This window comes from Actinacidiphila sp. DG2A-62 (assembly GCF_035825295.1).
Taxonomy (GTDB): Bacteria; Actinomycetota; Actinomycetes; order Streptomycetales; family Streptomycetaceae; genus Actinacidiphila.
In genome coordinates, this window is record NZ_JAYMGI010000002.1 from 4068890 (window position 1) to 4184232 (window position 115343).

The following is a 115343-nucleotide window of genomic DNA, read 5'->3' on the forward strand; positions in this document are numbered from 1 at the left end:
CGCCTTCCTGGAGGCCCGGCCCATCGAGGTGGCGCATGACGACGGAACACGGGCGTTCCTGCCGCTGCTGAACGGCAGCGACCCAGTGGGCGTCCTGGCCGTCACCCTGGACGTGATGGCCGACGACGACCGGCGGCTGCTGCGCCAACTGGCCGGTCTGGTCGCCGACATGGTGGTGACCAAGAACAGCTACTCCGACGTCTTCACACTGGCCAGGCGGCGGGCCCCGATGAGTGTGGCCGCGGAGATCCAGTGGTCCCTGCTGCCACCACTGCGCATGTCGGTGCCCCAGGTCGAGGTCGCGGGCATCCTCGAGCCCGCCTACGAGGTCGCGGGGGACAGTTTCGACTACTCCCTGAACGGGGACGTCCTGCACGTCGCCATGATCGATGCGATGGGACACGGGCTGAGTGCCGCGGTGATGGCCACGGCCGCCATCGGCGCCTATCGTCACGCGCGCAGGAGCGGCGTCGGCCTGTCCGGAATCTACGCCTACATGGACGAGGTCATCGCGGAGCAGTTCGGGCCCGAGCAGTTCGTCACCGCGCAGATGATGCAGTTGAACGTGGCGACGGGCCATCTGCAGTGGGTCAACGCCGGCCATCCGTGGCCTCTGCTGATCCGCGGCCACGAGGTCATCGGACAGCTCCAGGGCAGCACCACCCTCCCGGTGGGCTTCGGCGGCCAGGAACCGCTGGTCAGCGAGCAGACATTGCGACCGGATGACCGGGTGCTGTGCTACACCGATGGCCTCACCGAGGAACACCTTGCAGGAGGAGAGGAGTTCGGACTGGCACAGCTCATCGGCATCGTCTCCGATGTCGGACGACAGAAGCACGCAACGCGGGCCATGGTGCGGGAACTCTCACACGCCCTCAAGCAGGCGCGCGGCGGAGTCACCAGCGACGACGCGACCATCCTGCTCATCGAATGGCGCGGCGGCACCACCGGCCACCTGGCGCAGCCGGACTGAGGGCAATACCCGCCGACACCGGGCCGGGGACACGAACGCCCGAGGGGGTCGCCGAGGAGTAGGCTGAAGAACACCGAGGGCATATCGTGCACCCGCATCCAGCCCGTGTCGTTTTCGGCGATCGACGACCACCGGGCCCGGATCGTGGCCCGGGGCGAGGTTCGACGAGTCATGACTGCGACCCCTCTGCACACGCCGACGACCGAAGAAGCATTTCAGGCACGTCCGCCCGCCCGGCCGCCGCTGCGGCTCTCCCTGGTCCCCGTCGGCTCGGCGTCCGTCAGGCTCGACGGGGCCTGGTGGCCACGCTCCCGGGATCTGGCCGCCGAACTCCCCACACTCACCGACGAACTCGACCTGACATGGGACCGGATCACCCGGATCACCGTCAACCCCACGCACTGGCCGGTGGTTCCGCACAAGGTGCAGGGCAACGGACATGTAGTGAAGGTCGGTTGGTTCAAGGAGGAGCAGGACCCGCATCAACTGATGCTGATGTCCTACCGCGTGGGCCGCTGGGACCTCCTGGTCATCCCGCCGGAGACTCCGCCCACCAGCGCCGCCTGGCTGCTCGCTGCAGCGGCCGACCCGTCGCGAACGTCGACGGGCAGCCAGTTGATGGCAGAGGCCGGCCGCCGCGCCGCCGAGGAGATCCGAGACATGCCCGAGGCCGTCTGGGACTCCGAGGGAGGCCGCGCGGCCTCCCTCGCGACCGCGGAAGAAGCGGCGACATGAGCCTCCCAGACCGGGGCGTCGAACCCCCACCGGTGGGGGAGGCATGAATCGCCGGTATCCGGCGCAAGCACCTGCGAAGTGGCGACGTCAACCCAACGCGAAACAGCGTGCTGCGGCCGCCGGTGTCCGGGTGGACTCACGAAACCGTCCTGCGATCCGCCCGGGCGGACCCGGCCGGCGAGACCGGCCCCGTGTCAGAGACGCAGGTCGAGCATCGCGGACATGCCCGCGACCACCGAGGGAGCGACGGCGTAGTACACCCACGTGCCGCGGCGCTCGGAGGTCAGCAGGCCGGCCTCGCGGAGCTTCTTCAGGTGGTGGGAGACGGTCGGCTGCGAGACGCCGACGTCCTGGATGTCGCACACACACGCCTCCCCGCCCGGGTGCGAGGCGATCTTCGAGAACAGCCGCAGCCGCACCGGGTCGCCCAGGGCCTTGAACATCGCGGCCATCGCCTCCGAGTCGGCGACCGACAACTCGCCCGCGGTGATCGGCGGGCAGCACGCCACGGCCGACTCGTCCCGCAGGACCGGCAGCTCCACCGGCAGCTCCACGGACGGCGACGATGACTTCGACATACGTCTATGTTGACACTCGTCGATACGTGAGGCAACCTTCGAGATATCGACGGACATCGAATCAGCGGTCGAGGTTCCGAACCTGCCGTACGCAAGGAGGGCACCACCATGTCCGCTCCCGCCACCGGCGATCTGCCGGTCGTCGTCATCGGCGCCGGCCCCACCGGGCTCGCCGCAGCCGCCCACCTGGCCGAACACGGGCTGACCACGCTGATCCTGGAGACCGGTGCACAGGCCGGCGCCGCAGTGCGGCAGTGGGGCCACGTGCGGCTGTTCTCCACCTGGGCCGAGCTGACCGACCCGGCCGCCGAGAAACTGCTGGCCCCGACCGGCTGGACCAAGCCCGACACCCGCACCTACCCGACCGGGGCGGACTGGGCCGAGCAGTACCTCCAGCCGCTCGCCGACGTCCTCGGGGAGGCGGTGCGCTACGGGGCCACGGTGACCGGGATCTCCCGGGCAGGCCGGGACCGGACCGTGGACGCCGACCGGGAGAACCAGCCCTTCACCGTCCACTACCAGCACGCCGACGGCCGCGAGGAGCGCGTGCCAGGCCCGCGCGGTCATCGACGCCTCCGGCACCTTCACCCTCCCCGCACCCGCGGGCGGCAACGGCCTGCCCGCCCTCGGCGAACGAGCCGCCGCCGGCCACATCACCTACCGCGTTCCCGACCTTGCCGACCCCGCCGTCCGCGCCCGCTACGCGGGCAAGCGCACCGCAGTCATCGGCTCCGGCGCCTCGGCCTTCACCGCGCTGGCCGCCCTCGCCGACCTCGCCGAGCAAGCTCCCGGCACGCACGCACTGTGGGTGCTGCGCCGCGGCATCTCCGGCTCCACCTTCGGCGGCGGCAGCGCCGACCAGCTCCCCGCCCGCGGCGCCCTCGGCCTCGCCGCGAAGGCCGCCGTCGACCGGGGCCACGCCGACGCCGTCACCGGCTTCCGCACCGACACCATCGAACGCGACACCGACGGCCGCCTCGTCCTGATCGGCGACGACGGACGCCGCCTAGACCCGGTGGACGAGGCCATCGTCCTCACCGGCCTGCGCCCGGACCTCGGCTTCCTGTCCGAACTGCGCCTCGCCCTGGACGAACGCCTCCAGGCCCCCGTCGCGCTCGCACCGCTCATCGACCCCAACCAGCACTCCTGCGGCACCGTCCCCCGCACGGCCACCGCGAGCTGTCCCACCCCGAACCCGGCGTGTACCTGGTGGGGATGAAGTCCTACGGCCGCGCCCCCACCTTCCTCGCCATGACCGGCTACGAGCAGGTCCGCTCGGTGGCCGCGGCGATCGCCGGCGACCTCGACGCCGCCGACCGCGCCGAGCTGACCCTGCCCGAGACCGGCGTGTGCGGCGGCACCGGACTCTTCGACGAACCCCACACCGAACAAGCCGGAAGCTGCTGCTCCCCCGCACCGCAACTCATCCACATCGGCACCGGCCCGTCCACCCCGGCCGAACTCAGCCAACGGACCGAGCCGCCCGGCGGCTGCCGCTGAGCAGGCGGCAGCGCCCGACACCACCCAAGCACTCGCCGGCACGGCCACCTGCGCGACGAGGCGGCGTCCGTCCGCCCAGGGGGCGCCCCCTGCCTTCGGAGGGTTGCAGTTCGGGTTGCATTCACCCCCGTCCGAGGCCGTCCGAAGGCAGCTACAACGAGCGCTGCTTCCCAGTTCAGAACGGTGACGGACCTCTGCGTACGGTGAGACAGAGAGTTGGAAAGCGTGTTGGGGGCAACCCCTCACGAGTTCGAATCTCGTATCCTCCGCACCCGCCCACCAGGGCAGACGAGGGCCCCGACCGCGCTGCGGTCGGGGCACTCTCGTCGTCTCAGCTCGCCAGCGCCTCGCCGAGCCGGGCGTGCGCGGCGCCGGGGATGCCGAGGATCGCCTGCCGCAATGGCTCAGAACTGGATGTGCGCCTTCTTCGCGAGCTTCACCAGGCGGGGGTTGCTGCGTTTGTGGGCCGACGTGAGGACGCGGAGGACTTCCTGCGAGGTGGGGTGGACCTTGGCCATCTGCGGGGCGAGGGCCCAGGCCTTCTCCAGGTCCTCCAGGGCGCCGTCGCGGTCGCCGAGGGCGAGGCGGGAGCGGGCGGTGTTCATGTGGAGGGGGCTGGTCCGGGTGGCCGGGAGGGAGACCCCGTCGCGCATGAGATCCTCCATCGTGCTGATGGCGTCGCCGTGCCGGCGCAGGTCCCCGCTGGTGGCGATGACGTGGACGGCGGTGTTCTCCGGACCGAACTGGATGCCGCAGCGCTCGACGTCCTCGCCGAAGTCGTCCGCGACGGCCCACGCGCGGTCGATGTGCTGGTCCGCGGTTTGCTTGTCCTGGAGGCGTCCGGCCAGCGTCAGACCGCGCAGGTGGAGGATGCCCAGCGCGTAGGAGCGTCCCAATCCCGTCGAGTTCTGCTCCGCCTCGGTGATGGCACGGTCCACGACCGCGAGCCCGTCCTCGAACTCGCCGTGATTGAGGTAGATCCCCGCCTCATCCCGAGCCGCCAGGGCAGCGGTCACCGGGTCGGACTGCTGCGCGGCCACCTTCTGCTTGGTGACGGCGAGATCGGCCAGCGTCATCCAACGGTGCCGGGCTGCGAGCCAGTAGACCGTGGAGTACGCCTCCACCACCCACGCCCAGGCCTCCGGCGTGCCCACCGCGTGCGCGTGGTTCTGCGCTCCGTCGACCAGCGCCGGCAGGTCGGTCAGCACCTTGTCGAGGTCGGCGCTGCTGCGGGTGCGGCCCATCGCGTCCAGGGCGGCCCTGACCTCCCCCCGTTCATCGCCGGCTCGTGGGGAAGGTCGAACCTGCGCACCGCGCTGTTGAGGGCCTTGACCGAGGCCGCCGCGTCCAGCGGGACGGCCGTGGTGCCGAGCACCTCTTGGAGGGAAAGGTTCATGGCGCGCGCCAGCGAAGCGGCGACACCCTGCGTCAGCGTGCGCTCGCCCCGCTCGATCTTCCCGAGCTGGGAAATCGACACCCCCGCCGCCGCGGCCAACCGCGCCTGCCCCCAGCCCCGCTCCTTGCGGAGCCGGGAGACGTTGGCGCCGGGCCCGGGAACTGCGATGACTGATCCCATGCCTCCAGCGTCCCTCTGCTCGACTTCCTCTCTCCGCCCATCCTTACCCCCGCCCCGCCCTTGTGCACTTCTTGTGCACTTTCACCGGTCGTTTCTGTCGTTGACTGATTACAGACAGCAGCGTTGCCCCGGTCGTCGCTTGGACGCCGGGGCGACCCGGAGACGTCGGTGACACTCGGTGAAAGGTGTGGTCGTGACCCCCAGCTCTCGCTTCCACAGCGTGCTGGACCTGGCCTGCGAACGGTCGGCCGTCCGCTACGCCAAGGGGCACGCCGACGCCGTCTTACGCGACTGGGGCCTGTCCGAAGACCTTGTGTACGACGCCCTCACCGTCGTCGCCGAACTGGCCTCCAACGCCGTACGCCACGCGGGCGCCGAAGCGCAGCCGTTCGCCCCCGGCCGCGGACAACCACACGTCCCGCGCTGCGAGTTGACCCTGTGGATCGCCGCCGACCGCCTGTGCATAGCCATGTACGACGAAATCCCGCGCCCGCCTCTGCTCCGACCGCCCTCCGCCGACTCCGAGAACGGCCGGGGCCTGCAACTGGTGAACGGCCTCAGCGACGGTGCGTGGGGCTACCGACTCGCAACGCCCGGCCCCGGAAAGACCGTCTGGGTCCAACTCCCCGCCACGATCCGCGTTCCGCCAGAGCCTGGCCTGACTGCCGCCGGCAACCGGACGGTGACCGCGTGAGCGCACATCTGCACGCCAAGCCGTGCCGGCGCTCGACGTGAACCAGCGCTTCCGGCCGCCTCGGCCGACCCGATCCGCCAACCGATCCGCCTTCGCCTCCCAGGAACGTGCCATGACCACCTCCACCCCCACCCCCACCGCCATCCCCGCGGCCGACCGCGCCCCGGTGCCCAGCCGACCGCCCATCTGCTCCTCGATGACCGTCCTGCCCGACCTGCTCGCCAGCACCGCCCTCGCCTGGGCCGGCGACCGTCACTGCACGCCCGCCGACATCCGCGACCTGCGCTGCACCCTCCAGCACCACACCGCAGGCCACCACTACGCCCTGGTCCACGACATCGACGACAACACCGCCGTCTGGGCCCGCTGGCTCCAGGGCAGCGCCCCCGACGCACTGCTCGTCCTGCCCGACTGCCCCGTCTCCCACCCCGACGACGGCGGCTGCGGCGAATACGAAGGCCACCCCGGCGGCCACACCTGGCAGGTGCACGACCCCTGGAACCCCCGCCCCAGCCTGACCGGGGAGACGAGCCACACCTCGTAAACGGGCCGACACCACGCACCACCCGCTGCCCGCCGCGCCCGCTGAACCCCTCGCTCCGCTCTCCCTCCCCCGTAGAGCGGAGCGAGGCCCCCACCACTCGCAACCCTCTCCACCCCTCCAGCCGAAGGACTCATCGTGGAACGCCCCGCGGACCGCAGGTCCCGAACGGCCCCCCGCCGCCTGCACCACGAGCCCGAGGCAGTCACCTGGGCACGCGAGAAGGCCGGCCTGACCAAACGCGCCCTCGCCGCCCGCGTGGGCATCTCCGAACAGCTCATGAACGAGATCGAGTCCGGCCGGCGCAGCGCCACCCCCGCCAACCTCAAGAAGATCGCCGACGCCCTCAACTGCCCCCTCGTGGCCCTGGAACGCAAACGCCACAGCGCCACACCAGGCTGAGGCGCGGTGACTTCCAACACGCCGCCCCGCCCGCCTGACCGCGACTTCCGACGTGTAGCCCCCATGCTGGCCCCGCCAGGCTCAGCCGGTGTCCGGCGACCCCGCCGGACCAACTCAGGGCTCCCGAGCAAAGCATCGCCCGAAGCACGCCAACCACCCACCGCACGAAGGATTCCTCGTCATGACGACGGCCGAGCCGGACCAAAGCGACCCCACCGCAGAGCAGTTGCGCGACGCCATGGTGCGCAGCCTCATCGCGCTGGACGCCGCACGCGACCCGCGCGTCATCGCGGCCTTCCGTGCCGTTCCACGGCATCTGGCCACCCCGGGCCTGGACTTGGCCAGGGCATACGACGCGGAGTTCGCCGCGGTGACCAAGACGGACGCGACCGGCGTGGACATCAGCTCGGTCTCGGCCCCGCGGGTGCAGGCCATGCAGATCGAACAGGCCCAGACCCAGCCGGGGATGACCGTCCTGGAGGTCGGCTCCGGCGGGCCCAACGCCGCCTACCTCGCCGAGAGGGTCGGCGCGGAGGGCCACGTGGTCACCATGGACATCGACCCCGACGTCACGGCCCGCGCAACCGGCTTCCTCCAGGCGACCGGTTACGGCAACGTCACCGTCCTGACGATCAGGGTGTATGTCCCGACGAAGACCGCGACCGCGGTCCACGCCTGCCAGTCGGCTATTCCGGCGCCTGCTCCCGAGGCCGCCGGCAACGCCGGGCACCAGCTCCTGTCGGCGGAGAGAGTTCTCCTGTCCTCGCCGACCAGATTTCCCGGCACACCAGCGGTCGACGTACACGACGGGGTCCGTCCCCCGACAGGCTCCGCCTGCCGGGGAGGCCCCCACGAACTGACACAACGTCGGCTCAGGTCACTTCTTGAAGGCGTAGTCCATCAGCTTCTTGGCGTCCGAGGTGCGCGCGTTCACCGAGGTGGAGGCGAGCACCGTGCCGATGACGGTCTTCTTGCCGCGGGTGGCGGCGAAGACCAGGCAGTAGCCGGCCTCGGGGCCCGAGCCGGTCTTCACGCCGATGGTGCCGGAGTAGGCGCCCAGCAGGGGGTTGGTGTTCGTCCACGACATGTAGCGGTAGCCGCCGGACTTGGTAGTGACCTTCTGCTTGGTCGACTTGGTCTTCACGACCGCGCGGAAGGTGCTGTTCTTCATCGCGTTGCTGGCGAGCTTGGTGAGGTCGCGCGGTGTCGAGTAGTTGCTGCCGTTGCCTATGCCGTCGAACGAGTCGAAGTGCGTGTTCTTCAGGCCGAGCGACTTGGCGGTGGAGTTCATCTTGCCTATGAAGGACTTGACGCGGGCGGCGCGGGTGGAGCCGGCGCCGAACTTGTCGGCGAGCGCGTAGGCGGCGTCGCAGCCGGACGGCAGCATCAGGCCGTAGAGCAACTGCCGGACGGTGAGCTTGTCGCCGACGATCAGGTGCGCGGAAGACGCGCCCTTGGCGACGATGTAGTCGCTGTACGCCTTCTGCACCGTCACCTTCGCGTCCAGGTTCACATTCTTGGTGGCCAGGACCACCCGGGCGGTCATGATCTTGGTGGTCGAGCCGGTGGAGCGGCGGGTATCGGCGGCCTTGGTGTAGAGCGTGGCGCCGGTGCCGTTGTTCATGACGTAGCCGCCCTTGGCGGCGATCGACGGCGCCTTGAGGGTGGTGGCCGCAGCGGCCGTGACTCTGGCGGCCGTGGCCGGGGCGGACTGCGCGGCGGCGGGCGCCGCGTGCGGGGCCGCGGCCTGCGCCGCCGGGGCGGCGAGCGCGCCCGCCGCGACGAGGGCGGCGGCCGTGACCACCGCCGCCGAGGCCCGGCGGATGCTGCTGGTGTCGGTACTCATAACTGCTCCATAGGTCAGTGGGGCGGCATGCGGAAGTGCCGCTCCCCCCAGAGACGTTGGACACGGCCCCACGGTGCGCCCGTGCCGCAACTATTTTCTGACGATGCGTCCTACCGATCCGCAAGCGCCGAACCAGCCGCGGGAGCGGGGGTTCGGGGCCGGTCACGCGTCCACGCTCAGCGGATGCAGATCGCCTACGTCCCGGGCCGGTGAGCACAGGTAGCGGCCGCCACGCATCTTCGTGCTCGACTGCGGGGCGGTGCTCCCGGGCCGTGCGCGGTCCCAAGAAGACGATCGCCTGGATCAGCTCGCGGTAGCCCAGTCCGTCGTCAAGAGGGGCGTCCCCCGCCCCCTCCTGTCAGTTCTGGTCTCATTCACGTACGTTCGCCGTTGAGCGGTGGGGCCCTACGAGGTTGGGCGAGCCCGCCTGGGGGCGGGGGTGAGGCCGGTCAGCGCCGCGTCCTGGCGGAACCGGTGATCTTCCTGCGTCTGTCCAGCTCTGCGAACATGTGCGAGACCGACAGGCTGAACCGGGGGAGGCGGCGGTCATGGGCAGGCCCACGGACTGGCACGTGCTGGACCTTGACCGTGATCCCGTGCCCGGTGATCCGTACGAGGTCAAGGAACTCGCCCGCAAGCTCGGCGCGTTCGCCGACGACGTGGCCACCGCCCTGCGGTCGGTACGCGGCCTGGGCGGGGACACCGTCATCCAGTCCTGGGCCGGACTGTCCGGCGACGCCTACCGCGAACAGTTCGGCGACCTGCCCGGCGAACTCGACAAGCTGGAACGCTCCTACCGCCTCGCCTCCGGCGCCCTCGACAACTACTGGCCGCAGTTGGAGACCGCGCAGGCCGACGCCGACCGGGCCCTGGCCCAGGGCCGCCAGGCCCGCGCCGACCTGGACACCGCCACCTCCCAGCTGAACAACGCCGACGCCTGGGTCAAACGCGCCCAGGACAAGTCGAAGCAGCCGCGGGAACCTGCTGGCCTCGACCGAGCCCGGCGGCGGCACGACCGGCTACACGTATGACGAACACGGACGACTGACCGCCGTCACCGACCCGCTCGGCGGCACCGTCCAGGTCGCCTCCAACGCCGCGGGCCTCCCCATCGCCGTGACCGACCCGGTCGGCGGCACCGATCGATACGAGCGGGATGCCTTCGGCCGAGTGGTCGCCATGACGGACCCGATGGGCGGAACGACCCTTGTCGGCTGGACGTCGGAGGGCCTGCCCGCCTGGTCCCAGGGACCCGACGGCGCACGCGAGTCGTGGACCTACGACGACGACGGCAACCCCGAGGAGTACGTCGGCCCCACAGGCGCCGTCACACGCACCGCCACCGCTGGGTTCGGTCTGCCGGCGTTCCGCAGCAGCCCCGAGGCGGGGACAGTCCGATATACGTACGACACCGAGATGCGGCTGGTCGCCGTAACAGACGCAGAGGGCGCGACGTGGACGTACACCTACGACGCCGCGGGGCGTTTGATCGCCGAGAGGGACTTCAACGGCCGCACGGTGAGATACGTCCACGATGCCGCCGGGCGCCTTGTCGAGCGGATCAACGGCGCGGGGCAGCACGTTCGGTACACGCGTGACGAACTGGGCAGAGTCGTCGTCAGTAGCACGGACGAGGCCACCGCGACGTTCGCCTACGACGCGGCGAACCGTCTGGTGCGGGCGGTCAACCAGGATGCCGAACTCACCTTCGCGCGCGACGAGTCCGGCAGAATCGTCGCCGAGACCGTCAACGGCCGTGCGGTCGGCAGCGTCTACGACCTGCTGGGACGGCGGGTCCGGCGCACCACTCCGGGTGGCGTCACCAGTGACTGGGAGTTCGACGCAGCCGATCGGCTGGTGGCTCTGCGGGTGGAGGATCGAGCCCTCGCGTTTTCCCACGACGTCGCCGGGCACGAAGTGAGGCTGGTCCTCGGCCCGTTCGCCGATGTGCGCCGCGGATGGAACGACGCGCACCGGCTCGTCGCCGAGCACTGGACGACCGCGACCGGTTCCAGCCGGCGCGGTTGGGAGTACGACCAGGCGGGCTCCGTGCTGCGCACCACCTCCGACCTCGGCGACGTGAGTGCGGAGCGGCTGTTCGAACTGGACTCCGCGGGGCGGATCCGGGGCGTCCACGACCCGGAGCGCCCCGAGGCGCGCGAGGACTACGCGTACGCACCGCGCGGATCAGTAGTGGAGGGTGCTGTCGAGGACCCGGCCGCCCACGGCGGTCAGGGCGACACCGGTCGGACCTACCATGGCACGCTGCTCACTCGGGCCGGGCGGACCCGCTACACGTACGACGGACAGGGACGGGTCGTCGGCAAGGTCCGGTCGCTGCTGTCAGGCGGGCGCAAGGTCTGGGCGTACACGTGGGACGCCCACGACCGTCTCGTCGGACTGCGGACGCCGGACGGCACCCGTTGGCGCTACCTGTACGACCCGTTGGGGCGCCGGATCGCCAAGGTGCGGCTCACGGCGGACGGGGAGGTCGCCGATCGCACCGACTTCGTCTGGGACGGCGCCAAACCGGCCGAAGAGAGCGAAATCCGCACGGACGGAACCACGCGCATACGCACCTGGGAGTGGCAGCCGGGGGCCGCCCGGCCCTTGGCGCAGACGGACACCGTACGGTCTGTACCTCCGCCACGTGCGGGGTCCGACGAGGCTGTCGAGCCGCTCGCCGACACAGCGAGCCAAGGCGCCATCGACCGGCGCTTCTACGCCATCGTCAGCGATCTGGTCGGTATGCCCACCCACCTGGTCGACGAGGACGGCCAGATCGTCTGGCACGGCGACTTCACCGTGTGGGGCCAACCGCGCGGTGTCGACGGAGAGTTCGCCGTCGACTGCCCCCTGCGCTTCCCCGGGCAGTACAGCGACGCGGAGAGCGGCCTCCACTACAACTACCTGCGGTACTACGATCCGGAAACCGCGCGTTACCAGTCGCCCGACCCCTTGGGTCTGGCCCCGTCCGACGACCCGCACGGCTACGTGGCCAACCCCCTCACCTGGTCCGACCCGTTGGGGCTGGCCGCGTGTGAGATCTTCTACCGGGTGATGTCCGCGAGGGAGTTCGAGGGTCTCGGCCCGATGGGCGAGATCAGCGTCAAAGGCACCGAGAACTTCTCACACAGGAGGTGGACTACGTCACCGGTATCGCCGCCAAATTCGCCCGGCGTGGCGGACGCAACGCGCAGAAGTACACCCATCTCGTGAGGTACGCGATGGAACCGGGAACTCGCGACGCGCTCATCGCCGCCGGTAGGGGCTCTGGCGACAACATCGAAGCGATACGTGAGGCGTACGGCCTGCACCTGGACGAGATCGGGCAAAGCGTGGATTTCGTCCATGTCAAACTGGAGCGCGAGGGCCTGAACTTCGGCCTCCGGCCAGGGTCGGTCGACGTTTTCAATTCCCGTATCCGCAGTATGACCCACACACTGCTCTGAAGGACGGCCATGGGAGAATTCACCTCGTCCCCGGCGGACGACGCCGACGGCATTGCGGCGCACCGGGTCAAGGAACTGGTGGGTACCGGATACATCAGCGCAGAACGGGCTCAAGCGATTGTCGCCGCGGCGCCCGAGGCGCGGGACCGGATCGTGGAGTGGCTGCGGTCCGCGGCCGCGTCCGGCGACTGGCGGACGGTCGAGAAGCTCGCCAACCTGGCGGCGCACACGCGGCCCGAGGGTCTGGCCGCTGTCCTGGCTCCGATCGTCGCCGACGGCACGGCGCCCACCAACTACGAAGACTTGGTGGAGATCCTCGGCGAGGTCGCCGATCATGAGCGGGACCCCGAGGCGGTACCGGCGATCGTGCGCTTGATGACCGCCCGCATGCCCACCGACGGGCAGGCCTACGCACTGAGTCTGAAGGCCCTGCAGGCGTTGGGGACGATCGGCGGCGCCGAGGCCGAGCAGGCGCTGCGCGCCATTGCGGAAGACGACGACCACCCGAGCCAGGTCCGGTGGGAGGCCGCCGTCGAGCTCGGTATCGAGGACGATCTGGGGTTCGACGAGGACGAGATGACGGGCCCCCCTGTGCGGTGGCACGAGGGCGACACCGGTGAAGCAGGTCCCGGTGGTCATGCCGAAGCGGACGGCGACCGGTCCGATCCGACCTGACCCGACCTGGCCCGGCCTGGACCGGCCTGGACCGGCCTGGACCGGGATGCCTTCCCACGGAGACGACGTGGACTGATCCGTGCGTCCCGTCGCGGACGGCGCAACGCGTTCCGGTCTCATTCTTTCCACACCGGCCCACCAGGGCAGCCGAGGGCCCCGACCACTCAGCAGTCGGGGCCCTCTTCGTTCCAGCTCGCCAGCGCCTCGTCGGGCATGCCGCCGCCGGAGAGAGCTGCCGGTGCCGAAGGAAATAGGGCATATGAGCCAAGGGTGACGGTCCCCCGTTCGGCCGGTCAGGACCCTTCCGTGCCGTCAGACTCCTGGACAGGAACGCTCCGGTGGGGCGTGCGTATGGGGGCGAGGGGGCTGGGTGTGACGGATCACGGCGTCCATCGCGCACGCCCGGCGACGGGGGACGGGCCGGGTGGGCGACAGTACGGCGACGGTCAAGGGCGGGACGACGGGTCGCTGCGTGCGGTGCCGCGGCACGTGGCGTGCGTGATGGACGGCAACGGCCGTTGGGCGCAGCAGCGTTCGCTGCCACGAACGGCGGGCCATCGAGCTGCCGAAACCGCCGTCATCGACGTCATCGAGGCGGCCCGGGCGGCCGGAGTCGAGTGGCTCAGCCTGTACGCCTTCTCCACCGAGAACTGGAACCGTCCCGGCACCGAGGTCGACTACCTGATGCGCCTGGTCCGCCGGGTCGTGCGCAAGCACGCGCCGCTGCTGCTCGCCCGCGGCATCCGCTGCCGCTTCCTCGGGGCCGCGGACCCGCGGATCCCCCGTGCACTGGCCCAGGACTTCGACGATCTGACGACGCTGACCGCAGACAACCAGGGGATGACGCTCACCGTCGCCTTCGACCACGGCGGACGCCGCGACATCGTCGAGGCCGCCAGGTCGCTGATCCTCAGCGGGGTACCCGCCGACGAGGTGACCGAGCGACTCTTCGCGGACCACCTGCCGTTCCCCGACACCCCCGACGTCGACCTCGTCATCCGCACCTCCGGCGAACAGCGCATCTCCAACTTCATGCTCTGGCAGGTCGCCTACGCCGAGTGGGTCTTCCCCGACGTGCTCTGGCCGGACTTCCGGGCCCCTGACTTCCTCACCTGCCTGCACACCTACCGGCACCGTGACCGCCGCTTCGGCGGCGTGCCGCCCCAGACGAACGGAGACCCGTCATGACGACTGGAACCACGGGAACGGCCGACCAGGCACCCCTGTTCGGCCCGGAATCGCAGTTCCGCGCCTTCTTCGACGACCCGCGCTGGGCGCTGGCCCTGATCCGCGCCACCGTGCTGGAGGCCGCCCACCCGCAGATCGGCGCCGCCCTCGCCGACAACTCCACCTTCGTCGCCCACCCCTGGCGTCGGCTGCGCAACACCTTCCTCAGCATGCGGCGCATGTTCGACGCCGACCCGGCGGTACGGGAACGAGAGGCCGCCCGGCTCAACAGGCTGCACGCCCGCATGAGCGGCTCCGACTCCCGCGGCCGCGCCTACGACGCCATGGACCGTGCGACCCGCGCCTGGGTGGTCGCCACCCTCTACGAGAGCGCCGTCACCATGTGCCGGCTGAGCGGTCAGCCGCTCGACCAGGACACCATGGAGCGCATGTACGCCGAGTACCGCTCCTTCCTCGCCGCGCTCGACGGCGACGCCGGGGAACTCCCCGAGGATCTGAACGACTTCTGGCGGTACTTCGACAGGGTCGTCGAGGACGAACTGGAGAACACCGAGGCAGCCCGCATCATCCTCTACCGGCTCTTCGACCACCTGCCCGCCCCGGCACGGCTCGACGGCGCACCGACGCTGTGGGCGGCCGGCCGGGCCGTGGTCGGGCCGCTCCTCGGCGCGATCACCGTCGCCTCGCTCCCCGAGTCCTACCGGCGCAAGTCCGGCCTGCCCGTGATGCCCGGCGCCCCGACCCTCATGCAGGGCGCCTACCTCGCCGCCGGGCTCACCCGCTTCCTGCCCGAGGGCTGGATCAATGCCGAGACCATCATCCAGACCCTCTCCCTCAAGCCCGACAGCGACGACCCCCGCGCCCGGACCGCCACTGCGCTGCGCGCCCGCATGAAGCGGGCATCGGCCCTGTTCCGCCTCCTCACACCGCTGAGCGCTGACCCGGGCGCCGACCCGGCGCCGGCTGCCTCGGCGGCCACGGGAGAGGGCGGGCGCTCGGCGGAGGACTTCTTCCGCCAGGTGCTGGACCAGACCGGAGACGGCCACCTCGACTGGCCTGACCTCGCGGCCATGGCACGCGAACTGGCCACCCGCCTCGACCTGGACGAACCCGAGGAGACCCGGCTCTACGACGCCTTCGCCGCCTGGTGGCGCGAGCTCCAGACCGCCCTCGACACGGACGGCGACGGCCGTGTCAGCGCCGACGAGTACGCCGCCGCCGTCCCCTCGCTCGCGGGTCCCGCGCTCATCCGCGTCGCCGAGGTGCTCTTCGACGTCACCGACAAGGACGGCAGCGGGACCATCACCGCGGACGAACACCGGGCGCTCTTCCGCACCGCCTTCCACCGCGACCTCGCCACCGCCGACGGCGCCTACGGCCGCAGCGCCTTCGTGGGCGACTTCCTCTCCTTCATGTCCGGCCGCCGCAGGAACACCGCGTACGACCCCCTTCTCGGCGACGCCTGACGACCGCGTGCATGTTGGCTGCCGCGGCTGCACGCTTCGTGACCACGCCTGGATTTGTGGCTCAGGTGGCGGCGGCATGTCCTCGGAAGAGGAGTGCGACGCGTGGACCCCATGGAATACCCGGAAATCGAGGACTGGGCCGGGAAGTTGGGAGTCGACGCGGTGGACTTCCTGGCCCACCACGCGCCGCAGTCCCACTGGCTGGCCATGAGCCACGTCGTGTGGCCCCGCTTCATCGAGGTGAACGACTGCGTGCCCTGGTCGCGCGTCTACGATCCTGACAACATCCGATCTTGGTAGGACCGGCTGCCTGACCGCCCCACCGACATCGAACGCACTCTCAACCAGCTCAAACTCTGGCAGGTCGTTCCGTCGGACGAGACGCCCTCCGACGACGCGGCCCTGAACGACGTGGCCGGGGTCATCGCCCGCACCTGGCGGGCCGCCCTCGCCGACCGCTACCCCGGCCGCCGCTTCGACGTCGACGTCCTGACCACGGAGGACGGCCCCATCGTCACCTTCTCCACGCGCCGCTGAGTTCCCCACCACCGGGACGAGGCAGCCTGGTCCCGCGCCGGTATCACTTCTGGTCTCGTTCGCTCCGTTCAGCCTCGTCCGCGATCCGGCCGGCCGAACGCCCTTCGCTGGTCAGGACACCTTCGCCCGCCCACGGATGCCCCCGTGACCCGTTGGCAAGCGTGTTGGCGGCGCCCCGTCACGAGTTCGGCTCTCGTATTCTCCGCGCCGCGGCACGTCTGACGCGGTGTCGCCTCCGGGGCCGAGGTCGCTGGGGGCTGTCGGATCGCTTGAGCGTCGGGAGTCGGTGCCCTGGCTTTGACCCGGCTTGTGCGGCTGCACACCATGCCGGTCCCTTTGGGCGTCAGCCACCCGACAGCAAGCAGCAGCGGCTCGCGGCCCTGGTGGATCTCCACAGCGATGCGAAGCACACTGTCGAGGCGGCGGTGCAGGCACCTGCGGATACGCGCGAACTGCTTGAGTGCTCACGGCGTTCACCTCGCTTGCGGCGTCGGTCTTGTCGGTGCGCGCTGCCAAGCCCCCGGAAGGCTCAAGCCCGGCGGTGTGAAGGTCCGTGAACTGTCGTGGTTCCGCGCCTCCCGCTCGGGCGAGTAGTGGTGGGGCCTCAGCCGGACGCTCTCCTCCCGTGAGGAAGAGCTCACCGCGTCCTTGGAAGAACTCACGGCGTCCGGACATCGGGTCTGTCCACGTCCGAAGAACGGCAGCTCCTTTCTCCGAAGACCTGGAGCGTGCGGGCACCGGCCCGTCAGCCGGCGCTCCGGGGGCGCGCAGTCCTCCCCGGCCAGGACCGGGGCGGCCGTCAGCCGGTGGCGAGCGCCTCGGTCGGGGAGAGCCGGGAGGCGCGCACCGCTGGGTAGAGGCCGGCGAGGGCGCCGATGGCGAGCGTGGACAGCAGGCCGCCCGCCAGGACCCCCAGCGGAAGGGCGACCGGCCAGCCGTGGGCGGCGGTGTAGGCGAGGGTGGCCAGCAGGCCGGTCGCTGTGCCCGCGAGGCCGCCGAGCGCCGACAGCACCACGGACTCAGTGAGGAACTGCAGCCGGACCTGGCCGCGGCTGGCGCCCAGAGCCCGGCGCAGGCCGATCTCCCGGCGGCGCTCGAGGACCGAGATGACCATGGTGTTGGCGATGCCCACCCCGCCGACCAGCAGCGCCACCGCTGCGAGCCCCAGGAAGAGTGCGGAAAAGGTGTTCTTGGTCTTCCGCTTGGCGGTGAGCGCGTCCGAGGGACGGCTGACGGTGACGACGCCGGGCAATTCCGGGTAGACCGTCGCCGGCAGCACGTCGGCGACGGCCTCGATCTGGTCCTCCTCGGCCTTGACGTACAGGACCGTCGGACGCCCGTCGAAGCCCAGCTCTGTCCTGGCTGGCTCCCAACCCACCAGAACCGACCGGTCGATGTCGGGGGACAGCGGGGTGGGAGCCAGCACGCCGATGACGGAGAACCACCGATGGCCGACGTAGATCTGTGGCGCGGGCCCGCCCGGCGCCAGGCGGGTGAAGCCCAGCCGCGTCGCCGCGACCGAGCCCAGCACGGCGGTGGGGAAGCGGTCGGTACTACGGTCGAGGAAGCGGCCCGACGCGACGTGCGCGTCGAGGAGGGGCAGCAGGTTGTCCCTGCTGGCCAGCACGCTCAGGCCCGCATAGTCCGCCGGGTCGGAGCGGTCCGAGCGGTGCACCTCGGCGTGGGTGTTGGCGACGGCGCTGACGCCGGTGACCGGGCCGATGCGTGCCGCCATGGCGTCGGCGTCGGCGGGCAGCAGGACCGGCGGTTTCTGGTCGGGCGGCGGCTGCACCTTGAGCGTGTCGGTGCCCATCGCGGACAGCTGCGCGAGCAGCGCCTGCTGGCTGGACGCGGGGATCGCCGTCACCACGATCATCGTCGCCACGCCCAGCGAAATCCCCAGGGCCGACAGGGCAGTGCGTGCTTTGCGGGTGCGGACGCCGATCAGACCGAGGGCGAGGACGTCGGGGAAGGCGAGGCGGGCCGGACGCAGGCTGGCGCGCGGAAGCGGCTCCACGTCCGGCTGCGGGTCAGGCGCGGAAGGAGGGGTGGCGGGGGTCGTCAAGGGAGGTCCAAGAAGTGTCGGCGACGAGCTTTCCGTCGAGGATGTCCAGTCGCCGAGGCAACTGCCGGGCGACGCCGAGGTCGTGGGTGATCAGGGCGATCGTGGTGCCCTGGCCGTTGAGTTCGGTCAGCAGGTCGAGCACGGCCTGCCCGTTGGCGGTGTCGAGGGCACCGGTGGGCTCGTCGGCCAGGACCAGCGCCGGATCGTGGACCAGCGCACGGGCGATCGCCACTCGTTGCTTCTCCCCGCCCGACAGCTTGCCTGGCACGTGCTCGGCCCGCCGGGCGAGCCCGACGCGAGCCAGCGCCTCGCGCGCCAGTGGGGCGCGCCGCCGCCGCGGTACCCCCGCGTACAGCAGGCCCATCGCGACGTTCTCCGCAGCGGTCAGCCCCTCGGTGAGGTGGAAGTGCTGAAAGACGAAGCCGAGCCACCGGCCACGCAGGGCGGAAAGCCGGCGGTCGTCGAGGCCGGCGACGGCGTGGCCACCGAGTTCGACCGTGCCGCGGGTGGGGCGGTCCAGCGCGCCCATGATGTGGAGCAGCGTGGACTTCCCGGACCCCGACGGCCCGAGGATGGCCACGAACTCGCCCCGGCCGATCGTCAGCGAGACGTCGTCCAGCGCGGTGACCGGGCCGTACGACTTGCCGACGTGCCGTACGGCGAGCACGGGCGGCGTGGCTTCGGTGCTCACGAGCTGGTCACCACCCGCTGCCCCGCCGCGACGGGGCCGGTGATCTCGACCAGGCCCTGCGCGAACAGCCCGGTCGCGACCCGAACGAAGCTCCCGTCCGGTCGTTGGACCGCGTATCCGCCGCCGCTGAGCGCCACGAGCGCGCCCACCGGGACGACCAGGACGTCCTTCTTCGTGGTGCCGGTGAACAGCACGTGCACGGGAGCGGTGTCCACACCGTCCGCGGCGTCCGTACGGTCGAGGGTGACGATGACGGTGCGGGTGGGAGCGGTGTCCTCGGCACCGCCGGTGTCGGAATCCGTCACCGCGGTGCCGACGCTGACGACCCGGCCCGGCGCGGTGGTGCCGTCGGGCAGTGTCACCTTCACATGGTCGCCGCGGTGCAGGGAGGTGAACTGGTCGGCCGACAGCGCAACGGTCACCACCTTGCCCGTACCGGTGACCGTCATCAGGTCCGCGGCGCCGTCGTCGCCGACCTGCGCCTTGAGTTCGGCCACCCGCACCGCGCCGGTGCTCACCACGATGTCCGGGATGTCGAGGACACCGGTCGCCGGCAGTTGCTGCGCGTGCTGCCAGCGGCTGATGGCGGCCCGAAGACTTGTGGTGAGGACCGCGTCGCCGCGCCTGACCTTCTGCGGCGCGGCGGAGGCGGAGTCCCGTGCAGCCGCGTCCGCCGAGGCCGCGCCGGGCGCGGCAGACTCCGCGGACCCGGTGGCCGCCGCGGACGTCGGCGGCGGCGCAGGGGTGACGTACGAGCCGACGGCGGGCTGGGCGCCGATGTCGTACCCGAGAGCCTTCAGGTTGTCGGCGACGACCCGTACGTCCGGCCCGACGGTCCCGACCCTGTCGAGGGGCCGGTAGAGGGGGGTGGAGCCGTAGAAGAGCACCGTGGGCCGATCGTCGATCCGGTAGAGCTGGTGGCCGCGAGTGATCGTGGCCCCCTGTACGGGGACCCAGGTGACGCGGCCGGTAGCGCCACCGTGCAGGGTCCGGGGGGTGCCGTAGCCGAGCGTGCCGTCCACCGAGACGGAGGTGCTCAGATCGTCCCTGGCGACGGTGGCCAGGTGCGCGGTCCCCACCGGCGCCGCGGCGGGGGCGTCGGCGCCGCGGGGCCACAGCGCCAGGACCGCCGCCGTCCCGCAGACCAACAGCGCCGCCGTCGCGGCCACCGCACGCCTGCGCGTACGGTTACGGGGCAGCGCGCCGGTCTCCTCCCCCGGTGCGGGCGGGGCCTCCCTCCTCCGGTGCGCCCTAGCCACCGAACGCCTCCAACTGGCAGGCGCGCTCCAGCTCCAATTCGTTCGGCGGCGCCCATCCGTCGGGGAAGGTGTAGCCGCTGCTGTCGGGCATCGGCTCGACGTTGATGCCGTGCGCGTGCATGCAGGCGATCTCCGCCCGGAAGTCGTCCATGTAATGGGGGTTGGTGGTCGGGCTCAACTCCGGCGGTGGCAGTGGCGACTTGGACAGACACGCCGCCTTCGCCGCGGCGAAGTCGGGGTCGTTGTCGTCGGGGACGCGGAAGCCGTCCTTGACCACGGGCTGGTAGGACACGCCGTGCTCGTGCATGCACGCCGACCAGATGTTGTTCAACCGGGTCTTCTCCTCGTCGGAGGTGTCCAGGCGCAGTTGTGGGCGGCCGGAGTCGGCGGTGGCGCTGCTGCTGCCGCTCGTCGCCGCCGAAGAGGCGCCGGCGGAGGCCGGTGGCGCGGAGGCGACGCGCGCGCCGGAGCCGCCGCCCGAGCAGGCGGTCAACAGGGCCAGTGCGGCGGCCCCGGCGCACAGCGGCGCGGCCCGGCGGGCGTGACGGCGGGGTAGGGAAAGGGACATGACGTCCAGCCTGGCCGCCGGATATGAAGGTCTGGTCAGGGCGCTGTCAGCATCGTGTTCGCCGGAGTTACTGTCCGGAGTATGTGCGCGCATGTCCTGGTCGCCGAAGACGACATCAAGCAGGCCGAAATCATCGGCCACTACCTGCGCCGCGAGGGCCACACCGCCAGCGTGGTCCACGACGGGCGCGCCGCGCTGCGGGAGATCCGCCGCCGCGAGCCGGACCTGGTGGTCCTCGACGTGATGATGCCCGCCGTCGACGGCCTCGACGTGTGCCGCGTGCTGCGCCGGGAGTCCGACCTGCCGGTGCTCATGCTCACCGCGCGCACCACCGAGGACGACCTGCTGCTGGCCTTCGACCTGGGCGCGGACGAGTACATGACCAAGCCGTACAGCCCACGGGAGCTGATGGCCCGGATCCGCAACCTGCTCAGGCGCCGGGCGCGGGAGGCCGCGGCGGGGCCGGCGCTGCCCGACGGCCCGGGCGTGCTGCGGTGCGGCGCCGTCACCGTCGACCTCCCGCGGCACACCGTGACGGTCGACGGGTGCGAGATACCGTGCACGGCGGGCGAGTTCGAGCTGCTGGCGACCCTGGCGGCCGCTCCAGGGCAGGTCTTCAGCCGCCGACGGCTCCTTGCCGCCGGCCACGGCTCCGCCGCCTACATCACCGAGCGGACCGTCGACGTCCACGTGCTCAACCTGCGCAAGAAGATCGAGCCGGACCCGCGCCGGCCCGTCCACCTGGTCACCGTCTACAAGGTGGGCTACAAGCTCAGCGACCAGCCGGCCGCGCACCGCGTACGGGCAGCCGGGGCCGCACCGCCCGGGGCGCGGCCGGACCGCGGCGGCGGATCCGGCCGCGATGCCCGCTGACCGGCCGGCGGACGGGTCGCGCCCGTTCCGGCCGCACCACGGCCTGCTCTTTCGTCTGGTCGCCTCCTCGCTGCTCATCGTCGTGTGCGCCGTCGCAGCGACCGCCTGGCTCGCCGTCAGGAGCACCACGAGCGCCGTACGGCAGCAGCAGGGGCAGGTGCTGCGGGACGACACCGCGATCTACCGCGCGATGACGTCCTACGCGGCCACGCACCCGAACTGGGACGACGCCGGCCCGGTGGTACGCGACCTGGCGCGCGGCACCGGACTGCACATCACCCTGGTCGCCCAGGACGCCGCCCACCGGACCGTGACCGCCTGGCCACCCGGCCCCGCGCGGCACGCGGACCGGGCGTTCGCGGTCATCGACCCGCTGCACACGGACCCTGCGCTGACCGCGACCGGTGCCGGGGCGATCGACCCGGACGCCCTGGGCCCGTACCGGCTCGCGCCCTCCGACCGGCGACGGCTGTCCGCGCTGGCCGAGTCCGCCGCCCGGTGCCTGACTGCCGGTCACGTCGCGTACACCCGGACGCTCAACCCGGCCGGCCGGCCCCGGATCGCCCTCGCCGAGAGCCCAGGGCTGCGGAACCGGATCGACGGGACCGACAGCTACGCCGCGAAGGTCGCCGAGAACTGCGGGGTCTCCGCGCTGGACACGCCCACCGCCGGGGAGAGCCGGGCCCTTGCCGCGCTCGACGCGCTGCTCGGCTCGTGCCTGGCCCGCCGACACCTGGCGGCCTTCCACGTCGGACTGGACTTCCTGCCCACCACGGCCTCCACCGCCGCATCCACCCCCGCGGGCCGCGACTGCGTGGAGGCGGCGCGGCGTGAGCAACTCGCTCCTTACGTCGCCCCCGCCACGCTGCTGTACGTCGGCGAGGAGCCCGGGCCCACGCTCGCCGGGTTCGACCTGTCCCGCTCCAACGGGCTGCGCGTCCTCGGCGTGACCGCCACCGTCCTGCTGCTCGCGGTGGCCGTCACCGTCCTCAACGGCACCCGCCTGACCGGCCCGCTGCGAGCCCTGACCCGCGCCGTCCGCGACGGCACGGACACGCCTGTGACGCCACGCGGGCGCGACGAGATCGGCCGCCTCACCCACGCTTTCAACGAGATGGCCGCGCACCGGGCCCGTGTCGAGCAGCAGCGCCAGATCATGGTCGGCGACATCGCCCACGAGTTGCGCACGCCGCTGAGCACCATGCGCAGCACGCTGGAGGCGGGCCAGGACGGCGTGATCCCGGTCGACGCACGGCTGACGGCGTCGCTGCTGGAGGAGACACTGCTGCTCCAGCACATCATTGACGACCTGCAGGACCTCGCGGCGGCCGACGCCGGGACGCTGCGCCTGCATCCGGAGACCCTGCGCGCCCGCGACATCCTCGACCACGTCGCCGTCATCCACCGCACCGCCGCCGAACGCGCGGGCGTGACCGTCTCCGTCACGGTTTCCGCGGCTGCGGACGGGGAGGAGCCGGAGCTGTCGGCGGACCCGTTGCGGCTGCGCCAGATCCTCGGCAACCTGGTGTCCAACGCGGTCCGGCACACCCGCGCCGGGGACACCATCGCGCTGCGTGCGCGGCGGGAGGGGCCGGCGTGGTCATCGACGTCGCCGACAGCGGCTCCGGCATCGCGCCGGAGGACCTGCCGTACGTTTTCGACCGCTTCTGGCGCGCGGAGAAGTCGCGCAGCCGCAGCACCGGGGGCAGCGGCCTGGGTCTGGCCATCGCACGCAAGCTCACCGAGGCGCACGGCGGCACGCTGACCGTCGCCAGCACCCCGGCCCGGGGCACTGTCTTCACCGTCCGGCTCCCCGCCGACGCGGTCCCGGCGGGCCTGCGGGGGTCGGAGACATGAGGCGTTGGCACGGCGGGACAGGAGCCGCCGACGTGGGAGGGCGGATTCGCGCTTCGTTGATCGATCGGTGCAGAGCCAGGTCCTGCCGGACCGCACGCTAGGTACGGCCCACTCCGGCCCTTTCTGCCGGCCGCGTCTCCTTCAGGCTCCCGGAACCGGCGGCGCGCCCTCCCGCTCGCCCGGCTGTGGTCGGCCGCGGGGAGACGCCGAACAGTACGGCTGGGACCGGGCAGCCGCGGCGGGACTCATCGCGACCTGCCCGGTGACCGAGCTGGAGTTCTTCTCTAGCGCGCGTTCCGCCGAAAACCGGGCCCGCGGCATCGAGGACATGCGGCTGCTCTTCGGCTGGGTGCCGCTGGACGACCGGGCCTACGATCGCGCGTGGCGGGTCCAGCAGCTGCTGACCCGCACAGGGCAGCACCGGAGCGCGGGCCCGGTGGACCTGGTCGTGGCCGCGACCGCGGAACTTCAGGGGCTGACCCTCCTGCACCGTGACCGGGATGTCGACGGCATCGCCGCCGTCACCGGGCAGCCCCTCCAGTGGTACGGCCCCGACCCGGAGAACAGGAACGCTGGTCTTAGCTCTGATCTCATTCCATCTGTGTTCGGGCCGCCTTTCCGCCCGGGCGGGCGGGGCGGCGGTGCTCTGTGCGGGGATGCCGCTCGCGGCGGGGACGGATCAGCCGTTGCGTACGAGGTCGCGCAGCTCGGCCGTGGTGATCACGTGGGCGCGGGACGGGAAGACGCGGGTGATCAGGGTGTGGTGCGCCTCGGGGTCGTAGTCGGCGACGCCGTCGGACAGGACGTAGACGCGGTAGTCGCGGTCTGCGGCGTCGATCAGAGTGGAGAGCACGACGCCGCTGGTGCTGACGCCGGTGAGGACGAGGGTGTCGATGCCGCGGGCGCGGAGCTGCTCGTCGAGATCGGTGGTGGACATCCCGCCGAAACGGGTCTTGCGCACCTCGATGTCGCCGTCCCGGGGGGCGATCCGCGGGTCGACGGCCGTCGCGGGGTCCTCGTGGTGCATGGCCTTCCCCTCCGCCGCGGCGGCGAACGTCTTGTTGGTCTCGGGGATGGCCTGCCAGTCCTCCTCGGTGAAGCCGACGCGTACATAGCCGATGGTGCAGCCGGCCTCGCGCAGGTCGTCTATGGCCGTGCCGACGCGCGCGATCAGCTCGTCCGCCTGGGACAGCGGGGAGGTGATGGCGCTCTGGAAGTCCATGGCCAGCAGGGCGGTACGCGCCGGGTCGACGGCGGGGACGGAAACGGTGGTGCTCACGTGTTTGTCTCCTCGGTGATGTGGTTCATGCGGTGTGTCATCAGCCGGCGGTCGCAGACCGTCAGCAGCAGGACGGCGGCTCCGGCGGCGACCAGGACGGCGCCCAGGGTGTGCAGGCCCTCGTCGCTGACACCGTCGCGGAAGACGATGCTGCTGATCACGGCCGAGGCGATGGTGCCCAGGTAGCCGAAGGTCCTGAACAACCCGGACGCGCTGCCGATGCTCGTGGGGGAGGCGTAGAGGTAGAGGGCGGTCTGGTTGCCGACCGTGGTGGTGGCGATGGTGACGCCGAAGACCAGGGACACCGCCAGGATCAGGATCACGGAGCTGCCGGAGCCGAGCACCAGGATGCCGAGCGCGCCGACCAGCATGCTCACGGCGGCCGCGACCAGCGAACCGCGCAGGATGTTGCGGCTGGAGAGCGGTCCGGACAGCAGCGCGGAGAGCGCGCCCATCGGTACGAGCAGCAGTCCGGCGGCCGGTGCGGACAGGCCGCGCGCCTCCTCGATCCACTGCGTCATGCCGTACATGACGGTGTAGGCGCCCAGCAGGGTCAGCGCCTGGCGCAGATAGGTGCGGGTGAGAGCGCCGTTGCCGAGGAGCTGGCGCAGGTCCAGGAAGGGGGTGCGGGCGCGCAGTTCCCACCACCAGGTGGGCGGCCCGACGACGACGAACACCACGAGCGCGGAGACGTCCAGGCGGGGCAGGCCCGCCAGCAGGACGACCAGTGCCGTCATCGACGCGGCGAATCCGAGGAGTCCGGTGAGGTCGATGCGGCCCGCCAGCCGGCGCGGGCCTCCGTGTCCGACCCCGCGCGGGTCGGCGGGGATCCACAGCAGGGCCATGGCCAGGGCCGCGGCGGTGACCGGAACGTTGATCAGGAACGCCCAGCGCCATCCGGCCGCGCCGACCAGCAGGCCGCCCAGCGGTGGGCCGACGGCGGTGGTGGCCATGCCGGCGATGGCCAGGCCGCCGAGCACCCGGCCGGGCGGCTCCTTCATCCCGGCGGCCGTCGCGCGGCGGCGGATGAGGACCATCGCGGACGGGAACCCGGCCGACGTACCGATGCCGATGAGCACCCGGGCCACGGTCAGCGTGGCCAGATTGCGGCCGGAGCCGCCCACCAGTCCGCCGGCCAGGACCACCAGGATGCCGGTCAGGAAGACCCGGCGCGGTCCGAGGACCTCGGCCAGTTTCCCGGCCGTCGGCTGGGCGACCGCGCTGGCCAGATACAACGAGGACACCAGCACCGACGTGCTGCCCACCGAGACGTGCAGCCCGGTGGCGATGGGCACCAGCGCGGTCGCCATCAGGGAGCTGTTGACCGGGTTGAGGCTGGACCCCACGTAGAGCGGAGACGTGAACCGGCGGGGAAAGGGCTTCTTGCCGGGGGCCCCGCCCACGGCGAGCGGGTGGGCGGTCGTCATATGCCATCGCCCGTGGCGTCGGGTCCTGCGTCGGGATGCGTGTCAGCCCGCGCGTCGGCCCCCGCGTCGGCCAGGCGTTCCAGCAGTCGCACCGCTCGTTCCGTGTCCTCGCGCTCGTGCTCCGGGATCTGCTCCATCGCGCGGACCAGGAAGGCCATCCGGCGGCCCACCCACGACGCGTACAGCTCCCTGGCCGACGGCGCGGCGCTGATGAGGATCTTGCGCCGGTCGCCGGGATCGGACTCGGAGACCACCAGGTCCGCGGCCTTGAGCGCGGTCAGGCTCTGCGCGATGGCCTGCGGAGTGACGTGCTGCAGCTCGGCGAGCCGCGCCGCGGTCACCGGGCCGTGCTCCAGCACATTGGCCAGGACCGACACCTGGGTCAGCGTGAGCCCGGCCCCGTACATACCGGACTCGGACCGCAGCCGGTTGCGCAGCCGCTGCACCCCGCGCTCCAGTCTCAGTGCCGTGTCCTTCGACCAGTCCACTTCGCCGTCCATGGAAGCCATCGTAGTTCTTCGACAAGTAACTTGGCAAAGATACTTGGTTAAGTTTCTTGTCGAAATGGCGAGCCGAAACTGCCAGGGACGAGGCCGGCCACTGGCACTACGGCGCGGCCCAGACCCTCACCGCCGACGGCGGCACCGCCCGTTACTACCCCCTACAGCGGCCACGGCGCCGCCGCCGGCGGCGGCGCGGTCCTGCGCAGCGGCAGCAGATCGCCCTCGTCGAACTCACCGGTCAGCCCACGGGCGACCCCACCCGTCGAAGGCATCGCCACCCCGGTCCCGCACAGCCTCCCCCCTTGACCCGGCGGTCCCGCGCCGGGCCGGACACCGGCGCCGCGGTACGTCAGGCACACTTCGGATGACGACGTACGTCTCCCGCCTTCCAGGAGGACTCCATGACCGACCGGCCCCTGACGCTCATGGCGGTGCACGCCCACCCCGACGACGAGGCCACCGGAACCGGCGGGGTTCTCGCGCGGTACGCGGCGGAGGGCGTCCGCACGGTTCTGGTGACGTGTACCGACGGCGGTTGCGGTGACGGACCGGAGGGCGTCAAGCCGGGCGATCCGGGGCACGACGCGGCGGCGGTCGCCCTGATGCGCCGTCAGGAGCTGGAGGCGAGCCGCGCGGTGCTCCGGATCAGCGACCTGGAGATGCTGGGGTACGCCGACTCGGGGATGATGGGCTGGCCGACCAACGACGCACCCGGGGCCTTCTGGCGGACCCCGGTCGAGGAGGCCGCCGCCCGGCTCGCGGCGCTCATGCGCCACTACCGCCCCGATGTGGTCGTCACGTACGACGAGAACGGCTTCTACGGCCACCCCGACCACATCCAGGCCCACCGCGTCACGATGGCGGCGCTGGAGCTGATCGAGCTGACGCCGAAGGTGTACTGGACCACGGCGCCCCGCTCGATGATGCGGCGGTTCGGCGAGGTGATGCGCGAGTTCGGCGCGGAGATGCCGGAACCGGACTCCGCCGAGGCCGCCGCGATGGCCGAGATCGGGCTTCCCGACGACGAGATCACCACATGGGTGGACGCCACCGCCTTCAGCGGCCAGAAGTTCGACGCGCTGGCCGCGCACGCGAGTCAGGGCGAGAACATCTTCTTCCTCAAGATGGGCAAGGAGAGGTTCGGCGAGCTGATGGGCGTCGAGACCTTCGTCCGGGTCCGCGACACCACGGGTGCGGCCGTGCCCGAGAACGACCTCTTCGCCGGCCTGCGCTGATCCGCCCGCCCCACCGCCGGCACGCGGGGCTCAGGCGGCGCCTTCGGCGCGTAGGTCGTACTCCTCGCGCGCGGCGAGGACTTCGCCGACGTGCTCCACCGACCACTCGGTGAGCACGCGCAGCGGTCCCCGCAGGGTCTGGCCGAGGGGAGTCAGGTCGTACTCGACGTGCGGCGGCACCTCGGGGTACACCGTCCGCCGGACCAGTCCGTCGCGTTCGAGCGTGCGCAGCGTCTGGGTGAGCATCTTCTCGCTCACCCCGGCCAGCCGCTGCCGCAGCTGGGTGAACCGGCAGGCTCCGTGCTTGCCGAGTTCGCCCAGCACGAGCACCGCCCACTTGCTGCCGATCTGGTCGAGCAGGTCGCGCGAGGGGCAGCCGCGCGTGTACGGGTCCCATGTCGCCATGGGCTCGGTCACATCCTGGGCAGTCGCCATTCCACTCACCTCGATACTTTCCCGCAGGTGGCCACCTTACCAGCAAGTGGCTACTTACCGATGGAGAGCAAGCAGGTCAACCTGGGTTTCGTCACGCCGCGAGGAGAGTTCGCGGCAGGAAGGGGCGAACCCATGTCCATCGTCGTCACCGGAGCCACCGGCCAGCTGGGCCGGCTCACCGTCGAGGCGCTGCTGCGGCGCGGAGTCCCGGCCGCCGACATCGTCGCGACCGGACGGGACACCGCACGCATCGAAGACCTCGGGGACCGCGGCGTCGTGGTGCGCCGGGCGGACTTCGCCGAGCCGGACAGCCTCGCGGCGGCGTTCGAAGGGGCGGACCGGCTGCTGCTGGTGTCCACCACCACCGTGGACGAGCGGTCGGCCAACCACCGCCGGGCCGTCGACGCGGCAGTGGCGGCGGGCGTGTCGCTGGTGGCGTACACGAGCATGACGCGGGCCGACACGGCGACCACCATCCTGGCCCGTACCCACCGCGTCACCGAGGAGTACCTGCGCGAGCGCCAGGTCCCCAGCGTTCTGTTGCGCAACAGCTGGTACGTGGAGAACTACACCGCGCAACTGCCCCTGTTCCGCCGGCACGCGGCGGTGGTCGGAGCCGCGGGCGAGGGCCGGATCAGCGCCGCGTCGCGGGCCGACTACGCGGAAGCCGCCGCGGTCGTGCTGACCACGGAGGGCCACGCCGGCGCGGTGTACGAGCTGGGCGCGGACGAGGCGTTCACCCTGGCCGAGCTGGCCGAGGCGGTCTCGGCGGCCACCGGGGAGCCGATCGCCTCCACCGATCTGCCCGCGGACCGGCTCACCGAGGCGCTGATCGGGCCGGCCTGCCCGCCGAGCTGGCGCACATCCTCGCCGACGCCGACCTCGGCATGCGCCGCGGCGAGCTGTACACCGACTCCGGCGACCTCAGCCGTCTGATCGGCAGGCCGGCCACCACCCTGTCCGACGCGATCGCCGCCGCGCTGCGCTGACCGTCGGCTCCCCGTCGGCTCCCCGTCTGCTCCCGTCCGCTCCCGTCTACTCCCGTCCGTTTTCGTGTTCTTTCGTCTGATGCCGTCCCCATCGGCACGAGGCGCTCACCGCCTCGCCGTTCCCCGACCGTCCCTGTCCGTACCCTCATCCGGAAAGGCGCCGACCGTGTCCTCCCGTACCGTTCCCCCGCACACCGCGTCCTCGCGTACGACATCCACCCGCGCCGTGTGGCGGCGCGCGCTCGTCACCGCCACCGCCTCCGCGGCCCTGGCCGCGCTCGCGCTTCCCGCGACCGCCGCCACCGCCGCGACCGCCCCGACCGCCGCCCCTGCCGCGCCCGCGGCCGGCAGCCCCGCCCCCGCTCACGCTCCCCACGCCGGAAAGGGCGACGACCGGGCGATCACCCTCGACGGCAGCGACGCGTTCCCCGAGAGCGTGGCGGCCGACGGCCGCTTCGTCTACGCGGGCAGCATCGGCGACGGCGCCGTCTACCGGGGGCGCCCCGGCGCGGCCACGCTCGAACCCTTCCTGCCGGCCGGCCAGGACGGCCGCACCCAGGCCACCGGCATCAAGATCGCCGGCAACCGCCTGCTGGTCGCCGGCGCGTTCACCGGGCGCTTCTTCGTCTACAGCACCGCGGGCAAGCTCGTCGCCGCCTACGCCGTTCCCGACACCGGTGAGCAGACCCTCGTCAACGACGCGGCCGTGGCCCCCGACGGGGACGTCTACATCACCGACTCCTTCCGCGCCGTGGTCTACCGGATCCCGGCCGCCGAGGTGGCCGGGCCCGCCACCGGCGCCCACCGGACCCTGCGGGTGGCCTACCGCCTGCCGGACTACGTGGCCGGCCAGTCCAACGGCAACGGCATCGTCACCGCTCCCGACGGCAGGTCGCTGATCATCGGCTACTGGTACAGCGGCGCCCTCTACCGGCTCGATCTCGCCACCGGCGCGGTCCGCAGGATCGACGCACCGCCGCTGCCCAGCGCCGACGGCATCGTGCGTCGGGGGAACACCCTCTACGTCGCGCGGTCGGTGAACAACGAGGTCACCGAACTGCGGCTGTCCGCCGGGAGCACCCGGGCCGCCGTCGTCTCCGAACGCACCTTCCCGGGCGCGGACGCCACCACCGGAGTCGCCGTGAGCCGGGGCCGGCTGCTGGTGACCAACTCCCAGATGGACACGTATCTCTACGGCGATCCGCTGACCAGTCCGGTGTTCACGGTCGAGAGCCTGCCGCTGCGCTGAGGCCCGGCCGGGAGGTCCGACGCGCGCGGCGCGGGCCCCGGCGGCGACGGATGCCGGGGCCCGCGCTGGAGCTCAGGGGGTCACCCGAGCGCGGGGGTCGCACGAACGCGTGTCGTCACGCGAACGCGGGTCGTCACACGAACGTCATGCTGATCTGCTCACCCTGCACGGTCCAGTGCTGCTGGTTCGAGGCGGAGTTGCACCCGCTCACGTCGACGATGTAGCTCCGCGAGTAGTCGGAGGTCAGGCAGACGTTCGGGTGCTGGGTCTCGTAGATCGTCTCGCCGCTGACGGTCCACTGCTGCCGGTCGGACGCGGGGTTGCAGCTGGACGTGGAGACGATGTAGCTGTTCGGGTAGTCGGAGGTCAGGCACAGATTGGACCTCTGGGTCAGGTAGATCACCCCTCCGCTGACGGTCCAGTGCTGGCCGGAGGAGCCGTTGCACCCGTTCACGTTGACCATGTACAGCGGCGGATACGTCGAGTTCAGGCACAGGTTGCCCGAGTGCGGGACCACGACGGCGGGCGCGGTGGCCGCGACGGCGGGCGCGGTGGCCGCGACGGCGGTCGACGGCACGAAGAAGGACGTCAGTGCGAGAAGCGCGGGCACGAGGAGCTTGCGCAGAACGTTGGCCACGAGCTGAATCCCTTCGCGATGAGCAGATCCGCATCGGCCGGGACACGTCTGTCCCTCCCGGCGAAGGGATCTGGTGAGGTGCGGCCTACCGAGGATGCCATCCGGACCCCAGGTCATATGCCGCACAATCACGCCAGGAATTGGCGTGGCGTCAGGTGGGGATGCGGCCGTGAACGCGCGGTGACGTCGGCGCCCCGGACGGCCTTTCCGCGGTCGGCGTGGTCTGTGAGGATGTGGGGTGACCGGCTGGGAGCGACTCGGGGGAGGCGGCGGTCATGGGCAGGCCCACGGACTGGCACGTGCTGGACCTTGACCGTGATCCGGTGCCCGGTGATCCGTACGAGGTCAAGGAACTCGCCCGCAAGCTGGGGGCGTTCGCCGACGACGTGGCCACCGCCCTGCGGTCGGTACGCGGCCTGGGCGGGGACACCGTCATCCAGTCCTGGGCCGGACTGTCCGGCGACGCCTACCGCGAACAATTCGGCGACCTGCCCGGCGAACTCGACAAGCTGGAACGCTCCTACCGCCTCGCCTCCGGCGCCCTCGACAACTACTGGCCGCAGTTGGAGACCGCGCAGGCCGACGCCGACCGGGCCCTGGCCCAGGGCCGCCAGGCCCGCGCCGACCTGGACACCGCCACCTCCCAGCTGAACAACGCCGACGCCTGGGTCAAACGCGCCCAGGACAAGTCCAAGCAGTACCAGGACGACCCCAAGCCCGGCGTCCCCCCGCCCTCCGAACAGGACGTCCGCGACGCCGCCCGCAACGCCACCGCCGCCCACAACGCGCACACCACCGCCAGCACCGCCGTCCACGACGCCCAAGCACGCCTCGACGCCGCCAAAGAACTCGCCGCCCAGGCCGCCGGCATCCGCGACCGCGCCGCCTCCACCGCCGAACACGCCCTCCACGAAGCCTCCGACGCCGGCATCCACAACAAACACTGGTGGGAAAAAGCCGTCGACTGGGTCGCCGACCACTGGGACGACATCGTCGCCGCCTGCAAAGTCATCGTCGCCGTCCTCGGCATCGTCGTCATGATCATCGGCGGCCCGCTCGCCTGGCTCGTCCTGGCCGCAGCCGTCATCGTCCTCGCCGACACCGTCATGAAATACCTCCAAGGCAAGGCCAGTTTGTGGGACGTGCTGTTCGCCGCGCTGGACTGCATCCCCATGTTCAAGGGCCTGACCACCGCCGGCGGCCTGCTGAAGATGGCCCGCGAACTCCCCACGGTGCTCAAAGAGGCACGCACGCTCGAGGGCCTGGCCAACTCGCTGCGCAAGGGTGGCGCTGAGATTCGCGCCGCCGCACGGCGCATGGCCGAACGCCGGTGCAAGAGCGACCCCGTCGATGTGGTGAGCGGCGACATGGTGATGTCAGCCGTGGATGTGGAACTGCCCGGCGTCCTGCCCCTCGTTCTGGAACGGCACCACGTGTCGAGCTACCGGCAGGGCCGGTTGTTCGGCCCGTCCTGGGCCTCGACCCTGGACCAGCGGCTGCTGGTCGACGAGCAGGGGGTCCGGTTCATCACCGAGGACGGGACGGTCTTGTACTACCCGGTGCCCGCACCGGGCGCGCCGACGCTCCCGGCGGAGGGACCTCGATGGCCGCTCACGTGGGACGGGCGACCGGGTGGACGCATGAGCGTCGCCAGGTCGGACACCGGTGCGACTCTGGTGTTCCGAGCACTCGTCGACGGTCCACCGACCCTCCTCGTACTGGATGTCGTCACCGATCCGCACGGCAACCGGATCACCTTCGAGTACGGCGCTGACGGACACCCAGTGGAGATCCGCCACGACGGCGGCTACCGCGTCGGCGTGGAGGCCACGCAGGCGATGCCCCGCCGCGTCACCGGACTTCGACTGCTCAGCCATCCCGAGCAGCCGCTGCTGGCCGGCTACGGCTACGACGACCGGGGCAACCTCGCCGCCGTCGAGGATGCCCTGGGACGTGCCGCGCGTCTGGCCTATGACGATCACGGGCGGATCACCAGTTGGCAGGACCGCAACGGGTCGTCGTACCGCTACGTCTACGACGAGGAGGGACGCTGCGTCGCCACCGACGGCGACGGCGGCTTCCTCACCGCCACGTTCACCTACGACACGGAGCGCAGGCGGACGTCCCACCGGGACTCGCTGGGCGCCGTCACCGTGTTCCACTACAACGAACTGCTGCAGGTGGTCCGCGAAGTCGACCCGCTCGGCCATGCCACCGAGTTCGCGTGGGACCGGTACGACCGCCCACTGAGCAGTACCGATCCGCTCGGTGCCACCACCCACCGGGTGTGGGACGGCCAGGGCCGCCTCCTGCGGCTCACCGGTCCTGACGGTTCCGCGACCGTCGCCGAGTACGGCTCGGGACGTCATCCGACGCGCGTCGTCGAATCCGGCGGGGCGGTCTGGGAGTTCGGCTATGACGACCACGGTGGCGTCCTGTGGTCGCGGGACCCGATGGGCGCCGAGACCCGCTACGCCTACGACGAGCGCGGCCACCTGCGCTCGATCGTCGACGCCCTCGGCGGAGTGCGGCGCATCGACACCGACCCCGCAGGGCTTCCCGTCGTGGTCACGGACGCGACGGGCGCCCGGACGCGGTATGCCTACGACGCGTTCGGCAGGCCGGTCGCGATCACCGACCCCCTGGGAGCCACCGAGCGTTTCGGCTGGACGGCGGCCGGGCAGATGGAGTGGCGCCGCACGCCGGACGGTGCCGAAGAGCGGTGGGAGTACGACGCCGAGGGCAACCTGACAGCGCACACGGATCCGACCGGCGCGCGCACCGAGCACCAGGTGACGCACTTCGACCTGCCGACCGCCCGCCTCGCGGCGGACGGATCGCGGCTGGAGTTCACCCATGACACCGAACTGCGCCTGACCGCGGTCGTCAACGGCCTGGGGCAGCGGTGGACCTACACCTACGATGCCGCGGGGCGGCTGATCGAGGAGACCGACTTCGACGGCCGCACGCTGGCGTACGGTTACGACGCCGCGAACCGGCTCGTCGAACGCGTCGACGCGGAAGGCCGGGTGACCCGCCACGTCAGGGACCTGTCGGGCAACGTCACTGCCACCACACGGGGTTCCGGCCTCAGCGAGACCTTCACGTACGACGCCTCGCACCGAGTGCGCTCGGCCACGGACGGCACCACCTCGGTCGAGTTCGCGTACGACCTGATGGGTCACGTGGTCGCGGAGACGGTCGACGGCCGTACCGTGCGGAGCACGTACGATCTGCTGGGGCGCAAGATCGAGCGGCGGACGCCCGCCGGGGTGGTCAGCCGCTGGACGTACGACGCCGAAGACCGGCCCACCGCGCTGGCGAGCGGCGATCACACGATCTCCTTCGCCCACGACGGGCTGGGACAGGAGACCGAACGCCGTTTCGGCCACGTGGTGCTCGCTCAGACCTGGGACGACCGGCGGCGACTGACCGGCCAGCGGATTTCCGCGCCTGGGGGCCTGGTTCACTCCGCTGCCTTCGACTACCGGAGCGACGACCTCCTGACCGGCCTGACCGACAGCCGCGACGGGGAGCGCCGCTTCTCTCTCGACGTCATGGGCCGGGTGACGGCCGTGCGGGCACGGGACTGGTCGGAGGAATACGCCTACGACGCGGCGGGAGACATCACCCGCTGTGCGGGGGACGCCGACCGACCCGCGGCCGGGGTCCGCGAGTACCAGAGAGGTCTGCTGCGCAGGGCGGGCCGCACGCGGTTCTCGCGCGACGCCTCGGGACGGGTGATCCGTCGCGAGGTGCGGCTGTTGTCCGGAGGCTCGCGGGTCTGGGAGTACGGCTGGACGGACGGACGGCTCACCAGCGTGACGAACCCCGTCGGTGAGCGATGGCACTACCGTTACGACGCCTTCGATCGCAGGATCGCCAAGGAGCGGCTCGACTCCGACGGTTCGGTGGTCGAGGCCGTCCGCTTCGCCTGGGACGGCACTGTCCTGGCCGAGGAGCACCACACGGGCCGGGGCGCCACGACGACGTACGAGTGGGCCGCCGACAGCGGGCTGCCCGTCGCGCAGACCACGAGGGCACCGGGCGAGGGATTGTCTCAGGAGACGGTGAACGAACGGTTCTTCGCCGTCGTCACCGACCTGGTCGGGGCGCCGACGGAGCTGGTGTCGGAGGACGGTGTGTCCGCCTGGCGGTCGCGCACCGATCTGTGGGGAGGACCGACGGGCCCCGCCACGTCGGCGCCGACATCCGTCACCTGCCGGTTGCGGTTCCCCGGCCAGTACTGGGACGAGGAGTCGGGACTCCACTACAACTACTTCCGGTACTACGATCCCGAGGTCGGACGGTTCCTCAGCCCCGACCCCCTGGGTCTCGACGGCGGTCCCAATCCGCACGCCTACGTGCCCAATCCCTGCGCGTGGATCGACCCCTTCGGCCTGGCCCTGTGCCGCACGGTTCCGCGTCTGGAGGAGGGCGACCTCAAGCAGGGGTGGAAGCACATCGACGCTCGGCACATCACGGGCGACCACCCCTCGGGGCCGGGTGACCTGATGCCTCCGGGGACCACACGCGAGCAGGTGCTCAAGGCCGCGAGCAAGGCGGTTCGCAAGGGGCGCCGCATCACCCCGAACCCAGCCAAGATCATGCAGACTTTCGAGAAGAAGATGACGGTCAACGGATTCACCGCGACGTACCGCGTGTCCGTGGACTCGACCGACGGCAACCGTATCGTCACGTTCTTCCCGGTGGGGAAGAGCTACACGTGACACGGTCAGCGGTGAGGAGCTGGGCTTGGACTTCGAATTCAGCGTCGCGGACGCGCCGCCGCCGTCCGGGTTCGACCTCGGGCACATGACCCTGCGCGGCACCGACGGCACGGCCAGCTCCTGCGGCCGGCGGCCGGACCAGAGCATGATGATCTACCTGTCGCTGTCGCAACTGCTGGACGGACTGAGGCAGTTGCTGGAGCGCGGTCGTGGGACGTACTCCTTCGGGGCAGTCGACTCCTCCTTCACGCTGCACTTCCGATTGGCGAAGGACGGCACCTTGGTCACGCGGTCCGGTGGCGCCGGAGGTCCGCTCATCGACTGCTCCCCCGCGGCCGAAGCGGCCGCCGACCTCGCGGCCGCCGCAACCGACTTCACCGCCGGCGCGCTCCCGTCCCTGCCGCCGGACGACGCCGGCGCCCAGGATCTCATGGGCTCCCTGGCGGAATTCACCGCGGCTTTCGGCGCCGAGCGAGGCTGACGCCCGTTCCCGCCGACCCACTGGACGGTCAAGCCGGCCGGGTCGGCCGTCACGCTGAACCGCTCCGGGTGCGCAGGGCGGTGAGGGCCGTTTCGAGGATGGGGCCGCGGTACTCCGGGGTGCCGGGGATCTTCGCGACGGCCACCACGAGGTCGAGGATCTGGTCGAGGTCGAGGTCGTCGGCGATCTGGTGGGCGTCGCGCGCCGCGGCGAACAGCGGGCGGGCGGCTTCGAGCATCCGGCCGCGGCTCTGGAAGACGGGGTCGGTCGTGTCGGTGTGCTGCAGCAGCCCGAGGACGACCGGGCGCTTGGTGGTGACGTACTGGAAGAACCGGCGCAGCCAGGTCATGAGCCGGTCGGCCGGGGTGTCGCCCTCGACTGTCGCGGCCGCGGCGCACACCTCGTCGACCTCGTCGACCAGCAGCGCTTCCAGAAGTTCGTGACGGGTCGCGAAGTTGCGGTACAGCGTCGCCTGGCCGACCCCGGACCTGCGAGCGATCTCGGCCATCGACGTCTCGGACCCGCTGGCGGCGAACGCGGTGCGGGCCGCTTCGAGGATGCGCCGGCGGTTGCGGGCGGCGTCGGCCCGCCGGGAGGGCGGTTTGCCGGCCGGCGCGGGGTCGGCCGGGGCGCGGCCGGCCGGCGCGGGGTCGGCCGCCGGGTGATCGGCCGGGGCGCGGTCGGTGGCCGGGTGATCGGCCGGCGCGTGATCAGGCATTCAGGCGTCCTTGCATAAGTGGACAGGGTCTCCGTATTATCTGGACACCCTCTCCGTTTCATCGGTGACTCTATCGAACCCGTCCAAGGATCCACCATGAGCACAGCGAACGCGCCCGGTCCGACGACCGGTCCGACGCCGACAGCCGACCCGCCGCCTCCGGTCCGCCGCTGGCTGGTGCTGGCGATCTGCTGCCTCAGCGTGGGCGTGACCGGCATCAACCTCACCATCGTCAACGTGGCGCTGCCGTCGATCAGCACGGACCTGCACGCCTCGCTCAGCAGCCTGCAGTGGACGGTCTCGACATACTCGCTGGTCATAGCCTGTCTGCTGATGCTGTCCGGCTCGATGGCCGACCGCTTCGGCCGCAAGCGGATCTTCCAGCTCGGGCTGACGCTGTTCTCCGCCGGTTCCCTGCTGTGCGGCCTCGCGCCCGGCGTGGGGTGGCTGATCGCCTTCGTCAGCGTGCAGGCGGTGGGCGGCTCGATGCTCAACCCGGTCGCGATGTCGATCATCGTCAGCGTGTTCCCTGACCGCGGCGAGAGGGCGCGGGCGATCGGCGTGTGGGGGTCGGTGATCGGGATCACCATGGCGGCCGGGCCGGTGCTCGGCGGCGTGCTGGTCAGCGGCGTCGACTGGCGGTCGGTGTTCTGGATCAGCGTCCCGATCGGGGTCCTCGCCTTCGGGCTCGCCCAGGCGTTCGTCCCCGAGTCCCGGGCCGCCCGGGCCCGCGCCTTCGACCCGTACGGCCAGGCGCTGATCGTCGTCCTGTTCGCCTCGGTCATCGCCGCGACGATCGAGGGTCCCCGCCACGGGTGGGCGAACCCCTGGATCGTCGGGCTCGTCGTGCTCGCCGTCGTGGCCCTCGCCGGAATCCTCGTGGTCGAGCCGCGACGCCCCGAACCGCTGGTCGACCTGCGGTACTTCCGCAGCCCGCCGTTCTCCGGCGCGAACCTGATCTCGCTGATGATGACGGCCGGGCTGGGCGGGTTCCTGTTCCTCAACACCCTTTACCTGCAGGACGTCCGCGGTGACAGTCCGCTGCGCGCCGGCGTGATGATCATCCCGATGGCCCTGGGCCAGGCCGTCGCCGCCAACGTCTCCGGGCGGCTCGTCGCCGCCCGCCGCGAACGCCTGCCGCTCACGCTGGGCGGCGCGCTCCTGGCGGCCGGGGCCTTCCTCCTCGTCGGCCTGACCGCGCACACCGGCATCGTGCACCTGCTGGCCGCATACGCCGCCTTCGGCCTCGGCGCGGGCATGGTCGGCCCGCCGGTCAGCCGCACCGCCGTCTCGGGGATGCCGCTCGACCAGGTCGGCGTCGCCGGGGCGCTGGCCTCCAGCGCCCGCCAGTTCGGCAGCGCGATCGGCGTCGCGGTCACCGGCTCGATCGTGGCCGGCACCGGCACGGACTTCGTCCGATCGAGCCACCCGGCGTGGGCCGTCATCGGAGCCTGCGGGCTCGCCGTCCTCGCCCTGGGCACCGTCGCCACCAGCGGCTGGGCCAAGGCCGCCGCCGCCCGCAACGGACAGCGCCTGGCCGGCGAGCCGGCGGTCAGCTGAAGCGCGAACTCGCCACCGGGACCATGCCCCGTACCCGGTCGCGGGGACCGTCGAGCCAGGTACCGGCCACGGCGGCGGCGAAGGACGCGAACGCGGCGTCCGGATCGGGCGGAGTGGCGCCCTCCCCCTCGTCGGCCTCGGGGCTCGCGGCCACGATCTCCGCGGCCGGCTCCGCCTCCGGCCGCGTGTCCGCCGGCAGCCGCTCCACGCCCGACCCGTCCGGGGCGAGGGAGACGCTCGCGGGCCGCTGCCCGCTCGGCTCCAGGGCCAGGCGCAGCCGTTCGATCCCGCGACGCGCGCGGCGCCGCGGGACGGGGTCGGCCCGGCTCCGGGGTGGGGGCCGGGCCGACGGGTGGGGAGAGGGGTCGGGTCAGGTCAGGTCTGAGGGGGCCGGGCCGGGTCAGGTCGAAAGGGGTCGGGTCAGCAGGGGCCGAGGTCCTGCCAGACGCCCCACTCGCCGGTGGTGCCGGGCTCCTCGCCCTGCGTCCACCACTTGGCCTTCCAGTTGTGGCCCTTCCACGAGACCGTGTTGCCGCCGGTGTAGACCTGCGAGGCGCTCCACGCGGCGGTGGTGCAGGTGGTGCCTCCGGTGGTGCCGCCCGTCGTGGTGCCGCCCGTGGTCGTACCGCCCGTGGTGGTTCCGGCGGTCGTGCCGCCCGTGGTGCTGCCGCCGGTGCTGGTACCGCCCGTGGTCGTGCCGCCGGAGCCGCCCGTGTACTGCAGGAACGCGTCGGTGAACGCCAGCTGGCTCTGGCTGATCTGGCTGCACGTGGACAGCGAGTTGGCGTTACCGCCGCACGCCTGGTCGCGGGTCACGGCCCAGAACGCGAGGCGTCCGACGCCGTTCTGCGCGGCGAAGTTCACCACGGTCTGGGCGTCCGCGAGGGTGAACGTGGAGCCGTCGTCGTTCTTGCCGATCATCGGGGTGATGCCGAGGTTGGCATAGCCGTAGCTCGAGTCGACCGACTGCATCTGCGCCAGCGTGGCCCGCGCCGCGGCGACCGAGCCCTGGCCCATCTCGGTGCCGGTGCCGGAGTAGTAGTCCATGGTCATGATGTTGACCACGTCGATCTTGACGCCGACGTTCTTGGCGGCCTTGACGATGTTCACGCCGTCGTTGGTCAGCCCGCTGGCCAGCACCGGCAGCGTCACGGAGAACTTCAGGTCGGGGTTGGACGCCTTGAGGTCCTTCATCGCCTGCATCTGGCGCGTCGCCGCGGCCGTGTCCGCGACCGCCGCGCCCTCGATGTCGAAGTCCAGCTGGGTGACGCCGTAGTCGTTGATGAGGGCCTGGTAGCCGGCGTCGATCGCACTCTGCGTCGAGCAGGTCCAGGCGAGGGGCAGGCCGCTCGCGCCGCCGGAGGAGATGATCAGGGAGGCGCCCTCGGACTTGGCCTTGGCGATCAGTGGGTCGGTGAACGAGTCGTTGCCGATGGGGAGGGTGTCGCCCCAGATCTGGTTGCAGCCGGAGCCGAGCACGAAGGCCGCGGTGTACGCCTTGAGGCCGTGCCCGGTGATGGCCGTGTCGAGCAGGCCCTCCTGGCTGTTCGACATGTCGACGTAGGGCGCGACGGAGTAGGCGCTGGTCGCCGCGGCGTTGCCGTCGGGGGCCAGGGCGAGGACCGCGCCGGCGGTCGCGAGCGTGAGCGCGGAGGCGGAAGCCGCCCATTTCGCAAAGCGCATGGATGCCCCTCAAGCGTGAAGTGGTGGGGGGAGCGTGCATCTCGGGCCTGATTTGGTACGTACCAAACCGCGCTCACGCTGCCGCGTCAAGAGGACTAGACCAACTTTTCGCCCAGCGGCGCCGCGTCCGGTGCGGCGGACCCGGTCCCGGCGCCGCGGCGTCGGCACGTCCTACGCGGCGCACCGGACGTGGCGCACCGGACATGGCGCCCGGGACCGGCGCCCCGGTCCCGGCGCCGCGAACTCAGCCCACCCGCACCGGCGTCGCCGCCTGCGCCGACCACACGTCCACGACGGTCCGCTGCCGCGCCGGGCGGAGCGCCGCGGCCGACGGCGCCGAGGCGTAGTAGCTGTCGACCTGAGCGGCCTCGGCCGCGTCGGGCGTGGCGTTGGTGCACGACGTGCCGGGCCCGTGGCCGGACATGAGCTCCGAGCAGGGGCCGCTGTAGTCGTCGAGCAGCCCGAAGATGTGCCCGGTCTCGTGCGCGGCGATACGGGTCATGTCGTAGCCCTCGGTCACCGCCTCCTGGCCGAGGTCCACCTCGCCCCGGCCGCTGCCGGGGTAGAACGGGCCCAGCGTCGTCTGCGGCCAACCGCTCGTCGCCACGTAGACGAAGTTCGCCGAGCGGGACGAACTCGCGGGCGCCAGGCGGACGTTGTGCAGCGCGGCGTTCCAGTTCTGGACGCCCTGCGCGATGGCGGACGCCCACTTGCCGGCCCGGCTGGCGTCATAGGTCAAGGTGATCACCGCGGCCGGCTTCACGGTTGCCGGCTTCACCGCCGCCGGCTTCGAAGCCGCCGGCTTCGAGGCGGCCTGCGCCGAGGCCACGCCTGCGCTCGCGCCCAACAGGGTCGGTATCAGCGCCGCCACCGCGATCATTCGCTTCTTCATGGGACTCCTGCGCCTCCTTGGCATCAGCCACACCAGAAGTCACCAGAGCACCACGGTGGTCGCGGTCTCCACAAGTGTTCCGTCCATGACAATTCCGGACAGCGAAGCCCCGGCCGCGCCCACGACCGGGGCTCCCCCGCGGCGGCCGAACCGGCCGCCGCCGGCGCCTACTTCGTGAAGGTGAACCAGTTGATGTTCACGAAGTCCGCCGAACTCCCCGACGCGAACACCAGATAGACGTCGTGGACGCCGGTCACCGACGAGGTGACGTTGGCCGGCACGGTCTGCCAGTTCTGCCAGCCGCCGTTGTTGCCGAAGTCGATCTCCGCGATCTTCGTGCCCGTCGTGCTGCCGATGCGCACCTGTATCGCGCCGCTGACACCGCTCGCCGCGCCGGACGCCAGGCGTGCGACGAACTGCGCCGGCGAGGACGAACCGAAGTCCAGGGAGGCGTACTTGAGCCAGTCGCCGTTCGCGATGTAGCCGACGTCCTGGCCGCCGCCGGAGTCGCTGCAGCTCTCGGTCTGGGTGCCGCTCTGCGCGCTGTACGACTCGGCCTGGATGGTGCCGTACGCGCCGGTGCCGCCACCGCCGGGCGGCGTGGTGGTGCCCGAACCCGCGCCCGGGCCGAGCGAGATGGTCCAGGAGGTCGGCGCGCCGTCCTGGATGTGGCCGTCGACCGGGGCCGCGCCGGTGGGGCCGACGTCGTCGTACGGGAAGGCGTAGCCCACGGTGGCGTACTTGTGCACCAGGCGCGCGTAGTGGTTGGTCACCGCGTCGGTGTAGTAGCCCGAGGGCGAGACCCCGTCCGGCTGGTTGCCGCCGCCGCTGACCAGCAGGGAGCTGCGGTTGAGCGCCGCGGCCAGGCGGGCCGCGACCGCGCCGCGCGCGTCGCCGCCGGAGTTGTAGAGCGGACCGCTGGCGCAGCCGAAGATGTCGACGGCGCTGGGCTTGGTGAACGGCACGCCGTTGGTGTTCAGGCCCGAGAAGACCAGGGTGTCGCCGGAGACGGTGCCGGAGTACGAGCCGATGCTGCCCTGGCCGTTGATGGTCAGCGTGTGGGACTGGTAGTAACTCCACACCCTGTCCACGTAGTTGGACCAGTAGCCGCCGAAGTCGACGGGCGAGTGGGACGGCGCCAGGATGCGCAGCGCGGCGCCCGAGGAGTCGGTGGCCACCAGCCGGTCCCACGGTGCGCCGTCGGCGGCGTGCTGGGCCTGGAGCCCGGAGGCGATGGAGGCGAGCGCGCCCGAGGGCAGCGGGTCGACGGACTGCGAACCGCCGCTGCCCGTCGTCGCCATGGAGATCGGCAGGGCGACCATGTCGACGTAGGAGATGTTCGCGTACAGGTTGGCGGCGTTGTACGTGAACTCGCAGAAGGTCCAGTTGGTCAGCCAGTTGGGGTCGCTGCTGGTGAACCCGGGCTGGACCAGGCCGGGCACGCCGCCGTTGCCGCCGGGCGGGTTGACGAAGAACTGGATCTTCTTGCCGACGGAGAACCACACGCGGCCGCCGATCACGTAGTCCTGCAGCGTGAACGTGGTGGCCGCGGAGCCCGAGGCGCCCAGCTGGATGGAGTAGTCGGGGATCGGCGTCAGCACCGACGAGGGGCTGGGCAGGCGCTGGAAGCGCCCGCTGGAGTTGACGAATCCGGGCCAGCCGCTGCTGTCGGAGCCGCTGATGTACGCGTAGACCGTGCCGTTGCCCGAGTTGTTCTTCAACGAGATGGGCAGCGACGCGCCAGCCGCCGACGCGCGGGGCGACAGGCTGTCCGACCACAGCGGCGAACTCGCCGCGGCGGCCACGGCGCCGGCGCCGAGCGCCGTGACGAAGGTACGTCTGGAGACCATGTGCTCCTCCTCGAAAGACGGCAGTCGGACCGGCGCCGGCGGCGGTGTGGCCGGGGCGCGGCCCGTTGGGGGGCTGCCTTCCGACGCCCGCGCACACCCGCGGGTCTGCGCGGATGCGGGGGGCGTCGGGTGCGGAACGATGGGGGGAATGCTCGGGGCGCGGGGATACCAAGGCGGGACCTTGGTATAGACATTTGTTCGCTCATGATTGAACTCGTGCGGTACCAGGACGTCAAGGTGTGGCGAGAGCGCTCTCTTCGAACCCGTCCGCAGGTGGCGTACGGCCCGCCGGGGAGGCGGAGCCGCTGCCTGAGCCCCGCCCCGCTCGCCCCCCCGGGGACCCGGGGCCCGCTGCCCCGGGTCCCCCTGCCCCGGGCCCCGACAACCGTTCGGTGGTCAGCCCATGGACTTCGCGCCGTCCAGGGATTCGCGGATGATGTCGGCGTGGCCGGCGTGCTGCGCGGTCTCCGCGATGATGTGCATCGCGACCCGGCGGACCGACCAGTGGGCGCCCGGCTCGAACCAAGGGGCCTTCGGCAGCGGGTGCGTGGCGCCCAGGTCCGGCACGGTGGCCACCAACTCGTCGGTGTGACGGGCCTGTTCGGCATAGGCGTCCAGCACACCGGCGAGCGTCTCGCCGGGCAGCATCCGGAACTCGTCGGCGCGGCGCCGGAAGTCCTCCTCCGTCATCGCGCTCGCGTCGCCCATCGCCGACGGCCCCTCCACGATGAACCGCGCCCAGCCGTTCTCGACCGACGTGACGTGCTTGATCAGGCCGCCCAGGCACAGCTCGCTCGCGGTGGTGCGCAGCGCGGCCTGCTCGTCGGTGAGGTCGCGGGTGGTGAAGCGCAGGAAGTGGCGGTGCTTGGCGAGCATCGCCAGCAGGTCGGCGCGCTCGCCGTCGACCGGGGTGGAGGGGTTCGCGCTGCGGTCGATCGTCTCGTTGCTCATGGTCGCGCCTTCCGTCGTCACTGGTCCTACCGGGGTGGTTTCCGCGGGCTTCCTGCCGCACTCCCTACGCTAGGGGTCATTGCGGTCACTTCCTGGCCTGAATCGGCGGAGGGTCGAGGCATGGCGAACACCAGCACCCGGACGCTGCGGCTGTTGTCCCTGCTCCAGAGCCACCGCTACTGGCCCGGCGCCGAGCTGGCCGAGCGGCTCGGGGTGTCGGTGCGCACCCTGCGCCGGGACGTCGACCGACTGCGCGAGCTGGGCTATCCGGTCGAGGCGCAGCGCGGCGTCGACGGCGGCTACCAGCTGGCCGCGGGCGCGGCGCTGCCGCCGCTGGTGATCGACGACGAGGAGGCGGTCGCGCTGGCGGTCGGGCTGCAGGCCGCCGCGGAGGGCGCGGTCGAGGGCATCGCCGAGCACTCCGTGCGCGTGCTCGCCAAGGTCGTCCAGGTGATGCCGGTACGGCTGCGCCGCCGCGTGGAGGCGCTGCGCGCGATGACCGTGCCGGACGGCGGCTGGGGCGGTACGGGCCGCGGCGCCGTCGACCCGTCCGTGCTGGTGGCGCTCGCGCTGGCCTGCCGGGACAGCGAGCGGACCGGTTTCGCGTACACTGCGGCGGACGGCCGGCGCAGCGACCGGCAGGTCGAGCCGCACTGGCTGGTGCGGCTGGAGGGGCGCTGGTACCTCGTCGCGTACGACCTGGTCCGGCACGACTGGCGGAGCTTCCGCGTCGACCGGCTCGCCGACCCGCGCGGCACCGGCGACCGCTTCCGCCCCCGCGAACTGCCCGCCGACGACGCGGCCGCCTTCGTCAGGTCCGGCCTGCACCACCTCCAGCGCCCGTACCGCGTGGAGGTCCTGGTCGACGCGCCGGCCGAGGCGGTACGCGCGCGGATCGGCCGCTGGTGCACGGTCGAGGAGGCGGGACCGGACGCGGACGCGGGAACGGGAGCCGGTACGGACGCGGACGCGGGAGCCGGTACGGACGCGGGAACGGGAGCCCGTGCGCCCGAAGGAGCCGGCGCCGGTTCAGGCGCGGACGCCGAACCGGGCGGCGGCCGGTCCCGGGTGCTGATGAGCGCCGACGACCTGGGCTGGCCGCTCATGGCGCTCGGCCTGCTCGGCGCGGAGTTCCGGGTGGTGCGGCCGCCCGAGCTGGTCGATGTGATGCGCGAGTGGAGCGCGCGCTTCTCCCGCGCGGCCGACCGCGGGCCGGGCCCGCGCTGACCGTACGCGGCGTACCCCGCGCGAGGGGCCGCCCGCCGCGTCGCGCGCCGAAGCCCCGCGCGACGGGCCGGCCCGCAATGTCGGCGGCGGGGGCGAGACTTGGGCGAGGATGGCGCGAAGGCCCGCGCGCGGGCGGGCCGCGTCGGCACGGACCGGCAGGATCGTCGGCGGTGGCGGGGACGTACCCGGCCCGTACGGACACGGGCGGCAGCCCGCGCGCGGCCCGCGGACCGACGGGAGGCACAGGCGGAGGTGGAGGCAGGGGTGGAGGCAGGGGTGGACGCACAGGTGGAGAGGCTCGACGCCGAGGACGTGCGCCGCATCGCGCTGTCCCTGCCGGGGACGGTGGAGAAGCAGCGCTGGGGCCACCCGACCTTCGACGTGGTGCGGCGGATGTTCGTCACCGTCCCCGACGACGCGACGTCGTTCGCGGTGCGCTGCCCGCGGCAGGACCGCGCCGAGCTGATCGCGTCCGAGCCGCACAAGTTCTGGGTGCCGCCGCACGAGCAGAACTCCTCGTGGGTGCGCGCCCGGCTCGCCGCCCTGGACGACCGCCAGGAGCTGTACGACATCCTCCTCGACTCCTGGCGGCAGGCCGCGCCCGCCGACCTCGCCGCCTCCTTCGAACCGGGCCCGGTCCCGGACCCCGGCACCGGCGTCGGCGGCGGTCCGGGCCGCGGCGCGGGGTCGCCCGCGCGTCGGAAGAGGTGACGGCGGTGGCCGGCGTGAGCGGGCGCGAGGCCCGGGAGGCGCTCGCGGCGGGCGACGCGCTCGCCGAGGCGGCGCGTGCGGTCGGCGCGGACCACGCCGCGGCCGTGCGGGAGGTGGCGCTGGCGTTGGCGCCGCTGCGCGAGGAGTTGGCCGCGCACGAGCTGCGCGCGATACCGGTGGCGCGGCTCAAGGAGGTGACGGAGGGCCGGCTGCGGCTCGGCGCGCTCGCCGAGGCGGGCTACCGCACGGTCGACGACGTGCTCAAGGCCGGGCGGCACGGGCTGCGGCTGGTGCCGGGCGTGGGCGCGCTGACCGCGGACCAGGCGCTGGGCGCGGCCGGGCGGATCGCGCGCGCGGTGGAGGAGACCGTGGTGGTCCGCATCGACGTGGACGACCGCGACCCGCGGACGACCGCGCTGCTGGTCGCCCTGCACCGGCTGGTCACGGCGGGGCCCGAGGCGCGCCGCGCGGTGGGCGCGGCCGAGGCGCTCGGCGCGGAGCTGGCGCCGCTGCTGGAGCAGGCCCGGCCCGCGGGCCGACCGCTGCGGCTGTGGCTGCGCGGCCGGGCGGCCCGTGAGCGCGCGCGGACCGCGGTCGCGGCGCTGCGCGAGCGCTGCGAGCGGGCCGAACACGACGGCCTGCCCGGCCTGTTGCGGCAGACGTCGGTGGACCTGCTGCGCGCGCCGGCCGACGAGATCGAGGCGCGCGTCGACTTCGAGGTGCGCTCGGCCGAGTACTACAGCCTGCTCGCCGAATTGTCGGGACGCGGACCCGACCCGGCCGCGGCCGAGGGGTTCCTGCCCGGCGAGGTGGCGGAACGGATCAGGCGGCAGCCGCTGGACGAGGGCCTGCTGCGGGTGTCGCTGCGCGGGTACCAGGCGTTCGGCGCGCGGTTCGCCCTCGCGCAGTGGCGGGTGGTGCTCGGCGACGAGATGGGGCTCGGCAAGACGGTCCAGGCGATCGCCGCGATGGCGCACCTCGCGGCGCGCGGCGAGACCCGCTTCCTGGTGGTGTGCCCGGCCGGCGTGCTGGTCAACTGGACCCGCGAGGTCCGCGCGCGCAGCGCCCTGCGGGCGGTCCCGCTGCACGGCCCCGACCGGCGGGAGGCGTTCGCGCAGTGGCGCGCGGGCGGCGGCGTCGGCATCACGACGTACGACGCGCTGCGCGGCTTCCCGGCGGACGGGCCCGGCTTCCCGGCGGACGGGCTCGGGGACGGGCTCGGCGCGTACGGGCACGGGACCGGGGACGGGCTCGGCGCGTACGGGCACGGGACCGGCGGGGGTGAGCAGGCCGGCCCGGTCCGTCCTGGGGCGGCGTGGCCGCGGGCGGCGGCGTCGCGCTGCTGGTCGTGGACGAGGCCCACTACGTGAAGAACCCGGAGACCCGGCGCGCGCGGGCCGTCGCCGCGTGGACCGCCGTGTGCGACCGCGTGCTGTTCATGACCGGCACGCCGATGGAGAACCGGGTGGCCGAATTCCGCAGCCTCGTACGGTACGTGCAGCCGGAGCTGGTGCCGGACGTCGACGCGGCGGACGGCGTCGCGGGCTCGCAGGCGTTCCGCGCGGCCGTGGCGCCCGCGTATCTGCGGCGCAACCAGCAGGACGTGCTCACCGAGCTGCCCTCGCTCGTCCGCACCGACGAATGGCAGGAGTTGAGCGCCGCGGACCAGGACGCGTATCGGGAGGCGGTGCTCGACGGGAACTTCATGGCGATGCGACGGGCCGCGTTCGCCCGCCCGGAGAAGTCCGCGAAGCTTCAGCGGCTGCGCGAACTCGTCGCCGAGGCGGCCGACAACGGGCTGAAGGTCGTGGTGTTCTCCTACTTCCGCGATGTGCTGGCCACGGTCGGGCAGGCGCTGGCGGAGGCCGAGGCGGCGGAGGAGGCGGACGCGTCGGGCCGGCGGGCGGGCCCGGGCGCGAACGGTCTGCGGTGCACGGGCCGTTGACCGGGAGCGTTCCGCCGGCACGGCGCCAGGCCATGGTCGACGCCTTCGCCGCCGTTCCCGGGCACGCGGTGCTGCTCGCCCAGATCGAGGCGGGCGGCGTGGGTCTGAACCTCCAGGCCGCGTCCGTGGTGATCATCTGCGAGCCGCAGGTCAAGCCGACCGTCGAGCACCAGGCGGTGGCCCGCGCGCACCGGATGGGCCAGGTGCGGCCGGTCCAGGTGCACCGGCTGCTCGCCACCGGCGGCGTCGACCAGCGGCTGCTGGAGATTCTGGAGAACAAGTCCCGGCTGTTCGACGCCTACGCGCGGCGCAGCGACGTCGCCGAGGCGACGCCGGACGCGGTCGACGTCTCCGACGGCGCGCTGGCCCGCCGCATCGTGGAGGACGAGCAGCTCCGGCTGGCCCGCGGCCGGGCGCCCGGGCCGGAGCGGGACCCGGGCGCGGCACCGCGGGTCACGGCCACGGAGGCGCCCGCGGATCAGGCCGCCGATCCGGGCTGATCGCCGCGCCGTCCCAAACCGGGCTGGACGCCGCGCCGTCCCCGACGGGGCCGAACGCCGCGCCGTCCCGGACCGGGCTGAACGCCGCGCCGCCCCCGACCGGGCTGGACACCACGCTCATGCCGCGCTCACGCCGCGGGGGTGGCGTCGGGGACGAGATGGTCGGCGATGCCCGCCTTGTCGGGCGCGTAGTAGTCCTTGATGGCCTCGACCCAGGTGCGCACCTCGACGCGGTCGTCCTGGTCCGGCTCGAACGCGTCGAACAGCGCGTGGATGTTGGGGAGCGCGAAGCCGATCGCCGTCATCAGGGCGACGAACACCGGGCGTTCGATCAGTCCGTCGCCGTCCGGGTCGCCGAGCGCGGCGAGCGCCTCCGCGAACTCCGTGACGGTCGCGCTGAACCGCTCCGGCGACAGCACGCACGCCTGGTACTCCTCGAAGCTGACCACGCCGTCGCCGTCGGCGTCCAACTCGTCGCGCAGCGTGGTCCAGTAGAGCGCGAAGGCGGCGCGCAGCCGCTCCTTGGCCTGGAGGGCGATCGGCGGCGCCGCGGCGACCACCCGGTCGCCCATGAGCGTGAAGTCCTCCTCGTCCAGAACGCCGTTGCCGTTCGCGTCCAGCAGCGAGAAGACGAGCGCGACCCTCTGGATGGCCTCTTTGCGCATGGCTGTGTCGCCCTTCGTGTCCGAGTACGGATGCGGGTCCGGCGGAGCCCGTGTTTCCGCGGGGCCGGCCGACCCGGAGGATGCTGCCCGCGGGCCCGGGGGGCGTACTCCGACGAGGTGGCGCGTTTCCCCGGAAAGGGGTAACTCCGCGCATTCCGCTGCGCGTCGGCGCGTGCTCGTGCATGCGCGGCCGGTCCGCACGAGACGTACCTCACCTCAAACAGAACGGCGCTTCTGTTAGCGTGGTCGACAAGCAGGACCGACGTTCTTTTTACGGGAGGTGTGGCGGTGCCCCGGCTCACCGACGCGCGCAAGGAGCTGCGGCGTACGCAGATCGCCGAGGCCGCCGTGCGCTGCTTCAGCCGCCACGGCCTGGAACGGACCTCGATCGCGGACATCACCGCCGAGTCCGGGCTCTCGGCCGGCTCGATCTACGCGCACTACCGCAACAAGGCCGACCTGGTGCAGGCCGCCGCCCGCGAGGTGCTCGCCCGGCGCGCCGAGGTGCTCGGCGCGTACGCCGCGGCCGACGCCCCGCCGGACCCGGACGAGTTGCTCGCCCGCCTGGTCGCCGCGATCGACCCGGCCGAGGCCCGGGTCGGGGTGCAGACCTGGGGCGAGGCGACCACCGACCCGGCCGTCCACCGCATCGTCGTCGACATGACCGAGCGGATGCGCGCGATGCTGCACGACTGCGTCACCGCCTGGCTGGTGAAGGTCGGACACCACGGTCCGGCCGCGGCCCGGGAGCGCGCGGCCCCGGTCGCCCACCGGGTCATGGCGCTCTACCAGGCCGAACTGCTGTACGCGGCGCTGCGGTCGGCGGAGCGGGAGCCGCCGCGGTGACCACGAGGCCCGCGCGGACGCCCGCGACCACGCGGGCCGCCACGCCCACGCAGGCCGCCGCACCCGTGAGAACGCTCGCGGGAACGCCCGCGACCACGCAGGCCACCACACCCGCGGGGACGCCCGCACCAGCGCAGGCCGCCGCACCCGGGCGGACGCCCGCGACCGCCGCGGCCGCTCCCCCGCCCCGCCCCCCTGCTTCGCTTCCACCCGCACCGAAGGACGGATCATGAAGGCCATCGTCTACCGCGACACCGGCGCCGCCGACGTGCTCCGGCTCGTCGACCGCGACCTGCCCGAGCCCGGACCCGGCGAGGTCCGCGTCCGGGTCGCCGTGTCGGGGGTCAACCCGACCGACTGGCAGGCCCGTTCGGGCGCCGGCCACGTCAAGCAGTTCGCCGAGGTCACCCCGCACCTGGACGGCGCCGACACGGTCGACGCGGTGGGCGAAGGGGTCGACCGCGGCCGGATCGGGCAGCGGGTCTGGCTGTACATGGCCGCCGCGGGGCGGCCCACCGGGACCGCCGCGGAGTTCACCGTGGTGCCCGCGGACCGGGCGGTGCCGCTGCCCGACGAGGCGGGCTTCGACGTCGGCGCCGCGCTCGGCGTCCCCGCGCTCACCGCCCACCGCGCGCTCACGGTCGCCGAGGACGGGCCGCGCCGGCTGGGGCCCGGTGCGCTGGACGGCAAGGTGGTGCTCGCGGCGGGCGGGGCCGGGGCGGTCGGCCACGCGGTGATCCAGCTCGCGCGCTGGGCCGGCGCCACCGTGGTCAGCACGGTCAGCGGCCCGCAGAAGGCCGCGCTGGCCACCGCCGCGGGAGCCCACCACGTCGTCGACTACCGCGCGGGCGACCCGGCGGCCGGCATCCGCGCCGCGGCCCCCGACGGCGTGGACATCGTCGCCGAGGTGGCGCTCGGCGCGAACCTCGCGCTGGACCTGGCCGTGCTGCGGACCCGGGGCACCATCGCCGTCTACGGCAACGCCGGCGGCGGGCCGGTCCCATTGGACGTGCCGCCGGCCATGGTGGCCAACGCGCGCCTGCAGTTCCTGATCCTCTACCTGGCCGGTCAGGAGGCGCGGGACGCGGCCGTCGAGGACGTCGCCGCCGCGGTCCGGGCCGGCGCCCTGCCGGTCGGCGCGGAGCACGGCCTGCCGCTGGTCCGCTTCCCGCTCGACCGGACCGCCGACGCGCACCGGGCGGTCGAGGGCGGCGCGGTCGGCAAGGTCGTGGTCGACGTGGCGTCCTAGACCCGGCCCGCGGCTCGGCGATTCGGCGGCCGGGCGGTCCGCGGCGGTGCGGAACCAGCGGTGCGGACCCGCGGCGGTGCGGACCCGCGGCCGGGCGGGTCGCGGACGTCACCCTCACGGTGCCCGAGGCCCTGCTGAAGCGGACCGCGGCCGGGCGGGTCACAGGGTGCGGAGGGCGTCCGCGGGGGGTGTCCGCAGGGCGCGGCGGGTCGGGATCTCGGTGGTGAGGAAGGCCGTCGCGGTGACCAGGGCGGCGAGCGCGGGCAGCAGCCAGCCGGGGCCCGCGGGCCACGGGCGGCCCAGGAAGCTCTGGCCGAGCAGCGCGAGCGGCACCGCGGACAGCAGCAGCGCGGCGGCGAGCGCGGTCGCGGCGGTGACGGCCGCCTCGCGGCGCATCATCGCGCGGATCTGCCGCGGCGTGGTCCCGGCCAGGCGCAACGCGCCCATTTCCACCTGGCGTTGGGCGGTCGCGGCGACGAGTTTGTTGGCGATGGCGAGCAGCAGGTAGACCAGCAGCACCACGATCGTGACGAGGTTGATCCACACCTCGGGCGGCGCGTCCGCCAGCCCGCCGGCGTAGGGGCGCGTCGGCTCCAGCGTCAGGCCGGGGTGCGCGGCGACCAGCGCGGCGAGGCTCGCGGGCGCGGCGCCGACAGGGCTCGCACGCCCCGCCCTTGAGCTGTCGGTACGGATCAGGATGCTCTGGTCGAGTCCGTTCGTGGTGTGGCCGGCGGCCAGGTCGCGGGAGAGCGCGACGTCGCCGAACCCGAGCCCGCGGTTGTAGACGGCGACGACGCGCGCGGTCACCGGCGTGCCGTCGCCGAGGACCAGGTGGACGCTGCTGCCCAGGCCGGCTCCGCGGGTGCGGGCGGCGTCGCGGCTGACCGCGACGGTCGCGCCGGTGAGCCGGCTCAGGCTGCCCTCGCGCACGCCGAGGTCGAGCACGCCGGAGGCGTCGGGGGTGAGGACCATCGCCTGCGCGGCGTCGCTCTCGGTGTCGCCGAACACGCGGTACGACCACACCACCGTGGTCGTACCGACGGGGGCCGCGGCCCGTACGCCGGCCGCGGCGCGCACGGCGGCCAGCGTGCCGTCCGGCAGCCCGCCCAACTCCGGTGCGGTCAGGCGCTGCTGGGCGAGGGTGCCGGTCTTCGTGTCGCGCGCGGTCGCGGCCAGCACGGTGGTCTGGGTGAGGGTGTAGGTCAGCACGAACACGACGGCCATCGCGAGCGCGCTGACGGTCCCGGCGTTGCGCCGCGCGTACGCGCGGAGGTTGGCCGTCGCGAGCCAGGTCGGGGCGGAGGCGCCGGCACGGGTACGGGTGCGGCGCGCGGCGGCGTCGCCGATGCGCCGGACCAGCGCGGGGCCGGCCAGCGCGAGGCCGATCGCGCCGAGGATGCCGGCGATGGAGGTGGCGGTCGCGCCGATGACGGTACGGGAGAACAGCGGCAGCGCGGAGGTCGCGGTCGCGGCGACCACGAGCAGCAGGCCGGCCCGGTGCGGGTGCGCGACGGCGTGCGCGGCTCGCTGCGGGACTCGGCGACGGCCTCGGTGGCCGGCATCCGCGAGGTCCGCCAGGCCGCGGCGCGCGCGGCGACCTGCACCGCGAGGGCCATCAGCACGAGGGTCGCCAGAGCCGGCAACGGGCTGGTGGTCAGCGGCAGTTCGTGCGGGATGACGCCGCGGTCGACGAGGAGCCGGCGGAACCGGCCGGCGAGCAGGTAGCCCAGGGCCGCGCCCGGTGCGAACGCGACGGCCGCGACGACGGTGGACTGGGTCGCGGCCAGCCGCCGGATCTGCCGCGGCGTCGCGCCGACCGCCCGCATCAGCGCGAGGTCCCGCCGCTGCCCGGCCAGCGACACGGCGAGCGCGCCCGCGACGACGAAGCCGGTGATCAGCAGCACGACGCCGGCGAGCGATCCGGCCAGCAGCACGAGCAGCGACCGCGCCGCCCCGGCGCCGGGCGACGCCAGGTCCCCCCGCGCGGCCCCGCTCACGACGACCATCCCCCGTCCCCGTACGTCCGCGCGCGCCTCGGCCACGACGCGCTCCCGCGCTCCGGGAGCCACCCGCAGCCCGACGAGATCCACGACGCGCGTCGGCCGCGCCTGGGCGTCGGCGGGCGACGGGCTCGCCACGGCGGTTGCCGGTGCCGCCGAGGCCGCTCTCTGCGCAGAAGCCCGCTCTGGCCGCGCGGCGGCCGGGTCGGAGGTGGGGGCGGCGGTCCGCGGGGCCGATGGGGTGCGCGCTTCGGCGGCGAGGCGGGTGGCTGTGGGGTCGGTGAAGAAGAGGGCGGGGGTGGGGGTGTGGAGGACGGCGGTGACGCGGTAGGCGGCGGCGGGGCGGCCGGCGGCCAGGATGCGGGCGCGGTCGCCGACGTGGAGGTGGGCGGCGGTCGCGGTGGCGGCGTCGACGGCGACGTCGAGGGGGGCGGTGGGGGCGCGGCCCTCGATGCGCGGGGGCGCCGCTGCCAGCAGGCGGGTCGCGGACCAGCCGTGCCCGGTCTGCCGGGGATCGCCCGCCGGGACGGTGACGCGGCCGTGCGCGTCGAGGATCGCGGCCGGGAACGCGACGTCGCCGACCGCCGCGGTGACGCCGGGCAGCCGGCCGAGCGCGGCGACGAGGTCAGCGGGGACGCCGCGCCGCTCCGGCAGCGCGATCGGCAGGTCGCCCGCCGGGTGGAACTCCTGGTCCGCGGCGACCACGACGTCCGCCCCGGCCAGCCGCCCCGCCGGCAGGTGCGAGCGCAGCCCGGACTCGGCCAGCACCCCGGTGCCGGTGACCAGCGCGGCGCCGCCGAGCACCGCGCAGCCCAGCGCGGCCATCGCGCTGAGCCGGTGCCCGGCCATCTGCGCGGCGATCCGGAACACGGTTCACACACCTCCCAACGCGAGGAGCCTGCGCGCGAGTTCAGGCCCGGTCGGCGTGTCGACCGCGTCCACCACACGGCCGTCGGCCATCACCAGCGCCCGGTGCGCGCGGGCGGCGGCGGCCGGGTCGTGGGTGACCATCACCACGGTCTGCGCCAGGTCGTCGACCAGTTCGCGCAGCAGGCCCAACACCGCGTGGGCGCTGCGCAGATCCAGCGCACCGGTCGGCTCGTCGGCGAACACCACCGCGGGCCTGGCGGCCAACGCCCGTACGATCGCCGCTCGTTGCTGCTGGCCGCCGGACAGTTCCGCGGGCCGGTGGTCGAGCCGGTCGGCCAGCCCGACCCGCGCCACGAGCGCGCGCAGCCACTCCCGGTCCGGCGCGCGGCCGGCCAGCCGCAGCGGCAGCGTGATGTTGTCCTCGACGCTGAGCGAGGGGATCAGGTTGTACGCCTGGAACACGAACCCGACGCGCTCGCGCCGCAGTTCGGTGCGGCGCGCCTCGCTCAGGCCGCCGATCTCGCGGCCCTCGATCCGTACGCTGCCGGAGGTCGGCGCGTCCAGGCCCGCGGCGCAGTGCATCAGCGTGCTCTTGCCGGAGCCGGACGGGCCCATCACGGCGAGGAACGTGCCGCGTTCGACGGTCAGCGAGACGTCGTCCAGGGCGCGGACGCCCGGGCTGTACTCCTTGCTGACGTGGGTCAGGGCGATCGCGTCGGCGGGCGGGGGCGCGGTCGGGTACGGGTGCGGCGTCGCGTACGAGCGCGGGTGCGGCTTCACCGACGGGTCCGCTGGCTGGTCCACCGAAGGGCCCACTGACGGGTTCACCGACGGCCCCGCAGCTTCCGTACGACGAGCACGCCGCCACCGAGCGCGGTGACCGCGCCGCACACCAGGTGCACCCACGTGGCCGCGCCGGTGTAGGAGGCCGCGGTGTTCGCCACGGCGCTGAGCACGACGAGCACCCACAGCGCCGACCGCGCGACCTCCCCCCGGCCGGCCCCGCGGTCCGGCGCGGCGCCGGCGGTCCCGGACGAGGTCCCGGAGCCGGACCCGGACGCGGGTGCGGCGGGTCCGGACAGGCGGTACGGGTCGGCCGTATCCAAGTCGGTGGTGAGCCGCGGGTCGGTCACGCGGTAGGGGTCGGTCTTGGCCATGGCGTCCTCCGTCGTCGGGCCGCGGTGTCGTGGTCGACGCTAGGGACCGGCGCGGCGGCGGCCGATCCGGCAGACCGCCCGGTTCGCGGTACAGCAGGCTGTACCGTCCCCGCCCGCACGCCCGTGACCTGCGGTTTCTCCGGGCCGGCGAGAGGCTCGGCGGCGGGCGGGCGCGGCGCGGGGAGGACGGCGCGGCGCCCGCGTCGTAGGGTCGTCCGCACACGGTGACGGCGAGCGCGAAGGGAGGCCGTGGCCATGGCGAACGCCCACCGGCGTCCCTCCCCCGGACCGGACGCACCCGCGTCCCCCAGGGCGTCGTCGTCTCCCACGCCCACGCCCACGTCCACGTCCCCCACGCCCGCGTCCGCCACGCCCGCGTCCGCCACGCCCGCGTCTCCCGCCTCGGCGCGCACCGGTTCCACGCGCACCGGTTCCACGCACACCGGCTCCCCGCGCACCGGCTCCCCGCGCACCGGCGCGCCCGGTGGCGCTTCCCCCGGCGGGACGGGCGGGGAACCCGCGCCTCCCGGGTTCAAGGAGAGCGCCGGGCGGGCGGCGCGCGCGGCCGGGCGGGCGCTGCGGGAGCTGGCCTCCGGGGTCGGGGGCGGCCTGCTCGCGCTGCTGCTGGCCGTGTGGGCCGCGGTCACGGCCGTGACGAGCGTGGCGGGCGTCGGGCTGCTCATGGCGCCGGGCGTGGTGCGCGCGCTGCACGCGCTGGCCGCGCGGGAACGCCGACGGCTGGGCCGCTGGGGCCCCGAAGTCGTCGCGCCGGCGCCGCCGCCGACGCGGCTGCGGCCCGCCCTGGCCGACCCCGTCACGCGGCGCGAACTGCGCTGGCTGCTCCGGCACGCCACGCTCGGCCTGCTGCTCGGGCTGCTCGGGGTGCTGCTGCCGGTGCTGGCGGTGCGGGACACCGCGTTCCCGCTCTACTGGAAGCTCGCGCCCAAGGACGCGTCGGCGACGTCGATCGGCGTCGGCACCGCGCACACCTGGCCGGACGCGCTGGCCGCGTCGCTGCTGGGGATCGGCTGGATCGTCATCATCCTCGGCCTCACCCCCGGCATGGCGCGGCTCCAGGCCGAGCCGGGCCGGCGGCTGCTGGCGGCCGGGCCGGAGACCGATCTGTCGCTGCGCGTCGCGGAGTTGACCGCGACGCGGGCCGCCGCGCTGGACGCCCACGCGACGGAGTTGCGCCGCATCGAGCGGTCGCTGCACGACGGCGCGCAGAACCGGCTGGTCTCGGTGACCGTCCTGGTCGGCGCGGCCCGCCGGATGGTGGCCCGCGACCCGGACGGCGCGGGCGAACTCCTGGAACGCGCCCAGTCCGCGGCGGAGGAGGCGCTGGCCGAGCTGCGTACGGTCGCCCGCAGCATCCTGCCGCCGGTGCTGGCCGACCGCGGGCTGGCCGGCGCGCTGGCCGGCCTTGCCGCGCACTGCCCGGTGCCGTGCCGCCTCGACGTGGACGTGCCGGAACGCTGCGCGGCGTCCGTCGAGGCGACCGCGTACTTCGTCGTCGCCGAAGCGCTCACCAACGTCGCCGAGCACAGCGGCGCCACGCACGCGACGGTCACCGCCCGCAGCCGCGGCGGACGCCTCACCCTCCGCGTCGAGGACGACGGCCGCGGGGGCGCCGCCGCCGGGCTCGCACCCGGTCACGAGGACGCCGCGGCCGAGCCCGCACCCGGCGGCGTACCCGTCGGCGGCCCGAGCGGGCAGGGCGATTCGGACGGCCCGGGCGGCGGACCCCACCGCGGCCAGGGCGGCCCGGGCGCCCCGGACGATCCCCGCGACCGGGAGCGGCGCGGCGGGCGGCCGGGCGGCGGGACCGGGCTGGTGGGCATCCGGCGGCGGGTCGCCGCGCACGACGGTACGTTCCGGCTGGCCAGCCCCCGCGGCGGCCCGACAGTTCTTGAGGTGGACCTTCCATGCGGATCGTGATCGCCGAGGACGACCTGCTGCTGCGGGAGGGCCTCGCCCTGCTGCTGCGCGCGGAGTCCCTGGACGTGGTGGCCACCGCCGGCACCCCCGGCGAGGCGCTCGCGGCGATCGACGCGCACCGGCCCGACGTCGCGATCCTCGACGTGCGGATGCCGCCGACGCACACCGACGAGGGGATCGCCGCGGCGGTCGAGGCCCGGCGCAGGCAGCCCGACCTGCCGGTGCTCGTGCTCTCCGCCTACGTGGAGCAGACCTTCGCCACCGAACTGCTCAGCGGCGGCGCGCGCGGCCTCGGCTACCTGCTCAAGGAACGCGTCGGGCGGGTGGAGGAGTTCCTCGACGCGCTGCACCGGGTGGCCTCCGGCGGCACCGCCGTGGACCCGGAGGTGGTCGCCCAGCTCTTCGCCCAGTCCGGCCGGGACACCCGGCTCGACCGCCTCACACCGCGCGAGCGCGACGTGCTCGCGCTGATGGCCGAGGGGCTCGGCAACTCCGCGATCGCCGCGCGGCTCGTCGTCACCGACGGCGCGGTGCACAAGCACATCCGCAGCATCTTCGCCAAGCTCGACCTGTCGCCGGCCGACCAGGTCGACCGCCGCGTCGCCGCGGTGCTGCACTACCTGCAGAACGCCCGCGGCCTCGCCTGACACCCTCGCCCCACGCCCCACGCCCCTCGCCCCGCGCTGCCTCGCCCGACGTTCCCGACGGGTCCCGACGGGTCCCGACGGGTCCCGGCGGGCCGATCGCGGTGGCCCCGCGCGTACCGGAGCCGGACAAGATCCGCGAACGGTCACAGCCGGACCACAGGCGGCCACCGGCGAAACCGGCTCCGGCCGCCCGCGCGTGACCGCTTCCGTAGGCGAACGGACCACACGGAATCTCACGGCAGCGGGCCGTGAACGGGACGACCACAGGGGACCTGATGCAGCTCATCCGGACGGCAGCCGCGGCGACGACCCTCCTCGCGGGCGCGCTCGCGCTCACCGCGTGCGGCAACGACGCGACGGCCTCGCACGCGGGTCCGCCCGCCGACCCGGCCGCGGTCACCGCGGCCGCCACGACCGCGCCGGGCGACGCGCCGTCCGCCCCGGACGCCGGGCCCGACACCTCCGGCACGGGTACGGACGCCTCCGGGACGAGCGCGAACGCCTCGGCCCCGGGCGCGAACACCGCCGGCGGCGACACCTCCCGCGCCAACGCGCCCCGCCCCGCCGCCGGTCAGGGCGCGAAGCCCGCCGCGGCGAGCGGCCGGTGCCACACCGGCGACCTCGCGTTCTCGTGGGGCTCGCCCTCCCCGGACGGCGACGCGAGCCGGCAGCAGCAGGCGTACGTCGTGCTGCGCAACACCTCGGGCCACACCTGCACGATGCGCGGCTTCCCCGGCGTCGACCTGGTGAACAGCGGCACGCAGTGGTCCCTCCGGCGCACCTCGCAGTCCCCGGCGACGGTCACGCTGCGGTCGGGCGCGACCACCCGCTTCACCGTGACGTTCCTGCCGTGGAGCGCCGACGGCAACTCCGCGTCCAACGACTTCGCGCCCACCGCCCTCGTCATCACCCCGCCCGACGAGACCTCCTCCTACGACCTGCCCTGGCGCTGGGGCCACGTCCTGCTCCAGGACGCCGCCACCCACCCGGGCACCTACACCGGCCCGGTCGGCGGCTGAGCCCGCCCGGCGAGGAGGGCGCGCAGCGGCGCGGTGTCCGGTGCGTCGGCGAGCGCCGCGTCGATCGCCGCGTCCATCCCGGCCTCCCACTCCTCGGGCAGCGCGAAGCCCGGTACGCCTTCCCAGGCGATGTCGGGGCGGGCCAGGCCCTGCTCCAGCAGCCGGAGTTGGACCAGGCCCGCGACGCCGTTCCAGATGTCGCCCCGGATGAAGTTCCGAGCCGAGGCGCCGGTCAGCCGGGCCGCCTTGTCCGGCTTGGGCATCCGGTCGGCGATCGCCATCCACAGCAGACCGCGGTCGATGGCGTCCAACACGCCGTCGAGGTCCGGCAGTTCGGCTGCGGCGGCGGAGGCGGCGGAGGCGGCGGAGGCGGCGGAGTCCGGGGCCGGCGTGGCTGCCGCGGGCGCGGCCGGAGCGGTCGCCCGCACCGCGCGCTGGACCGCCTTGCGCAGCGGCTCCGCGTAGCCGTGGAAGTCCGACACCGTGCGCAGGACGACGAGCTGGTCCCACTCGACGTGCGGCAGCCCGGACGCCTGCGCGGTCAGGGTGGCGCTCTCCACCGCGGCGAGCACGGTGTCGGCGTCCCGCAACAGCGACAGCGCGAGCGGCGCCGACGGGTCGTCGGGCCGGCCGTCGTCGGGCAACTCGGCGACGCGTGCGACGCGTTCGGGCATCGGCGGGTGCGAGTCGTAGGGCGTGGCACGCGGCGCGCGGCGGTCCGCGGCCAGCCGCCGCAGCGCCTCGGGCAACCTGGCGGCGAGCAACCGGCGGAAGCCGCCGTGCAGTTCGCCGCTGGGCGGCAGCGCGCCGACCGGGACGCCCATGAACGCGTACGTCGTCAGGTAGTGGTCGTGCGCCGCCTTGAGCACCGGGACGCGGCGCAGGGCGGCCACGGTGGTGTCCCGGCCGGCGAGCCGGGCCGCGACGCGATCGGCGGCGATCCTGGCGACGGGCCACCGATTGGGAGACGCGCAGGTAGAACCGCGCGTAGCCGACGTAGAGGCGGGCCACGAGCAGCGGCGCCCAGCGGAACATCGGCTGGGCCAGGGCGCCGCTGCCGGCGAAGGCGTCGACGGTCTGCACGACGGCGGCGCGGCTGCGCATGGTGATGTGGGCCAGCCGGGTGTCCTGGTGGGTGTAGTGCCCGAACTCGTGGGCCAGCACGGACCGCAGCCCCGGCACCGTGAGCCCGGCGAGCAGCGGCACGCCGAGGTGCAGGGTGCGCCGGCCGGGCCGCAGGCCGAGGAGGCGGGCGCGTTCGGAGACGCCCGCGTTGACCTCGCCGTTCAGCACGAGCTCGGCCGGGGCGGCGGTGCCGGCCGCGTCCGCCGCGGCGCGTACCTCGGCCCACAGTTCGGGCTGGTCCCGCGCGGTGACCGGGTGGCCGTTCGGGCGCCCGCCACGTCGCCCGGCGGTGAGGAACGCGACCATGCCGCAGACGATCGGCACCGCCACCACGACCGAGGTGATCAGCAGGCCGGCCACGAGGTAGGCCGTGGCCGCGACGAACAGCTTGGTGAGCAGCAGCCAGTCGAACGCGCCGAGCGCGGCGAGGAGCACGACGCCCATCAGGTAGAAGCCGGTCACCAGGACGAGCGCGCGGGCAGCGCGCAGCGACGCCGTCATCGAAGGGTCCCCCCAAAGGACGGGCAGGGCCGGGCGGCCGTGCCGGGCCCGCATCCTACGAGGCCGGGACCGCCGCGGGCCACGCAGTCGCCGGGCGGAGACCGGGGGCGGACGGAGGCCGGGCGGGGGCGGGGGGCCGGGGTGGCCGGCCCTCGGCGGGGGTCAGGTCAGGCCGTGGCTCTGGGCGTAGCGGGTGGCGGCGGCGCGGTCGCGGGAGGCGGTCTTGGCGAAGATCCGGTTGATGTGGGTCTTCACGGTGTTGTGGCTGAGGTAGAGCTGCGCGGCGATCTCGGCGTTGTTCAGGCCCCGCGCGATCAGGGCGAGGATCTCGGCCTCGCGGCGGGTCAGCCCGTCGGGCAGCGCGGCGCGCGCGGCGCCTGCCGTACGGTCGGCGGGCGCGCCGTCCGGGTCCGCGGGCGGCGGGGGCGCGGGGTCCGCGGGCGGTACGTGGGCCGCCGCCAGGAGCGTGGCCTGCACGGAGGGGTGCAGGACGGTCAGTCCGGCCACGGCGCTGTGCAGCGTACGGGCGATGTGCGCGCGGTCCGCGTCCTTGGTGAGGAAGCTGCGCGCGCCGGCCCGCAGCGTGTCGACCACGGAACGGTCGTCCGCGTACGTGGTGAGCACGACCACGGCGACCTCCGGGTGCTCGGCGGTCAGCCGCCGCGTCGCCTCGGTGCCGTCCATCACCGGCATGTGCAGGTCCAGCAGGATCGCGTCCGGGCGCAGCGCGGCGACCTGCTCCAGCGCCTGCCGGCCGTCCGCCGCGGTGCCGACGACCTCGACGTCCGGCAGCAGGTCGAGCATGATCGCGAGCCCTTCGCGGACGCTGGCCTGATCGTCGGCGACGACAAGGCGCAGGGGAGCGCCGGGGGCGCCGGGGGCGCCGGATGCACCCGGGATGCCGGGGGTGCTCGGGGTGCCGGGGGTGCCCGGAGCGGCGGGGGTGCCCGGAGCGCCAGGTGCTCCGGAGGCGCCCGGAGCGCCGGGGGTGCTCGGAGCGCCAGAGGTGCCCAAGCCGGCGGAAGCACCCGGGTTGCCCGGGGTGCCGGGCGCACCCGGGGCGCCCGCAGTGCTCCAGCGGCCGGAAGCACTCGGAGGACCGGACGTGTCCGGGGTGTCGGGGGTGCCGGCGTCGCCCGTGGTGCCTGCGTCACCCGTGCCCGCGTTCGCGCCCGCGCCCGCGCCGTGCGTGGCGCTCACCGGGTGCTCCGCCCGGTCCGCCCGGTTCCGGCGTTGAGCGCGTCGGACGCGTCGGCCCCGTCGGGTACGCCGAATGCCTCGAACGCCTCGGGTGCGCGCGGGACGCGGGCGGTGACGGCCCAGACGGCATCGGCGCTCCCGGGGGTCCGGACCGCCCCGGCGGTGCTCGCCCCCGAGGCGGCGTCGTCCGCGCCGGACGCGTCGGAAACGCCGGACACGCCGGACGCGGCGGCGTCCGCGTCCGTGCCCGCGGCCACGCGGCCCGCGGTGAGCGTGCCGCCCAGCAGCAGCAGGCGTTCGCGCATCCCCGTCAGGCCGTAGCCGCCGTCGACCGTGGACATCGCGGGCGCGGCCGGCGTACGGCCGCCGGGAGCACCGCCGGGACCGGCGCCGCCGCCGGGGCCGGGGGCCGGAGCCGCGGGCGCGTCCAGCGGGTTGACGACGGTCATGGCCACATCCTCCCGCCCGTAGGCGAGGGCGACGGAGACGGGGCGGCCGGGTGCGTGCTTGGCGGCGTTGACCAGGGACTCCTGGGCGGTGCGCAGCAAGGCCAGCGTCTGGTCGGGCGGCAGCGGCCCGGGCTCGCCGGTCACGTGCACGGTGACCTGCGTGCCGTGCCGCTCCTCGTGCGCCGCCGCCATCGCGGTCAGCTCCTCGCCGAGCGAGCGGCGGTCGCTGCGCAGCGCGTGCACCGCGCGCCGGGTCTCGTTCAGGCCGTCGGAGGCCATCCGCTGGGCGGTGGCGAGCACGGCGTCGACCCGCGCGACGTCCACCGCCGGGCGGGCCAGCGCCGCCGTGCCCGCCTCCAGCAGCGCCCGCGCCGCCTGGATCTGGATGCCCAGCGCGCCCAGCGAGTGCGCGAGCACATCGTGGATCTCGCGGGCCAGCCGGGCCCGTTCGTCGAGGACCGCGCCGCGGTGCCGCTCGGCGCGCAGCTGCTCGGTCCGGGCCAGCAAGGCCGCGCTCTGCTCGGCCCGCACCCGGTACGCGCGGCGGTTGAACCCGATCAGCAGGCCGACCGCAAGCCCGCCGACCACGCCGAGCGTGCGCTCGACCGCCGCGTCCACGACCACCGCGCCGCCGGCCGCGGCCGCGACGCCCGCGCCGAACACCGCCCAGCCCGAGCTGATCCGCACCTCGGTGCCGGCCTCGACCACGGCCATGACGGCGAGCGCGATCATCGCGCCGCCGTCCCCCACCGGCGCGAGGGCGGCGCTCAGCACGGTGGTCAGCGCGAGCACGCCGGTCAGCAGCGGACCGGCGGGCGCGCCGGTGACGACGCGGCGGCGGTCGGTCACCGCCCACACCGCGAACAGCACGCCGCACGCGGCGTACACGCCGAGCGTCACCGGGCGTGCCACCGGGCCGAGCGACGCGGTGACGAGGACGTCGACCCCGACCACCGCGTAGACGATGGCCCTGATCAGCCACGACACCGTACGGAGCACGGCCTCACGATAGCCCCGGCCGCGGGGCCGCTCGAAGGCCCGGGACCACCCGCCCGGCCGCGTCCTCCCGAGGCGCCCGCCCGCTCCGGCCGCTCCGGCCGCTCCGCCCGCGCCGGCCACTCCGGCTGCTCCGGGCCGCCCCGACGCTCCCGGGCGCCGCGCTGCCGCCCCCGGCCCCGGCCCCGCCGGAGAGCCGGACCGCGGCTCGGTCACCGGAGGAAGCCGCCGCGCCGGCCGCGGCCCGCCCGGCGTTCCCGCACGCCGTACGGCAGCCGCGCGCCGGACCCCGCACCGAACCCCGCACCCAACCCCACACCGAACCCCGTACCGGCGCGGGCGTCGGACCCGGTGTGGAACCCCGTGCCCGGCCCGGTGCCGAACCGGTCGCCGGCGCCGCCCAGGCGGTCCAGCGCGAAGACCGAGCCGTCCGGCTCGGGCGCGAACGCGATGCCCGCCACGTACGCCCGGCGGGCGATGACCGCGGCCTGGCCGAGCCGGTTGAGGCCGAGCATGAGGATGATCGGCGCCGAGGACGCGGCGACGTGCGCGCCGCAGGCGTGGGCGAGCGCGGTGGTCAGCAGCCGCGAGGCGATCAGCGCGGCCCACAGCCACAGACCGCGCGGCGGCAGCTGCCCCCACAGCCTGCCGTCGCGTTCGCTCAGCCGCAGGACCGCGCCCTGGGCCAGGCCGATCGCCACCGCGACGGCGCCGCCGGCGGCCAGCAGCACCACGTCGGCCGCGCCGACCGCGTGCCCGTGGCCGTGCAGCCGGCTCGCGCCGACGACGGCGAGCACCGCGGGCAGCACCACCACGCGCTTGCCGCGCAGCGGCTCGCCGATCAGCTGGCGGCCGATGACGTAGACCGCCACGGCGACGACGACCAGGACGTCGATCACGGCACTCCTCCTTCGAGCGTCGGTCCGCCGCGCTCGTCGCCCGGCTCCGACGACGCTAGGCAGGCGGCGCGGCGCGGACGTCACACCACGGGGTGAGGCCGGGGGTGACGCGCGGGGTGAGGCCCGGCGCGGCAGGGGTGAGCGCGGCGGCCGGGGCGGCGCGCCGGATCACCCCGGAACTGGACCCGCGCTCCGATCCGCCCGGCGGCGCGCGCGGCGAGTGTGGAGACCGTCGGCGCGACACCGCCCGGCGGCCCGCACCCCTGCCGCATCCCGCAAGGAGTCCCTGATGGCCTCGGAACTGACCCAGGCGATGATCGTCAACGGCGCCGTCCTGGTCGCCGTGCTGGAGAGCGACCTCGGCCCGCACCGCAGGATCGGCAGACTGCGCGTCCTGCGGCCGCCGCTCGCCGCCTGCGTGATCGTCCCGCTGTTCGTGGCGCGCCCGGCCACCCACGGCACCGGCCTGCTGCTCGAAGTCCTCGCCGCCGCGCTGGGGTTCCTCGGCGGGCTGGCGGCGCTCGCTCTGATGGACGTCTACCGCAGCCCCAGGACCGGCGGCGCGGTCAGCCGCAGCGGCTGGCCGTACGCGCTGCTGTGGGTCGTGGTGGTCGGGGCGCGCACGGCGTTCTCGTACGGCTCGGCGCACTGGTTCCCGGCGCAGCTCGCGTCCTGGTGCGGTCGGCACGACGTGTCCGCGGCGGCGATCACCGACGGGCTGATCCTGATGGCGGTGGCCATGCTGCTGACCCGCACGGTCGGTTTGGCGCACCGCGCCGCCAAGCTCCCGCCGGCCGCGCGCCCGGTGCCGCTGTCCGCCTGAACCTCGTGAACCGCCTGGCCCGCCGCAGCCCCGCGCGGGGAAAGCCTTACCGCCCCGGGGGATGCCGTACGCGACCCCGTATCGCCCCGACACCACCCCCAACGCCCCTTTCCACCACTAAAGTCGCCGCACCCGTGGATTTGCGGGCGGCGGCACGCGCGGTAAGGGGGGCGGCGGCATGACCGCAGGGGAGACGGCGGTGCGGCTCGTGCTCGACACCGGGGACGGTGACGAGGAGCGGGCCGAGGAGGAGATCCGCTATCTGCTCGCCGAGGTCGAGGAGTTGGGCGTGGAGCGGGTCGAGCGGGCGGCGCTCGGGCACGCGCCGGCCGGGGCCCGCGCGGACGCGGCGTTCGAACTCGGCGCTCTGGTCGTCGCGTTGGGCGGCAGCGGCGCGCTGCTGCCGGCGCTGGTCGGGCTCGCCCGCGACTGGATCGCCCGCAGGCGCTCGGGCACGATCCGGATCACGATCGGCGACGACACGCTCGAACTCACCGCGACCACCGACGCGATGGGCCGCCGGGCGCTGGAGGAGTTCCTGCGCCTGGCACGACCCTGCCCTCCCTGCCCTCGAAGCCGACCCCTCGTCCGACGCCGACGCCGGCACCGGCACACACACCGGCACCGGTGCCGGCACCGCGCCCGACCCCCGCTAGGCCATGCCGAGCCGCGCACTGATCATCGCCAACAGCCGTTACGAGGACGGCCACTTCGCGGAACTCCCCGGCGCCACCGCCGACGCCGCCGCCCTCGCGGAGGTGCTCGGCGACCCCGCCATCGGCGGCTTCGCCGTCGAGTCCCTGGTCGACGCCCGGCAGCGCGACGCGATGCGCGCGATGGAGGCGTTCTTCACCCGCGCGGGCCGCGACGACCTGCTGCTCCTGCACCTGTCGCTGCACGGCTGGAAGGACCTGCGCGGCCGGCTGTACTTCGTGATGAGCGACACCGAGCGGGACCTGCCCGGCGCGACCGCGATCCCGGCCGACCGGGTCAGCGACTGGATGGAGCAGAGCAGGTCCCGGCGCATCGTCGTGATGCTCGACTGCTGCTACAGCGGGGCGTTCGCGATGAACGCGGTACGGCGCGCCGCCGGTCCGCCCGCCGTGGACGTGGCCGAGCCGTTCGCGGGCAACGGCCGCGTGGTGCTCACCGCGTCGACCGCGCTGCAGTACGCCTACGAGGGCCGGCCGGACGGAGCGCAGGGCGGGCGCGAGGACGGACCGCAGGGCGACCCCGGGCAACCCGGACAACCCGGACAGCCGCGGCAGGACGTCCGCTTCAGCCGGCAGCCCGCACAGCCGTCGGTCTTCACCGCGGCGGTGGTGCGCGGGCTCAAGGACGGCTCGGCGGACCTGGACGGCGACGGGCTGGTCTCCGTCGAGGAGTTGTACGCCTACGTGCACGAGCAGGTGCGGCAGTCGATCGCCGGGCAGACCCCGACGCTCAGCGTGGACAACGCGCAGGGCGTCATCCACCTGGCCCGCAGCCCGCGCCACGACGACGTCGACCGGCTCACCGAGATGCGCGCGGCGGTGCTCGACCGGCAGGCGTGGAAGCGGATCGGCGCGCTGCACCTGGTGGAGGGCCTGCTCGGCAGCGTGCGCGAGCCGACCCGGGACGCGGCACGCGCCGCGCTGCTCGGCCTGATCGCCGACGCGGACCTCGAAGTGGCCGCGCGCGCCCGGCAGTTGTGGCACAAGCGGGGCCTCGGCGAGATCCCGCGGGTCGGCCCGCCGCGCCCGCAGGGACGCCCCGGCCGACCCGGGCAGCCGGAGCAGGCGGGACAACCGGGACAGGCGGGACAACCGGGACAGGCGGCCGGGGAGGCCACGGCCGCCACCCCCGGCGCCCTCGTCGGCATCGACTTCGGCACCACGAACTCCTCGATCGGCCTGTTCGAGGGCGACGACGTCCGGCTGGTCCCCAACGCCGAGGGCTCGCTCACCACCCCGAGCATGGTCGCGATCACCGCCGGCGGCGAGATCCTGGTGGGCGCGGCGGCCAAGCGGCAGGCGGTCACCAACGCGGCGTACACCGTCCGCGCGGCCAAGCTGCGGCTCGGCACCGGCTGGAGCATCACGCGCGGCGGCGTCACGCTGACCGCGGAGGACGTCGCGGCCCACATCCTGGCCCGGCTGCGCGCGGACGCGGAGGCGTACTGGGGCGGGCCGCTGCGCGGCGCGGTGCTCACCGTCCCGGCGACCTTCGGCCACGCCCAGCGCGACGCGCTCGCCCGCGCCGGCCGGAAGGCCGGGCTCGTGGTGCACCGGATGATCAACGAGCCGACGGCGGCGGCCCTCACCTACGGCCTGGCCGGCACCGAGTCCGACGCGCTGGTCTTCGACCTGGGCGGCGGCACCCTCGACGTGTCGCTGATCGAGGTCTCCGACGGGGTGGTGGACGTCAAGGCCGGCGCGGGCGACGAGCACCTGGGCGGCGGCGACTGGGACGCGCGGCTGGTCCGGCACCTGGCCGACCGGGTGCGGGAGCGGTACGGCGTCGACGTGACCGGTGACGCGCAGGCGATGCAGCGGCTCCAGGAGGCGGCCGAGGACGCGAAGATCGAGCTGTCGGCGGCGACCTCGGCGACCGTCTCGCTGCCCTTCCTCGCCACCGCGCACGGCACGCCCGTGCACCTCCAGGAGACGGTGACCCGCGCGGAGTTCGAGGCGATGACGCGCGACCTGCTGGAGCGCTGCCGGCGGCCGGTGGAGCAGGCGCTGCGGGACGCCGGGATCGGCCTGGCCGACCTCGACCGGGTGATCCTGACCGGCGGCGCGACCCGGATGCCCGCGATCGACGCGCTGATGCGGCGGCTGACCGGCGGGAAGGCGCCGTACCGCGGCCTGATCCCGGAGGGCATCGTCACCGGCGCGGCCCTCCAGGCGGGCGTGCTCACCGGCAGCGTGAAGGACGCGCTGCTGCTCGACGTGACGCCGATGACGCTCGGCATCGCGCTGCAGGACGGCTGGGCCATGGCGCTGATCGAGCGCAACACCACCATCCCGACGCTGCGGACCGAGTTCCTAGCCACCAGCGCCGCGAGCCCGCGCGCCATGACCCTGCGTCTGGTGGAGGGCAGTGAGGAGACGGCGGACGCCAACCGCACCCTGGCGGTCCTGGAGCTGCCGGACCTGCGCCGCGCCGGACCGGGCATGCCCAGTGTCGTCGTCGGCCTCGACATCGACGCCAACGGCATCGTGCACCTGGTGGCCAGGGAGCGGTCGGGCCGCGCACGGTCGGCGAAGGCCCTGCGGGAGGAGGAGCGGGCGTTCCGCGACGCGGTGCGCGGCGGCTCGGAGTCCGCGCTCGACGAGATCACGGACGCGATGTACGCCGGCCGCCAGTGGAGCGTCACGGTCGACGCCGCGGCGCGCGAGCAGGCGGCGGCGCTGATGCGCTCCGAGCGCTGGGCGGCGCTGCGGGCGTCCGCGCCGGTCCACTGGACGCCGCCGCCGGAGCCCGAGGGGTCCTAGCCCGCGGGACCGGCGGGCGGGGCCTGGGCGCGCTGCCTGCGCGGGACGCGCCGGGACGCACCCGGACGTGCGGGGACGTGCCGGGACGCGCGGGGACGCGTCCACAACAGGCGGAATCCGGGACATGCGCGACGATGGGGACATGGACACCACCCTGCGACTGGCCCAGCGGCCCGAGGCCGACGACCTGCTCGGCCGCAGCCCGCTCGCCCTGCTCGTCGGCATGCTGCTGGACCAGCAGGTGCCGATGGAGTGGGCGTTCGCCGGCCCGTACACGATCGCCCGGCGGCTCGGCGCGGACGACCTCGACGCGCGCACCGTCGCCGCGCAGGACCCGGAGGCGTTCGCCGCGCTGCTGGCCGAGAAGCCGGCGGTGCACCGCTACCCGGGCGCGATGGCCGGGCGGGTGCAGCAGCTGTGCCGCTATCTGGTCGACACCTACGACGGCGACGCCGCGGCGGTGTGGACCGGCGTCGGCGACGGCCGCGAGCTGCTCGCGCGGCTCACGGCGCTGCCCGGCTTCGGCGACCAGAAGGCCCGCATCTTCCTGGCGCTGCTCGGCAAGCAGCTCGGCGTCCGTCCGGCGGGCTGGCGCGAGGCCGCGGGGCCGTACGGCGAGGAGGGCTGCCACCGCTCGGTCGCCGACATCACCGGGCCCGACTCCCTGGCCCGGGTCCGCGCCCACAAGCAGGAGGCGAAGGCCGCGGCGAAGGCGGCGAAGGCCGCGAAGCAGGCGCGGGCGGCGAAGGCGGCCGAGGCCGCCCCGAAGAAGCGCTGATCCCGGGCGCCGCCCCCCCGCCAGGTCCCCGGGCCCGGCGCCCGCGCTCGGCCGCGGGTCGCCGGCCCAGGCCGCCGGCCCAAGCGGCTGGCCCAGGTCGCGGGCCCGGGTCAGCTCTGCCTCCCGCGCCTCACGACGTGAGGTAGCACGCCTTGACCACCCCCGGCAGCGGGTCGCCGCCCAACGCGTCGTTGCCGCACGCCACGCTGCCGGTCACCGTGCGGTAGGCGAAGACGCCGTCCGCGCCGTAGGCGACCGTGCGGGTGCCGGAGATCGCGCAGGTGGCGTTCTCCGCCGCGCAGGTCACCGGGTAGCCCTGCGGCGGCCCGGTGCGGGTGTAGCAGTCCTTGCCGACCAGGTAGATCGGGTCGACGCCCAGCGTGCCGGTCTCGCACGTGGTGCTGCCGTGGGAACTGCCGTACCAGTACGAGCCGTTCGCGCCGAACGCGAGGGGCTGCCCGCCGGTGGCCGCGCACGTGCCGTGCTCGCTCGCGCACGCCGTCCAGCCGCCGCCGGCCGGCGGTCCGTCCGGCGCGGTGTAGCAGCCCTTGGCGGTGTCGGGGAGCGGGTCGCCGCCGAACGCGTCGTTGGCGCAGGCGACATGGCCGCTGACGACGGTCTGGAAGCGGAAGGCGCCGTTCGCGCCGTAGGCGACCTCGCGGGTGCCGCCGACCGCGCACGAGCCCTTCTCGTCGGCGCACCGCGTCCAGCCGGCCGGGCCGCCGGCGGGCGCGAGGTAGCAGGACTTCAGCACCCCGAACGCCGGGTCCGCGCCGCCGAAACCGGCCGCGCCGCACGCGGTCGTGCCGCTCGCCGCCGTGAAGGCGTACGCGCCGGCGCCGTAGGCCATCACCTGTGTGCCGGACGGGGTGCAGCTGCCGCCCTCGACCGCGCACAGGGTGTAGCCGGGCGGCAACGGGTCGCCCGCCGCGGCGGAGTTCACCGCGGGCGTGAACGGCGCCGGCGCGCCGACGCCGGTGGCGGTGACGGTGTGGCTGCCCGCGGCGAGGCCGGTCAGGTGGACGTAACTCCCGTCGCTGGAACCGCCGGTGACGGTGCCCGGCGCGGCGTGGAAGGCGCCGCCGCTCCACACGGTGTGGCCGTCGACGGCGACGGTCAGCGCCGCCGAGCCGTAGGCCGGGACGCCGAGCGTGCCGGTGCTGCCGGCCGGCGCGGTGAGGGTCTCGGCGAGCGTGCCGGCGCTCCGGTCGTAGTCCCAGGAGCCGGTCACCGTGCCCTGCGGCAGGGTGAGGGAGCCCTCGGTGTGCGCGAGGTCGCCGGGGTGCGGCGCGAAGGTGTAGCCGCCGGAGCCGGTCGGGCTCAGGCCCAGCACGAAGAAGGTCAGCGCCGAGGTCGGGCCGGTGCCCCAGCCGTGCGCCAGGCTCATGTAGGTGCCGCCGTAGTCGAAGGAGCCGTCGTGGCGCAGGCCCTCCCAGAAGGTGCTGCCGGTGCCGGCCGGGTCGGCGAGCATGCCGCCCCACTCGCGGCGGATCAGCGTGAGACCCCCGAGGTCGTCGCCCGCGGCGAAGTGCGCCTGGACCTCCATGGAGCCGGGGAAGGTGCCGATCGCGCCGTCCTTCTCCGGGGTGTCGGCGCCGTGGTCGTCCCAACGGGCGCTCAGGGCGCGGGCGATGGCGGTGTCCTTGGCCGGGCTGTCGGTCAACCCGTACCAGACGGCCAGGGAGTTGCCGTCCTGCGGGTACAGGCCGCTGTCCGGGTTGTCGCGGTACATCCCCACCGCGGGGTTCCACAGCCGCTGGTTGGCCGCGGCCTTCAGCGTCGCGGCGCGCTGCTGCCAGGAGGAGGCGTCGGCGCTGTCGCCCTCGGCGGCGGCCAGTGCGACGCCGCCCAGCAGCGCCTTGTACAGCAGCGCGTTGGCCTCGATGTTCTCCCCGCCCTGGCCGCCGCGCGCCCAGTCGCTGGTGCCGGTGACGTCGAGCAGCCCGGTGCCGTCGATCTTCGCGGTGACGAAGTCCATGGCGCGCCGGTACTGGCTCCAGACGGAGTCCAGCCAGGACCTGTCCGCGGAGTAGGTGTAGTAGGCGGACGTCCCGACGAGCGCCCAGGTGTGGTACGTGTCCGAGCCGTAGAAGTTGAACTCCGGTCCGCCGTATTCCAGTTCACCCGACGACGCCTGGTGCTGGTAGAGCGTGGTGAGCGAGTTGCGGGTGGAGACGAGGTCGCCGGTGGACACGTACGCGGTGGGCAGCGAGACGCCCATGTCGCCCGACCACACCGAGCGGTCGCGCTTGGCGCCGTCGACCAGCACGCCGGCGCCGACGCCGACCAGGCCGTCGTTCTCCCAGCCCGAGGGGGGCGGCGGCCACACCCTGCCCTGGGTCGGGGCGATGGTGTCCATCTGCACGGTGTACGCGCCCGCGTACCAGATCCGGTTCAGCTGCGGGTCGCTGGAGTAGAAGTAGCCGGCGTACGCGCGCATGTCGCTCATCCCGGCGGCGGCGGTGAAGGCGAGCGAGACGCCGTCGACGTCGACCCAGCCGGAGGAGTCCAGGAACAGCGTCAGGTAGCGGAAGCCGCCGCGGAGCTTGTCCGCGGGCATGGTGTACGAGCCGGCGCCGCCGACCGTCGTGTACAGCGCGCCGTCGGTGCCGGTGCCCGAGAACGCGGCGCCGCTGCTCAGATCGCTGACCGGCCCGACGTACCGCGAGGACTCGGTGAACGCCAGGCCGAGCCGCTGCCCGGCGTCGCTCGCGCCGGCGAAGCGCAGCGTGACCAGGCCGCCGACCTCCTTGCCGAAGTCCAGCACGAGGAAGGAGCCCGCGCCGGAGATGCGGGCCGAGCCGCCGGACAGCACGTTCGCCGCGCCGCTCACCGTGCCCGAGGTGCTCTGCACCGCGACGGGGGCGACCGTGCGGCTGCTCGGCGCGAGGATGTACGCGTCGCCCGCGGCCCGCCCGACCGGCGCGCCCGCGGCCGCCGGGGACGGCCGGGAGGCCGGCGCGGCCGACGACGCCGACGACGCCGGCGCCGCAAGGCAGAAGACCGCGGTCACCGCGGCGGCCACCGAAACGATCCAGGCCGGGCGGACCCTTCGTGGGCCACGCCGTGGTACGGACGAGCGGGAAACGTTCACAGCGCCACACTCCTTGGGGGCGGAGGGCACAGATGGGGGGATGAAACGATTCACTCGGACGGTTCGAGGCGACGGTAGGAGAGCGCGAACACCGCGTCAAGGGTCCCGGCGGCCCCCGCGGGCGAGCCGCCGACGGGCCCAGCGGCCGGGCATGCCCAGCAGTCCGGGCCCACCACGGCCTGCCGCGGCCCCACGACGGCCCACGACGGCCTTCCGCGGCCCCGAGCCGGCCCGGCGGCCTTCGGCGGCCCCGAGCCTGCCTACGCGGGCCCCGGCGGCGGCCCCGCGCGGGCCTCAGCGGCCCCGCAGGCTGGAGCCGCGGACCACCAGCTCGGGCTGGAGCACGGTCTGCCGGTGCTGGTGCGCCGCGCCCTCGCCGACCGTCTCCTCCATCAGCATCTCCGCGGCCAGCCGGCCCATCGCCACGGCCGGCTGCCGCACCGAGGTGAGCGGCACGGCCGCCGCCGCCGCGAACTCGATGTCGTCGTAGCCGACGATCGCCATCTCGTCCGGCACGCTGATCCGCGCGGCGAACATCGACTGCAGCACGCCCAGCGCGAGCAGGTCGTTGGCGCAGAACACCGCGGTCGGCCGGTGGCCGAGGCCGAGCAGCCGGGAGCCCGCGTCGCGGCCGGCCGCCACGTCCAGGCGCTCGGCGGAGACCTCCACCAGCGCCTCCGGCGGCAGCCCCGCCTCGGCGAGCGCGGCCAGCGCCCCCGCCTTGCGGTCGCGGACCTGCGGCAGGTCCGGCGGGCCGCCGACGAAGACGATCGCGCGGTGCCCGGCCTGGACCAGGTGCTGCGCGGCCAGCCGTCCGCCCGCCACGTCGTCCACCGACACCGAGCACACGCCCTCGTCCGCCGACACCCGGTCGACCAGCACGAACGGGATGCCCTGGGCGCGCAGCACGTCCAGGCTGCGCCCGGAGGCGTCGGCGGGGGTGACCAGCACGCCGCGCACCCGCTGCTCGGCGAAGAGGGACAGGTACTCGCGCTCCTCGCTGACGCTCTGCGCGCTGTTGCAGACCATCACCCCGAGCCCGGCGGCGCGCGCGGTGCGCTCGGCGCCGCTGGCCACCGCGACGAAGAACGGGTTGCCCATGTCCAGCACCAGCAGCGACATGATGCGGCTGGCACCGGCCCGCAGCTGGCGGGCCGACTCGCTGCGCACGTAGCCGAGCCGCGCGATCACCGACTGGACCCGGGTCCTGGTCTCCTCGGCGACCAGGTCGGGGCGGTTGATCACGTTGGACACCGTCCCGACCGAGACGCCGGCCTGCCGTGCCACGTCCTTGATCCCCACCATGGGTCCCACGCTCCGTCCCGCCACCACAGTGCGAACCTGTCGCGATTTCTGCCTGAGCCAACTCAATCACACGGAATGAATCGCTTCATCCGCTGTTGCCTGCCCGCCGGGGCCGGCCGCCCCACGGCGCCGGCCCCGTACGCCTGCTCAGACCCCGCTCAGGACTTGCTCAGAACCTGCTCAGAACCTGCTCAGAAGTGGTACTGGCCGATGTTCGCCTTGTCGAAGACGGTCGGCTTGCCGAGCACCACGACGCTGTCCTGGCCGATGGTGAACGATCCCATGTCGCCGGCCGTGTACGTCTGCCCCGGCGCGCCGCTGATCTGGCCGGAGGCGAGCGCGATCGCGGTGTAGCCGGCGAGCGCGCCGAGCTTGGCCGGGTCCCACAGCTCGAAGGACCGCACGGTGCCGTTCTGCACGTAGGCGCGCATGTCGTTGGGCGTGCCGAGGCCGGTGAGCTGCACCTTGCCCTTGTACTTGGAGCCGCTGAGGTACTGCGCGGCGGCCTTGATGCCCACCGTGGTCGGGGAGATGATCCCCTTCAGGTCCGGGTACTGCTGCAACAGGCCCTGCGTCTGCTGGAAGGACGCCTGCGCGTCGTCGTTGCCGTAGGCGACCTTGACCAGCTGGACGTCCTTGTACTCCGGCTTCTTCAACTCGTCCTTCATGAAGCCGATCCAGGTGTTCTGGTTGGTCGCGGTCTGCGCGGCCGACAGGATCGCGATCTTGCCCTTGTAGCCGATCTGCCGGGCCATCAGCTGGACCTCGGTGCGGCCGAGGTCCTCGGAGCTGGCCTGGGAGACGAACACGTCGCGGCAGGTGGTGTTGGTGTCGGAGTCGTAGGTGACGACCTTGACGCCGTTCTTGCGGGCCTGGTTGAGGGCCGTGCACAGCGCGCCCGGGTCCTGCGCGGACACCGCTATGGCGTCGACCTGCTGCTGGGTGAGGGTGTTGACGTAGGAGACCTGGCCCGCGGTGTCGGTGCCGCTGCTGGTGCCGACCTCCTTGTACGTCGAGCCGGCCGCCTCGACGGCCTGCTTGCCGCCGTTGTCGGAGATGGTGAAGTAGGGGTTGTTGACCTGCTTGGGCAGGTACGCGATCGTCAGGCCCTTCTTCAGCGGCGCGTTGGGGTCCGCGGAGGCCTTGGAGGCGGCCGGGGCACTGGAGTTGGCGGCGTCGGAGGACTTCTTGGTGGTACCGCCGCAGGCGGTGGCGGCCAGGGCGACGACGCCGACGGCGGCGACGGCCGCCGCGGCGCGGCGGGCGGGGGCGCTTCTGAGGGACATGGCGGAGTTCCTTTGCGATCGTGAGGCCGTCTGGCGGCAGTCGGGAGGCAGTCGGAAGGCGGGGGGCGCGGCCGGGGGGCGGGGGGATGCGGGGGATGCGTAGGCTCAAGAGGGGCTGGCGGCAAGGGACTTGGGCGGCGCGGGCGGGGCCGGCGGCGGCGCGGACGCGGCGGCCCTGCGCCGGGCCCTGGCCTGGCCGAGCCGGCGGCCGATCCGCGGCGCGAGCACCGAGACCACCAGCAGCACGCCGGTGATCAGCGTCTGCGACTGGGCCGAGACGTTCACCAGGCTCATCACGTTCTGCAGCGAGCCGAGCAGGAACACCCCGGCGATCGCGCCGCCGAGCGTGCCGCGCCCGCCGTCGAAGTCGATGCCGCCGAGCAGCACCGCGGCGATGACGGACAGTTCGAGGCCGGTGGCGTTGTCGTAGCGGGCGCTGGCGTAGTGCAGCGCCCAGAAGACGCCGGTCAGCGCGGAGATCGTGCCGGTGGCGACGAACATGGACAGCTTGACCCGCTTGACCCGCACCCCGGCGAAGCGCGCGGCCTCCTCCGAGGCGCCGACGGCGAACAGCGAGCGGCCCAGCGGCGTGGCGTGCAGCGCGACCACCGCGACGAGCAGCAGCACCAGCCACGGCACCGCGGCCTGCGGCACGAAGCTGCCGCCGATCCGGTCGGTGGCGAAGGTGAGGTACTGCTGCGGGAAGTCGGTGACCGAGTTCGAGCCGAGCACGATCTGCGCGATGCCGCGGTAGGCGGCCATCGTGCCGATGGTCACCGCGAGCGAGGGCAGCCCGAGCCTGGTCACCAGCAGGCCGTTGACCAGGCCGCAGACCACGCCCAGCAGGACGCAGACCGGGATGATGGTCTCGATCGCCATTCCGCCGTTCCACAGCCTGCCCATCACCGCGCCGGACAGGCCCACCGTCGAGCCGACCGACAGGTCGATCTCGCCGGAGACCACCAGCATCGTCATGGGCAGCGCGATCAGCGCGATCGGCAGGGTGTTGCCGATCAGGAACGACAGGTTGAGCGCATTGCCGAAGTTGTCGACGAACGCGAACGAGCAGAGCAGCAGCACGACCAGCAGGGCGCCGACCGCGGTGTCCCAGCGCAGCGCGTCCCTGGTCCAGGAGAAGCCGGAGCGGGCCGCGCGGGCCGGCTGCCGGGCCCCGGCGGGCGGGGCGGCCTTGGTGTCAGCCATGGTGGGCACTCCTTGTCAGTGCGGCCCGCTTGCGGAGCATCGCCGCGACCCGCAGCGCGACCAGCCGGTCCACCGCGATCGCGAGCAGCAGCAGGACGCCGTCGATGGCCTGGACCCAGACCGAGCTGACGCCGATCGAGGGCAGCACGCTGTTGATGGAGGTCAGCAGGAGGGCGCCGAGCGCGGCGCCGTAGAGGCTGCCGGAGCCGCCGGTGAAGGCGACGCCGCCGACCACGACCGCGCTGACCACGGTCAGTTCGTAGCCGTTGCCGGTGCCCGAGTCGACGTTGCCGAAGCGGGCCAGGTACAGCGCGCCGGCCAGTCCGGCGAGCGCGCCGCACACCACGTAGGCGGCCATGATCCGCCGGCGCACCGGCACACCGGCCAGCCGGGCTGCCTCCGGGCTGGAGCCGAGCGCGTACAGGTCCCGGCCGCTGCGGTAGCTTCGCAGGTAGTAGGCGGCGACCACGAGCACCGCGGCGGTCAGCAGCGCCAGGTACGGCACCGCGCCGAGCCCGTTGTGGCCGAAGCCGACGAAGCCGGAGGGCAGGTCGGCCGCGGTGATCTGGCGGGAGCCGAACCAGATCGAGTCCAGGCCGCGGATGATGTAGAGGGTGCCCAGCGTCACGACCAGCGCGGGCACCTGGCCCAGGCTCACCAGCAGGCCGTTGACGACGCCGAAGCCCGCGCCGAGCGCGACCGCGATGAGCACCGCGAGCAGCGGGTTGCCGCCGCTCCGGAGGAACTCGCCGGCCGCGAAGGCGGTGATGCCCAGCGTGGAGCCGACCGACAGGTCGACGTTGCGGGTGATCACCACCATCGCCTGGCCGGAGGCGACGAGGACGAGGATGGTGGCGTTCAGCAGCAGGTCCTTGACGCCCTGCTCGGACAGGAACGCGCTGTTGTCGAGCTGGGTCGCCAGCAGCATCAGCACCAGGACGGCGGCGATGGCCAGTTCGCGGACCTTCAGCACCCGGTCCAGCACTCCGGCCGAGGGGGCGGCGGCCGGTGCGCCGTCCCGGCCGGCCGGGGCGGGCCCGGCCGGGCCCGCGGCCTTGGTGGCGTCGGTGTTCATGCTCATGCCGCCCTGCTTCCACGTCCGGTGGCCGCGGCCATCACCGACTCCTCGGTGGCCTCGGCGCGGGGATCTCGGCGACCAGCCGGCCCTCGTGCATCACCAGCACCCGGTCGGCCATGCCCAGCACCTCCGGGAGGTCGGAGGAGATCATCAGCACCGCCACGCCGTCCGCGGCCAACTGGGACAGCAGCCGGTGCACCTCGGCCTTGGTGCCGACGTCGATGCCGCGGGTCGGCTCGTCCACGATCAGCACCCGGGGCCCGGTGGCCAGCCACTTGGCCAGCACGACCTTCTGCTGGTTGCCGCCGGACAGCGTGCCGACCACGTCGGCCAGCCGCGCGTACTTCACCTGGAGGCGCACCGCCCAGTCGACCGCGCGGCTGCGCTCGGCGCCGCGGCGCATCAGCCCGGCGGTGCTGGTGGCCGCGAAGCCGGTCAGGTTGATGTTGCGCTCGATGGACATGTCCATCACCAGGCCCTGGGCCCTGCGGTCCTCGGGGACCAGCGCGAGTCCCGCGGCCATCGCCAGGCTCGGCGCGCCCGGCTTGAGCGGCCGGCCCTCGACCTCGACCTCGCCGCCGTCCCACCGGTCCACCCCGAAGACCGCGCGCGCCACCTCGGACCGCCCGGCGCCGACCAGTCCGGCCAGGCCCACGATCTCGCCGTGCCTGACCTCGAAGGAGACGTCGGTGAAGATGCCTTCCCGGGTCAGCCGGCGCACGCTGAGCGCGACCTCGCCGACGGTGGCGTCCTGCTTGGGGTAGAGCTCGTCCAGGTCGCGGCCGACCATCCGGCGCACCAGGTCGTCCTCGGTGAGGCCGTCGACCGGCTCGCCGGCGACCAGCGCGCCGTCCCGCAGCGTCGTGACGTACTGGCAGAGCGCGAAGATCTCCTCCAGGCGGTGCGAGATGAACAGCACCGCGGCGCCGCCCTCGCGCAGCGCGCGCACCACGCCGAACAGCCGGGCCACCTCGCTGCCGGTGAGGGCGGCGGTGGGCTCGTCCATGATCAGCACCCGGGCGTCGAGCGAGAGCGCCTTGGCGATCTCCACCAGCTGCTGGTCGGCGATGGACAGGCCGCGGGCCGGCTGCTCGGGGTCGAGGTCGACGCCGAGCCGGCGGAAGAGGTCGGCGGCGCCGTCGCGCACCGCCTTGTGGTCCACCCGGCCGAAGGACCGGTGCGGCTGGCGGCCGACGAAGATGTTCTCGGCCACCGACAGGTCGGGGAAGAGGGTCGGCTCCTGGTAGATGACGGCGACGCCCGCGTCCCGGGCGTCGGCGGGTCCGTGGAAGACCACGGGGGCGCCGTCAAGCAGCACGGTCCCGGTGTCCGGCCGGTGGACGCCGGCGAGCGTCTTGATCAACGTCGACTTGCCGGCGCCGTTCTCGCCCGCGAGGGCGTGCGCCTCCCCCGCGTGCAGCGCGAGGGACACGTCGCGCAGCGCGCTCACCGCCCCGAAGGACTTGCTCACCCCCTCCAGCGCGAGGACCGGAGTGCGTTCCGGTGCTGGGTCGGTCATGGTGTCTCCTGGGTCTCCCGAACGTCGACACGGGTGAAATGTTTCAATGGAGTTGCCGGGACGTTAGCCCCGCCCGGAAGGGCCGTCAAGGGTGCTCGGCGCGATTGCCTGGCGAGCCGCCGATGAAAGCCATGATCAGCGGGCCCTCCTCGCACCACCGAGCAGCACACTCGACCGTATGACACGATTCAATAATGCCCCTTGGCACAGCGGGCCGTACGGGTCCCGCGCACCCCGCGCGACGCGCCGCGCCCCGGCCGTCACCCCGCTCCCGCGGCGGACCTCCGTCCGGCCGCCACCCTGTCCGGCCTTTTCACCGGCCCGCACGTCATTGACATAACCCGGTCCCGCCACTACGGTGAACGCCAAATGAAACGATTCACAGGGGTTGCCATGACTGATCTGTCGGCCGTGAAGGCGGCGCTGAAGTCCCAGCGGATCGAGACGCCGTCGTGGGCGTACGGCAACTCCGGGACGCGCTTCAAGGTGTTCACGCAGGCCGGCGTCCCCCGGGACCCGTACGAGAAGCTCGACGACGCCGCGCAGGTGCAGGCGGCCACCGGGGTCGCCCCGATCGTCTCCCTGCACATCCCGTGGGACCGCACCGACGACTACGCGGCGCTGGCCGCCCACGCCGCCGGGCAGGGCCTGACCATCGGCGCGATCAACACCAACGTCTTCCAGGACGACGACTACATGCTCGGCTCGGTCACCAACCCGGACCCGGCGGTGCGCCGCAAGGCCCTCGGGCACCTGCTGGACTGCGTCGACATCATGGACGCCACCGGCTCGCGCGACCTCAAGCTCTGGTTCGCCGACGGCACCAACTACCCCGGCCAGGACGACATATCCGCCCGCCAGGACCGCCTGGCCGAGGCGCTGGCCGCGGTCTACGAGCGGCTCGGCGACGACCAGCGCATGCTGCTGGAGTACAAGCTCTTCGAGCCCGCCTTCTACACCACCGACGTCCCGGACTGGGGCACCGCGTACGCGCACTGCCTCAAGCTCGGCCCCAAGGCCCAGGTGGTCGTCGACACCGGCCACCACGCGCCGGGCGTGAACATCGAGTTCATCGTCGCGATCCTGCTGCGCGAGGCCAAGCTCGGCGGCTTCGACTTCAACTCCCGCTTCTACGCCGACGACGACCTCATGGTCGGCGCGGCCGACCCCTTCCAGCTGTTCCGGATCATGCACGAGGTCGCCAAGAACGGCGGCCTCGAACCGGCCACCGGCGTGGCGTTCATGCTCGACCAGTGCCACAACATCGAGCCGAAGATCCCGGCGATCATCCGCTCGGTGATGAACGTCCAGGAGGCCACGGCCAAGGCGCTCCTGGTCGACCTCGACGCGCTCCGCTCGGCGCAGGCCGCGGGCGACGTGCTCGGGGCGAACGCGGTGCTCATGGACGCGTTCAACTCCGACGTGCGGCCGCTGCTCGCGGAGGTCCGCGAGGAGATGGGGCTCGACGCCGATCCCGTGGCGTCCTACCGTGCGACGGGCTACGCGGAGAAGATCGTCGCCACCCGCGTCGGCGGGACGCAGGCGGGCTGGGGAGCGTAACGATGGCTCTGCGCCTCCCGCTCGGTGTCCGAGGCTGCCGCGTACCCGCCGCACCCGGCTCCCCCGCCGCCGTGGCTTGTCGCGCAGTTCCCCGCGCCCCTGAAAAGCTGGCAACCCGTCTGCCCCGAACAGGCCGTACCCGGCCGCGGGTCCGCTGTGGCTGGTCGCGCAGTTCCCCGCGCCCCTGAGAAGCCGGCAACCCGTCTGCCCCGAACGGGCCGTACCCGGCCGCGGGTCCGCCGTGGCTGGTCGCGCAGTTCCCCGCGCCCCTGATCGCGCAACGCCCAGCGCACCGCACCGCACCGCACACCGTAAGCGAACGCCTCACGTCGACGAAGGACACGTACATGCCCCCGCACTCCGCCGTCGCCGCGCTGCTCGCGCGGTCGAACCGCCTCGGCGCCGACCCCCGCAACACGAACTACGCCGGCGGCAACACCTCCGCGAAGGCCACCGCCCCCGACCCCGCCGGCGCCGAACCGGGCGCCGAGGTCGAGCTGCTGTGGGTGAAGGGCTCCGGCGGCGACCTCGGCACCCTCACCGAGCCCGGCCTCGCCGTCCTCCGCCTGGACCGCCTGCGCGCCCTCGCCCGCAGCTACCCCGGCGTGGACCGCGAGGACGAGATGGTCGCCGCGTTCGACTACTGCCTGCACGGCCGCGGCGGCGCCGCCCCGTCCATCGACACGGCGATGCACGGCCTGGTCGACGCCGCGCACGTCGACCACCTGCACCCCGACTCCGGGATCGCGCTGGCCTGCGCCGCGGACGGCGAGAAGCTGACCGCGGAGTGCTTCGGCGACACCGTCGTCTGGGTGCCCTGGCGCCGCCCGGGCTTCCAGCTCGGCCTGGACATCGCCGCGATCAAGGAGGCCAACCCGCAGGCGATCGGCTGCGTGCTGGGCGGCCACGGAATCACCGCGTGGGGCGACACCAGCGAGGAGTGCGAGGCGAACTCGCTGCACATCATCCGCGCCGCGGAGGCGTTCCTCGCGGAGAAGGGGAAGGCCGAGCCGTTCGGCCCGCTGCTCGCGGGGTACGGCCCGCTGCCGCGGGAGGAGCGGCGGGCGCGGGCCGCGGCGCTCGCTCCGCTGCTGCGGGGGCTCGCGTCGACCGACCGCCCGCAGGTCGGGCACTTCACCGACGACGAGGACGTGCTGGACTTCCTGGCCAGGACCGAGCACCCGCGGCTGGCCGCGCTGGGCACCTCCTGCCCGGACCACTTCCTGCGGACCAAGGTGCGCCCGCTGGTGCTGGACCTGCCGCCGACCGCGCCGCTGGAGGAGGTCACCGCGCGGCTGCGGGAGCTGCACGCGGCGTACCGCGAGGAGTACGCGGCGTACTACGACCGGCACGCCGAGCCTCACTCGCCGGCGATGCGCGGCGCGGACCCGGCGATCGTGCTGGTGCCGGGCGTCGGGATGTTCTCGTACGGCAAGGACAAGCAGACCGCGCGGGTCGCCGGGGAGTTCTACGTCAACGCGATCCATGTGATGCACGGCGCCGAGGCGGTGTCGTCGTACCGGCCGATCGAGGAGTCGGAGAAGTTCCGGATCGAGTACTGGGAGCTGGAGGAGGCCAAGCTGCGGCGGATGCCGCGGCCGAAGCCGCTGGCGACCCGGATCGCGCTGGTGACCGGCGCGGGCTCGGGCATCGGGCGGGCGATCGCGCACCGGCTGGCCGCGGAGGGCGCGTGCGTGGTGGTCGCGGACCTCGACGGCGAGGCGGCGTCGCGGGTGGCGCGGGAGCTGGGCGGGGCGGACACGGCGGTCGCGGTGACCGCGGACGTCACGTCCGAGGAGGCGATCCACGCGGCGTTCGAGCAGGCGCTGCTCGCGTTCGGCGGGGTGGACCTGGTGGTGAACAACGCCGGGATCTCGATCTCCAAGCCGCTGTTGGAGACCACCGCGCGCGACTGGGACCTGCAGCACGCGATCATGGCGCGCGGCTCGTTCCTGGTGGCGCGGGAGGCCGCGGCGGTGATGGCCGAGCAGGGCATGGGCGGCGACATCGTCTACATCGCGTCGAAGAACGCGGTGTTCGCGGGGCCGAACAACATCGCGTACTCCGCGACGAAGGCCGACCAGGCGCACCAGGTCCGGCTGCTGGCCGCGGAGTTGGGCGAGCACGGCATCCGGGTCAACGGGGTCAGCCCGGACGGGGTGGTCCGCGGGTCCGGCATCTTCGCCGGCGGCTGGGGCGCGCAGCGGGCCGCGGTGTACGGGGTGCCGGAGTCGGAGTTGGGCGCGTTCTACGCACAGCGCACCCTGCTGAAGCGGGAGGTTCTGCCGGAACACGTGGCCAACGCGGTGTTCGTCCTCACCGCGGGGGAGCTGTCGCACACCACGGGCCTGCACATCCCGGTGGACGCGGGCGTCGCCGCGGCCTTCCTGCGGTGAACGTGCGCAGCGCGCCCCGGGGCGCGGCCCCGCACCGTCGAGGAGGGACATGACCGGCACGACGCACCCCGCGGGCCCGGCGGCCGGCGTGTTCGCCGGGGTGGATCTCGGCGCGACCAGCGGCCGGGTGGTGGTCGGCCGGGTGGGCGCGGGAGAGCTGCGGCTGGAGGAGGTGGGGCGGTTCGCGAACACGCCCGTGCGGCTGCCCAGCGGACTGCACTGGAACGTGGCCGGCCTGTACCAGGGCGTCCTGGACGGCCTGCGCGCGGCGGGCCTGGCGGCCGGCGCGGCGGGCCTGGCCTCCGTCGGGATCGACACCTGGGCCGTGGACTACGGGCTGCTGGACGCCGACGGGGTGCTGCTCGGGCTGCCGTTCCACTACCGGGACGCGCGGACCGCGCGGGTCGCGGAGCGGGTGCGGGACGAGGCGGGAGCGCGGGCGCTGTACCGGGCGAACGGGCTGCAGCACCTGCCGTTCAACACCGTCTTCCAGCTCGCCGCCGCGGCCGGTTCGGCGCAACTGGCGGCGGCGCGGACGCTGTTGCTGATCCCGGACCTGCTGACGTACTGGCTCACCGGGCAGGTCGGCGCCGAGGTCACCAACGCCTCGACGACCGGGCTGCTGGACGCCGCTACGGGCGCCTGGTCGCGGCGGATCGCGGAACTCGTCGGCCTGGACCCGGCGTTGCTGCCCGCGCTGCGCGAACCGGGCACGCGCGTGGGAACGTTGCGGCCCGAGGTGGCGGCGGCGACCGGGCTCGACGCGGCGACGCCGGTCACCGCGGTCGCCTCGCACGACACCGCGTCCGCGGTGGTCGCGGTGCCCGCCACCGAGCCGGGCGCGGCGTACATCTCGTGCGGGACGTGGTCGCTGGCCGGCCTCGAACTGGACGCGCCGGTGCTCACCGAGGAGTCCCGCGCGGCCAACTTCACCAACGAGCGCGGCATCGACGGCACGGTGCGCTACCTGCGCAACATCATGGGCATGTGGCCGCTGGAGGAGTGCCGGCGGGTGTGGGCGGCGCGCGGGCTCCCCGCGGAGCTGCCCGGCCTGCTCGCGCAGGCGGCCCGCGCCGAGCCGTTCGCCGCGCTGATCGACCCGGACGCGCCGGACTTCCTGGCGCCCGACGACATGCCCGCGGCGATCGCCGCGCACTGCGTGCGCACCGGGCAGCCGCCGCCGCGGGGGCAGGCGGCGACCGTGCGGTGCGTGCTGGAGAGCCTGGCGCTGGCGCACCGCCGGGTGCTGCGCCAGGCCGCCGCGCTCGCCGGCCGCGAGATCACCCGCGTGCACCTGGTCGGCGGCGGCAGCCGCAACGAGCTGCTGTGCCAACTGACCGCCGACGCCACCGGGCTGCCGGTGGTCGCGGGCCCCACCGAGGCCACCGCGCTGGGCAACGTGCTGGTCCAGGCGCGCGCCCACGGCCTGGTCGGCGACCTGGCCGACATGCGCCGGCTGGTCGCCGCGACGCAGCCGCTGCGCACGTACCGCCCCTGCGGCGACCCGCGTGCCTGGGACGCCGCGGCGGCCCGCACCGCCGCATACTGACCCGGTACGCCCCCCGCCCGCAGCCCACCCGCCCCCCGACCCCGCCGACCGACCACCCGAGGGAGCCGCGCATGCGCGTCGCACTGTTCCTCACCTGTGTCAACGACATGCTGTATCCGGAGACCGGCAAGGCGGTGGTCCGGCTGCTCGAACGGCTGGGCGTGGACGTGGACTTCCCCGTAGCGCAGACGTGCTGCGGGCAGCCGCAGTTCAACACCGGCTACCGGCGGCTGGCGCGGCCGCTGGCCCGCCGGCACACCGCGGTCTTCGCCGGCTACGACGCGGTGGTCACGCCGTCCGGGTCGTGCGCGGCGATGGTGCGCGAGAACCACCCGCAGTTGGTGGGGGCCGCCGCGCAGGCCGGGCCGCGGACGTACGAGCTGACCGAGTTCCTGGTGGACGTGCTGGGAGTCACCGACGTGGACGCGTACTTCCCGCACACGGTGACCTACCACCCGACCTGCCACGGGCTGCGGATGCTGGGCCTGGGCGACCGGCCGCGGCGGCTGCTGGCGGCGGTGCGCGGACTGGAGCTGCGGGAGCTGCCGGGCGCGGAGGAGTGCTGCGGCTTCGGCGGGACGTTCGCGGTGAAGAACCCGGACGTGTCGGCCGCGATGGGCGCGGACAAGGTCCGCAACGCCGAGTCGACCGGCGCCGAGGTGCTGTGCGCGGCCGACAACTCCTGCCTGATGCACATCGGCGGGACGATGAGCCGACTGCACACGGCGGTGCGCCCGGTGCACATCGCCGAGATCCTGGCGAGCACGGAAGAGGAGCCGCTGTCGTGAGCGGGACGTATCTGGGGATGCCGCCGTTCCCCGAGGCCGCGCGGGCCGCGACCCGCGACACCCGGCTGCGGGCGAACCTGCGGCACGCCACGCACACCATCCGCGACAAACGCGCCCGCGCGGTCGCGGAGTTGGCGGACTGGCAGGAGCTGCGCGCGGCCGGCGCCGCGATCAAGGACCACACGCTGCGCCATCTCGACCGCTATCTGGTCCAGTTGGAGGAGAAGGTCACCGCGGCGGGCGGCACCGTGCACTGGGCGCGCGACGCCGCGGAGGCCAACCGCGTCGTCACCGGGCTGGTCCTGGCCACCGGCGAGCGCGAGGTGGTCAAGGTCAAGTCGATGGCCACGCAGGAGATCGGGCTCAACGAGGCGCTCGCGGCGGCCGGCATCACCGCGTACGAGACGGACCTCGCCGAACTCATCGTGCAGCTCGGCGAGGACCGGCCGTCGCACATCCTGGTGCCGGCCATCCACAAGAACCGCAGCGAGATCCGCGACATCTTCCGCCGGGAGATGGCCGGTTGGCGGCCTGGCGCCGGAGGGGCTCAGCGACGCGCCCGCCGAGCTGGCCGAGGCCGCCCGGCTGCACCTGCGGGAGAAATTCCTGCGCGCCCGGACCGCGATCTCCGGCGCCAACTTCATGGTCGCCGAGACCGGCACGCTGGTGGTGCTGGAGTCCGAGGGCAACGGGCGGATGTGCCTGACCCTGCCCGAGACGCTGATCTCGGTGGTGGGCATCGAGAAGATCGTGCCCACCTGGCGGGACCTGGAGGTGTTCCTGCAGACGCTGCCGCGCTCGTCGACCGCCGAGCGGATGAACCCGTACACCACCACCTGGACCGGCGTCGGCGACGGCGACGGGCCGAGCGCCTTCCACCTGGTGCTGCTCGACAACGGCCGCACCGACACGCTCGCCGACGAGGTCGGCCGCCAGGCGCTGCGCTGCATCCGCTGCTCGGCCTGCCTGAACGTGTGCCCGGTCTACGAGCGGGCCGGCGGCCACGCCTACGGCTCCGCCTACCCGGGCCCGATCGGCGCCATCCTCGCGCCCCAACTCGGCGGCGTGCAGGGGGAGCTGGAGGCGTCGCTGCCGTTCGCGTCGTCGTTGTGCGGGGCCTGCTACGAGGTCTGCCCGGTCGCCATCGACATCCCCCGGGTGCTGGTGCACCTGCGCGAACGCGTCGTGGAGGGCGGCCCGGTGACCATCCGCGGCGCCCGCGCGGTGGTCAGGCCGGCCAAGGGCCACGCCGCCGAGCGCGCGGCGATGCGCGCCGCGACCTGGACGCTGGCCCGTCCGGGCGCGCTCGGCGCGGCCCGCCGCGCCGCCGCCGCGACCCGCCGGCTGCACCCGCGCCGGCTGCCCGGTCCCGGCGCGGCGTGGAGCGCGACCCGCGACCTGCCGGCGGTGCCCGCGCACTCCTTCCGGGAGTGGTGGCGGCAGCGGGAGACCCGGGGGGACCGGCCGCGCCGGGGGGACGCGGAGCAGAACACCACGCCGCAGGAGGGCAGCACGCCATGACCACCGCCCGCGAGGAGATCCTCCGCCGCGTCCGCACCGCCCTCGCCGGCGCTCCGGCCGCCGACCGGCCCCAGGCCCCCGCCGCGCCCGGCTCCCCCGGCGCGGGCGCGGGCACGAGCGCCGGCACGAACGCCCGCACGAACGCCGCCGCAGGTCCCGCCGCACGTCCCGCCGCAGGTCCGGCCGCGAACCCCGCGCCCGATGCCCCCGCGATCCCCCGCGACTACCTGGACGCGCACGGCGACCTCACCCCGCGGCAGCTCACCGACCTGCTCGCGGAGAACCTCGCCGACTACCGCGCCCGCGTCCACCGCGCGGACGACGCGCACCTGCCCGCGCTGGTCGCCCGGCTGCTGACCGAGCACGGCAGCTCCACCGTGCTGACGCCCGACGGCCTGCCCGCGGCCTGGACGTCCGCCCTGGACGGGTCCGGTGTGCGCGCCGTCGCCCCCGAGGCCGGGCAGACCGCCGCCGACCTGGACGCCGTGGACAGTGTGCTCACCACCTGCACGCTGGCCGTCGCGGAGACCGGCAGCATCGTGCTCAACGCCGGGCCGGGGCAGGGGCAGCGCCGCCACACGCTGATCCCCGACCACCACGTCTGCGTGATCCGCACCCCGGACCAGGTCGTCGCCTCGGTGCCGCGGGCGCTGCCGCTGCTGGACCCGGCCCGCCCCACCACGTGGATCTCCGGGCCCTCGGCCACCAGCGACATCGAACTCGACCGTGTGGAGGGCGTGCACGGCCCCCGCACCCTCGACGTCGTCCTGCTCCACGAGCCGGAGGACGCGTCCGAGGCCGCGGGGGCGGCATAGCGGCGCGACCGCCGCGGTCACGGCACGCCGGCGCCGCGGGGTCCGGCCGGCGCACACCGCGCCGGCCGGACCCCTTATCTCACGGCGCGAGTTCCGCGATCCGCGAGAAGGAGTTCTGCGCCCCGGTCACCACCACCCTCACCCGCGTGGTGGTCACCGGCCGGTCGAAGGCGATCCGCCGGAAGACCGCGGTGCTCCCGCTCACCGTCGCCCGGGTGGTCCACTGCGAGCCGTCCCAGGTCTGCACGGTGTAGTCGGTGACCACGCCGTCGGGGAAGGACACCAGGCCCACCCCGTCGAGGGTGACCGGCGCCGGGCCGGTCACGGTGAAGCTGTCGGGGTACGCGCTGTCGGTGTCGTCGTTCCAGAAGGTGGCGGTGTTCCCGTCGATCGCGTTGCCGGGTCCGTAGGTACGGGTCGCGCCGTCGACGACGTTCGGCGCGTGCGAGGACGAGGCGGTCGCGGCGGTGCCGGACGGCCACGCGCCGAGCACCAGCACCCGTACGCTCGCCGAGGCCGTCGTGCCGTCCGGCGCGCGCAGCGTCACCGGCACGGTGTACAGGCCGCCCGGGGCGCCCCGCGGCACCGCGAGCCGCACGGTGGCCAGGGTCGCGGTCGGCGCGGGGGTGAGCGGCACGCTCGCCGGGCCGGCCGTCGCGGTCCAGCCCTGCGGCGCCCGCGCGCCCAGCACCGCCGCGCCGGCCGGGCCCGCGCCCGTCGCGGACGCCTCGACCAGCACCCGGACGTCGGTGGCCGCGCCGGCCTCGACCGGCTGCGGGTCGGCGGCCGTCACCGCCAGGTGGGCGGACGGGGTCGCGGGCGCGGTGACGGTGAAGGTGTAGTCGCCGGAGCCCGCGGTCAGCGTCAGCGCGGTGGCGTCGAGACGGCCGGCGGACAGCCCGGGGTCGGACTGGACGGCGCGCCCGCCGGCGTACAGGGTGCGGCCGTTCTCCCGCACGGTGGACGACCTCCCGCCCAGCAGCGGCACCTCGACCGTCGCGGTGGCGCCGACCGGCACGACCGCGTGGTACGTCAGGGTGCTGCCGTCGCGCCGCCAGGAGCTCTCGACCGTGCCGCGGACGGTCTGTTGGGTCGCGGTGACGTGGGTCAGGTCGCCGACCACGTGCGGCGCGAGGGTCAGGCCGCGGTAGCCGGGGCCGTCCTCGGCGGTGCGGATGCCGGCCAGCTGTTCGTAGAACCACTGGCCGATGGAGCCGCCGAGGCCGATGTGGTCCTTGGACGAGGTGCCGTCGCCCGCCGAGGAGTTGGACCACTTCTCCCAGATGGTGCCCGGACCCTGGGTGACCATGAAGCCGAAGCTGGGCCCGTCGGTGCGCTCGGCGATCGCCAGCGCGACGTCGTCGCGGCCGTAGGCGCCGAGCGCCTGGTAGACGAAGGTGGTGCCGACGAAGCCGGTGGTGACGTGGTCGTCGTGGGCCACGACGTCGGCCACCAGCCGCTCCAGCGCGCTCTGTTCGGCGCCCGCCGGGACCAGTCCGAGGACCAGCGGCATCGCGTAGGACAGCTGCGAGCCGTTGCCGAAGACGCCGGTGCCGGCGTCGTAGAACCGCTTGAGGAAGCCGGCCTTGACCTGCTCGGCGACCCGCGCGTAGTGCGCGGCGTCGGCCGGCTTGCCGAGCACGCCCGCCATCTTGGCCAGCAGCGTGGCGTCGAGGTAGGAGAACGCGGTCTGGAAGTAGGTGTGCGGGGTGCTCACCGTGGACAGCCAGTCGTCGCCCCACGAGGTGGGCGAGCGCACCACGACGTGGTCGGCGTCGCTGATCGTGCCGAGGTAGTCCACCCACGCCTTGACGTGCGCGTAGTTGGCGGTGAGGGGCGCGGTGCTGCCGTAGCGGACGTAGGAGTCCCAGACGATCTGCGGGTAGGCGGTGCCCCAGGCGGGGTCGGTGGCCCAGCCGTCGCTGCCGTTGGCCGGCGCGACCGACGGCAGGCTGCCGTCGGCGTGGGCGCTGGTGGCCACGTCGCCGAGCCACTTGTCGTAGAAGGACTGCATGTCGAAGTTGCTCATCGCCTCCAGGTCGCTGTCGCCCGCGTCGCCGAGCCAGCCGTGGCGTTCGCGGGTGGGGCAGTCGACCGGGATGCTCTGCAGGGCGTTGAGCTGGGTCTGCGCGACGCCGGCCTGGATGGTGTTCAGCAGCGCGTCGGAGGTGCTGAACTCCCCGGTGACCGGCACGTCGGTGTGCGCCTCCTGCGCGACGACCGTCGCCGCGGCGTCGTCCGGCAGGCCGGTGACCTCGGCGTAGCGGAAGCCGGCGTAGCCGAAGTGCGGGGCGTACGTCTCGCCGCCGGCGCGGCCGGCGAAGGTGTAGTGCTCGGTCTGCCGGGGCGCGTCGGCGTCGGAAAAGCTGATGTTGGACGTGGTGACCCGGCCGTCCTTGTCGAGGATTTCGCCCTGTTCGACGGTCACGTGGGCGCCCGCGGGCTGGGTGGCGGTGAGCACCGCCCAGCCGGTGCGGTTCTGCCCGAAGTCGTAGACCCGCACGCCGGGCGCCGGGCGCGTGGTCCTCACCGGGGCGATGGTCGCGGTGATCCGGGTGGGCGGGCTGACGTCCGGCTGGAGGCTCGTCATGGCGTCCTGTACGACCGCCGGCCGCGCGCCGTACGCGCCGAGTTCGGCGAGCCGGAAGGTGCAGCTGGAGCCGATGCAGCGCAGCCGGGTCGCGGTGACCCGCAGATAGCGGCCGGTGACGTCGGTGGCGATGTCGACCGGGGTGGCGCCGGGGTCGGGCTGGTCCGCGCCGGTGCGGTCGGCGACCGTGGTGGCCTGCGCGAACGTCGGGTCGTCGCTGACCTGCACGGTGTAGCGGACCGGGAAGCCGGCGCCGGGGAAGTCGCCGCCGGTGTCGTTGGTGGGCCGGGCCGGGAACAGCCGGACGGTGCGCAGGTGCTGGTCGGAACCGAGGTCTGTCTGCACCCACTTGACGGTGTCCGGGTCGGACTCGATGCCGGAGTGGTAGCCCTCGGAGGCGTCCACCGAGCCGTCGATGCCGTCGGTGAGCGCGGCGGGCGACCAGCCGGCGGTGGTCGTGGTGTCCAGCGCGGTCACCGGCCGGCCCTGCGCGAGGCTCTTGTCGTGCGCGACCGGGAACAGCGCCTTCACCGGCGCCCAGTGGGAGGCGTCGAAGCCGGGGGTGTCCCAGCCGGCCGCCTCCTTGCGGGCGTCGTACGTCTCGCCGAACCAGAAGTCGTCACCGGTGACCGGGCCGGGCGCGGTCCGCCACGCCGGCGAGGTGCCGAACGCGGCGGTGCTGCCGTCGGTGTAGGTGACGTCGAGCTGTGCGGCGACCACCGGCGAGCCGCTGAACTGGCCCTTGCCGGCGAGGAATCCGAGGGTGTTCCGACCGGTGCGGAGCATCGCGGTGACGTCCAGGGCGCGGTAGAGGACGCGGCTGCCGTAGTCGGTGACGGAGGAGTCCAGGACCTCCTTCGGCGCCACCCGGGCGCCGTTCAGGTGCGGTTCGACGATGCCCTGCGCGCCGAAGTACAGCCGGGCGCGGGCGACCGGCCGGGCCACGTCGACGTCGCCGCGGACGTAGGAGCCGTCGTCGACCCGCAGCCAGGAGGCCGCCGACCAGTCGGCGGCGGCGAGCAGCCCGGTGTCGAAGGTCGCGGGCGCCGACCAGGGCGACGCCCGGCCCTCGCGGTTCCACGTCCGCACCGACCAGGTGTAGGTGTGGTCGGCGAGCAGCGCGGGCCCGGTGTACGGCGCCTGCGTGGAGTCGGCCGACCTGATCCTGCCGGAGTTCCAGCCGCCGCCCACGCGGTCCTTCGGGCCGCTCTTCACCGGCGCGACCCGCAGCTGGTACGCGGTCTGCGCCTCGGCGCGGCCGGTGTCGCGCACCGTCCAGGCGAACGACGGGCCGGCGCCGCCGCCGACCAGCGCAGCGCCGCTCTGCCCGTCCGCGCGCAGCCCGGTGGGGGAGAGCGGCCCGGGGTGCGCGCCGCCGTGCGGGCCGCCGTGCTCGGTCCCGCCGGGCGCGGCGGAAGCGGCGGCGGGGGCGGCGGACGCGGCGGCGGACGCGGCGGACGCGGCGCCGGGCGCAGCCAGGGCGGCTCCGGTGAGCGCGGCCAGGGCGGTCAGCGCCGCCAGGGTTCTGCTCCGCACCGCCGTCACCTCCCCGCCGGGCGGACGGTGACGGTGTGGGCGCCCGCGCCGAGGCCGGCCAGCGTGATCCGGCCGTCGGCGGCGGTCACGCCCCCGGCCGCGGCCCGGCCCCTGGTCCACACGCGGCGGCCGTCCAGCGCGACGTCCACGCCGCGGCCGTCGGTGGGCACCGCGACCGTGCCCCGGGTGCCGCGCGGCGCGCGCACCTCCAGCGTGAACACGCCGGCCGCCGGGTGCTGCCAGTCGGCGGTCAACGGGCCGTGCGGCGTGGGCACCTGGCCGCGTGCCCAGGCGACGGAGCCGGGCGTGGGACGCACCGACCAGGTGGCGAAGCCGGGCGCGGTCGGCAGCACGCCGAGCAGTTCGTTGGTCAGCGCGGGCAGCACCCCGGTGGACCAGCCGTGCGCCATGCTCGTGTACGCGCCCTCGTACAGCGAGCCGTCCGGGCCGATGCCCTCCCAGTGGGTGGTGCCGGGGTCGTTGCGGTCCATCCAGCCGTACATGCGGCGGATCTGGTCCAGCGCGGAGTCGGCGCGCCCGGTGCGGAAGCGCGCGAGCAGCTCGGGGTAGGAGGTGAAGGCGTAGACGCGCTGCGAGGCGCCGCCGAAGATCGTGTCGTTGTCCATGAAGGCGTTGCCGTAGGGCCGCACGGTCGTCGCGTCCAGGTGGGCGAGCGCGGAGGCGGCCCGCGCGGCGTCGGCGACGCCGGCCACCACCGCGATGGCGTTGCCGTCCTGCGCGTGCCGCACCTCGCCGGTCGCGGAGTCCAGGTAGGCGCCCGCGGCGTCGTCCCACAAGTGCTCGTTGACCGCGGCGGCGACCTGCCGGGCCCGCCCGCTCCACCGCGCGGCGTCGTCGGCGTGGCCGAGCCAGCCGGCCAGCGCCGCGGCGTCGTCGAGCGCCTGCACGTACAGCACGTTGTAGTAGGTGACGCGCCCGGTGCGGCCGAGGAAGGCGTAGTCGCCGTAGCCGCCGGTGCCGTTCAGGCCCTTGCTGAGCAGTCCGTCGGCGTCGGTGACCGAGGGGTACCAGGTGTCGAGGACCTTGGTCAGCTGCGGGTAGTAGCGGGCGGCGTAGCCGCGGTCGCCGGTGTAGAGGACGTAGTCCCAGCTGCACGTCACCCACCACAGCGGGTAGTCGAACAGCGGGAGGGTGTAGCCGTTGATCGACGCCGGCGGTATCCAGCCGTCCGCGCGCTGGTGGTCGGCGAGGTCGGCGAGCACGTTGCGGGCCGCGGCGGCGGCGTCGTCGTGCGTCAGGTACAGGGTGCGCGCGGAGACCGCGAGGTCGCCGACGTACGGGTCGCGGTCGCGCTTGGCGCCGTCGTGCAGCACCAGCTTGCCGTCCAGGGACGGGGAGTCGGCGCCGCGCGGGTCGATGTCCTCGGGCCGGAAGGTGTCGGTGACCAGTTCGTTGGTGTAAGCGGCGCCGTACCAGTAGCGGTTGAGGTCGTCGTCGGAGCTGAGGAACCAGCCGCGGTAGGTGCCGGGCGTGCCGACGTAGCCGGTGAAGTCCAGCCAGACCGAGTCGATCGCGACCTCGCCGTAGGGCAGCGCCGCGGGCGCGTCGGCGGGCAGCGCGTCCAGGCTGATCTGCAGATAGCGGAAGCCGTGCAGGCCGTCGGCGTAGACCTTGTTCCCGCCGTTCCCGCCCGTCTGGTAGCCGCGGGTGTCGGTCCACTTCAGGCCGCCGGCGGGCACGGCGATCTGGTCGGTGCCCTGCGCGGGCACGCCGGACTGGTCGGAGCGGGTGAAGTCGCTGCGGTCGGTGAGGAATTGGAGCGTCTCGGAGAACGCCAGCCGGATCCCCGGACTGCCCGCGGACGCGGAGGCGAAGGTGATGTGCGGGTAGCCCACCACGACCTTGCCGAAGTCCACGACCACCCGCGGGACGTCGTCGTCGGCGAGCACGTCCGGGTAGACCTCGTTGACCCGGGTGAAGTCGCCCTTGGAGGTGTCCTGGTCGGCGGTCACGGTGATCCGCACCTGCGTGGTGCTCACCGGCGCGGCGAACGGCACGGCGCGCCGCACCCGCGTGTTGCCCGCGACGGTGGCGGCGGTCGTCCAGGCCGAGCCGTCCCAGGTCTCCACGGTGAAGTCGGTGGGGAACCCGTCGGGGTTGGACAGCAGGGTGATGCCGGGCAGCGTGAGCGGCGCGGGCGTGGTGATGGTCAGGACGTCCGGATAGGCGGCGATCGTGTCGTCGTTCCAGAACGTGTCGGTGTCGCCGTCGACGGCGTTGCTCGCGTCGTAGGTGCGCGGGCGGCCGTCGTTGCCGTTGTTCGGCGCGTGCGAGGAGGACGCGGCGGCGGTGGTGCCGTCCGGCCAGCGCGGCGGCGCGACGGGCTGCGGCCGCCTGAGCACGGTGGTCCGGCCGCCGGGCTTCAGCAGCGCATCGGCGCGGGTGACGTCGCCGCTGCTGTGCTGGACGCGGACCGGCCGCACGGTGCGTCCGGACGGGCCCCGCACGTAGGACTGCCAGGAGGGGGCGCCGTGCGAGGCGCCGGGGCCGTGCGCGGGAACGGCGGCGGCGTCGGCTCCGCCGCCGGGGCGGGCGGCGGCGGGCCCGGCCGCGGCGACCGTCAGGCCGGCGGCGACGGCGGCGCCGCCGAGACCGGCCTTGAGCACGGTGCGGCGCTGCGGGACGGAGGCGGGAGGGTGCGCGGACATGTGCGGCTCCTGACCGGTCAGGTGAGGCTACGTCGGACCATCGTTTGAACGATTCAATACACGCAACGGGCAGCAGGCTACAAGCACCTGCCGGTGGCGTACAGGGGTCGCGCAGGAATCAGATCGGGAGGTGAATCGTTCAAAGGTCGCTCAGGCGGGGGCGCGTGGCCGGGCGGGCGCGGCCGGGCGCGGGCGGCGGTGGCGTACGGTGGCGGACGTCACTGCCGCGGCGGGAATGGCCGGCTCCGCCGGTCCGCTGATCGAGGTGCGAGGGCCCCGCATCCGTGAGCCCCCGCCGAGAACCCCTGCGGACAAGGAAGTTGCCACCATGTACAAGAGCATCCTGGCTGCCGTCGACGGCTCGTCCCACGGCACGGCCGTACTGGAGGCGACCGCCTCGCTCGCCAAGCTGACCGGCGCGACCGCGTACATCATCCACATCCGGCCGTCGCAGGTGATCTCGGGCGGGTTCACCAGCGCCGTCGTCCCCACCGAGGAGAACGACGAGAGCCGCCGGGTGGTCGAGGAGGCGGTGGCGCGGCTGCGCGCCGAGGGCGTCACCGCGGACGGCGAGGTGGATGAGGGCCTGCGCGAGGACCTGGCCGGGATCCTGGTCGAGCGCGCCGAGGAGATCGGCGCCGACCTGATAGCGGTCGGCCCCGGCCACTACAGCGGCATCGCGGCGCTGCTGCACCCGAGCGTCAGCCGCGGGGTCGCGAAGCAGTCGCGGGTGTCGGTGCTGCTGGTGCACAGCGGGGCCGAGGAGGGCTGAGCGCGCCGCCGTTTTCGCCGCCGTTCCCAGGATTTCCCCGGGGACGGCGGCGAGTGTGTTAGCGTGGACCACGTTGCAGTTTTGGTACCCATGGTTTCTGTGTGCGCCTGACGGGATGTGACCCCTCGGGCGCATTTTTTGTTCACGGCCTCCGAACGGGGTCAATTCAGCGACTCCGAGGCCGCGCGGTGCGGCCCCGGATTGTGCCCCTCATTCAGGAGATCGATATGGCAACCGGCACCGTGAAGTGGTTCAACGCGGAAAAGGGCTTCGGCTTCATCGAGCAGGACGGCGGCGGCGCGGACGTCTTCGCCCACTACTCGAACATCGCCGCCCAGGGCTTCCGTGAGCTGCACGAGGGCCAGAAGGTCAGCTTCGACGTCACGCAGGGCCAGAAGGGCCCGCAGGCGGAGAACATCGTCCCGGCCTGACCCCGGAACCCGGTCCCGGCGGGCGCGACGCGCCCGCGGTGGACCCCCGGCCGGGTCCCGAGCCCCTCTTCCGTACGGGCACGGGACCCGGCCGCCCGCTTTCTCCCGGCCGCCGCGCCGCGTCGTCCCGCAGCGTCCCCCAGCTTCCGCCCTCCGCGTGAGCGACCCCGGTTTCACCCGTTCGGCTCGTTCTGCGGATCTCCGCCCGCTCTCGCATGTCCGCGGGTCTTCTCCGGCACGTGCCGCCGCAAGGAAGAAGACCTCCGCATGGAACAGCACCGGGAGCGCCTCCCGGCGCCGGCCGGATCAGCGCCTGCCCCATCAGCGCCGGCCCGATCGACGCCTGCCCCGTCAGCGCCCGCCCGATCAGCGCCGGCCCGATCGACGCCTGCCGTCGCCGCAACCGCCGCCGCGCCGGAACCCCCCGCGACGCCCGCCCTCGACGGCGCCGGCCTCGCCGGACCCGCAGACCCCGCCGCGCTCGCCCGTGAGGGAGCCGGCCTCGCCACGCTCGCCCCCGAGAGCAGCCTCACCCCCCAGAGCAGCCTCGCCCGCGAGGGCAGCGACTTCGCCGTGCTGACCCGCGCGATAGCCGCCGCGGGTCTGCTGGCGCGGCGCCCCGGCTACTACGCGGCGCGCATCGGCGGCGTCGCCGTGCTCTACGCCGCCGCCTGGACGGTGTTCGCGCTGCTGGGCCACTCCTGGTGGCAACTGCTCGTGGCCGGCGTGCTCGGTGTGCTGTTCGCGCAGGTGGCGCTGGTGGCCCACGACATCGCGCACCGGCAGGTCTTCCGGCTGCGCGGGCCGAGCGAGGCGGCCGGCCGGATCGCCGGCAACCTGTGCGTCGGCATGAGCTACGGCTGGTGGCAGGACAAGCACACCCGCCACCACGCCAACCCCAATCACGAGGACCTCGACCCGGACGTGTCCCCCGACGTCCTCGTCTGGTCGCGGCGACAGGCCGTGGACGCCCGCGGCGCGGCCCGCTGGATCGGCGGACGGCAGGCGTACTGGTTCTTCCCGCTGCTGACCCTGGAGGGCATGAACCTCCACGTCGCGGGCGTGCGCGCGTTGTTCCGCCCGGTCTACCGGCGACGCGGCCTGGAGGCGGTCCTGCTCGGCCTGCACATCGCCGGGTACGCGGCCGCGCTGCTGCTGGTGCTCAACCCGCTCCAGGCGCTGGCCTTCCTGGCCGTGCACCAGGCGGTGTTCGGCGTCTACCTGGGCTGCACCTTCGCGCCCAACCACAAGGGCATGCCGACGCTGACCGGCGACGAGCGCCCGGACTTCCTGCGCCGCCAGGTGCTGACCTCGCGCAACGTCCGCGGCGGCCCGCTGGTCGACGTCGTCCTCGGCGGGCTCAACTACCAGGTCGAGCACCACCTGTTCCCGAGCATGCCCACCCCCCACCTGCGCCGCGCCCAGCCGATCGTCAAGGCGCACTGCGCGCGGCTGGGCATCGCGTACACCGAGTCCGGCCTGCTCGCCTCCTACGCCGAGGCACTGCGCCATCTGCACCGGGTCGGGGCTCCGCTGCGCGTGCCCCGGGCCGCGCCGACCCTGTCGTGATCCTCCGCCGGCCGCGGGCGGGTACGCGTACCCGCCCGCGGCACATCACGACGAAGCCCGCTGTCGCCCGCGCCGGAACCGTGAGACCGTGGCTGTCCGGCTCCCCTCTCTCCCCTTGTCGAGGCCTGATGCGCGTCACCATCGCCCGCCGCCACTTCTACTTCCACCCGTCCGAAGTGGAGCAGGCGATGAACGGGGTGGCTCCCGAGCCCGTCGTCGCCGGCGCGTCCGTCGACATCGGCGGGGTCCGCTACCCCGTGATGCAGGTCGGCTCGGTGATCACCCGCCAGGACCGGCGCGACTTCAGCGCCGGCGAGGTGCACCGCGCGATGAAGGCGCTGGGCTTCACCTGTCACGTCACCTCCGGCTGATCCCGGCGCGCGGGGGGCGTACGCGCGTCACAGGCGCGGGCGCAGCAGCGTCGAGGGCTGCGGCAGCCGGGGCGGCGGGCGCAGCGTCGGCGTGCCCGGCGGCGGCGCGGCGCCGGCCAGCAGGAAGGACCAGTCCGCGGGCGCGGTGCACACCCGGCCCGGCGGGCGGTACGCGGCCGCGCGCACCCCGGCCGCGCGCAGCGTCGCAGCGACCGTCCACCGCCCCGCGTCGTCGCTGTGGACGGCGATCCGGCCGCCGGGGGCCAGCGCCCGGGCGGCCAGCCCGTAGAACTCCTGCGAGTACAGCTTCGCGGAGTCCGAGCCGTCCGGCTCCGGCAGGTCCGCCAGGACCACGTCGTAGCCGCCGGCCGCGGCGGACGCGCTGCGGTCGCGGGCCCGGCCGCGCAGCCAGTCGAACGGGTCCGCGGCCACCGCGCGCACCCGCGGGTCGGCGAACGCGTGGCCGTTCAGCCCGGTCAGCCCGGGGTCGGTGCGGCCCAGCCGCAACAGCGCGGCGTCCGGCTCGACGACGGTCACCGCGCGCACCCCGGGGTGCCGGAGCACCGCGCCGAGGGCCACGCCGTCGCCGCCGCCGAGCACCAGGACGCGGCGGGCCGCCCCGGTCTCCAGCGCCGGATCGGCCAGGCCCCTGCCGTACGCCTCGGCGTCCGCGCCGCACAGCCGCAGCCGGCGGTCGGCGTAGAGCCGTAACGCGATCGATCCCGAGCACAGCGCGGGGCAGGACCCGGTGAGCACCAGCTCCCGGCCGCCGCTCTGCTCGGCGACGCGCACCTCGCCGCCGTAGACCGCGCGGCGCGCCGCCCGTTCGTACGGCCCGGCGGCGGCGGCCGCGCAGGCGAGGACGGCGAGCACCGCGACGTTCCCGGTCAGCAGCCAGGCGCGGGCGCGGCGCGGCACGTCGGCGCGGAACAGCCAGAGCACCACCGCGCCGCCGGCCACCGCGTTGACCACGCCGGTGGCGAGCGCGCCGGTGAGCTGCCCGAACCGCGGCAGCAGCAGGAACGGGAAGGCCAGGCCGCCGACCAGCGCCCCCACGTAGTCCGCGGCGAACAGGTCGGCGACCGCGCCGCCCGCGTCCTGCCGTCTGATCCGCTGCACCAGCGTCATGAGCAGCGGCACCTCCGCGCCGATCAGCACGCCGATGGCGAAGGCGCACACCACGACGGCGGCGCGGGCCTGCCCGAACCACGCGAAGAAGCCGTAGAGCGCCATCACCGACAGGCCGCCGACCAGCGCGAGCACCGACTCAACGGCGGCGAAGGCCGCCGCGGCGCGCAGCCGCAGCCGCTTGGCGAGCAGCGAGCCGCAGCCCATCGCGAAGACCATCACCGACAGCACGACGGACGCCTGCGTGACCGAGTCGCCGATCAGGTAGGAGGCGAGCGCCACCAGCTCCAGTTCGTAGACCAGGCCGCAGGCCGCGCAGACGAACACGGCGGCCAGCACCAGCGCGCGGGCCGGGCCCGGGGGCAGCGGCAGGCGCGCCCCGAGGGGCGGCGGCGGTGCGGCCCTGGTACGGCCGTGCTGGTCGATCATGCTGTGCACGCTATGTCAGGGGTTCGGCGCGGAAGGTCACTCACGCGGGTGGGATCGGCGGACGGGGGTTGACGCGGGCGGTGAGCGCGCCGGTGGGACGCGGGCGCGCCGGTGCGGCGCGGGGCGCCTCGGCGGGACGCGTGGCGGTGGCTCAGCGGATGCCGCTGACCCGGGTCCTGGTCGCGACCAGCCGTCCCTCCTGCGGGTAGGCGTGCCAGGTCCACCACTGCACGCCGCCCTGCGCGCAGCGCACGAGCAGCGCGGTGAAGGCGTTCTCGTCGCCGGGGAAGGTGCCGGCGAGGCCGTGCGGATGGTCGGCGACCAGCGCGAGCAACTCCTGCGCCCGGCCGGCGAACCGGCCCTGTGAAAGCTTCTCGATGCGGGCCGCGAACTCGTAGTCCCACGGCCCGATCCGCTTGGACACCCCGAAGGGCAGCGGCGCCTGGCTGCCGGGCAGGCAGGCCACGGTCTCCGAGCAGGACCCGGAGTCCGCGCCGACCAGCACCTGGTGGGACGCGCCGAGCAGCCTTAACTCGACCTCGGCGCGCAGTCCTTGGGCGTCGTCGACCGCGACGCCGAGCACGGCGAGCGCGGGCAGCGGCTCTTTGCCGAGGGCCCATGCGAGGTCTCCCGCACGGGTGTCGGTGTAGGTGGTCTGAAGGGTGGTGAGCATGGGTCGGCTCCGCAGGCGCACAGGAGATCAGGCATGCGGTGGGCCGCGCGACGCTCACACGATCGCGTCGCGCCGGCCGCGCGCATGCGGTGGATCTGGCACGGTGGAGGTGCGGGTCGGTTTCCGGCCAGGACGGCGCGGCGGCCCGCACCCACGTGAGTCCGCGGACCCCAGGGGCATGTCGGCGTGTCCACGGGTGTCCGATGCCTACGCAACCACGAAACCGGCTGCTGTCTCAGCCTTTTTACTGTTCTGTGCGAACTTTCCATCCTTGGGAGCGCTTGTGGGCTCAGGTGTTCACAGCCGTACGCCTCCGGTGCGCGCGTGACGGCCGAGAACGGCCGAGAACGGCCGAGAACGGCCGGAAAGCGGCGGTCCCGGGCGCGCACCGGGCCGCGGACGGCCGCGCGTACCCGAGCGCGGCCGCGCATGCGCGAGGATGGCGCGTGGACGACCGACGGATCGGCGGACGGATGCGCGGACGCGTCGGCGGACGGCACGGCACCCGGGGTGAGGACGGTGGAGAGATGAGCGGCAGGCCGCTGCTGAACCGCAGGCTGGACGGGCTCGGGACGACGATCTTCGCGGAGATGTCCGCGCTGGCGGCGGCCACCGGCGCGATCAACCTCGGCCAGGGCTTCCCGGACACGGACGGCCCGGAGGCGATCCGGGAGGCAGCCGTGCGCGCGCTCCGGGACGGTCGCGGTAACCAGTACCCGCCGGGGCCGGGCGTACCGGAGCTGCGCCACGCGATCGCGGACCACCAACGCCGCTTCTACGGGCAGGACGTCGACCCCGACGCCGAGGTCCTCGTCACCGCGGGCGCCACCGAGGCCATCGCCGCGGCCATGCTCGCGCTGCTCGAACCCGGCGACGAGGTCATCGCGTTCGAGCCCTTCTACGACTCCTACGCGGCGTGCGTCGCGATGGCCGGCGGCGTCCGCGTCCCGCTGACGCTGCACGCCCCCGACTTCCGCCCCGACCTCGACGCGCTACGGGCGGCCGTCACCCCGCGCACCCGCCTGCTCCTGCTGAACAGCCCGCACAACCCGACCGGCACGGTCCTCACCCGCGCCGAGGCGACCGCGATCGCCGAACTGGCCGTCGAACGCGACCTCCTCGTGGTCACCGACGAGGTCTACGAACACCTCGTCTTCGACGGCGAGCACATCCCGCTGTCCACCCTCCCCGGCATGCGCAACCGCACGGTCGCCATCTCCTCGGCGGGCAAGACCTTCTCCTTCACAGGCTGGAAGGTCGGCTGGATCACGTCGACGCCGGAGCTGGTCGCCGCGGTCCGCACCGCCAAGCAGTTCCTCACCTACGTCGCCTCGGGCCCCTTCCAGTACGCCGTCGCCGAGGCCCTCGCGCTGCCCGACGCGTACTACACCGGCGTCCGCGACGACCTCCGCGCCAAGCGCGACCTGCTCGCCGACGGCCTCACCGACGCCGGCTTCGAGGTCCACCGCCCCCAGGGCACGTACTTCATCACCACCGACATCGCCCCCCTCGGCGAGAAAGACGCCCTCGCCTTCTGCCGCGCCCTCCCCACCCGCTGCGGCGTGGTCGCCGTCCCCAACTCCGTCTTCTACGACCACCCCACCGCCGGCCGCACCCAGGTCCGCTTCGCCTTCTGCAAACGCGAGGAAGTCCTGCGCACCGCCGCCGACCGTTTGCGCGAGGCATTCACCGGCTGAGCCCCCCGTCAGGCTCTCAGCTTCCCGAGCGGCGGCCCGCCTGTGGCTCTACCGGAAGCCTCATGCACCCGTGGTGGTACATGGACTAGTATTGGTACATGTCCATGAAGCGCACGAACGTCTACGCCGATCCCGAGGATCTCGCGATCATCAAAGAAGCGGCTGCCAGGCAAGGCATCAGTGAGGCCGAGATCATCCGCCAGGGAATCCACCTTGCCGCCATGGCGAACCGGGTCTGGGACGAGCCCCTGTTCTCCCGCACCTTCGAAGGCTCCGGCCGTACCCCGTCCAAGGAGGACGTGCGAAACGCGGTGGCTGATGCCGTCCGACAGGAAAGCGGCTCCGAGGCAGCCTCGTGATTGTCGTCATCGCCGACACATCGGGCCTACTGGCCGCGCTCGACTCCGCGCACCCGGAGCACGGGGGTGCCAACGAGGCGCTCATGACCGCCGGCCTCCTTGTCATGTCGCCGCTGCTGCTCGCCGAGATCGACCATGTCGCCACCCGTGAACTGGGACGGGAAGCCGCGGTCAGCGCGATCGACGACATCCGCCGCTGGATGCGTGTAAGCCGGATCGTCGTGCCCGAGATCACCGAGGTCCACCTCGCGACGGCCCAGTCCGTGAGGGCCAGGTACCGTGCGCTCAACCTCGATCTCGCCGACGCGGTGAACGTCGCCCTCGCGTCCGACTACGACACGGACGCGGTCCTCACTCTCGACCGCCGCGACTTCCGCGCCGTGCGCCCTCTGGGCCGCCACAAGGTTTTCCGTGTCCTGCCCGACGACCTCCCGCTCTGAGCCCGCTCGCGGCGCGGCCGACAGTGCCTTTGCGCGGCGAGCCGGCGGATGGGTGGGTGAACGAGGAGTGGCCTGGGTCACGTCGACGCCGGAGCTGGTCGCCGCGGTCCGCACCGCCAAGCAGTTCCTCACCTACGTCGCCTCGGGCCCCTTCCAGTACGCCGTCGCCGAGGCCCTCGCGCTGCCCGACGCGTACTACACCGGCGTCCGCGACGACCTCCGCGCCAAGCGCGACCTGCTCGCCGACGGCCTCACCGACGCCGGCTTCGAGGTCCACCGCCCCCAGGGCACGTACTTCATCACCACCGACATCGCCCCCCTCGGCGAGAAAGACGCCCTCGCCTTCTGCCGCGCCCTCCCCACCCGCTGCGGCGTGGTCGCCGTCCCCAACTCCGTCTTCTACGACCACCCCACCGCCGGCCGCACCCAGGTCCGCTTCGCCTTCTGCAAACGCGAGGAAGTCCTGCGCACCGCCGCCGACCGTTTGCGCGAGGCATTCACCGGCTGAGCCGGGGGGCGCCGTGGCCCAGCCGTGAGAACAGCGTCAGGCCGTGTTCAGTCCTCTGCGGCATGGCTTGTTCGGGCATCGCGCTCCGCGAGGCGAGAGAGGACCGCTTCCGCCAGCGCGCGAAACTCCCGGAAGCAGGTCTGGACGTACTTCTGTGTGCTGCCGAGCGCCCCATCGGCTGGCTTGAGGTCGAACATCGGCTTCCGAGCGTCGTGGGCCAGCGGCATGAGGCTTCGGTAGTTTCTCAGCGTCGCGATCTCGTAGGAACGATCAGTGGAAGATGCCGTCTCCTGACCCAGTACAGCCGTGCCGAAAACCCACGGGATACGCTCCAACCATCGGGCGTACGCCTTGACCGGGCGGTCGAGACGCATCTCGGGTTGCATGATCACATACCCGAGAGGCCGCATCAGCGCCTTGGGTGCTGAGATATTGCTGGGCACACGGGGCAAAATGGCCTGTTGCCAGTCCTGCCGCCAGTTCCGCAGCGTCGGGCCGAGATTACGCAGGCCCTTGAGAGAAAAGAGGTCCGCCGCTAGCGGCATGAGCACGGCGTCTGCAGCGAGAAGCGAAGCTCTGTTGATCGCACCCAGGTTGGGACCGATGTCGATCAAGACGATGTCTGCTTCCACCGCCTCGGCGGCATCCTGGACGATGCGATGGAAAGCAGTTGTCGTCCTGATTGCCGCAATATCCCCTGCGTAGGTTTTGAACCATTCATTGGAGAGCTTGTCCTCGAATCGGCTCAATTCGAGACTTCCGGGCAGCAACCAGAGACCCGGTGCCAGAGCGGCGGGTCGGACCGTCTTGATGTCGCCCGTGCCTTCAAGGATAGGACGGACGGCGTCAGCAATCGTCTGGCCAGGACCGACCCGTCCGGTGGCGGGGAAGGCAGGGTTCTTCACGCCCTGCTCGATGAGCTCGGAGGAGTCCTCCCACAGTTCCTCCAGTTCCGTCTCGTCCAGACACATGGCCGTGAGGTTCGACTGCGGATCGAGATCCACCGCGAGAACGCGAAAGCCGATGCGCTGGAACATGTGCGCCAGATGATAAGCCAGAGTGGTCTTTCCGACTCCACCCTTGTTGTTGAAGAGCGCAATGGACGTCATGACGCCCTCCTCAGGGTCACCGACCACGATGACTCATCCACCTGGAACTCGGGCGGAGGATTGCCGTTGCGCTCCAGAGCAGCGCGGATCCGCCCGATGCCTCGGCCGAACCGGTTGACGTAGCCGAGTGACTTCATCGCAGCAGCCAGCGAAGGATTGCGGTAGTCGTTCACACGGTCGAAGTTGTCGCTTCGAACCTGCCCGTAGGGGCCGCCCGGATTGGTGACCTCAATCCTGTCGTCGAACCACGCGATGCGAGTCGCAGCATAGGAGGTCTCGTAGTTACGGTGCATGAGTGCATTCATGCAGACCTCTCGTAGGGCCTCGAATGGATATTCGGGCCGTTGTTTCTCGCGGAAGCCGTCCTCCACCAATCGGGTCCGGAGATGTCCGCGGAGGACGGGCTCCAAGCGTGCGGCAGTGTCAACGATGTTCTGCCGCAACTCTTGGTCGTCAGCGATCGGAGCGTCGAAGTCGACGCCTTGGTAACGAACAAACTGCACGTACGCACCCGGGATGAAACTGCTCGGGTCGAAACCCACCACCAACAGACCCAGCACAGTCGGAACCGGGTCGTCCACCGAGCGAGCCAGATGCAGCGAGGCCAGTTGCTGAGGCAATGGCCGCCCGTTCTCCTCGATCACGTCCGGGTCGACCACCGCCGGCAGGTATGTACCGCGGAAGAGTTCGAGGTCAAGGTCGTGCAGTGTGCTCGACGGCAACAGCCGGGTGTCGTAGGGGCCATCGGCGGCACGGCGACGCTCAGTCAGTACCCGTTCGTCCTCGCGCGTCGCCCGTCGTGTCGTGGGACCGGGACGCACCCAGACAACTCCCTCGAACCGCACAGGCGGCGTTGCCGACGCCTCCACATGAATATGGATCACCTGTTTGCCGCGATAGACGGCCGCCTCGACGGTGAACGAAGGACGGTCGAGGATCCGGCCGTCGTCCCTGAGATCCGTCAGCGCGAGCAGTGCCCGATCGCTGACGTCGACGCCGTCAAGCGGTTCCCCCTTGTCGTCCACTCCAATGAGGATGTCTCCGCCTCCGTGCCCGGCGAGGTCATTGGCCATCGCGCACACGGCATTGCCGATCGCGTCGCCGCGCCTGCCCTCGCGCTTCGCAGTGCTCTTGAACTCTAGCCACGGCGTCTCTCGGGTACCCAGGGCATCGGCCAGGTCTGGAGTGCTCACGGTCGCCATTCTTCATCATGGCTGCTCATCGGCGCGGGAACCTAGGTGGGAGGGATCAGCGGATGCGGACAGGGCATCTCCTGGAGAAGCGCACAGCCGCCGCTGCCCCACAGGCGGCCGCGCCCAAATTCGCTTCGCCTTCTGCACACGCGAGGACGTCCCGCGCACCGCCGCCGACCGTTCGCGCGAGGCGTTCTGCGGGTGAGTTCCGCGCAGGGCGTCCTGTCCGACGGCCATCGAAAACGGCTTGTCAGCGTCCTTTGCGGCGAACTAGCGTTCGGGTTCCCTGACCGACCATCAGAATATGGATCCCATGCCTTCGACGCGCTCAGCACGCACGCGCCGCAGACGCCGCTCGGCCGGCCTGCTCGCCACCATCGGAACGACTGTCGCGCTCTTCGCCACGGCTGCCCCCGGGTACGCCGACGCCGCGTCCGCCGACGCCGCGTCCGCCACGGCCCAGCGCTCCTCGGCCGACTCCGCTCCCGCCGTGCCCACTTCCGTGGGAACGACGCCGCCGCCGCAGGATTCGCCCGGTCACCCCAACTACGGCTGCAACGGAACCGGTGACTGGGGCTGGATCGCGAACGGCGGCTCGGGCGGCAAGGTCACACTGGTCGGGAAGATCTCCGATCCCGACCCGGGCCAGCTGGTGACCGCGCAGTTCGAGCTCTGGGACGGCGCCCACCACCTCATCGTCATGGGCCGTCCCGCCGACCCCGCCGCGGGGACGCTCTCCAGCAGTTCCGACTCCGGCTGGCAGACCTCCGGCTCCATCGCCTCCAAGAGCGTTCCCACCAGCTATCTCGTCGACGGGCACTCGTACGGCTTCCGGCTCCGCGCCGACGACGGGACCCTCCGGTCGGCCGCGAGCACCTCCTGCCACTTCAGGTACGACGCGACGGCGCCCACCCTGTCGATCAACGGCGCCGCCAGCACCGGTTCGTGCATCGACGGCGGGAGCCTTCCCGCGGGCCGGACCAGCCTCGACCTCGACCTCCGGGGCGAGGACAGCGGCAGCGGCCTCGACCACTTCGACACGGACAGCGGTGTCGGCCCGCTCGCCCCCGACGCCGACGGGGCGGCCACCCTGCACCTCCCGCTGCGGAGCGGCGGCGATCACACCGTCACGGTCACCGCCGTCGACAGGGCCGGGAACGACAGCAGCCTGTGCTACCAGTTCTTCGCCGCCGGCGACCCCACGCCACAGGTCGTGCCCGGCGACATCGACGGCGACGGACTCCCCGACTTCACCGCTGTTCCCGTCGCCGGCTCCTACGCGGGCGATCCCGGCCTGCGGTACTACCCCACCAACGTGTCCAGCCCGCGCGGCGCCATCGCGTCCCACAGCACCGACGGCCCGAACCCCGACGGCAGTTGGACGGGCGCCCTCACCGCGCACCGGTCGTCTCCCACCAGGTCGGTGACCGGTGCTCGTGTCGACGACCTCTTGGCGCTCGGCACGGGGCACGCCCTGTACCTGTACCGCAACAACGGCTCCACCGCCGGTTCCCACGACAACCAGTTGTACTCGGGGGACAGTCGCGCGTTCCTCCCCCGTCCCGGCTGCGACGCGACCCTCGCGGACTGCTCCCGCTACCCCGCCGACTGGTCGTCGGTCCGCCAGCTCGTCGTCCCCGGCGACATGAACGGCGACGGCACTCCCGACCTCGTGACCGAGGAGACCGGGGGCCTGCTCTGGTTCTTCCCCGGCAACACGATCGGACAGCTCGGATCGCCCCAGCTGATCGGCACGGGGACCTGGGACGGTTACACCCTCATCGCCCCGGGCAACACGTCCACGACTCCCGGCACCGCCGCGCTGTGGGCCCGCGACAACGCCACCGGCGCCCTCTACCGCTACGACACCAGCGTCGACGCCTCGACCGGCACGCTCAGCCTCTCCTCCGGCGCCCGGATCGGCGGCGGCTACCCGGCCGCCGTCTACCCGCTGGTCATCAGCGTCGGGGACATCAACGGCGACGGCCTGCCGGACCTCATCGCCACCACGTCCACCGGCTCGCTGGTCGACCAGCTCGGCAGCACCACAGCCGCCTTCGACGGCACCCCGGGGCGGCCGACCCGCATCGCGGCAGGCGGATGGAACCAGATCAGCACCATCAGCTGAACGCAGGACGGCGACGACGCGCGGCCGTCAGTGCGTCGCGGGCGGCTGGACGGCGGGCGGGTGCGGGCGCCGCAGTGCGGCGCGTTCGGCGTCCGGGATGTGCATCGACTCGGCCAGCACCGCGGCGAGCGCGGCCACCTGGCCGGGGTCGACGTCGGGGTCGAACGACCACCGGAAGTCGTCCTCGGCCGTGATGAGGTCGATCACGGCGCGCCCGCCGCCGTCCCGCGCGCCCGGTGCGCGGACGTAGCGCACCCGGTCCAGCGGGATGTCCTGAGCGATCTCGCCGTGCCCGAGGAACGCGTTCGTCCTGGCCGTGATGACGCGGCGGTCCGTGACCGCGACCAGGTTCCGTACCGCCGCCTTGTCCATCGCCGGCGCCACCTTCTCCTTGGCGCCGTCGAGGAGCGCACCGATCCGGGCGGGGGTGTCGAGCCCGAGGGCGCGCAGCGTCTCGCCGCCGTCGAGGTGCCAGCGCAGGACGCGCAGGTACCGGTCCAGGTCCAGCGACGCCGGCGCGCAGAGCACGGCGGGCGCTTCGAGCGGCGGGGCCGGCGGGCGGAGGGCGTCGGCGAGGGGCTGGACCGCCTCCAGGAGTTGCGCGCTGGTCAGGCGCGCCCTCTTCGCGTCCTTCCGCTTCCCCAGCAGCGGCACCGTGGGGCGTCCCGGGAGTTCGGCGATGATCCGCAGCTCCCGCGCCAGCGCGTCGACGAGGGTCGTGGCCTCGGCGAGGGCGGCGTCGAGTTCCTCTGCGGTCTCGCGCTCGATGATCTCCACGAGCCGCGCCTCGTCGGCGTCTTCGCGTCCCGCGGCCCTGGCGCGCGCGGCGTGCAGGGTCTGGAATCCGGTCCACGCCTTGAGCGAGGACAGGAGGGCGTGGGCGTCGAAGACGATCGCCGCGGCGTTCGTCTCCAGGTACTGGCGGCGGCCGGGCGCGTCGAGCCGGCGGAGCTGCCGTACGTGTTCGCCGACGTTCAGCCGGTACGTTCCGCGCTGCTTGCGCAGGGCGTCCTCCTTGGCCGCGACCTTCTCCCACTCGGTCGTCGTGACCGACGAGATCTCGCGGGCCCGGCCGACCGCGCGGTCGACGGTGTCGACGAGCGCCGTCAGCTCGGCCCACTGGCCGAGCCGCATCGTCGTGAGGACCTCGTTCGTCAGCGCGATGTTGGTCCTGACCAGGCCCGTGACCTGGCTCAGCATCATCTGGAGGGCGACCATGGCGAGCGCCGGGCCGATCGCGACCGCGAGGTCCGCGGCGCTCACCGCGGTCACGGGGATCAACCGGACCTGATGGACGATCCGGCCGTCGCGGAAGACCGCGCCGAGGTTCGCGCTGTCCTTGACCGCGAGGGCGCCGCCCGCGTTCAGGAACGCCCGTGACGCGTCGCTGATCCGGTAGACCCCCTCCAGGCCGGTGAACGCGTTCGCCAGGCTGCCGCCCGCCGTCGCCGTGTTGCCGATCGAGGCGAGGGCCTCGGAGATCCGCGCACGGTCGCCGGCCGACAGGAGCCCCACGTCGACGCGTTCGAGCTCGAACTCCGTGACCAGCTCCGCGGGGACCTTCCCGACACCGACGACGAGCCCGGGCCGCACCTCCACGAGCGCGGCCGACTCCCCGTCCGACCCGGCGCCAGGGTCGGGGTCGACGTCCTGGGCCGAGTCGACGTCCGAGTCCCCGCTCGAGCCCGGCTCCGACACCGGCACCGAGAACGACTCCGGGTCCAAGCCCGAGCCCGGGTCCGAGCCCGAATCCGGCTCCGAGCCCACAGCGTCCTGCATGCGATCCCCTCCCCCGGGCGCACGGCGGCCCCACGCGCCAGCGTCCCCGCGGCAGAGTACGGCATCGCGACAGGTCGGCATGCCGCCTCGCCCCGCGGGCCGCCGATCCGCCGGCGGCCCCGCGCGGGCGCCGGCGACGTCGGTGTGGATCAGTCCGTGCCGGACTCCATCGCCGCGCGGTCGAGCAGCTCGTCCTCGTCCAGCGCGGCCAGCTCGGCCAGCGTGCTGGGCTCGCCGCGGGAGGCGATCGCCTCCGCGCCGCCCTCGGGCATCTGCGGCATCGTGCCGATCAGGCCGGTCGCCGCGGCCTGGGCGGCGCCGAGGACCGGGCTGCCGGTGCCGATCAGGCCGAGCCCGACGTACTGCTCCAGCTTGGCCCGCGAGTCGGCGATGTCGAGGTTGCGCATGGTGAGCTGGCCGATCCGGTCGACCGGGCCGAACGCGGAGTCCTCGGTGCGCTCCATCGACAGCTTGTCCGGGTGGTAGCTGAACGCGGGACCCGCGGTGTCGAGGATCGAGTAGTCCTCGCCGCGCCGCAGCCGCAGCGTCACCTCGCCGGTGACCGCCGCGCCGACCCAGCGCTGCAGCGACTCGCGGATCATCAGCGCCTGCGGGTCCAGCCAGCGGCCCTCGTACATCAGCCGGCCCAGCCGCCGGCCCTCGTTGTGGTACTGCGCGAGGGTGTCCTCGTTGTGGATCGCGTTGACCAGGCGCTCGTACGCGGCGTGCAGCAGCGCCATGCCGGGCGCCTCGTAGATGCCGCGGCTCTTGGCCTCGATGATCCGGTTCTCGATCTGGTCGGACATGCCCAGGCCGTGCCGGCCGCCGATCGCGTTGGCCTCCATCACCAGGGCGACCGGGGACGGGAACTCCTTGCCGTTGATCGTGACCGGACGGCCCTGGTCGAAGCCGATCGTCACGTCCTCGGCCGGGATCTCGACCGTGGGGTCCCAGAACCGCACGCCCATGATCGGGTCGACGGTCTCGATGCCGGCGTCCAGGTGCTCCAGCGTCTTGGCCTCGTGGGTGGCGCCCCAGATGTTGGCGTCGGTGGAGTACGCCTTCTCCGTGCTGTCGCGGTACGGCAGGCCGTGCGCGACCAGCCACTCCGACATCTCCTTGCGGCCGCCCAGCTCGGTGACGAAGTCGGCGTCCAGCCACGGCTTGTAGATCCGCAGGTGCGGGTTGGCGAGCAGGCCGTAGCGGTAGAACCGCTCGATGTCGTTGCCCTTGAACGTCGAGCCGTCGCCCCAGATCTGGACGTCGTCCTCCAGCATCGCGCGCACCAGCAGCGTGCCGGTGACGGCGCGGCCCAGCGGCGTGGTGTTGAAGTACGCGCGGCCGCCCGAGCGGATGTGGAAGGCCCCGCAGGTCAGCGCGGCCAGCCCCTCCTCGACCAGCGCCGCCCGGCAGTCGACCAGGCGCGCGACCTCGGCGCCGTAGGTCTTCGCGCGGCCGGGCACGGAGGCGATGTCGGGCTCGTCGTACTGGCCGATGTCAGCGGTGTACGTGCAGGGCACGGCGCCCTTGTCACGCATCCACGCGACCGCGACGGAGGTGTCGAGGCCGCCGGAGAAGGCGATGCCGACCCGCTCGCCGGCGGGAAGGGAGGTGAGGACCTTGGACATGGTTAAAGTATGCACACCTACGCATGATCATGCAAAGTCGGGGCGGAGGCTCGCGCGCGGGGGGCGTACGGGATAGGGCCGGCGGTACGGGCGGGGGTCCGGGCTACGCGAGGGCGGCCGTCGTACCGGCGAGGTCTACGCGAGGACGCCCGCGGCGCGGGCCGCGGTCAGCCACTGCGGGTACTCCGCGAGCAGTTCGTCGTACAGCACCGCGTCCGGGATCGACCGCGGCGCGTCGCCGGCGGCGAAGAAGCCCGCGTTGTCGACCAGCCGCCGCTGCGGCGCGGGCAGTTCGTCCAGCCGGCGCAGGAAGCGGAACTCGTCGTCGCCGAAGCCGACGAACTGCCAGAAGATCGGCAGCCGCGCGGCGGTGCACAGGACGTGCTCGGCCGCGGTGCGCGAGGAGGGCGAGCCGTCGGTCTGGAAGACCACGAAGGCGGGGTCGGCGGCGCCGCTCGCCTGGTAGTGGTCGATGACCGCCTGCATGGCCAGGTGGTAATTGGTACGGCCCATGTGGCCCATCGACTCGTGCAGCGCGCCGATCCGGCCCTGGTACGCGTCGAGGCCGACCTCGGCGACGCCGTCGACCTCGGTGGAGAAGAAGACGACGGGGACCACGCCGTCGTCGTCCAGGTTGGCGGCGAGCGCGAGGGTCTGCTCGGCGAGGTGCTGGACCGAGCCGTCGCGGTAGTAGCGGCGCATGCTGCCGGAGCGGTCGAGCACAAGGTAAACAGCAGCGCGCTGTCCGCTGATCCGGTTCTTGACCAGGGAGACGGAGGCGGCCTTGAAGAGACTGACCAGGCCGGGGGCCCGGTCCGCGACCTTCTCCAGGCTGACGCCGGGAGCGGGCGCCCCGGCAGAGGCGAGACCGGAGGCGGGGGCGGGAGCGGCTGCCGCGGCGCTCCCGGGCGCGGCGGCCTCGCGGGGTCTCTTGCGGTAGTCGATCCGGTACGTCTTGCGGTAGTCGATGGCCATGGACCGGGATTGTCCTCCGGTGGCGCCGCCGCTGTCCGACGATCGGCGGAGCCGGTGGCCGGGGCGCACGGGCGCGGCGGAGGGCGCGGAGGAGGGCGCGAAGGAGGCGGCGGCGCGGGGCACAATCGGGGCAACGCTGACCCCCGGGGTTCCGCGACGCATTTAGGTGAGGCTAACCTAAGCGACGTGACAGTTGCTGAGGAGAACGCGTCCCGCGGCGCCGGGCTGCGGGCCGTCGGGGTGACGGTCGGGTACGACCGGGAGGACGTCGTGCACGACGCGGCGCTCACGTTGCGGCCCGGCGAGGTCACCGCGCTGGTCGGGCCGAACGGCAGCGGGAAGTCGACGCTGCTGCGGACCCTCGCCCGGCTGCAGCGGGCCCGAGCCGGGACGCTGACCCTGGACGCGGCGGACGGCCAGGCCGCGGACGGCTTCCAGCTGACCGCGCGCGCGTTCGCCCGGCAGGTCGCGCTGCTCACGCAGGGGCGGCCGACGCCGAGCGGGCTGACCGTGCGCGACGTCGTGGAGTTCGGGCGGCACCCGCACCGCGGCCGGTGGGGGCGGCCGGACCCGGGCGGCGCCGCGGCGGTGGACCGGGCGCTCGGCCTGACCGGCGTCGCCGAGCTGGCCGACCGCGGTGTGGAACAGCTGTCCGGCGGCCAGCTCCAGCGCGTGTGGCTGGCCGGCTGCCTCGCGCAGGAGACCGGCGTGCTGCTGCTGGACGAGCCGACGACGTATCTCGACCTGCGCTACCAGATCGAACTCCTCGACCTGATCAGGGACGTGGCCGACGACCACCGGATCGCGGTCGGCGTCGTGCTGCACGACCTCGACCAGGCCGCCGCGGTCGCCGACCGCGTCGCGCTGCTGCACGCGGGCCGGGTGGTCGCCGACGGCACGCCCGAGGAGGTCTTCACGCCCGCGCTGCTGTCGCGGGTCTACGGCATCCGCGTCGACGTCGACACCGACCCGTCGACCGGGCGGCTGCGCACCCGCGCGATCGGCCGCCACCACGCCCGCGACGCCGCGGCCCGCGCCCGAGGGGACGGGGCCCGCGCCCGAGGGGACGGGGTCTCCGCCCGAGGGGACGGTACGAGCCCCCTGGGCGCGGCACCGGACCCGGCCGCTCCGACCTCGGCTGCCCCCGACCCGGCCGCTCCGGACCGGGCCGCCCTCGACCGGGCCACCCCGGACCCGGCCGCCGAGGCCGGCGCCTGAGCCCGGGCCCGAAACCCGCCAACTCCCCGACGCCGAGCGTCGACCACGGCCACAGGCGCGGGCACGGGCACGGGCGCCACGGCCACCGACCAGCGCCACCGCCACCGCCACCGCCACCGCCACCGCCAGCGACCAGCGAGCACCCCGCACACGCCCCCGCACACACCCCCGCACTCGCGCCCCGCACTCGCGCCCCCATCGGGCGCCCCGCACCGAAAGGCCCCGCCCGCCATGAGACGCCTCACCGCCACCACCGCCGCCGCGACCGCCACCGCGCTCGCCGCGCTCTGCCTGGCCGCCTGCGGCACCACCCACTCCGCCGCCGACGCCGCCGACGCCGCCGGCGACGAAGCGCCCTCGGCGGGTTCGAGCGCCCAGGGCGGCACCGGCAAGGCCGCCGGACCCGTCACCCTCACCGACGCCAGCGGCACGCGGGTGCACCTCGACGCCCCGGCCACCCGGGTCGTGGGCACCGAGTGGAACGTCGTGGAGGACCTCGTCACGCTCGGCGTGGACCCGGTCGGCGTCGCCGACGTGAAGGGCTACACCGCCTGGGACACCGCGGCCCCGCTGCGCAGCTCCGCCAAGGACATCGGCACCCGCGGCGAACCCAGCATGGACACCGTCGCCGCCCTCGCGCCGGACCTCGTCGTGGCGACCACCGACCTGTCCGCCTCCGCGGTGGCCCAACTGCGCAAGATCGCCCCGGTGGTGGAGGTGCGCTCGGCCGACGCCGCCGACCAGATCGGGCTGATGACCACGGACCTCGACCTGATCGCGAAGGCCACCGGCACCGAGCGGAAGGCCGCGGCGGTCAAGCAGGCGTTCGACGCCAAGCTCGCCTCGGGTCGCAAGGCCCTCGCCGACGCCGGGCTGGCCGGCGCGCCGTATGCCTTCGCCGACGGCTACGTGCAGGCCAACCAGGTGGCCGTCCGCCCGTACACCAGCGGCTCGTTGATCGGCGCCGTCAACGAGCGGATCGGCCTGAAGAACGCCTGGAAGGTGGCCGGGGACAAGGCGTACGGGCTGGCGACGACCGATGTCGAGGGGCTCACCGGCCTCGGCGACGTGCGCTTCGCCTACATCGCCAACGACGCCGACGGCGACCCGTTCACCACCGCGCTCGCCAAGAACGCCGTGTGGAGGTCGCTGCCGTTCGTCGCGGCCGGGCACGTGAGTCGGCTGCCCGACGGCGTCTGGATGTTCGGCGGCCCGGCGTCCATGGGGGCCTACGTGGACTCCGTCGTCGCGGCGCTGACCAAGTCCCCCGCGAAGTAGGGCGCGTGACCGCCACCGCCCGGCCGCCCGCGCCCGGCCCGGACGAGGCCGCCGCCGCGGCGATCGCCACCGCCCGGCCGTCCGCGCCCGATGCGCCGGCCAACACCCCAGCCCCGGCAGGCCTGTTCACCGCCGCCCCCGCACAAGGCGGCGCCTCCGCACAAGACGGCGTCCCCGCGCAGGGCGGCGTCCCCGGCGCCGTCGCCGTCACCGCCGCGCTGCTCCTGCTGACCGCCGCGCTGCTGGTCCTGGACATCACGCAGGGCACCGCGGACGTGGGCGCGGGCGCGGTGTGGAAGGCGCTGACCGGCCGGGCCGAACAGGGCGACGCCTCGGTGCTGTTGGCGTCCCGGCTGCCGCGGGCGGTGGCCGGCGTGCTGGTCGGCGTGGCGCTCGGCGCGGCCGGCGCGGCCCTTCAGGCGGTCAGCCGCAATGTGCTGGCCGCGCCCGACACCCTTGCGGTGAACGCCGGTTCGTACCTCGCCCTCGGCGTGCTCGCCGTGACCGGGGTCTCGGTCCCGCTGCTGGCGTCCTCCGGGGTCGCCTTCGCCGGCGGCCTCGCCGCTGCGGCCGTGGTGCTGGCGCTGTCCGGCCTCGGCGCGGGCACCGTACGGCTGGTGCTGGCCGGCAGCGCGCTGGCGCTCGGACTGGGCGCGGTCACCGACGCGTTGCTGCTGCTCTTCCCGCAGCGGACCACCGGCCTGTACCAGTGGGGCCAGGGCGGCATCGGCCAGAACGGCTTCGGCGGCGTCGCGCAGATGGCGCCGGTCGCCGCGGTCGGCCTGGCCGGGCTGCTGCTGCTCGCCCGCCGGGTGGACGCGCTCGCGCTCGGCGACGACGCGGCCCGCGGCATCGGCGTGCCGGTGTGGCGGACCCGGGTGGCCGTGGTGGTGCTCGCCGCGCTGCTGTCGGCGGCGGCGGTGACGCTCGCCGGGCCGATCGGCTTCGTCGGACTGTGCGCGCCCGCGCTGGTGCGGCCGCTCGCCCGCCGGCTGCGCGGGCCGGCCAGGGCGCGAGCGGCGATCCCGGTCGCGGCGCTGACCGGCGCGGTGCTGGTGCTCGGCTCGGACGTGCTGCTGCGCGCGACGGTGGGCGCGCAGCGGGCGGTCGCGGTGCCGACCGGCGTGGTGACGAGCCTGGTCGGCGCGGTGTTCCTGGTGGTGATCGCGCTGCGCACCGGGGAGGCGGGCGGCACGGCGGCGCCGGACCGGCTGCGCACCCCGGGCCGGGGGGCGTTCGCCGCGGTGCTGGTGTGCCTGAGCGTGCTGCTGGCCGGCACGGTGGTCGCGGCGGTGCTGCTGGGCGACACCCCGCTGCTGCTCGGCGACGTCGTCAACTGGTCCCAGGGCAGGGCGGACCGGGTGGTCGGCTTCGTGCTGGACACCCGGGTGCCGCGGGTGCTCGCGGCGCTGCTGGCGGGCGGCGCGCTCGCGCTGTCCGGGACGCTGGTGCAGGCCGTCACCCGCAATCCGCTGGCCGAGCCGGGGGTGCTCGGCGTGTCCGGCGGCGCGGGCCTGGGCGCGGTGCTGCTGGTGACCGAGGCGCCCTCGGCCGGCTCGTGGAGCGTGGCGGGGGCGGCCAGTGCGGGGGCCGCGGCCACCGCCGCGCTGGTCTTCGGGCTGTCCGCGCGCGG

The 115343-nt window shown here is 73.7% G+C and carries 87 protein-coding genes and 12 pseudogenes (2 of these 99 running past the window's edge); 55 read left to right on the forward strand and 44 right to left on the reverse strand.

From position 1 onward, the window contains the following. On the forward strand, positions 1-973 hold the 3' portion of the coding sequence (locus VSR01_RS18200; protein WP_326450269.1) for a PP2C family protein-serine/threonine phosphatase. It extends 269 nt beyond the left edge of the window; 973 of the gene's 1242 nt are visible here — the last part of the coding sequence; its start codon lies beyond the left edge, outside the window; its stop codon occupies positions 971-973. 171 nt (positions 974-1144) lie between these two features. Beyond that, complete coding sequence (locus VSR01_RS18205; protein WP_326450270.1) at positions 1145-1708, forward strand: DUF5994 family protein; 564 nt, start codon at positions 1145-1147, stop codon at positions 1706-1708. 194 nt (positions 1709-1902) lie between these two features. On the opposite strand, the gene VSR01_RS18210 is transcribed toward VSR01_RS18205, so the two are convergent. Continuing rightward, positions 1903-2286 carry an ArsR/SmtB family transcription factor gene (locus VSR01_RS18210; protein ID WP_326450271.1) on the reverse strand — a complete coding sequence of 128 codons (384 nt, stop codon included), beginning with the start codon at positions 2284-2286 and terminating at the stop codon, positions 1903-1905. A gap of 108 nt (positions 2287-2394) precedes the next feature. Here VSR01_RS18210 and VSR01_RS18215 point away from each other — a divergent pair. Then, positions 2395-3786: pseudogene (locus VSR01_RS18215) on the forward strand (FAD-dependent oxidoreductase). Positions 3787-4190: 404 nt separating this feature from the next. Here the strand turns inward: VSR01_RS18215 and VSR01_RS18220 are convergent. Next, positions 4191-5030 (reverse strand): hypothetical protein, encoded by an 840-nt coding sequence (locus tag VSR01_RS18220; RefSeq protein WP_326450272.1) that lies wholly within the window; start codon positions 5028-5030, stop codon positions 4191-4193. Then, positions 4988-5362 (reverse strand): helix-turn-helix domain-containing protein, encoded by a 375-nt coding sequence (locus VSR01_RS18225; protein WP_326450273.1) that lies wholly within the window; start codon positions 5360-5362, stop codon positions 4988-4990. The genes VSR01_RS18220 and VSR01_RS18225 overlap by 43 nt, the downstream gene beginning before the upstream one ends. Positions 5363-5555: 193 nt before the next feature. On the opposite strand from VSR01_RS18225, the gene VSR01_RS18230 reads away from it, so the two are divergent. The 4 genes and pseudogenes from VSR01_RS18230 to VSR01_RS18245 all read left to right on the forward strand — a co-directional run. Continuing rightward, on the forward strand, positions 5556-6056 hold the full coding sequence (locus tag VSR01_RS18230) for an ATP-binding protein (protein ID WP_326450274.1): 501 nt from the start codon (positions 5556-5558) through the stop codon (positions 6054-6056). A 112-nt stretch (positions 6057-6168) separates the two neighbouring features. Then, the gene (locus tag VSR01_RS18235) at positions 6169-6600 is read left to right on the forward strand and encodes a hypothetical protein (protein WP_326450275.1); all 432 of its coding nucleotides are present in this window, start codon (positions 6169-6171) and stop codon (positions 6598-6600) included. A gap of 135 nt (positions 6601-6735) precedes the next feature. After that, positions 6736-6999 (forward strand): helix-turn-helix domain-containing protein, encoded by a 264-nt coding sequence (locus VSR01_RS18240; protein WP_326450276.1) that lies wholly within the window; start codon positions 6736-6738, stop codon positions 6997-6999. Between the two features lie 238 nt (positions 7000-7237). Beyond that, positions 7238-7612 (forward strand): annotated as a pseudogene (locus VSR01_RS18245) (methyltransferase, FxLD system); the annotation flags it as partial. Between the two features lie 264 nt (positions 7613-7876). On the opposite strand, the gene VSR01_RS18250 reads toward VSR01_RS18245, so the two are convergent. Further along, the gene (locus VSR01_RS18250) at positions 7877-8845 is read right to left on the reverse strand and encodes a D-alanyl-D-alanine carboxypeptidase family protein (RefSeq protein WP_326450277.1); all 969 of its coding nucleotides are present in this window, start codon (positions 8843-8845) and stop codon (positions 7877-7879) included. 548 nt (positions 8846-9393) lie between these two features. Between VSR01_RS18250 and VSR01_RS18255 the strand changes: the two genes are divergently transcribed. The 8 genes from VSR01_RS18255 (at position 9394) to VSR01_RS18290 (ending at position 16163) form a co-directional block, all read left to right on the forward strand. Further along, on the forward strand, positions 9394-9876 hold the full coding sequence (locus tag VSR01_RS18255) for a putative T7SS-secreted protein (RefSeq protein ID WP_326450278.1): 483 nt from the start codon (positions 9394-9396) through the stop codon (positions 9874-9876). A gap of 160 nt (positions 9877-10036) precedes the next feature. Next, a complete protein-coding gene (locus tag VSR01_RS18260) occupies positions 10037-12064 on the forward strand; it encodes an RHS repeat-associated core domain-containing protein (RefSeq protein WP_442785484.1) in 2028 nt (675 codons plus the stop codon). Continuing rightward, on the forward strand, positions 12061-12297 hold the full coding sequence (locus VSR01_RS18265) for a hypothetical protein (RefSeq protein WP_326450279.1): 237 nt from the start codon (positions 12061-12063) through the stop codon (positions 12295-12297). Before VSR01_RS18260 ends, VSR01_RS18265 begins: the two co-directional genes overlap by 4 nt. 9 nt (positions 12298-12306) lie before the next feature. Further along, on the forward strand, positions 12307-12972 hold the full coding sequence (locus tag VSR01_RS18270) for a hypothetical protein (protein WP_326450280.1): 666 nt from the start codon (positions 12307-12309) through the stop codon (positions 12970-12972). 468 nt (positions 12973-13440) lie between these two features. Beyond that, positions 13441-14160 carry a polyprenyl diphosphate synthase gene (gene uppS, locus VSR01_RS18275; protein WP_326453702.1) on the forward strand — a complete coding sequence of 240 codons (720 nt, stop codon included), beginning with the start codon at positions 13441-13443 and terminating at the stop codon, positions 14158-14160. Then, on the forward strand, positions 14157-15626 hold the full coding sequence (locus VSR01_RS18280; protein WP_326450281.1) for an oxygenase MpaB family protein: 1470 nt from the start codon (positions 14157-14159) through the stop codon (positions 15624-15626). Before uppS ends, VSR01_RS18280 begins: the two co-directional genes overlap by 4 nt. 102 nt (positions 15627-15728) lie before the next feature. Then, a complete protein-coding gene (locus tag VSR01_RS18285; protein ID WP_326450282.1) occupies positions 15729-15926 on the forward strand; it encodes a hypothetical protein in 198 nt (65 codons plus the stop codon). A 111-nt stretch (positions 15927-16037) separates the two neighbouring features. Further along, positions 16038-16163 carry a hypothetical protein gene (locus VSR01_RS18290; protein WP_326450283.1) on the forward strand — a complete coding sequence of 42 codons (126 nt, stop codon included), beginning with the start codon at positions 16038-16040 and terminating at the stop codon, positions 16161-16163. A 799-nt stretch (positions 16164-16962) separates the two neighbouring features. Here the strand turns inward: VSR01_RS18290 and VSR01_RS18295 are convergent. The 4 genes from VSR01_RS18295 to VSR01_RS18310 all read right to left on the reverse strand — a co-directional run bounded on the left by VSR01_RS18295 (position 16963) and on the right by VSR01_RS18310 (position 20746). Then, positions 16963-18228 carry an ABC transporter permease gene (locus VSR01_RS18295; RefSeq protein ID WP_442785485.1) on the reverse strand — a complete coding sequence of 422 codons (1266 nt, stop codon included), beginning with the start codon at positions 18226-18228 and terminating at the stop codon, positions 16963-16965. Continuing rightward, on the reverse strand, positions 18194-18919 hold the full coding sequence (locus VSR01_RS18300; protein WP_326450284.1) for an ABC transporter ATP-binding protein: 726 nt from the start codon (positions 18917-18919) through the stop codon (positions 18194-18196). Before VSR01_RS18300 ends, VSR01_RS18295 begins: the two co-directional genes overlap by 35 nt. Next, positions 18916-20088: a hypothetical protein gene (locus VSR01_RS18305; RefSeq protein ID WP_326450285.1), complete on the reverse strand. Its 1173-nt coding sequence runs from the start codon at positions 20086-20088 to the stop codon at positions 18916-18918. Before VSR01_RS18305 ends, VSR01_RS18300 begins: the two co-directional genes overlap by 4 nt. A gap of 82 nt (positions 20089-20170) precedes the next feature. After that, on the reverse strand, positions 20171-20746 hold the full coding sequence (locus VSR01_RS18310) for a hypothetical protein (protein ID WP_326450286.1): 576 nt from the start codon (positions 20744-20746) through the stop codon (positions 20171-20173). Positions 20747-20827: 81 nt separating this feature from the next. Here VSR01_RS18310 and VSR01_RS18315 point away from each other — a divergent pair, with 81 nt between their 5' ends. The 4 genes and pseudogenes from VSR01_RS18315 to VSR01_RS18330 all read left to right on the forward strand — a co-directional run. Then, on the forward strand, positions 20828-21619 hold the full coding sequence (locus tag VSR01_RS18315; protein ID WP_326450287.1) for a response regulator transcription factor: 792 nt from the start codon (positions 20828-20830) through the stop codon (positions 21617-21619). 190 nt (positions 21620-21809) lie between these two features. Further along, positions 21810-22898, forward strand: a pseudogene (locus VSR01_RS18320) (HAMP domain-containing protein); the annotation flags it as partial. 317 nt (positions 22899-23215) lie between these two features. Then, positions 23216-23476: a sensor histidine kinase gene (locus VSR01_RS18325; protein WP_326450288.1), complete on the forward strand. Its 261-nt coding sequence runs from the start codon at positions 23216-23218 to the stop codon at positions 23474-23476. 196 nt (positions 23477-23672) lie between these two features. Further along, positions 23673-24032, forward strand: a pseudogene (locus VSR01_RS18330) (PIN domain nuclease); the annotation flags it as partial. Between the two features lie 123 nt (positions 24033-24155). Here the strand turns inward: VSR01_RS18330 and VSR01_RS18335 are convergent. Genes VSR01_RS18335 through VSR01_RS18345 form a run of 3 tightly spaced genes read right to left on the reverse strand, consistent with a single transcriptional unit; the run spans position 24156 to position 26682 of the window. Beyond that, positions 24156-24755, reverse strand: a complete 600-nt coding sequence (locus VSR01_RS18335) for a cysteine hydrolase (RefSeq protein ID WP_326450289.1) — start codon at positions 24753-24755, stop codon at positions 24156-24158. Continuing rightward, positions 24752-26182: an MFS transporter gene (locus VSR01_RS18340; protein ID WP_326450290.1), complete on the reverse strand. Its 1431-nt coding sequence runs from the start codon at positions 26180-26182 to the stop codon at positions 24752-24754. The genes VSR01_RS18335 and VSR01_RS18340 overlap by 4 nt, the downstream gene beginning before the upstream one ends. After that, the gene (locus tag VSR01_RS18345; protein WP_326450291.1) at positions 26179-26682 is read right to left on the reverse strand and encodes a MarR family winged helix-turn-helix transcriptional regulator; all 504 of its coding nucleotides are present in this window, start codon (positions 26680-26682) and stop codon (positions 26179-26181) included. The genes VSR01_RS18340 and VSR01_RS18345 overlap by 4 nt, the downstream gene beginning before the upstream one ends. A gap of 404 nt (positions 26683-27086) precedes the next feature. On the opposite strand from VSR01_RS18345, the gene VSR01_RS18350 reads away from it, so the two are divergent. Then, on the forward strand, positions 27087-27920 hold the full coding sequence (locus VSR01_RS18350; RefSeq protein ID WP_326450292.1) for a PIG-L family deacetylase: 834 nt from the start codon (positions 27087-27089) through the stop codon (positions 27918-27920). Between the two features lie 30 nt (positions 27921-27950). Here VSR01_RS18350 and VSR01_RS18355 read toward each other — a convergent pair whose 3' ends face one another. After that, the gene (locus VSR01_RS18355; RefSeq protein ID WP_326450293.1) at positions 27951-28355 is read right to left on the reverse strand and encodes a winged helix-turn-helix transcriptional regulator; all 405 of its coding nucleotides are present in this window, start codon (positions 28353-28355) and stop codon (positions 27951-27953) included. 132 nt (positions 28356-28487) lie between these two features. Between VSR01_RS18355 and VSR01_RS18360 the strand changes: the two are divergent. Both VSR01_RS18360 and VSR01_RS18365 read left to right on the forward strand, forming a co-directional pair. Beyond that, positions 28488-29344 (forward strand): annotated as a pseudogene (locus VSR01_RS18360) (SDR family oxidoreductase). A gap of 166 nt (positions 29345-29510) precedes the next feature. Then, on the forward strand, positions 29511-30593 hold the full coding sequence (locus VSR01_RS18365) for an SMP-30/gluconolactonase/LRE family protein (protein ID WP_326450294.1): 1083 nt from the start codon (positions 29511-29513) through the stop codon (positions 30591-30593). 133 nt (positions 30594-30726) lie between these two features. Here the strand turns inward: VSR01_RS18365 and VSR01_RS18370 are convergent, their stop codons facing one another. Further along, positions 30727-31230 carry an RICIN domain-containing protein gene (locus VSR01_RS18370; protein ID WP_326450295.1) on the reverse strand — a complete coding sequence of 168 codons (504 nt, stop codon included), beginning with the start codon at positions 31228-31230 and terminating at the stop codon, positions 30727-30729. 275 nt (positions 31231-31505) lie between these two features. On the opposite strand from VSR01_RS18370, the gene VSR01_RS18375 reads away from it, so the two are divergent. Both VSR01_RS18375 and VSR01_RS18380 read left to right on the forward strand, forming a co-directional pair. Then, positions 31506-35960 carry an RHS repeat-associated core domain-containing protein gene (locus tag VSR01_RS18375; protein WP_326450296.1) on the forward strand — a complete coding sequence of 1485 codons (4455 nt, stop codon included), beginning with the start codon at positions 31506-31508 and terminating at the stop codon, positions 35958-35960. 25 nt (positions 35961-35985) lie between these two features. Beyond that, a complete protein-coding gene (locus VSR01_RS18380) occupies positions 35986-36441 on the forward strand; it encodes a hypothetical protein (RefSeq protein WP_326450297.1) in 456 nt (151 codons plus the stop codon). Positions 36442-36490: 49 nt separating this feature from the next. On the opposite strand, the gene VSR01_RS18385 is transcribed toward VSR01_RS18380, so the two are convergent. After that, positions 36491-37159: a TetR/AcrR family transcriptional regulator gene (locus tag VSR01_RS18385; protein WP_326450298.1), complete on the reverse strand. Its 669-nt coding sequence runs from the start codon at positions 37157-37159 to the stop codon at positions 36491-36493. 96 nt (positions 37160-37255) lie between these two features. On the opposite strand from VSR01_RS18385, the gene VSR01_RS18390 reads away from it, so the two are divergent. Then, positions 37256-38719, forward strand: coding sequence for an MFS transporter (locus tag VSR01_RS18390; RefSeq protein ID WP_326450299.1), 1464 nt, complete (start codon positions 37256-37258; stop codon positions 38717-38719). Here VSR01_RS18390 and VSR01_RS18395 read toward each other — a convergent pair. From VSR01_RS18395 to VSR01_RS18405, 3 genes are all read right to left on the reverse strand, one after another. Then, positions 38712-38927 carry a hypothetical protein gene (locus tag VSR01_RS18395; RefSeq protein ID WP_326450300.1) on the reverse strand — a complete coding sequence of 72 codons (216 nt, stop codon included), beginning with the start codon at positions 38925-38927 and terminating at the stop codon, positions 38712-38714. The two genes, VSR01_RS18390 and VSR01_RS18395, sit on opposite strands and share 8 nt — an antisense overlap. A 212-nt stretch (positions 38928-39139) precedes the next feature. Beyond that, positions 39140-40402 carry a chitinase gene (locus VSR01_RS18400; protein WP_326450301.1) on the reverse strand — a complete coding sequence of 421 codons (1263 nt, stop codon included), beginning with the start codon at positions 40400-40402 and terminating at the stop codon, positions 39140-39142. Between the two features lie 244 nt (positions 40403-40646). Beyond that, on the reverse strand, positions 40647-41231 hold the full coding sequence (locus VSR01_RS18405; RefSeq protein WP_442785682.1) for a snapalysin family zinc-dependent metalloprotease: 585 nt from the start codon (positions 41229-41231) through the stop codon (positions 40647-40649). On the opposite strand from VSR01_RS18405, the gene VSR01_RS18410 reads away from it, so the two are divergent. Beyond that, positions 41143-41472 carry a hypothetical protein gene (locus VSR01_RS18410; protein WP_326450303.1) on the forward strand — a complete coding sequence of 110 codons (330 nt, stop codon included), beginning with the start codon at positions 41143-41145 and terminating at the stop codon, positions 41470-41472. The two genes, VSR01_RS18405 and VSR01_RS18410, sit on opposite strands and share 89 nt — an antisense overlap. Here VSR01_RS18410 and VSR01_RS18415 read toward each other — a convergent pair. Together VSR01_RS18415 and VSR01_RS18420 are read right to left on the reverse strand one after the other, a co-directional pair. Next, complete coding sequence (locus VSR01_RS18415; protein ID WP_326450304.1) at positions 41462-43144, reverse strand: beta-1,3-glucanase family protein; 1683 nt, start codon at positions 43142-43144, stop codon at positions 41462-41464. The two genes, VSR01_RS18410 and VSR01_RS18415, sit on opposite strands and share 11 nt — an antisense overlap. 396 nt (positions 43145-43540) lie before the next feature. Next, complete coding sequence (locus VSR01_RS18420; RefSeq protein ID WP_326450305.1) at positions 43541-44095, reverse strand: DinB family protein; 555 nt, start codon at positions 44093-44095, stop codon at positions 43541-43543. A 120-nt stretch (positions 44096-44215) separates the two neighbouring features. Between VSR01_RS18420 and VSR01_RS18425 the strand changes: the two genes are divergently transcribed. From VSR01_RS18425 to VSR01_RS37820, 3 genes and pseudogenes are all read left to right on the forward strand, one after another. Next, positions 44216-45322 (forward strand): helix-turn-helix transcriptional regulator, encoded by a 1107-nt coding sequence (locus tag VSR01_RS18425; RefSeq protein ID WP_326450306.1) that lies wholly within the window; start codon positions 44216-44218, stop codon positions 45320-45322. A 288-nt stretch (positions 45323-45610) separates the two neighbouring features. Next, entirely contained in the window at positions 45611-46033 is a 423-nt protein-coding gene (locus VSR01_RS18430; protein WP_326453704.1) for an MmcQ/YjbR family DNA-binding protein, read from the forward strand. Between the two features lie 5 nt (positions 46034-46038). Next, positions 46039-48397 (forward strand): annotated as a pseudogene (locus VSR01_RS37820) (DEAD/DEAH box helicase); the annotation flags it as partial. 209 nt (positions 48398-48606) lie between these two features. Here VSR01_RS37820 and VSR01_RS18445 read toward each other — a convergent pair. Next, the gene (locus tag VSR01_RS18445) at positions 48607-49143 is read right to left on the reverse strand and encodes an EF-hand domain-containing protein (protein WP_326450307.1); all 537 of its coding nucleotides are present in this window, start codon (positions 49141-49143) and stop codon (positions 48607-48609) included. A gap of 288 nt (positions 49144-49431) precedes the next feature. Between VSR01_RS18445 and VSR01_RS18450 the strand changes: the two genes are divergently transcribed. Next, the gene (locus VSR01_RS18450) at positions 49432-49989 is read left to right on the forward strand and encodes a TetR/AcrR family transcriptional regulator (RefSeq protein ID WP_326450308.1); all 558 of its coding nucleotides are present in this window, start codon (positions 49432-49434) and stop codon (positions 49987-49989) included. Positions 49990-50218: 229 nt separating this feature from the next. Further along, positions 50219-51238, forward strand: a complete 1020-nt coding sequence (locus VSR01_RS18455; protein WP_326450309.1) for an NADPH:quinone reductase — start codon at positions 50219-50221, stop codon at positions 51236-51238. Positions 51239-51397: 159 nt separating this feature from the next. On the opposite strand, the pseudogene VSR01_RS18460 reads toward VSR01_RS18455, so the two are convergent. The 3 genes and pseudogenes from VSR01_RS18460 to VSR01_RS18470 all read right to left on the reverse strand — a co-directional run bounded on the left by VSR01_RS18460 (position 51398) and on the right by VSR01_RS18470 (position 55265). Then, a pseudogene (locus VSR01_RS18460) lies at positions 51398-54108 on the reverse strand (FtsX-like permease family protein). 3 nt (positions 54109-54111) lie between these two features. After that, positions 54112-54888 (reverse strand): ABC transporter ATP-binding protein, encoded by a 777-nt coding sequence (locus VSR01_RS18465; RefSeq protein WP_442785683.1) that lies wholly within the window; start codon positions 54886-54888, stop codon positions 54112-54114. A gap of 44 nt (positions 54889-54932) precedes the next feature. Continuing rightward, complete coding sequence (locus VSR01_RS18470; protein ID WP_326450310.1) at positions 54933-55265, reverse strand: hypothetical protein; 333 nt, start codon at positions 55263-55265, stop codon at positions 54933-54935. A 576-nt stretch (positions 55266-55841) separates the two neighbouring features. On the opposite strand from VSR01_RS18470, the gene VSR01_RS18475 reads away from it, so the two are divergent. From VSR01_RS18475 to VSR01_RS18485, 3 genes are all read left to right on the forward strand, one after another. Beyond that, a complete protein-coding gene (locus tag VSR01_RS18475; RefSeq protein ID WP_326453706.1) occupies positions 55842-57203 on the forward strand; it encodes a sensor histidine kinase in 1362 nt (453 codons plus the stop codon). Beyond that, positions 57191-57850 (forward strand): response regulator transcription factor, encoded by a 660-nt coding sequence (locus VSR01_RS18480; RefSeq protein ID WP_326450311.1) that lies wholly within the window; start codon positions 57191-57193, stop codon positions 57848-57850. The genes VSR01_RS18475 and VSR01_RS18480 overlap by 13 nt, the downstream gene beginning before the upstream one ends. Before the next feature lie 275 nt (positions 57851-58125). Further along, entirely contained in the window at positions 58126-58869 is a 744-nt protein-coding gene (locus tag VSR01_RS18485; RefSeq protein WP_326450312.1) for a DUF4232 domain-containing protein, read from the forward strand. On the opposite strand, the gene VSR01_RS18490 is transcribed toward VSR01_RS18485, so the two are convergent. From VSR01_RS18490 to VSR01_RS18505, 5 genes and pseudogenes are all read right to left on the reverse strand, one after another. Next, positions 58845-59762, reverse strand: a complete 918-nt coding sequence (locus VSR01_RS18490) for a hypothetical protein (protein WP_326450313.1) — start codon at positions 59760-59762, stop codon at positions 58845-58847. The genes VSR01_RS18485 and VSR01_RS18490 overlap by 25 nt on opposite strands. Positions 59763-59934: 172 nt before the next feature. Next, a pseudogene (locus VSR01_RS37825) lies at positions 59935-60549 on the reverse strand (M48 family metallopeptidase); the annotation flags it as partial. A 108-nt stretch (positions 60550-60657) separates the two neighbouring features. Continuing rightward, the gene (locus VSR01_RS18495; protein WP_326450314.1) at positions 60658-61695 is read right to left on the reverse strand and encodes a response regulator; all 1038 of its coding nucleotides are present in this window, start codon (positions 61693-61695) and stop codon (positions 60658-60660) included. Beyond that, the gene (locus tag VSR01_RS18500) at positions 61692-63143 is read right to left on the reverse strand and encodes a sensor histidine kinase (protein ID WP_326450315.1); all 1452 of its coding nucleotides are present in this window, start codon (positions 63141-63143) and stop codon (positions 61692-61694) included. Before VSR01_RS18500 ends, VSR01_RS18495 begins: the two co-directional genes overlap by 4 nt. 209 nt (positions 63144-63352) lie before the next feature. Further along, a complete protein-coding gene (locus tag VSR01_RS18505; RefSeq protein WP_326450316.1) occupies positions 63353-64039 on the reverse strand; it encodes a hypothetical protein in 687 nt (228 codons plus the stop codon). A gap of 289 nt (positions 64040-64328) precedes the next feature. Between VSR01_RS18505 and VSR01_RS18510 the strand changes: the two genes are divergently transcribed. Further along, positions 64329-64862 (forward strand): hypothetical protein, encoded by a 534-nt coding sequence (locus VSR01_RS18510; RefSeq protein ID WP_326450317.1) that lies wholly within the window; start codon positions 64329-64331, stop codon positions 64860-64862. Positions 64863-65120: 258 nt separating this feature from the next. On the opposite strand, the gene VSR01_RS18515 is transcribed toward VSR01_RS18510, so the two are convergent. Next, positions 65121-65357 carry a hypothetical protein gene (locus VSR01_RS18515; protein ID WP_326450318.1) on the reverse strand — a complete coding sequence of 79 codons (237 nt, stop codon included), beginning with the start codon at positions 65355-65357 and terminating at the stop codon, positions 65121-65123. Positions 65358-65521: 164 nt separating this feature from the next. Here VSR01_RS18515 and VSR01_RS18520 point away from each other — a divergent pair, with 164 nt between their 5' ends. Then, entirely contained in the window at positions 65522-68338 is a 2817-nt protein-coding gene (locus VSR01_RS18520; protein WP_326450319.1) for an Hsp70 family protein, read from the forward strand. Positions 68339-68480: 142 nt separating this feature from the next. Further along, complete coding sequence (locus tag VSR01_RS18525; protein WP_326450320.1) at positions 68481-69116, forward strand: HhH-GPD-type base excision DNA repair protein; 636 nt, start codon at positions 68481-68483, stop codon at positions 69114-69116. A gap of 130 nt (positions 69117-69246) precedes the next feature. Here the strand turns inward: VSR01_RS18525 and VSR01_RS18530 are convergent, their stop codons facing one another. From VSR01_RS18530 to VSR01_RS18555, 6 genes and pseudogenes are all read right to left on the reverse strand, one after another. Next, on the reverse strand, positions 69247-72141 hold the full coding sequence (locus VSR01_RS18530) for an alpha-L-rhamnosidase-related protein (RefSeq protein ID WP_326450321.1): 2895 nt from the start codon (positions 72139-72141) through the stop codon (positions 69247-69249). Between the two features lie 363 nt (positions 72142-72504). Continuing rightward, positions 72505-73524: a LacI family DNA-binding transcriptional regulator gene (locus VSR01_RS18535; protein WP_326450322.1), complete on the reverse strand. Its 1020-nt coding sequence runs from the start codon at positions 73522-73524 to the stop codon at positions 72505-72507. A 182-nt stretch (positions 73525-73706) separates the two neighbouring features. Then, the gene (gene rhaS, locus VSR01_RS18540) at positions 73707-74801 is read right to left on the reverse strand and encodes a rhamnose ABC transporter substrate-binding protein (RefSeq protein WP_326450323.1); all 1095 of its coding nucleotides are present in this window, start codon (positions 74799-74801) and stop codon (positions 73707-73709) included. A 105-nt stretch (positions 74802-74906) separates the two neighbouring features. Continuing rightward, the gene (locus tag VSR01_RS18545) at positions 74907-76004 is read right to left on the reverse strand and encodes an ABC transporter permease (RefSeq protein WP_326450324.1); all 1098 of its coding nucleotides are present in this window, start codon (positions 76002-76004) and stop codon (positions 74907-74909) included. Then, positions 75997-77079, reverse strand: a complete 1083-nt coding sequence (locus VSR01_RS18550; protein ID WP_442785684.1) for an ABC transporter permease — start codon at positions 77077-77079, stop codon at positions 75997-75999. The genes VSR01_RS18545 and VSR01_RS18550 overlap by 8 nt, the downstream gene beginning before the upstream one ends. A gap of 2 nt (positions 77080-77081) precedes the next feature. Then, a pseudogene (locus VSR01_RS18555) lies at positions 77082-78601 on the reverse strand (sugar ABC transporter ATP-binding protein). Between the two features lie 393 nt (positions 78602-78994). Here VSR01_RS18555 and rhaI point away from each other — a divergent pair. The 6 genes and pseudogenes from rhaI to VSR01_RS18585 all read left to right on the forward strand — a co-directional run bounded on the left by rhaI (position 78995) and on the right by VSR01_RS18585 (position 87230). Further along, complete coding sequence (gene rhaI, locus VSR01_RS18560; RefSeq protein ID WP_326450326.1) at positions 78995-80161, forward strand: L-rhamnose isomerase; 1167 nt, start codon at positions 78995-78997, stop codon at positions 80159-80161. Between the two features lie 347 nt (positions 80162-80508). Next, positions 80509-82557: a bifunctional aldolase/short-chain dehydrogenase gene (locus tag VSR01_RS18565; RefSeq protein ID WP_326450327.1), complete on the forward strand. Its 2049-nt coding sequence runs from the start codon at positions 80509-80511 to the stop codon at positions 82555-82557. A 49-nt stretch (positions 82558-82606) separates the two neighbouring features. Continuing rightward, the gene (locus VSR01_RS18570) at positions 82607-84106 is read left to right on the forward strand and encodes a rhamnulokinase (RefSeq protein WP_326450328.1); all 1500 of its coding nucleotides are present in this window, start codon (positions 82607-82609) and stop codon (positions 84104-84106) included. Positions 84107-84177: 71 nt separating this feature from the next. Then, a complete protein-coding gene (locus VSR01_RS18575) occupies positions 84178-84894 on the forward strand; it encodes a (Fe-S)-binding protein (protein ID WP_326450329.1) in 717 nt (238 codons plus the stop codon). After that, positions 84891-86415: pseudogene (locus VSR01_RS18580) on the forward strand (lactate utilization protein B). Before VSR01_RS18575 ends, VSR01_RS18580 begins: the two are co-directional and overlap by 4 nt. Then, positions 86412-87230 (forward strand): LutC/YkgG family protein, encoded by an 819-nt coding sequence (locus tag VSR01_RS18585; RefSeq protein ID WP_326450330.1) that lies wholly within the window; start codon positions 86412-86414, stop codon positions 87228-87230. The pseudogene VSR01_RS18580 and the gene VSR01_RS18585 overlap by 4 nt, the downstream one beginning before the upstream one ends. 79 nt (positions 87231-87309) lie before the next feature. Here the strand turns inward: VSR01_RS18585 and VSR01_RS18590 are convergent, their stop codons facing one another. Next, entirely contained in the window at positions 87310-91356 is a 4047-nt protein-coding gene (locus tag VSR01_RS18590; RefSeq protein ID WP_326450331.1) for a family 78 glycoside hydrolase catalytic domain, read from the reverse strand. Between the two features lie 5 nt (positions 91357-91361). Next, a complete protein-coding gene (locus VSR01_RS18595; RefSeq protein WP_326450332.1) occupies positions 91362-94025 on the reverse strand; it encodes a family 78 glycoside hydrolase catalytic domain in 2664 nt (887 codons plus the stop codon). A 328-nt stretch (positions 94026-94353) separates the two neighbouring features. Between VSR01_RS18595 and VSR01_RS18600 the strand changes: the two genes are divergently transcribed. From VSR01_RS18600 to VSR01_RS18615, 4 genes are all read left to right on the forward strand, one after another. Then, positions 94354-94797, forward strand: a complete 444-nt coding sequence (locus VSR01_RS18600; protein WP_326450333.1) for a universal stress protein — start codon at positions 94354-94356, stop codon at positions 94795-94797. A gap of 227 nt (positions 94798-95024) precedes the next feature. Next, on the forward strand, positions 95025-95228 hold the full coding sequence (locus tag VSR01_RS18605; RefSeq protein WP_014179498.1) for a cold-shock protein: 204 nt from the start codon (positions 95025-95027) through the stop codon (positions 95226-95228). Positions 95229-95495: 267 nt separating this feature from the next. Next, on the forward strand, positions 95496-96797 hold the full coding sequence (locus VSR01_RS18610; protein ID WP_326450334.1) for a fatty acid desaturase family protein: 1302 nt from the start codon (positions 95496-95498) through the stop codon (positions 96795-96797). Between the two features lie 128 nt (positions 96798-96925). Next, positions 96926-97168, forward strand: coding sequence for an SCO5918 family protein (locus tag VSR01_RS18615; protein ID WP_326450335.1), 243 nt, complete (start codon positions 96926-96928; stop codon positions 97166-97168). A 27-nt stretch (positions 97169-97195) separates the two neighbouring features. Here VSR01_RS18615 and VSR01_RS18620 read toward each other — a convergent pair whose 3' ends face one another. Together VSR01_RS18620 and VSR01_RS18625 are read right to left on the reverse strand one after the other, a co-directional pair. Continuing rightward, positions 97196-98725, reverse strand: coding sequence for a polyamine aminopropyltransferase (locus tag VSR01_RS18620; RefSeq protein WP_326450336.1), 1530 nt, complete (start codon positions 98723-98725; stop codon positions 97196-97198). Positions 98726-98876: 151 nt separating this feature from the next. Then, complete coding sequence (locus tag VSR01_RS18625; protein WP_326450337.1) at positions 98877-99398, reverse strand: DUF2617 family protein; 522 nt, start codon at positions 99396-99398, stop codon at positions 98877-98879. A gap of 527 nt (positions 99399-99925) precedes the next feature. On the opposite strand from VSR01_RS18625, the gene VSR01_RS18630 reads away from it, so the two are divergent. From VSR01_RS18630 to VSR01_RS18645, 4 genes and pseudogenes are all read left to right on the forward strand, one after another. Beyond that, the gene (locus VSR01_RS18630; protein WP_326450338.1) at positions 99926-101095 is read left to right on the forward strand and encodes a pyridoxal phosphate-dependent aminotransferase; all 1170 of its coding nucleotides are present in this window, start codon (positions 99926-99928) and stop codon (positions 101093-101095) included. Positions 101096-101193: 98 nt separating this feature from the next. Further along, positions 101194-101454 (forward strand): CopG family transcriptional regulator, encoded by a 261-nt coding sequence (locus VSR01_RS18635; RefSeq protein ID WP_326450339.1) that lies wholly within the window; start codon positions 101194-101196, stop codon positions 101452-101454. Then, positions 101451-101894, forward strand: a complete 444-nt coding sequence (locus VSR01_RS18640) for a PIN domain-containing protein (protein WP_326450340.1) — start codon at positions 101451-101453, stop codon at positions 101892-101894. Before VSR01_RS18635 ends, VSR01_RS18640 begins: the two co-directional genes overlap by 4 nt. After that, positions 101866-102402 (forward strand): annotated as a pseudogene (locus tag VSR01_RS18645) (aminotransferase class I/II-fold pyridoxal phosphate-dependent enzyme); the annotation flags it as partial. The gene VSR01_RS18640 and the pseudogene VSR01_RS18645, both read left to right, overlap by 29 nt. A 47-nt stretch (positions 102403-102449) precedes the next feature. On the opposite strand, the gene VSR01_RS18650 reads toward VSR01_RS18645, so the two are convergent. Both VSR01_RS18650 and VSR01_RS18655 read right to left on the reverse strand, forming a co-directional pair. After that, complete coding sequence (locus VSR01_RS18650; protein ID WP_326450341.1) at positions 102450-103511, reverse strand: ParA family protein; 1062 nt, start codon at positions 103509-103511, stop codon at positions 102450-102452. Then, positions 103508-104713: an ATP-binding protein gene (locus VSR01_RS18655; RefSeq protein WP_326450342.1), complete on the reverse strand. Its 1206-nt coding sequence runs from the start codon at positions 104711-104713 to the stop codon at positions 103508-103510. Before VSR01_RS18655 ends, VSR01_RS18650 begins: the two co-directional genes overlap by 4 nt. 295 nt (positions 104714-105008) lie before the next feature. Between VSR01_RS18655 and VSR01_RS18660 the strand changes: the two genes are divergently transcribed. After that, complete coding sequence (locus VSR01_RS18660) at positions 105009-106832, forward strand: hypothetical protein (RefSeq protein WP_326450343.1); 1824 nt, start codon at positions 105009-105011, stop codon at positions 106830-106832. Positions 106833-106859: 27 nt separating this feature from the next. On the opposite strand, the gene VSR01_RS18665 is transcribed toward VSR01_RS18660, so the two are convergent. From VSR01_RS18665 to VSR01_RS18675, 3 genes are all read right to left on the reverse strand, one after another. Then, entirely contained in the window at positions 106860-108611 is a 1752-nt protein-coding gene (locus tag VSR01_RS18665; RefSeq protein WP_326450344.1) for a hypothetical protein, read from the reverse strand. Between the two features lie 149 nt (positions 108612-108760). Beyond that, positions 108761-110239 (reverse strand): argininosuccinate synthase, encoded by a 1479-nt coding sequence (argG, locus tag VSR01_RS18670; RefSeq protein ID WP_326450345.1) that lies wholly within the window; start codon positions 110237-110239, stop codon positions 108761-108763. 135 nt (positions 110240-110374) lie between these two features. Further along, positions 110375-111214: a vWA domain-containing protein gene (locus tag VSR01_RS18675; RefSeq protein WP_326450346.1), complete on the reverse strand. Its 840-nt coding sequence runs from the start codon at positions 111212-111214 to the stop codon at positions 110375-110377. A 186-nt stretch (positions 111215-111400) separates the two neighbouring features. On the opposite strand from VSR01_RS18675, the pseudogene VSR01_RS18680 reads away from it, so the two are divergent. The 3 genes and pseudogenes from VSR01_RS18680 to VSR01_RS18690 form a co-directional block, all read left to right on the forward strand. Continuing rightward, positions 111401-112234, forward strand: a pseudogene (locus tag VSR01_RS18680) (ABC transporter ATP-binding protein); the annotation flags it as partial. A gap of 429 nt (positions 112235-112663) precedes the next feature. Beyond that, a complete protein-coding gene (locus VSR01_RS18685; protein ID WP_326450347.1) occupies positions 112664-113710 on the forward strand; it encodes an iron-siderophore ABC transporter substrate-binding protein in 1047 nt (348 codons plus the stop codon). A 122-nt stretch (positions 113711-113832) separates the two neighbouring features. Continuing rightward, positions 113833-115343 carry the 5' portion of an iron ABC transporter permease gene (locus tag VSR01_RS18690; RefSeq protein ID WP_326453707.1) on the forward strand. 571 nt of this gene lie beyond the right edge of the window, so the window shows 1511 of its 2082 coding nt (coding positions 1-1511); it begins with the start codon at positions 113833-113835; the stop codon falls past the right edge of the window.

Bases quoted from the DNA above. Each gene is read 5' to 3' on its own strand.
- VSR01_RS18675 (WP_326450346.1), bottom strand. From the start codon at position 111,214: ATGGCCATCGACTACCGCAAGACGTACCGGATCGACTACCGCAAGAGA.
- VSR01_RS18270 (WP_326450280.1), top strand. From the start codon at position 12,307: ATGGGAGAATTCACCTCGTCCCCGGCGGACGACGCCGACGGCATTGCG.
- VSR01_RS18595 (WP_326450332.1), bottom strand. From the start codon at position 94,025: ATGTCCGCGCACCCTCCCGCCTCCGTCCCGCAGCGCCGCACCGTGCTC.
- VSR01_RS18415 (WP_326450304.1), bottom strand. From the start codon at position 43,144: ATGGTCTCCAGACGTACCTTCGTCACGGCGCTCGGCGCCGGCGCCGTG.
- VSR01_RS18480 (WP_326450311.1), top strand. From the start codon at position 57,191: ATGCGGATCGTGATCGCCGAGGACGACCTGCTGCTGCGGGAGGGCCTC.
- VSR01_RS18390 (WP_326450299.1), top strand. From the start codon at position 37,256: ATGAGCACAGCGAACGCGCCCGGTCCGACGACCGGTCCGACGCCGACA.
- VSR01_RS18340 (WP_326450290.1), bottom strand. From the start codon at position 26,182: ATGACGACCGCCCACCCGCTCGCCGTGGGCGGGGCCCCCGGCAAGAAG.
- VSR01_RS18650 (WP_326450341.1), bottom strand. From the start codon at position 103,511: ATGACGTCCATTGCGCTCTTCAACAACAAGGGTGGAGTCGGAAAGACC.
- VSR01_RS18525 (WP_326450320.1), top strand. From the start codon at position 68,481: ATGGACACCACCCTGCGACTGGCCCAGCGGCCCGAGGCCGACGACCTG.
- VSR01_RS18655 (WP_326450342.1), bottom strand. From the start codon at position 104,713: ATGGCGACCGTGAGCACTCCAGACCTGGCCGATGCCCTGGGTACCCGA.
- argG (WP_326450345.1), bottom strand. From the start codon at position 110,239: ATGTCCAAGGTCCTCACCTCCCTTCCCGCCGGCGAGCGGGTCGGCATC.
- VSR01_RS18610 (WP_326450334.1), top strand. From the start codon at position 95,496: ATGGAACAGCACCGGGAGCGCCTCCCGGCGCCGGCCGGATCAGCGCCT.
- VSR01_RS18385 (WP_326450298.1), bottom strand. From the start codon at position 37,159: ATGCCTGATCACGCGCCGGCCGATCACCCGGCCACCGACCGCGCCCCG.
- VSR01_RS18455 (WP_326450309.1), top strand. From the start codon at position 50,219: ATGAAGGCCATCGTCTACCGCGACACCGGCGCCGCCGACGTGCTCCGG.
- VSR01_RS18470 (WP_326450310.1), bottom strand. From the start codon at position 55,265: ATGGCCAAGACCGACCCCTACCGCGTGACCGACCCGCGGCTCACCACC.
- VSR01_RS18375 (WP_326450296.1), top strand. From the start codon at position 31,506: ATGGGCAGGCCCACGGACTGGCACGTGCTGGACCTTGACCGTGATCCG.
- VSR01_RS18620 (WP_326450336.1), bottom strand. From the start codon at position 98,725: ATGATCGACCAGCACGGCCGTACCAGGGCCGCACCGCCGCCGCCCCTC.
- VSR01_RS18565 (WP_326450327.1), top strand. From the start codon at position 80,509: ATGCCCCCGCACTCCGCCGTCGCCGCGCTGCTCGCGCGGTCGAACCGC.
- VSR01_RS18445 (WP_326450307.1), bottom strand. From the start codon at position 49,143: ATGCGCAAAGAGGCCATCCAGAGGGTCGCGCTCGTCTTCTCGCTGCTG.
- VSR01_RS18635 (WP_326450339.1), top strand. From the start codon at position 101,194: ATGTCCATGAAGCGCACGAACGTCTACGCCGATCCCGAGGATCTCGCG.
- VSR01_RS18550 (WP_442785684.1), bottom strand. From the start codon at position 77,079: ATGAACACCGACGCCACCAAGGCCGCGGGCCCGGCCGGGCCCGCCCCG.
- VSR01_RS18685 (WP_326450347.1), top strand. From the start codon at position 112,664: ATGAGACGCCTCACCGCCACCACCGCCGCCGCGACCGCCACCGCGCTC.
- VSR01_RS18485 (WP_326450312.1), top strand. From the start codon at position 58,126: ATGCAGCTCATCCGGACGGCAGCCGCGGCGACGACCCTCCTCGCGGGC.
- VSR01_RS18660 (WP_326450343.1), top strand. From the start codon at position 105,009: ATGGATCCCATGCCTTCGACGCGCTCAGCACGCACGCGCCGCAGACGC.
- VSR01_RS18345 (WP_326450291.1), bottom strand. From the start codon at position 26,682: ATGGACGGCGAAGTGGACTGGTCGAAGGACACGGCACTGAGACTGGAG.
- VSR01_RS18600 (WP_326450333.1), top strand. From the start codon at position 94,354: ATGTACAAGAGCATCCTGGCTGCCGTCGACGGCTCGTCCCACGGCACG.
- VSR01_RS18255 (WP_326450278.1), top strand. From the start codon at position 9,394: ATGGGCAGGCCCACGGACTGGCACGTGCTGGACCTTGACCGTGATCCC.
- VSR01_RS18425 (WP_326450306.1), top strand. From the start codon at position 44,216: ATGGCGAACACCAGCACCCGGACGCTGCGGCTGTTGTCCCTGCTCCAG.
- VSR01_RS18510 (WP_326450317.1), top strand. From the start codon at position 64,329: ATGGCCTCGGAACTGACCCAGGCGATGATCGTCAACGGCGCCGTCCTG.
- VSR01_RS18400 (WP_326450301.1), bottom strand. From the start codon at position 40,402: ATGCGCTTTGCGAAATGGGCGGCTTCCGCCTCCGCGCTCACGCTCGCG.
- VSR01_RS18220 (WP_326450272.1), bottom strand. From the start codon at position 5,030: ATGGGCCGCACCCGCAGCAGCGCCGACCTCGACAAGGTGCTGACCGAC.
- VSR01_RS18615 (WP_326450335.1), top strand. From the start codon at position 96,926: ATGCGCGTCACCATCGCCCGCCGCCACTTCTACTTCCACCCGTCCGAA.
- VSR01_RS18260 (WP_442785484.1), top strand. From the start codon at position 10,037: ATGGGCGGAACGACCCTTGTCGGCTGGACGTCGGAGGGCCTGCCCGCC.
- VSR01_RS18575 (WP_326450329.1), top strand. From the start codon at position 84,178: ATGCGCGTCGCACTGTTCCTCACCTGTGTCAACGACATGCTGTATCCG.
- VSR01_RS18250 (WP_326450277.1), bottom strand. From the start codon at position 8,845: ATGAGTACCGACACCAGCAGCATCCGCCGGGCCTCGGCGGCGGTGGTC.
- VSR01_RS18420 (WP_326450305.1), bottom strand. From the start codon at position 44,095: ATGAGCAACGAGACGATCGACCGCAGCGCGAACCCCTCCACCCCGGTC.
- VSR01_RS18350 (WP_326450292.1), top strand. From the start codon at position 27,087: ATGACCGACCGGCCCCTGACGCTCATGGCGGTGCACGCCCACCCCGAC.
- VSR01_RS18570 (WP_326450328.1), top strand. From the start codon at position 82,607: ATGACCGGCACGACGCACCCCGCGGGCCCGGCGGCCGGCGTGTTCGCC.
- VSR01_RS18280 (WP_326450281.1), top strand. From the start codon at position 14,157: ATGACGACTGGAACCACGGGAACGGCCGACCAGGCACCCCTGTTCGGC.
- VSR01_RS18310 (WP_326450286.1), bottom strand. From the start codon at position 20,746: ATGTCCCTTTCCCTACCCCGCCGTCACGCCCGCCGGGCCGCGCCGCTG.
- VSR01_RS18665 (WP_326450344.1), bottom strand. From the start codon at position 108,611: ATGCAGGACGCTGTGGGCTCGGAGCCGGATTCGGGCTCGGACCCGGGC.
- VSR01_RS18355 (WP_326450293.1), bottom strand. From the start codon at position 28,355: ATGGCGACTGCCCAGGATGTGACCGAGCCCATGGCGACATGGGACCCG.
- rhaI (WP_326450326.1), top strand. From the start codon at position 78,995: ATGACTGATCTGTCGGCCGTGAAGGCGGCGCTGAAGTCCCAGCGGATC.
- VSR01_RS18315 (WP_326450287.1), top strand. From the start codon at position 20,828: ATGTGCGCGCATGTCCTGGTCGCCGAAGACGACATCAAGCAGGCCGAA.
- VSR01_RS18585 (WP_326450330.1), top strand. From the start codon at position 86,412: ATGACCACCGCCCGCGAGGAGATCCTCCGCCGCGTCCGCACCGCCCTC.
- VSR01_RS18235 (WP_326450275.1), top strand. From the start codon at position 6,169: ATGACCACCTCCACCCCCACCCCCACCGCCATCCCCGCGGCCGACCGC.
- VSR01_RS18545 (WP_326450324.1), bottom strand. From the start codon at position 76,004: ATGGCTGACACCAAGGCCGCCCCGCCCGCCGGGGCCCGGCAGCCGGCC.
- VSR01_RS18225 (WP_326450273.1), bottom strand. From the start codon at position 5,362: ATGGGATCAGTCATCGCAGTTCCCGGGCCCGGCGCCAACGTCTCCCGG.
- VSR01_RS18605 (WP_014179498.1), top strand. From the start codon at position 95,025: ATGGCAACCGGCACCGTGAAGTGGTTCAACGCGGAAAAGGGCTTCGGC.
- VSR01_RS18630 (WP_326450338.1), top strand. From the start codon at position 99,926: ATGAGCGGCAGGCCGCTGCTGAACCGCAGGCTGGACGGGCTCGGGACG.
- rhaS (WP_326450323.1), bottom strand. From the start codon at position 74,801: ATGTCCCTCAGAAGCGCCCCCGCCCGCCGCGCCGCGGCGGCCGTCGCC.
- VSR01_RS18205 (WP_326450270.1), top strand. From the start codon at position 1,145: ATGACTGCGACCCCTCTGCACACGCCGACGACCGAAGAAGCATTTCAG.
- VSR01_RS18520 (WP_326450319.1), top strand. From the start codon at position 65,522: ATGCCGAGCCGCGCACTGATCATCGCCAACAGCCGTTACGAGGACGGC.
- VSR01_RS18625 (WP_326450337.1), bottom strand. From the start codon at position 99,398: ATGCTCACCACCCTTCAGACCACCTACACCGACACCCGTGCGGGAGAC.
- VSR01_RS18210 (WP_326450271.1), bottom strand. From the start codon at position 2,286: ATGTCGAAGTCATCGTCGCCGTCCGTGGAGCTGCCGGTGGAGCTGCCG.